General features: G+C 63.2%; 97 protein-coding genes, 1 tRNA gene and 1 pseudogene. 55 read left to right on the plus strand and 44 right to left on the minus strand.

Features of this window, described 5'->3' with window-relative positions; translation table 11 throughout:
* Positions 1–370 precede the first annotated feature (370 nt).
* The 8 genes from ACNFCH_RS07600 to ACNFCH_RS07635 form a co-directional block, all read right to left on the minus strand.
* The gene (locus ACNFCH_RS07600; protein ID WP_070094271.1) at positions 371–952 is read right to left on the minus strand and encodes a hypothetical protein; all 582 of its coding nucleotides are present in this window, start codon (positions 950–952) and stop codon (positions 371–373) included.
* Positions 953–1020: 68 nt separating this feature from the next.
* Positions 1021–2028, minus strand: coding sequence for a hypothetical protein (locus ACNFCH_RS07605; protein WP_070094306.1), 1008 nt, complete (start codon positions 2026–2028; stop codon positions 1021–1023).
* Positions 2029–2075: 47 nt separating this feature from the next.
* Positions 2076–2477, minus strand: a complete 402-nt coding sequence (locus ACNFCH_RS07610; protein ID WP_416742575.1) for a DUF6971 family protein — start codon at positions 2475–2477, stop codon at positions 2076–2078.
* A gap of 287 nt (positions 2478–2764) precedes the next feature.
* Positions 2765–3094, minus strand: coding sequence for a hypothetical protein (locus ACNFCH_RS07615; protein ID WP_070092614.1), 330 nt, complete (start codon positions 3092–3094; stop codon positions 2765–2767).
* Positions 3095–3188: 94 nt separating this feature from the next.
* A complete protein-coding gene (locus ACNFCH_RS07620; protein WP_070092615.1) occupies positions 3189–3788 on the minus strand; it encodes a hypothetical protein in 600 nt (199 codons plus the stop codon).
* A gap of 262 nt (positions 3789–4050) precedes the next feature.
* Positions 4051–4596 (minus strand): BRO family protein, encoded by a 546-nt coding sequence (locus ACNFCH_RS07625; protein WP_170831777.1) that lies wholly within the window; start codon positions 4594–4596, stop codon positions 4051–4053.
* Positions 4517–4927, minus strand: a complete 411-nt coding sequence (locus ACNFCH_RS07630) for a hypothetical protein (protein WP_170831778.1) — start codon at positions 4925–4927, stop codon at positions 4517–4519. Before ACNFCH_RS07630 ends, ACNFCH_RS07625 begins: the two co-directional genes overlap by 80 nt.
* Positions 4928–4969: 42 nt before the next feature.
* The gene (locus ACNFCH_RS07635; protein ID WP_070092617.1) at positions 4970–6295 is read right to left on the minus strand and encodes a tyrosine-type recombinase/integrase; all 1326 of its coding nucleotides are present in this window, start codon (positions 6293–6295) and stop codon (positions 4970–4972) included.
* Between the two features lie 433 nt (positions 6296–6728).
* Here ACNFCH_RS07635 and ACNFCH_RS07640 point away from each other — a divergent pair, with 433 nt between their 5' ends.
* The 4 genes from ACNFCH_RS07640 to ACNFCH_RS07655 all read left to right on the plus strand — a co-directional run bounded on the left by ACNFCH_RS07640 (position 6729) and on the right by ACNFCH_RS07655 (position 9858).
* Complete coding sequence (locus ACNFCH_RS07640) at positions 6729–7439, plus strand: histidine phosphatase family protein (RefSeq protein ID WP_416742576.1); 711 nt, start codon at positions 6729–6731, stop codon at positions 7437–7439.
* Positions 7440–7495: 56 nt separating this feature from the next.
* Positions 7496–7813, plus strand: a complete 318-nt coding sequence (locus ACNFCH_RS07645; protein WP_043211712.1) for an SCP2 sterol-binding domain-containing protein — start codon at positions 7496–7498, stop codon at positions 7811–7813.
* A 191-nt stretch (positions 7814–8004) separates the two neighbouring features.
* Positions 8005–9072, plus strand: a complete 1068-nt coding sequence (locus tag ACNFCH_RS07650; protein ID WP_337158919.1) for a phosphotransferase family protein — start codon at positions 8005–8007, stop codon at positions 9070–9072.
* 18 nt (positions 9073–9090) lie between these two features.
* Positions 9091–9858: an SDR family oxidoreductase gene (locus ACNFCH_RS07655; RefSeq protein ID WP_416742578.1), complete on the plus strand. Its 768-nt coding sequence runs from the start codon at positions 9091–9093 to the stop codon at positions 9856–9858.
* On the opposite strand, the pseudogene ACNFCH_RS07660 reads toward ACNFCH_RS07655, so the two are convergent.
* Both ACNFCH_RS07660 and ACNFCH_RS07665 read right to left on the minus strand, forming a co-directional pair.
* Positions 9859–10041, minus strand: a pseudogene (locus tag ACNFCH_RS07660) (SAM-dependent methyltransferase); the annotation flags it as partial. It lies immediately after the preceding gene.
* A complete protein-coding gene (locus ACNFCH_RS07665) occupies positions 9999–10151 on the minus strand; it encodes a hypothetical protein (protein WP_337158921.1) in 153 nt (50 codons plus the stop codon). The pseudogene ACNFCH_RS07660 and the gene ACNFCH_RS07665, both read right to left, overlap by 43 nt.
* A 138-nt stretch (positions 10152–10289) precedes the next feature.
* Here ACNFCH_RS07665 and ACNFCH_RS07670 point away from each other — a divergent pair, with 138 nt between their 5' ends.
* Complete coding sequence (locus tag ACNFCH_RS07670; RefSeq protein ID WP_416742579.1) at positions 10290–11363, plus strand: PAS domain S-box protein; 1074 nt, start codon at positions 10290–10292, stop codon at positions 11361–11363.
* 15 nt (positions 11364–11378) lie between these two features.
* A complete protein-coding gene (locus ACNFCH_RS07675; RefSeq protein ID WP_337158923.1) occupies positions 11379–12077 on the plus strand; it encodes a YoaK family protein in 699 nt (232 codons plus the stop codon).
* 1 nt (position 12078) lies between these two features.
* Here the strand turns inward: ACNFCH_RS07675 and ACNFCH_RS07680 are convergent, their stop codons facing one another.
* Entirely contained in the window at positions 12079–12429 is a 351-nt protein-coding gene (locus tag ACNFCH_RS07680; RefSeq protein WP_337158924.1) for a hypothetical protein, read from the minus strand.
* A 210-nt stretch (positions 12430–12639) separates the two neighbouring features.
* Between ACNFCH_RS07680 and ACNFCH_RS07685 the strand changes: the two genes are divergently transcribed.
* The 4 genes from ACNFCH_RS07685 to ACNFCH_RS07700 all read left to right on the plus strand — a co-directional run bounded on the left by ACNFCH_RS07685 (position 12640) and on the right by ACNFCH_RS07700 (position 16878).
* Entirely contained in the window at positions 12640–12864 is a 225-nt protein-coding gene (locus ACNFCH_RS07685; RefSeq protein WP_416742580.1) for a hypothetical protein, read from the plus strand.
* Between the two features lie 79 nt (positions 12865–12943).
* Complete coding sequence (locus ACNFCH_RS07690; RefSeq protein WP_196164075.1) at positions 12944–13333, plus strand: glycine zipper domain-containing protein; 390 nt, start codon at positions 12944–12946, stop codon at positions 13331–13333.
* A gap of 144 nt (positions 13334–13477) precedes the next feature.
* Complete coding sequence (locus ACNFCH_RS07695) at positions 13478–15307, plus strand: SLC13 family permease (RefSeq protein WP_337158927.1); 1830 nt, start codon at positions 13478–13480, stop codon at positions 15305–15307.
* A 161-nt stretch (positions 15308–15468) separates the two neighbouring features.
* On the plus strand, positions 15469–16878 hold the full coding sequence (locus tag ACNFCH_RS07700; RefSeq protein WP_416742581.1) for a diguanylate cyclase: 1410 nt from the start codon (positions 15469–15471) through the stop codon (positions 16876–16878).
* Position 16879: 1 nt separating this feature from the next.
* Here ACNFCH_RS07700 and ACNFCH_RS07705 read toward each other — a convergent pair whose 3' ends face one another.
* Complete coding sequence (locus ACNFCH_RS07705; protein WP_070092628.1) at positions 16880–17641, minus strand: sulfite exporter TauE/SafE family protein; 762 nt, start codon at positions 17639–17641, stop codon at positions 16880–16882.
* Between the two features lie 101 nt (positions 17642–17742).
* Between ACNFCH_RS07705 and ACNFCH_RS07710 the strand changes: the two genes are divergently transcribed.
* Positions 17743–18648, plus strand: coding sequence for a LysR substrate-binding domain-containing protein (locus ACNFCH_RS07710; RefSeq protein WP_416742582.1), 906 nt, complete (start codon positions 17743–17745; stop codon positions 18646–18648).
* Positions 18649–19173: 525 nt separating this feature from the next.
* On the opposite strand, the gene ACNFCH_RS07715 is transcribed toward ACNFCH_RS07710, so the two are convergent.
* From ACNFCH_RS07715 to ACNFCH_RS07725, 3 genes are all read right to left on the minus strand, one after another.
* Positions 19174–19317, minus strand: a complete 144-nt coding sequence (locus ACNFCH_RS07715) for a hypothetical protein (protein WP_416742605.1) — start codon at positions 19315–19317, stop codon at positions 19174–19176.
* The gene (locus ACNFCH_RS07720; RefSeq protein WP_416742583.1) at positions 19314–19739 is read right to left on the minus strand and encodes a DUF892 family protein; all 426 of its coding nucleotides are present in this window, start codon (positions 19737–19739) and stop codon (positions 19314–19316) included. Before ACNFCH_RS07720 ends, ACNFCH_RS07715 begins: the two co-directional genes overlap by 4 nt.
* Positions 19740–19982: 243 nt before the next feature.
* Positions 19983–20474, minus strand: coding sequence for a GNAT family N-acetyltransferase (locus ACNFCH_RS07725; protein ID WP_337158932.1), 492 nt, complete (start codon positions 20472–20474; stop codon positions 19983–19985).
* A 470-nt stretch (positions 20475–20944) separates the two neighbouring features.
* On the opposite strand from ACNFCH_RS07725, the gene ACNFCH_RS07730 reads away from it, so the two are divergent.
* The gene (locus ACNFCH_RS07730) at positions 20945–21121 is read left to right on the plus strand and encodes a hypothetical protein (RefSeq protein WP_337158933.1); all 177 of its coding nucleotides are present in this window, start codon (positions 20945–20947) and stop codon (positions 21119–21121) included.
* 61 nt (positions 21122–21182) lie between these two features.
* Here the strand turns inward: ACNFCH_RS07730 and ACNFCH_RS07735 are convergent, their stop codons facing one another.
* From ACNFCH_RS07735 to ACNFCH_RS07755, 5 genes are all read right to left on the minus strand, one after another.
* The gene (locus ACNFCH_RS07735) at positions 21183–21935 is read right to left on the minus strand and encodes a hypothetical protein (protein ID WP_337158934.1); all 753 of its coding nucleotides are present in this window, start codon (positions 21933–21935) and stop codon (positions 21183–21185) included.
* Between the two features lie 94 nt (positions 21936–22029).
* Positions 22030–23634 (minus strand): DUF5666 domain-containing protein, encoded by a 1605-nt coding sequence (locus tag ACNFCH_RS07740; protein ID WP_416742584.1) that lies wholly within the window; start codon positions 23632–23634, stop codon positions 22030–22032.
* Complete coding sequence (locus ACNFCH_RS07745; protein ID WP_337158936.1) at positions 23631–24485, minus strand: DUF6502 family protein; 855 nt, start codon at positions 24483–24485, stop codon at positions 23631–23633. The genes ACNFCH_RS07740 and ACNFCH_RS07745 overlap by 4 nt, the downstream gene beginning before the upstream one ends.
* Positions 24486–24749: 264 nt before the next feature.
* Complete coding sequence (locus ACNFCH_RS07750) at positions 24750–25196, minus strand: hypothetical protein (protein ID WP_416742585.1); 447 nt, start codon at positions 25194–25196, stop codon at positions 24750–24752.
* Positions 25197–25601: 405 nt separating this feature from the next.
* Positions 25602–26375: an ABC transporter ATP-binding protein gene (locus ACNFCH_RS07755; protein WP_337158937.1), complete on the minus strand. Its 774-nt coding sequence runs from the start codon at positions 26373–26375 to the stop codon at positions 25602–25604.
* Positions 26376–26646: 271 nt separating this feature from the next.
* Between ACNFCH_RS07755 and ACNFCH_RS07760 the strand changes: the two genes are divergently transcribed.
* Positions 26647–26961, plus strand: coding sequence for a phage holin, lambda family (locus ACNFCH_RS07760; protein WP_070092636.1), 315 nt, complete (start codon positions 26647–26649; stop codon positions 26959–26961).
* A gap of 63 nt (positions 26962–27024) precedes the next feature.
* On the opposite strand, the gene ACNFCH_RS07765 is transcribed toward ACNFCH_RS07760, so the two are convergent.
* Positions 27025–27408 (minus strand): hypothetical protein, encoded by a 384-nt coding sequence (locus ACNFCH_RS07765; RefSeq protein ID WP_416742586.1) that lies wholly within the window; start codon positions 27406–27408, stop codon positions 27025–27027.
* A gap of 557 nt (positions 27409–27965) precedes the next feature.
* Positions 27966–28053, minus strand: a tRNA-Ser gene (locus ACNFCH_RS07770).
* 140 nt (positions 28054–28193) lie between these two features.
* Between ACNFCH_RS07770 and ACNFCH_RS07775 the strand changes: the two genes are divergently transcribed.
* From ACNFCH_RS07775 to ACNFCH_RS07810, 8 genes are all read left to right on the plus strand, one after another.
* Positions 28194–28865, plus strand: coding sequence for a Bax inhibitor-1/YccA family protein (locus ACNFCH_RS07775; RefSeq protein WP_196164061.1), 672 nt, complete (start codon positions 28194–28196; stop codon positions 28863–28865).
* A 252-nt stretch (positions 28866–29117) separates the two neighbouring features.
* A complete protein-coding gene (locus ACNFCH_RS07780) occupies positions 29118–30497 on the plus strand; it encodes a nucleobase:cation symporter-2 family protein (RefSeq protein ID WP_196164060.1) in 1380 nt (459 codons plus the stop codon).
* A gap of 87 nt (positions 30498–30584) precedes the next feature.
* Positions 30585–30977 carry a sulfurtransferase complex subunit TusD gene (gene tusD, locus ACNFCH_RS07785; protein ID WP_337158942.1) on the plus strand — a complete coding sequence of 131 codons (393 nt, stop codon included), beginning with the start codon at positions 30585–30587 and terminating at the stop codon, positions 30975–30977.
* Between the two features lies 1 nt (position 30978).
* Positions 30979–31338 carry a sulfurtransferase complex subunit TusC gene (gene tusC, locus ACNFCH_RS07790; protein WP_337158943.1) on the plus strand — a complete coding sequence of 120 codons (360 nt, stop codon included), beginning with the start codon at positions 30979–30981 and terminating at the stop codon, positions 31336–31338.
* A complete protein-coding gene (gene tusB / locus ACNFCH_RS07795) occupies positions 31338–31634 on the plus strand; it encodes a sulfurtransferase complex subunit TusB (protein WP_337158944.1) in 297 nt (98 codons plus the stop codon). The genes tusC and tusB overlap by 1 nt, the downstream gene beginning before the upstream one ends.
* Positions 31631–31966 (plus strand): TusE/DsrC/DsvC family sulfur relay protein, encoded by a 336-nt coding sequence (locus tag ACNFCH_RS07800; RefSeq protein WP_196164056.1) that lies wholly within the window; start codon positions 31631–31633, stop codon positions 31964–31966. The genes tusB and ACNFCH_RS07800 overlap by 4 nt, the downstream gene beginning before the upstream one ends.
* Positions 31963–32964: a glycosyl transferase family protein gene (locus tag ACNFCH_RS07805; protein WP_416742587.1), complete on the plus strand. Its 1002-nt coding sequence runs from the start codon at positions 31963–31965 to the stop codon at positions 32962–32964. The genes ACNFCH_RS07800 and ACNFCH_RS07805 overlap by 4 nt, the downstream gene beginning before the upstream one ends.
* A 96-nt stretch (positions 32965–33060) precedes the next feature.
* Positions 33061–34023, plus strand: coding sequence for a glutathione S-transferase family protein (locus ACNFCH_RS07810; RefSeq protein ID WP_337158946.1), 963 nt, complete (start codon positions 33061–33063; stop codon positions 34021–34023).
* A 124-nt stretch (positions 34024–34147) separates the two neighbouring features.
* On the opposite strand, the gene cysG is transcribed toward ACNFCH_RS07810, so the two are convergent.
* The 6 genes from cysG to ACNFCH_RS07840 form a co-directional block, all read right to left on the minus strand.
* The gene (cysG, locus tag ACNFCH_RS07815; protein WP_337158947.1) at positions 34148–35539 is read right to left on the minus strand and encodes a siroheme synthase CysG; all 1392 of its coding nucleotides are present in this window, start codon (positions 35537–35539) and stop codon (positions 34148–34150) included.
* Positions 35540–36820 carry a serine--tRNA ligase gene (gene serS / locus ACNFCH_RS07820; protein ID WP_337158948.1) on the minus strand — a complete coding sequence of 427 codons (1281 nt, stop codon included), beginning with the start codon at positions 36818–36820 and terminating at the stop codon, positions 35540–35542.
* A gap of 28 nt (positions 36821–36848) precedes the next feature.
* On the minus strand, positions 36849–37223 hold the full coding sequence (gene crcB / locus ACNFCH_RS07825) for a fluoride efflux transporter CrcB (protein WP_337158949.1): 375 nt from the start codon (positions 37221–37223) through the stop codon (positions 36849–36851).
* The gene (locus ACNFCH_RS07830; RefSeq protein ID WP_337158950.1) at positions 37220–38545 is read right to left on the minus strand and encodes a replication-associated recombination protein A; all 1326 of its coding nucleotides are present in this window, start codon (positions 38543–38545) and stop codon (positions 37220–37222) included. The genes crcB and ACNFCH_RS07830 overlap by 4 nt, the downstream gene beginning before the upstream one ends.
* Before the next feature lie 12 nt (positions 38546–38557).
* Positions 38558–39181, minus strand: coding sequence for an outer membrane lipoprotein chaperone LolA (lolA, locus tag ACNFCH_RS07835; protein WP_337158951.1), 624 nt, complete (start codon positions 39179–39181; stop codon positions 38558–38560).
* 62 nt (positions 39182–39243) lie between these two features.
* Complete coding sequence (locus tag ACNFCH_RS07840; protein WP_416742588.1) at positions 39244–41742, minus strand: DNA translocase FtsK; 2499 nt, start codon at positions 41740–41742, stop codon at positions 39244–39246.
* A gap of 380 nt (positions 41743–42122) precedes the next feature.
* On the opposite strand from ACNFCH_RS07840, the gene aat reads away from it, so the two are divergent.
* The 3 genes from aat to infA all read left to right on the plus strand — a co-directional run bounded on the left by aat (position 42123) and on the right by infA (position 43889).
* Positions 42123–42803, plus strand: a complete 681-nt coding sequence (aat, locus tag ACNFCH_RS07845) for a leucyl/phenylalanyl-tRNA--protein transferase (protein ID WP_416742589.1) — start codon at positions 42123–42125, stop codon at positions 42801–42803.
* Between the two features lie 55 nt (positions 42804–42858).
* On the plus strand, positions 42859–43566 hold the full coding sequence (locus tag ACNFCH_RS07850; protein ID WP_070092658.1) for an arginyltransferase: 708 nt from the start codon (positions 42859–42861) through the stop codon (positions 43564–43566).
* A 104-nt stretch (positions 43567–43670) separates the two neighbouring features.
* Positions 43671–43889, plus strand: a complete 219-nt coding sequence (infA, locus tag ACNFCH_RS07855; protein ID WP_002553999.1) for a translation initiation factor IF-1 — start codon at positions 43671–43673, stop codon at positions 43887–43889.
* 145 nt (positions 43890–44034) lie between these two features.
* On the opposite strand, the gene clpA is transcribed toward infA, so the two are convergent.
* Both clpA and clpS read right to left on the minus strand, forming a co-directional pair.
* Positions 44035–46305, minus strand: a complete 2271-nt coding sequence (clpA, locus tag ACNFCH_RS07860) for an ATP-dependent Clp protease ATP-binding subunit ClpA (protein ID WP_196164047.1) — start codon at positions 46303–46305, stop codon at positions 44035–44037.
* A gap of 30 nt (positions 46306–46335) precedes the next feature.
* Positions 46336–46698 carry an ATP-dependent Clp protease adapter ClpS gene (gene clpS / locus ACNFCH_RS07865; protein ID WP_043212233.1) on the minus strand — a complete coding sequence of 121 codons (363 nt, stop codon included), beginning with the start codon at positions 46696–46698 and terminating at the stop codon, positions 46336–46338.
* A 230-nt stretch (positions 46699–46928) separates the two neighbouring features.
* Between clpS and cspD the strand changes: the two genes are divergently transcribed.
* Positions 46929–47186: a cold shock domain-containing protein CspD gene (gene cspD, locus ACNFCH_RS07870; protein ID WP_337158954.1), complete on the plus strand. Its 258-nt coding sequence runs from the start codon at positions 46929–46931 to the stop codon at positions 47184–47186.
* A 72-nt stretch (positions 47187–47258) separates the two neighbouring features.
* Here the strand turns inward: cspD and icd are convergent, their stop codons facing one another.
* Positions 47259–48515 (minus strand): NADP-dependent isocitrate dehydrogenase, encoded by a 1257-nt coding sequence (gene icd, locus ACNFCH_RS07875; RefSeq protein WP_337158955.1) that lies wholly within the window; start codon positions 48513–48515, stop codon positions 47259–47261.
* Positions 48516–49006: 491 nt separating this feature from the next.
* Here icd and ACNFCH_RS07880 point away from each other — a divergent pair, with 491 nt between their 5' ends.
* From ACNFCH_RS07880 to ACNFCH_RS07915, 8 genes are all read left to right on the plus strand, one after another.
* Positions 49007–51232 (plus strand): NADP-dependent isocitrate dehydrogenase, encoded by a 2226-nt coding sequence (locus tag ACNFCH_RS07880; RefSeq protein ID WP_337158956.1) that lies wholly within the window; start codon positions 49007–49009, stop codon positions 51230–51232.
* A 183-nt stretch (positions 51233–51415) separates the two neighbouring features.
* Positions 51416–51856 (plus strand): NUDIX hydrolase, encoded by a 441-nt coding sequence (locus ACNFCH_RS07885; RefSeq protein WP_416742590.1) that lies wholly within the window; start codon positions 51416–51418, stop codon positions 51854–51856.
* Between the two features lie 58 nt (positions 51857–51914).
* The gene (mnmA, locus tag ACNFCH_RS07890; protein ID WP_337158958.1) at positions 51915–53039 is read left to right on the plus strand and encodes a tRNA 2-thiouridine(34) synthase MnmA; all 1125 of its coding nucleotides are present in this window, start codon (positions 51915–51917) and stop codon (positions 53037–53039) included.
* Complete coding sequence (gene hflD, locus ACNFCH_RS07895; RefSeq protein ID WP_070092665.1) at positions 53036–53656, plus strand: high frequency lysogenization protein HflD; 621 nt, start codon at positions 53036–53038, stop codon at positions 53654–53656. Before mnmA ends, hflD begins: the two co-directional genes overlap by 4 nt.
* A gap of 235 nt (positions 53657–53891) precedes the next feature.
* Positions 53892–55262: an adenylosuccinate lyase gene (gene purB / locus ACNFCH_RS07900; RefSeq protein WP_337158959.1), complete on the plus strand. Its 1371-nt coding sequence runs from the start codon at positions 53892–53894 to the stop codon at positions 55260–55262.
* 81 nt (positions 55263–55343) lie between these two features.
* On the plus strand, positions 55344–56510 hold the full coding sequence (locus ACNFCH_RS07905; RefSeq protein ID WP_070092667.1) for a cupin domain-containing protein: 1167 nt from the start codon (positions 55344–55346) through the stop codon (positions 56508–56510).
* Complete coding sequence (locus ACNFCH_RS07910) at positions 56503–56937, plus strand: GNAT family N-acetyltransferase (protein WP_196164039.1); 435 nt, start codon at positions 56503–56505, stop codon at positions 56935–56937. Before ACNFCH_RS07905 ends, ACNFCH_RS07910 begins: the two co-directional genes overlap by 8 nt.
* A gap of 218 nt (positions 56938–57155) precedes the next feature.
* Positions 57156–59129: a DNA topoisomerase III gene (locus ACNFCH_RS07915; RefSeq protein WP_416742591.1), complete on the plus strand. Its 1974-nt coding sequence runs from the start codon at positions 57156–57158 to the stop codon at positions 59127–59129.
* Positions 59130–59312: 183 nt separating this feature from the next.
* Here the strand turns inward: ACNFCH_RS07915 and ACNFCH_RS07920 are convergent, their stop codons facing one another.
* From ACNFCH_RS07920 to ACNFCH_RS07930, 3 genes are all read right to left on the minus strand, one after another.
* The gene (locus ACNFCH_RS07920) at positions 59313–60410 is read right to left on the minus strand and encodes an extracellular solute-binding protein (RefSeq protein ID WP_337158962.1); all 1098 of its coding nucleotides are present in this window, start codon (positions 60408–60410) and stop codon (positions 59313–59315) included.
* The gene (aguA, locus tag ACNFCH_RS07925) at positions 60410–61519 is read right to left on the minus strand and encodes an agmatine deiminase (protein ID WP_070092671.1); all 1110 of its coding nucleotides are present in this window, start codon (positions 61517–61519) and stop codon (positions 60410–60412) included. Before aguA ends, ACNFCH_RS07920 begins: the two co-directional genes overlap by 1 nt.
* 94 nt (positions 61520–61613) lie before the next feature.
* Positions 61614–62501, minus strand: a complete 888-nt coding sequence (locus tag ACNFCH_RS07930) for a LysR substrate-binding domain-containing protein (RefSeq protein WP_337158965.1) — start codon at positions 62499–62501, stop codon at positions 61614–61616.
* 153 nt (positions 62502–62654) lie between these two features.
* Between ACNFCH_RS07930 and ACNFCH_RS07935 the strand changes: the two genes are divergently transcribed.
* Entirely contained in the window at positions 62655–63944 is a 1290-nt protein-coding gene (locus ACNFCH_RS07935) for an NAD(P)/FAD-dependent oxidoreductase (protein WP_416742592.1), read from the plus strand.
* Between the two features lie 401 nt (positions 63945–64345).
* On the plus strand, positions 64346–65119 hold the full coding sequence (locus ACNFCH_RS07940) for a TSUP family transporter (protein ID WP_416742593.1): 774 nt from the start codon (positions 64346–64348) through the stop codon (positions 65117–65119).
* Here the strand turns inward: ACNFCH_RS07940 and nudC are convergent.
* Positions 65093–65923, minus strand: a complete 831-nt coding sequence (gene nudC / locus ACNFCH_RS07945) for an NAD(+) diphosphatase (protein ID WP_337158968.1) — start codon at positions 65921–65923, stop codon at positions 65093–65095. The two genes, ACNFCH_RS07940 and nudC, sit on opposite strands and share 27 nt — an antisense overlap.
* A 34-nt stretch (positions 65924–65957) precedes the next feature.
* The gene (locus tag ACNFCH_RS07950; RefSeq protein WP_337158970.1) at positions 65958–66770 is read right to left on the minus strand and encodes a crotonase/enoyl-CoA hydratase family protein; all 813 of its coding nucleotides are present in this window, start codon (positions 66768–66770) and stop codon (positions 65958–65960) included.
* 150 nt (positions 66771–66920) lie between these two features.
* On the opposite strand from ACNFCH_RS07950, the gene nhaB reads away from it, so the two are divergent.
* Positions 66921–68423: a sodium/proton antiporter NhaB gene (nhaB, locus tag ACNFCH_RS07955; RefSeq protein WP_337158973.1), complete on the plus strand. Its 1503-nt coding sequence runs from the start codon at positions 66921–66923 to the stop codon at positions 68421–68423.
* A gap of 334 nt (positions 68424–68757) precedes the next feature.
* Here the strand turns inward: nhaB and ACNFCH_RS07960 are convergent, their stop codons facing one another.
* Positions 68758–69375 carry a dihydrofolate reductase family protein gene (locus ACNFCH_RS07960; RefSeq protein ID WP_337158974.1) on the minus strand — a complete coding sequence of 206 codons (618 nt, stop codon included), beginning with the start codon at positions 69373–69375 and terminating at the stop codon, positions 68758–68760.
* Positions 69376–69686: 311 nt separating this feature from the next.
* On the opposite strand from ACNFCH_RS07960, the gene ACNFCH_RS07965 reads away from it, so the two are divergent.
* The gene (locus ACNFCH_RS07965; RefSeq protein ID WP_416742594.1) at positions 69687–71435 is read left to right on the plus strand and encodes a BCCT family transporter; all 1749 of its coding nucleotides are present in this window, start codon (positions 69687–69689) and stop codon (positions 71433–71435) included.
* An 86-nt stretch (positions 71436–71521) separates the two neighbouring features.
* Here the strand turns inward: ACNFCH_RS07965 and ehuA are convergent, their stop codons facing one another.
* The 4 genes from ehuA to ehuB all read right to left on the minus strand — a co-directional run bounded on the left by ehuA (position 71522) and on the right by ehuB (position 74611).
* Positions 71522–72379, minus strand: coding sequence for an ectoine/hydroxyectoine ABC transporter ATP-binding protein EhuA (ehuA, locus tag ACNFCH_RS07970; protein WP_416742595.1), 858 nt, complete (start codon positions 72377–72379; stop codon positions 71522–71524).
* Complete coding sequence (ehuD, locus tag ACNFCH_RS07975; protein WP_337158976.1) at positions 72379–73035, minus strand: ectoine/hydroxyectoine ABC transporter permease subunit EhuD; 657 nt, start codon at positions 73033–73035, stop codon at positions 72379–72381. The genes ehuA and ehuD overlap by 1 nt, the downstream gene beginning before the upstream one ends.
* Complete coding sequence (gene ehuC, locus ACNFCH_RS07980) at positions 73032–73691, minus strand: ectoine/hydroxyectoine ABC transporter permease subunit EhuC (protein ID WP_337158977.1); 660 nt, start codon at positions 73689–73691, stop codon at positions 73032–73034. The genes ehuD and ehuC overlap by 4 nt, the downstream gene beginning before the upstream one ends.
* Positions 73692–73753: 62 nt before the next feature.
* Positions 73754–74611, minus strand: a complete 858-nt coding sequence (gene ehuB / locus ACNFCH_RS07985) for an ectoine/hydroxyectoine ABC transporter substrate-binding protein EhuB (protein WP_416742596.1) — start codon at positions 74609–74611, stop codon at positions 73754–73756.
* Between the two features lie 270 nt (positions 74612–74881).
* Here ehuB and ACNFCH_RS07990 point away from each other — a divergent pair, with 270 nt between their 5' ends.
* The 9 genes from ACNFCH_RS07990 (at position 74882) to ACNFCH_RS08030 (ending at position 86330) form a co-directional block, all read left to right on the plus strand.
* Complete coding sequence (locus tag ACNFCH_RS07990; RefSeq protein WP_416742597.1) at positions 74882–76276, plus strand: PLP-dependent aminotransferase family protein; 1395 nt, start codon at positions 74882–74884, stop codon at positions 76274–76276.
* A 269-nt stretch (positions 76277–76545) separates the two neighbouring features.
* A complete protein-coding gene (gene eutB, locus ACNFCH_RS07995; protein WP_337158980.1) occupies positions 76546–77517 on the plus strand; it encodes a hydroxyectoine utilization dehydratase EutB in 972 nt (323 codons plus the stop codon).
* A 32-nt stretch (positions 77518–77549) separates the two neighbouring features.
* Positions 77550–78542 (plus strand): ectoine utilization protein EutC, encoded by a 993-nt coding sequence (eutC, locus tag ACNFCH_RS08000; protein ID WP_416742598.1) that lies wholly within the window; start codon positions 77550–77552, stop codon positions 78540–78542.
* 29 nt (positions 78543–78571) lie between these two features.
* On the plus strand, positions 78572–79762 hold the full coding sequence (gene doeA, locus ACNFCH_RS08005) for an ectoine hydrolase DoeA (protein WP_070092686.1): 1191 nt from the start codon (positions 78572–78574) through the stop codon (positions 79760–79762).
* A gap of 4 nt (positions 79763–79766) precedes the next feature.
* Complete coding sequence (doeB, locus tag ACNFCH_RS08010) at positions 79767–80780, plus strand: N(2)-acetyl-L-2,4-diaminobutanoate deacetylase DoeB (protein WP_416742599.1); 1014 nt, start codon at positions 79767–79769, stop codon at positions 80778–80780.
* Between the two features lie 42 nt (positions 80781–80822).
* Positions 80823–82289 carry an NAD-dependent succinate-semialdehyde dehydrogenase gene (locus ACNFCH_RS08015; protein ID WP_337158984.1) on the plus strand — a complete coding sequence of 489 codons (1467 nt, stop codon included), beginning with the start codon at positions 80823–80825 and terminating at the stop codon, positions 82287–82289.
* Positions 82290–82301: 12 nt separating this feature from the next.
* Positions 82302–83687 (plus strand): aspartate aminotransferase family protein, encoded by a 1386-nt coding sequence (locus ACNFCH_RS08020; RefSeq protein ID WP_337158985.1) that lies wholly within the window; start codon positions 82302–82304, stop codon positions 83685–83687.
* Between the two features lie 1131 nt (positions 83688–84818).
* Positions 84819–85769 carry a ribonuclease Z gene (locus ACNFCH_RS08025; protein WP_337158986.1) on the plus strand — a complete coding sequence of 317 codons (951 nt, stop codon included), beginning with the start codon at positions 84819–84821 and terminating at the stop codon, positions 85767–85769.
* A gap of 132 nt (positions 85770–85901) precedes the next feature.
* Positions 85902–86330, plus strand: coding sequence for a glycine zipper domain-containing protein (locus ACNFCH_RS08030; RefSeq protein WP_070092691.1), 429 nt, complete (start codon positions 85902–85904; stop codon positions 86328–86330).
* Positions 86331–86492: 162 nt separating this feature from the next.
* On the opposite strand, the gene ACNFCH_RS08035 is transcribed toward ACNFCH_RS08030, so the two are convergent.
* Genes ACNFCH_RS08035 through gnd form a run of 3 tightly spaced genes read right to left on the minus strand, consistent with a single transcriptional unit; the run spans position 86493 to position 90818 of the window.
* Positions 86493–88289 (minus strand): glycoside hydrolase family 15 protein, encoded by a 1797-nt coding sequence (locus tag ACNFCH_RS08035; RefSeq protein ID WP_337158987.1) that lies wholly within the window; start codon positions 88287–88289, stop codon positions 86493–86495.
* Positions 88290–88335: 46 nt separating this feature from the next.
* On the minus strand, positions 88336–89841 hold the full coding sequence (gene zwf, locus ACNFCH_RS08040; protein ID WP_337158988.1) for a glucose-6-phosphate dehydrogenase: 1506 nt from the start codon (positions 89839–89841) through the stop codon (positions 88336–88338).
* A complete protein-coding gene (gnd, locus tag ACNFCH_RS08045; RefSeq protein WP_337158989.1) occupies positions 89838–90818 on the minus strand; it encodes a phosphogluconate dehydrogenase (NAD(+)-dependent, decarboxylating) in 981 nt (326 codons plus the stop codon). The genes zwf and gnd overlap by 4 nt, the downstream gene beginning before the upstream one ends.
* 203 nt (positions 90819–91021) lie before the next feature.
* Here gnd and ACNFCH_RS08050 point away from each other — a divergent pair, with 203 nt between their 5' ends.
* The 9 genes from ACNFCH_RS08050 (at position 91022) to ACNFCH_RS08090 (ending at position 104888) form a co-directional block, all read left to right on the plus strand.
* Positions 91022–91192, plus strand: a complete 171-nt coding sequence (locus ACNFCH_RS08050; protein ID WP_337158990.1) for a DUF6026 family protein — start codon at positions 91022–91024, stop codon at positions 91190–91192.
* Positions 91193–91705: 513 nt separating this feature from the next.
* Positions 91706–93265, plus strand: a complete 1560-nt coding sequence (gene glgA / locus ACNFCH_RS08055; protein ID WP_337158991.1) for a glycogen synthase GlgA — start codon at positions 91706–91708, stop codon at positions 93263–93265.
* 15 nt (positions 93266–93280) lie between these two features.
* Positions 93281–95023, plus strand: coding sequence for a malto-oligosyltrehalose trehalohydrolase (gene treZ, locus ACNFCH_RS08060; protein ID WP_416742600.1), 1743 nt, complete (start codon positions 93281–93283; stop codon positions 95021–95023).
* The gene (gene malQ / locus ACNFCH_RS08065) at positions 95020–97089 is read left to right on the plus strand and encodes a 4-alpha-glucanotransferase (RefSeq protein WP_416742602.1); all 2070 of its coding nucleotides are present in this window, start codon (positions 95020–95022) and stop codon (positions 97087–97089) included. The genes treZ and malQ overlap by 4 nt, the downstream gene beginning before the upstream one ends.
* Positions 97086–99860 (plus strand): malto-oligosyltrehalose synthase, encoded by a 2775-nt coding sequence (locus ACNFCH_RS08070; protein ID WP_416742603.1) that lies wholly within the window; start codon positions 97086–97088, stop codon positions 99858–99860. The genes malQ and ACNFCH_RS08070 overlap by 4 nt, the downstream gene beginning before the upstream one ends.
* 17 nt (positions 99861–99877) lie before the next feature.
* Positions 99878–100177, plus strand: coding sequence for a DUF2934 domain-containing protein (locus ACNFCH_RS08075; protein ID WP_416742604.1), 300 nt, complete (start codon positions 99878–99880; stop codon positions 100175–100177).
* A gap of 216 nt (positions 100178–100393) precedes the next feature.
* The gene (gene glgX, locus ACNFCH_RS08080; protein WP_337158996.1) at positions 100394–102547 is read left to right on the plus strand and encodes a glycogen debranching protein GlgX; all 2154 of its coding nucleotides are present in this window, start codon (positions 100394–100396) and stop codon (positions 102545–102547) included.
* Between the two features lie 139 nt (positions 102548–102686).
* Positions 102687–103481 (plus strand): endonuclease/exonuclease/phosphatase family protein, encoded by a 795-nt coding sequence (locus ACNFCH_RS08085; protein ID WP_337158997.1) that lies wholly within the window; start codon positions 102687–102689, stop codon positions 103479–103481.
* A 330-nt stretch (positions 103482–103811) separates the two neighbouring features.
* Entirely contained in the window at positions 103812–104888 is a 1077-nt protein-coding gene (locus ACNFCH_RS08090) for an autotransporter outer membrane beta-barrel domain-containing protein (protein ID WP_337158998.1), read from the plus strand.
* Positions 104889–105378: the final 490 nt, after the last annotated feature.

Below are 105378 nucleotides of genomic sequence, written 5' to 3' on the forward strand. Positions count from 1 at the left end.
TGTGACACTTTGGTACGGTCTTGTGACATTCCGAAGCACTTGAGGCAGGCCCAACGGCGCACCTTTCGGGCCTCTTGGATGCCTCATCGTCTGCCCGTGTGGGGGCCTTATCGCGCCATTGTGAGCTGGCGAGCAGCTAACCATGAGCGCCCATGCGAGGGCCTACGGGGGAACCTGCGCGGGATGTCTTGTAATGGTGACCTTTCAGATTTTTCTGTCAGATTCTCAAAGGGCACTAAGGCGGCCTGCTGTGAGCTGGTGAGCAGCTAACGTTGCGACCACAACCAGAACCCCAGTTGGACGGCCACACAGACCCAGTAGAGGGCCTGTAGGTGGTCCATGGGGTTCTCCTTATTGTTAGACGTTTCGATCACTGGAAACAGAAATCGAACTCCGGGCACCCAGAGTACAGCCTGTCAAACAAAGCTTGTTCATCGGTAAGCTCTGCATGACAGCCCAGATCAAGGAAATAGTTTTTTTCCTCCCACAGTCCATAGATCAGCCATTCACCTGTTAGCTTCCGTTCGGAGCGCCGCTGTGTGTAGGCACCTACGAGCTGACCGGCGATGTCCCCGCTTAGCTTCCATAGTTCTTCATGAGACTTGCCTGCATTCTCGGGGGCGGTCATGAGGTCCTTTATTGCTTGCACCTCAGACGCTCTATCCTCTGATGTCCAGTGAAGTTCGATGTTTGTGATGAGATGTTCAGAGGTTGTGTAGTGCGTGTGCCGAAGGTTCCCTAATACGTCCCCCGAAAACTTTTTCTGTTTTTTGGTTCTGGTAGCTGAAGACCATGGCATTTTCTCCAGCCAATCCATTTCAGCCACCACCGCCTTGAAGGTTCTCCCATCGCAATCCATCAGCGTTTCGAATAACAGCTTGCTGATTCTGGAGGCGTACGGCCTATCCCCCAGCTCTGCCGCAAAAACCTTCTGAAGCTGCTTCTGATCCATCCGCCTACCTTTCATGAGGTGTAATGATTGGAGGCGGGATGATAGCTCAGAGGCCCCGGAACTATTCATCACTCGGTCGTCAGCTTCACGTTCGTGACCAGCGGGAACGGCACCTGAACGGTCTGTAAACCGTCTTCGGTCAGAGCTACCTTGACCATGCCATTGGCGATGATGTCCACGACAGCCATGATCTCGATGTCCCAGCCTTGGGCGTTCGGGTTTCGGGTCGCCTCGATGCGCCAAACGTTGCCATCTTGACGCTCACGGTAGCTCAGTGAGGTGAACAGCTTGGGCAACATGAAGATGCCATGGTCGGTGCCGGTGTACGGCTGAACGCCTGCGCCAATGAGTTCCTCAATGGAACCCAGACCAGCACGCTGAGAAGCACGCTCAAGAACAGCCACGAGAGACACAGGCAGCAGGACCACGAAGTCAGCGAGAGAGTTGCCTACGGTCTGGTTGATGTTCAGGGTCAGGATGTCGATGAGGTCCTCAGCGATCTCGACAGGCTTACCCGTGGGCTTGGCCTCGGATACGCTCTCGGTGCTTGGAGCGGTCGCCAAGATGGCAGCGACCTTACCGGCTGCGCTGTGCTCGATGTCACGAAGCATCTTGTCGGCGGTTTGCTCCATGGACTGGACGGTAAAGCCTGCCTGAATGTTGTGGTCGAGGATGGTAGCGCGGTGGCTGATGACCAATGCTGTGTCAGTGGCCTCGGTGAAGATCACAGAACCGGCCAGGACTTCGCCCTTCTCGACGGTCTGGTTGTCCCAGTTCTTGCGAGGGTCGAAGGTGACGGTGCGGTCAGCCATGGTGATGATTTGTTGCCCAGTGGCCTCAGAGCCAGCCGGACGGAACTCGCAAGGGGTCGCCTCCATGGCAGCCTCTCGCCACTCATCGCCGTTCAGATAGTCCTCAGCGGCTTCCACGAGGGCCTCCACATAGACGGACACATCGGTGGCCGCTTGGGTCTCTGGTCGGACATCGGCAGTATTGAATCGGATCGACCCGGTGTTTCCATCGACAATGGCGGTGGTGTAGGTCGAAGGTTTGGTGTACTGGAATGGCTTGGTCATGATGGTCTCCTGAATTATGAATTAAGTGGTTGTGTGTCGAGGTACTGTTACCAGCCACCGCTGTTGCTACGGGAAGCGGCACGGATGCGAGCACCATGCTCACGAATGGCAGCGGCTCTGGCCTCCCGATCAGCCTTCGCTTGGGCGATCTCTCGGGGCGTCCATTCACGGCATCGCTCAGCGTAGGCGTTAGCCTCAGCTTGCTGGCGAGCACGTTCTTGGGCCTTTTCGCACTGGTCTTGGCGGTACTCTCGGGCGACATCAGGAATCGCTTGGAGCGACAGACCGGCCTCATCGAACGCCTTAACGATCTCGAATTGACGGCCCTTCACGGCCCCGCACTGGGCGACCAGCATGGGCAGCATGATGTTCTCGACGTACTCACGGCTCAGGGTCTGGCCCGACACGGTGACTTCGTTCTTCAGGACTTTGGTGATGTTGATTTGCATGGTTTGGGTTCTCCTATTAGGGACCCTTTGATTCGTCCTTGCGCCATAGACGCGCACGACCAGACGGCCAAGGAGAAAGCCTGCATGGGCATCTTCAAGGACGATCAAAAGGTTCTGGGTTTCAAGTGGTATTGATGACGCTGATTCAGGACATGGCGGGCCTGAAGGGCATCGAATAGATCAACCGTGGCGACGGCTGTTATGCAGGGTCGAGGAAATTATTTTGTTGTTGGTCTTCCTGTCCTGGCCATAGTGAGGGTTTTTAACGACAGCCTTGACGGATGCCTTCAAGTTGTGAGCGAGATTCCTTCGGAGCCGCTCAAAGGAATCCTCAAGTGAGTCGAAGCGATTGCTTGAAGACACAACCCCTGTTCGAGTAGCAGGTTCAATCGGTCGAGCGTCTTGGCGGGGCACTTAGCGAGGACCCGTTGGGCTAAAGCATCCATGTCGAAGGTGACCACTCCAGCCTTGTATGTTCTGAAGTTTGAATGCTGGTTGTTAAGGATGTTCCGTAGCTCAATGAGCTGAGCACGAGCAGGTCGGGTGAAGACCATGGATAAGGTGGTCAATTGTTCAGTGGTGAGGCGTGAGTTAGCTGGGCAGACAATGCTGGTCATGTTGGGAGGACTCCTTTGCGGTGTTCTTTAAGATGCCCTTTTCGATGAATGAAAGATGAGGGGTGTAATTACAATTACCCCTCTCCCTCTGGGTCTACTCGATGAGCTGGTCGATTCCGTTGGCCGCTTGGGTCTCGTTGAGTTTCTTTAAAGTATGCGGCATTAATTCAGCAGCCTCAGCGCCCAGCGTTCTCAGGTCGTGGTGCAGCTTGGCGAGAACTTCAGGGCTTGGCGGTTCGCCTGGGTCGTCCCACTCGTTGACTCGGCTGCTCTTCAGGAAGCCATAGCGCATCTCATGGGTCAGCTCATCGGGACGACTCTTGAGCAGGTACGGCATTGCCAGTTCAACGGCCTTCACATACCGCTGAGCTTGTCGGAGACCCAGCCGGTATTGCGCCATAACGTTTGCCGCTGAGACGACTTCGAGTTCAGCGAGGATGGCAACAAGTCGCTTCACGGACAGAGGTTTGGACGAGCCACCAGAGCCGATTGGGCGGTCATGCCAGTCGAGCCTTGCGATGCCCTCAAGGATGTCCATTGCGAAGTGGGGATACTGGCCATAGTCGGTGGTCGGCCCAATGAAGCCGTAGAACAAGTTGGCGATGATCTTGGTGGGGCGGCCTCGGCCACGCTTTGGGACGGCAAGCGCAGCGGTAGTGATTGCCTCGTGTTGAGCTGGGTCGTAACTGGACATGAATGTGATCCTCCTGTGGCCGCTGCGGGAGTGCAGCCATAGTGAGGGGTTTTACGACAGCGATTTTGAGCCGTACTTAGTGAGGGTTTTTGCAAGCTCGCCAGACGCTCGCCAGCGAACGCAAACTCCGATCAATGCCACGCTTTAGGTAGGGTGCCGAACGCATCACCACGGCGATTTCAGGAGGTCGATTTTCGTGACCGAAACGAAAAACCATTCAGTTTGCATGGAAACAAAACGATCCTACGCTCATTCTGCAAGGCTACACCCCTGCGAGCGACGTAGAATCCACGTAGGAACGCGCTACGGACATGATGCCCACGGCGATTGGGTCGCTCGACTCAGCAGCGTTGTACTGGCCAGTCTTGCGGATGGTCGGAGCCACGTCCTCAGCGATCCAGTTACGGAAGTCGTTTGCTGACTTCAAGTCTCCCCGCATGAGCATCTGATAGACCCAGCTCTCAGTGCCCATCCACGAGTTCACCTGAATCACCGAGCTATTGGGACGGCCTACCAATTGTTGGTAGACCCCATTGGCGTCCCGGTGGTCTCCCAACGAATGGTAGGCCGCAAGAACCTCTCGGAACTGGATCAGGCCCCTAACGTCCCCATTATGGGTACGGAAGGACGACACAGCGTTGCTTGGGTTCTTTAGTCCAACCGAGCGAGCCACCTGAGTGGCGATGAACAGCAGGTAATGCTCAGGGTGACCCACGAGGACATCCAGCTTACAGGCTTTTACCTTCGGCTTTCTTAAGATTGTGATCAGCCACAGCGCAAATAAATTCAGCAATACTGGAAGCCACATTTCCACTCCCATACATGAAATCATTATCAAATTGATATTCGCCGTCGACACCCAAGCTTACAAGCTTACCCATTTTCTTGCTGCAATCCGCAGCCGAAACATACCACTTATACAAGTCGATATCAGAAGACTTTGAGCTAACCACTCTCCCTGCGATGACCGCAATAGAAACTTTATTTCTATTCGTAGAGAACTCAAATGAGCCGGGCTTTGCTTCCCATTTAAAACCTTCCTTGGATTCATCAAGGCTTATCCAATCTCCCCCCGCAGAAGCCGAAAAACTGAGGAAAAGTGCGATAGCACTCACCAATCCAATTGAACCGTTACGCATCTGCAATCTCCTTGAAAACGGTCGAACAGTATCATTAAGACATCATTGTGGCGAGAGGCCATGAAACGCTTTATCTACCGTCCCCCGTGCCAGCTTCAAGGCGTCCACCATGAGCCCCATTGAGGCTGCCGCATTGCCCCCATAGACATCGAACGCAAGCGACCCAGAGCTGTGCCCCAAGATGGCCTGGACGATGCCCAACGATACCCCTGCGGTTTTCAGTTCGGATGACAGCGAGTGCCTCAGTGAGTGGAACGACAGCCCTTCCCCGGTCTTGGTCCCGAGCACGTCACGGATCATCTGATTGGTGAGTTGATCGAAGCCACTCTTGGACTGGGTGAACAAACGCCCTTGGGTCTGCGAGAGCTTCTCAAGGTGGCCCTCAGGGATGCCCAGCAAGGGCACCACGCGACGACTGAATTTGTTCTTCAAGGTCTTGCCGTCCCGGTCATTGATGTCCACGACCCATTGACCCTCGACCTTGTAGATATCGCTGCCAGTGAGCTGGTGAACCTCCCCAATGCGTGCCCCAGTGGCGACCCCAAGGGCAATGACAGAGGCTCGCCAGTCTTCCCCGAAGTTGCTCACGGCCCAGCCCTGTAGAACCTTGAGGTGATCCTTAGAGAACGCTATGCGATCACTCTCGGCACCTTTGGTGATGGTCAGCTTCTTGGAATAGTCCCGTTCAATGAGACCCGTGGCCACAGCCCAGCCGATGACAGAGGAAGCGTGGGTCATGACCTTTTTGGCCGACGATGGTTTACGGCCTTTCAGGAGAGCATCACGAAGGCCCACGAAGGTGGCCCGAGAGTGCTTCGCCATATCGGCGTCCTTGAGGTGCGCAACGATGGTGCTGGTGCTGCTATTCCAGTTCTTCAGCGTAGCGGCTGACTTGTCCCCGCCCCGTTCGGCCTTGAAGGCGTCGTAGAGGGCCTGGAAGGTGGTGTCACTGGAGGTGGTCGTTGAGGTGTCCGTTGAGGGCGAAATACAGATAGAAGCAGGCACAGGCTCACGACTATCGGAGTCGATATCCTGATTGGCATTACCTATCGAACCCTTCAGGTCCCCATTGAGCAGCTCGACCAGTGCTCTCAGGTCGCCGCTGTGCCGCCCTTGAGCAGCCGTCAGGACCCGCTGAGCCAGTAACACGGCCTGCGCTTGGGGCAAGCTCATGGGCATCGTTTCGGCGATCTCAGCGAGGTTCTCGGAGACATCCGACAGGACCAGCCCATAGGCTTCCCCTTGAGGGTTGCCCAAGGCTTCCTCAGCGATGTCCCGAAGGTTGGCCCGTAGATCCTCAAAGTTCGCCTCAGGATTATCGAGATGAAACGCCTTGAGAGTCTGAAGGAGATGCTTGGCGGTAGTCATGGCAGCAGGTCGATTGGTGGTCTTGAGCGAGATCGTACAGGAGGTGTGGGAGCCCTTGAGGCGGACTCGGAGGTGATACCGACCAGAGGCTCTGCGGTACACGTAAGGCACTGCGATTTGTGACACGTTGGGACGATTTGTGACACCGGATTTAGAGGTGAGAATGGTCATTTTGGGTGGAAGCCCCGTGCTGCTTGGCTTTACCCGAGATCAAGGACAGTTGGCAAGAAACTCCACATTGACTCCTTGATAGACCAGCGCCTGAAGGCGCGAAACTGCACCAAGCATACCGGTGCGTCAGTGGCGCTGCCAGCCAGGGAAAACGCTGGCAACACAGTTCAAACAACCTTTTCAAACGCTTGTATGTTTTTTCGTTGACAGCCTGTCTGTCGCATCCTAACCTCGCAGCAACTCCCTTGGGCCGGACCTCTTCGTGGGCAATATCTACCTGATCCGACATGGCCAAGCCTCCTTCGGTGCCGACGACTACGACGTCCTTTCACCCGTGGGCGCGCGGCAGAGCCATGCACTAGGGGAACATCTGGCCCAACTCGACCTGCGTCTGGATCGGTGTCTGGCCGGCGACCTGCGCCGCCAGCAAGACACCGCGCGCCTGACGCTGCAAGCCATGCAGGCCCACGGCTGCTCGACACCGGCCATTGAGACCGACGCGGCGTTCAACGAGTTCGATGCCGACGGCGTCATCCGTGCATTGCTTCCCGATCTGCTGCCACAAGAGCCCGACGCGCTGCATATCCTGCGCAATGGCACGACCCATCGCAGCGAGTTCCAGCGCCTGTTCGCGCTGATGGTGCAACGCTGGCACGACGGCGAACACCAAAGCGATGGCCTGGAGACTTGGCAGGCATTCACCGCCCGGGTCCAAGGCGGCCTTGCACGTGTGCTCGAAGGCGCAGACCGAGGCGACAACATTGCCATCTTTACCTCCGGCGGCACCATCGCCGCCCTGCTCCACCTGGTTACCCGGATCACACCCAGCCAAGCTTTCGCGCTGAACTGGCAGATCATCAACACGTCGCTCAGCCACCTGAAGTTCCGGGGCAACGACGTCGTACTGGCTTCCTTCAACAGTCAAGCCCATGTGCAACTGTTGAGGACGCCGGAGCTTGTCACCTATCGATGAGCCCGGCCTGTTGTCCCCGCTGAGGGACGTGAATATCACTCTATAAGGAATGCGCCATGACCTCCGTAGCTGATGCCGTCAAGAAGATGCAAGAGAAGTTCAACCCATCCGCTGCCGCCGGCCTGGACCTGGTGTTCGGCTTCAACATCACCGACGAAGACAAGCACTACGCGCTGATCGTGAAGGACGGTACCTGCAACCTGCAGGAAGGCGAGAACCCGGACGCCAACTGCACCTTGGTGATGGACAGCGAAACCCTCAAAGGCATCGTCAGCGGTGACACCGATGGCATGCAGGCCTTCATGAGCGGCAAGCTGCGTGTCGAAGGCGACATGATGCTGTCGATGAAACTCAGCGAGCTGTTCCCGGCCTGAGTGGCTCGAGCGCTCGCCGATGAAAAAACCGAAGCCAACTGGCTTCGGTTTTTTTTTGCCGGCGCGCGCCCATCAAGATGAGTGATCGATCAGCAACACCCTTGCCTATAAGCCCCTGAGCACGCTTGTGCCAGTGACCGAGCGAAATTAGATTAGCCAATAGTTATTGCGCTGGAAAATAAGGAAAACGCATGACGCTCACCGATCAGTCCACCCAGGTACGCCCCGGCGAAGAACTCGACCCGGCCGTCATCGATACCTACCTCAAGGCCCATATTCCAGGCTTGCAGGGTACGCCCTCAATCAGCCAGTTCCCTGGCGGCGCATCGAACCTCACCTATCTGGTCGCCTACCCGGACCGAGAACTTGTCCTGCGTCGTCCACCGTTCGGCCACAAGGCCAAGTCCGCCCACGACATGGGCCGGGAGTTTCGCATCCTCAACCAGCTCAACAGCGGCTTCCCCTACTGCCCCAAGGCCTATGCGCACTGTACAGACGAGTCGCTGATCGGCGGCGAGTTCTATGTGATGGAGCGGGTCAAGGGCATCATCCTGCGTTCGGACATTCCACCTGCGCTGGGTCTGGATGCCAGCCGGACCGAGGCGCTGTGCAAGAGTTTCATCGACCGTCTGGTGGAACTGCACCAGGTCGACTACACCGCCTGCGGCCTGGCCGACCTGGGCAAGCCAGAAGGCTATGTGCAACGTCAAATCGAAGGCTGGACCAGCCGCTACGAAAAAGCCCTGACCCCGGATGCACCGCTCTGGAAACACGTGATCGCCTGGCTGCACGACAAGATGCCCGCCGACCACCCGCGCCCTGGCATCGTGCACAACGACTACCGCTTCGACAACGTCATCCTCGATGCCGAGAATCCCATGCGAATCATCGGTGTGCTCGACTGGGAGATGACCACGTTGGGCGATCCATTGATGGACCTGGGCAACAGCCTGGCCTACTGGATCGAAGCCAACGACCCACCGCCCGTGCAATTGATGCGTCGCCAGCCGAGCAATGCCCCGGGCATGTTGACTCGCCGCCAGTTCGTCGACTACTACGCCGAGCGCGCCGGCATCCGCCTGGACAACTTCGATTACTACTATTGCTATGGCCTGTTCCGCCTGGCCGGCATCGTCCAGCAAATCTACTACCGCTTCCACCATGGCCAAACCCAGGACAAGCGCTTTGCCCAGTTCATCCACATGAACCGGCTGCTGGAGCATATGGCCCTGCAAGTGATCGACAAGTCCTCACTCTGACAACAAGGAAAACCCGGCATGTCCAAGACCACGCTGTTCGACCTCGGCGGCAAGATCGCCTTCGTTTCTGGCGCCAGCCGCGGCATTGGCGAGGCCATCGCCCATCTGCTGGCCCAGCAAGGTGCCCATGTGATCGTCTCGAGCCGCAAGCTCGAGGGCTGCCAACAGGTCGCCGACGCCATCACCGCCGCTGGAGGCAAGGCCACCGCCATGGCCTGCCACATCGGTGAAATGGAGCAGATCCAGCAGGTGTTCGCCAGCATCCGTGAACAGTTCGGACGCCTCGACATCCTGGTCAACAACGCGGCCACCAACCCACAGTTCTGCAATGTGCTGGACACCGACCTGGGCGCGTTCCAGAAAACGGTGGATGTGAACATCCGCGGCTACTTCTTCATGTCGGTGGAAGCCGGCAAGCTGATGCGCGAACACGGCGGCGGGAGCATCATCAACGTCGCCTCGATCAATGGCGTGTCGCCCGGGCTGTTCCAAGGCATCTACTCGGTGACCAAGGCTGCGGTGATCAACATGACCAAGGTATTCGCCAAGGAGTGCGCGCAGTTCGGCATCCGCTGCAACGCATTGCTGCCAGGCCTGACCGATACCAAATTCGCCTCGGCATTGGTCAAGAACGATGCCATCCGCAATGCCGCCCTGCAGCAGATACCCCTCAAGCGCGTGGCCGATCCCAGCGAGATGGCCGGGGCGGTGCTGTATTTGGCCAGCGACGCCTCCAGCTACACCACCGGCACCGCGCTCAACGTGGACGGCGGTTTTCTTTCCTGATCAGGCTTTGCCCGCCTGCAGGGTATAGCTCAGCGGTAGGCGCCACGGCGCGTGGCGCAGACGCCATTCGCCGTCGCCCCCCTTCTCCATCTGCCCAGGCAACGCCTCTCAGGGAATGCTTTGGTGCTCCACCAACATGGTCAGGTGCAGGCCGGAGGCCAACAGCGCGCTGATGACCTCTCCAGATGATCCGCCTGTGCGACGAAGCGTTCGACTTCATAGTCTTTGGAGGCCGCATGCAGCGGCGCACGCTCGTCCCAACTGGCGCGATTGAGGTCCAGTGATCGTTTCATACGGTGCATCCCTGTCATGTGATGAAATCGCCCCTTACGCTAGCCGCACGATGCTTGACCGGCAACGTTGCGCCGCGTCAACCTCAAGTTGACAGCTCAGGTATACTCGCAGCTCGCGTCTCTGCCAGGACCCTGAACATGACGGAAAACAGCTTCGCCTTTCGCCTCAAGGAACTGCTCGAACACCACAAACTGACGTTACAAGCGGTAGGCACTGCGTTGGGCATTTCGCGCACAGCCGTGCACAAATGGACCCGTGGCGGCGAGATCGACTACGACAACCTGCGCAAGCTGGCAGATTTTCTGAAGGTCAACTGGATCTGGCTGCGCTATGGCGAAGAGGCCCTGCAAAGCGTGCAGCACGCCGAGGTGGTGGAGCTGCCGATGACCGACCTGCGCCGGCGCTACACCGCCGAGATCATGGAGAGCGAGACGCGCATGAAGCTGGCCCAGGAAGGCGCGCGGATCGTCACCTGGGAGTGGAACCTGGTCAGCGACGAGGTGACCTACTCACCCAACGTCGAGACCGTGTACGGCTGGCCGGTACGACGCAACGAGGATTTCTGGGGCCATGTGGCTCCCGAAGACGCCCAGCAGATGCATGCCATGTACACCCGCGCGGTGGCCACCGGCACTCCGTGCGAGTGCGATTTTCGCATCACCCGCCCGGATGGCAGCCAGCGCTGGATCGCGTCGCGCGCCACCGTGCTGCAGGACAGCGCCGGGCGCTCCGTGAAGATGGTCGGCATCAGCATGGACGACACCGAGCGCAAGGTCGCCGAAGCTGAGCTGCGCCAGAGCGAGGAGCGTTTTCGCACGATCTTCGAGCTGGCATGGGGCGCCTTGGCCTACATCGACCCAGATGGCAGCTGGCAGCGGGTCAACGGTACCTTCTGCGAACTGCTCGGCTACACCGAGCAGGAGCTGTACGGCATGACCTTCCAGCAGCTCACCCACCCCGAAGACCTGCCGGATAACCTGATATTGCTCAAGCGCATGCTGGCTGGCGAAATCGACCGCTACGAAGTGGAAAAACGCGTGCGTCACAAGGACGGCCACTACCTTTGGGTACGCGCCCGTACTTCACTGCAGCGACACGCCGACGGCCAACCCGAACACCTGATCAGCGTGTTCGAGGACATCACGGCCGAACGCGACGAGCATGAGCGCCTGCAAGCCCATATCGCCGGGCTGCAGGCCCGTCTGAACTGAACCGGGGAGACAACGATGCTGCCGGGAAGCCAGTCGGCCAAAGGTCAGTGCCATCGACATGTGCAGCGCCGTGGCACAGTAGGCCTTTATTTCGTCGCCGGCCTGTCGGTGCTGGCCGGCATGACCGATGCCATCGGTTTCATGGCCACGGGCGACTTCGTGTCCTTCATGAGTGGCAACACCACACGTCTGGCGGTGTCGCTGGGCAGCGCCGAACTGGGCCCCGTGTTGCGCCTGGTGCTGGTGATCGGTGCTTTCATCCTGGGCAATGCCTTGGGGGTGGTCGTTGCGGCGAAGACAGGCCGCCGCCCCTGGCCGTTGCTGGGCCTGATCGCCACCTTGCTGGCTCTGGCCGGCCTGCTGCCTGAGATTCTGCAACTGCCCGCCTTGCTGGCGGCGGTCATGGCCATGGGCATGATCAATGCCGTGGTCGAGGAAGTGAACGGGCTGCCCATCGGCCTGACCTATGTCACCGGTGCCTTGTCGCGCTTCGGCCGCGGCCTGGGACGCACCTTGCTCGGCCAGCGCAAGCTGGGCTGGCGGGTGCAGTTGATCCCCTGGTTCGGCATGTTCCTGGGGGCCATTGCCGGCGTATTGCTGGAACAGCAATTCGACCGCTTGGCCCTGCTCGCCAGCGCCTTGCTGGCAGCCTTGCTGGGCTTGGCCTCGCTGAAGATCCCCAGGCGCTGGCAGCTTCGCTACATGCCCCGCTGACTCACAGGCAGGTCGCTGCCGCAGCGCGGCGACGCAGGGCCATGGTGTCGTTCTTCTGCGCGTAGTAGTCCACATGCGTGCCGCCGGCCTGCGGATAGATGTCGGCGAACGACTCGGCCTCGCGGGTATAGACAGTGAAGCCACCTTGCTTGCGTGGTTCCAGATAACCGCTGGCATCAATCCCGAATGCCGCCTCTTCCTGCCAACTGAACTGAATGCACTGAGCGACGATGTCCGGCGTCTTCTGCGAGTCGAGCTGCGCGGTCGGCGCGTTGCTACGTGCAGCATCCATGGTCGCTGAGGCGCAACCGACCAACACCAGAGCGGCGACCATCGGCACAAGTGCTCGCATTTTTCCATCCTCGAGGCAAAAAAGAACGCGACTCTAGCACTGCGGCCACGGCAAATGAATTATCCGACGCATCCACGAGACGGATCAAAAAACGCCCGACGTGCCGCTCATCGCTGGAGCGACAGATTTTTGCGTGCCCAAGAAACCAAATCGAGCGTTTCAGGTCACAGGAGGTACCCCGTAAATCTTTGCGGATCAAGGACCTATATCGTGATGAAGCGCATTGCGAGTTTTGCGTTGATTGCCACCGTGCTCGCCCTCGGTGGCTGCTACCACCACTACCACGACGATGACGGTGGCTGGCGCGACCGTGACCGGGACCATCGCTATTACCGCGACCGTGGCGATCGCGACGACGACGGTTATCGCTATAGAGAGCGCCACCAGCGCGATCGCTACTACCGTGATCGTGATCGCGACCGCGACGACGACTGACACAGCAACGTCTTTTTACTCCTGACCCGCCGCCCGTGCCGCGGCACCTTACCCTGATGATTCGTTTGAGGTTCAAATCATGCGTCTGACTCTGCCTTCCCTTGCCCTCGGCCTGCTGTTCTGCCAGGGCGCATTTGCCGGCGATGGCACCGCAGCCATCGGCGGCGGCCTGGGTGGCGCCCTTGGTAACATTGTTGGCCAACAGATCGGCGGCGGCACCGGTGCAGCCATCGGCGCAGGCCTGGGCGGCGCGGCCGGCAGCGCGGTTGGCGCACGCAAGGGCAATCGTACCGAAGCCGCCATTGGTGGCGGCCTGGGTTCGGCCGGCGGCTCCATCCTGGGCCGCGCGGTAGGCGGCTCCACCGGGTCGACCATTGGTGCAGGCCTGGGCGGTGCCGCAGGTGGCGCGCTGGGCAACCACATGGGCGACAACAACGGCGGCCACCACCACCGCCGTCACCGCCACTGATTCCCGCCGCTGTATCCAGGGGCTGCCTGCAGCCCCTTCTGCTCATCAAAACACTGCAACATATCAACACCTCCTTCACTGCACGGTGCCACACTCGGCGCTACTCTCTACCGTGCCCCTCGAGTGAAGGAACACCTCCTCCCCATGAACCAAGAGCTGCTCTGGGTCCTCGGCCTGCTGGCCATCGTCGTCACACTTTTCGTCATCAATCGCCCACGCATGGACGTGGTCGCCTTGCTGGTAATCCTGGCCCTGCCGCTTTCGGGCATTCTCACCATCGAGCAGGCCCTGGCCGGTTTCAGCGACCCCAACGTGGTGCTGATCGCAGCACTGTTCGTGATCGGCGAAGGCCTTGTACGCACGGGTATTGCCTACCGCATCGGTGAATGGATGAGCGAACGCGCCGGCAACAGCGAAGCGCGTCTGCTGGTGTTGCTGATGATTTCAGTGGCCGGTCTGGGCTCGGTCATGAGCTCTACGGGCGTGGTGGCGATTTTCATCCCGGTGGTGCTGAGCATCGCTGCACGCCTTGGCTTACCCCCCAGTCGGCTGATGATGCCGCTGAGCTTCGCGGGCCTGATCAGCGGCATGCTCAGTCTGGTGGCCACGCCACCCAACGTGGTCGTGCACAGCGAACTGGTCCGTCATGGTGGCGCGGGCTTCAGCTTCTTCAGTTTCACTCCGTTCGGCCTGGTGGTACTGGTGCTTGGCATCGGCTACATGCTGTTCGCTCGCCACTGGCTCAATGGCGAGGTGCGCAAGGATGGCCGCGTGGAGACGCGTCGCACCCTCCTTGATCTGGTGCTGGACTACAAGCTCAACGGACGCGAGCGTCGCCTGCGCATTCGACCTCACTCGCCCCTGATCGGGCACACCTTGGGCGAGTTGGAGCTGCGTACCCGCCATGGCGCCAACGTGATCGGCATCGAGCGCCAGCACAAGTTCACCACCCGGGTCATGGTCGCCGATTCAAGCACCGTGCTGCATCAGGGCGACGTACTACTGCTCGATCTGTTCGCCAACCGTGACAACCTGCGCAGCCTGTGCCAGACCATGCAACTGGAGCCGTTGCACTTCAAAGCCGCCTACTTCATCGATCAGTCCCAGGATCTGGGTATGGCCGAGGTCTCCCTGCCGCCCGGGTCGCAGCTAATCGGCAAGAGCATCCTGGAGCTGGTTTTCCGTAGCCGCTTTGGCTTGAACGTCGTCGGCCTGCGCCGGGAGCAGACCGCCATCGACGAACAACTGGTGGAAGAAAAACTCCGCCTGGGTGACACCCTGCTGGTAGTCGGCCCCTGGAAGGCCATACGCCAACTGCAAAGCCAGCCCAGGGACTTTCTGGTCCTGAGCCTGCCTGCGGAAATCGACCAGGTGGCACCCGCCCGGACCCGAGCTCCCTTCGCATTGATCAGCCTGGTGGTGATGGTCGGCCTGATGGTCAGCGGTGTGGTGCCCAACGTCGTCGCCGCGTTGATCGGTTGCGTGCTGATGGGCGCCGGGCGCTGCATCGACATGGACAGCGCCTACCGCGCCATCCACTGGCAAAGCCTGGTGCTGATCGTCGGTATGCTGCCCTTTGCTCTGGCCCTGCAGAAAACCGGAGGCATCGATCTGGCGGTGAGCGGCCTGGTCAGCCTGCTGGGCGGTGCGGGGCCTTATGCGATCCTGGGCTGCCTGTTCGCCGTCACTGCGCTGATTGGGCTGTTCATTTCCAACACCGCCACGGCGGTATTGATGGCGCCAGTGGCGATCAGCACAGCGCAGCAACTGGGTATGTCACCCTACCCGTTCGCCATGACGGTGGCCCTGGCCGCCTCGGCAGCCTTCATGACGCCGGTGTCCTCGCCGGTCAACACCTTGGTCCTCGGCCCGGGCCAGTATCGCTTCGCGGACTTCGTCAAAGTCGGGGTGCCCTTCACGGTGGTGGTGATGCTAGTGACGGTGTTCCTGGTGCCGTGGTTCTTCGGCTTGTAGCGACCGTCAATAAATCGACGAAAATGGCCGCTTTCACATTGAAGGCGGCCAAGACACCAGCTAATTGACATCCCCCTGCTCAGGAAACACACTGACGCCTCATTACCCCAGGTGCTTACAGGCGTTTTCCTGGATTCCGTCTCCGCCAGCCGGTCCAGCCCATGGTGTTTCCAGCCCAGTCGCGCCTGCTTCCTCTTCTTGCCTTGTTCGGCCTGTCCCTCGCCCTGACCCTGGGCGGTATTCTCGCCAGACCGATCGAATCCCTGTCGCTGTTCTGGCCAGTCAATGCCGTGCTCGCAGGCGTGCTGCTGCGCTACCCACGCCAGGCCACCCTCGCAGGGTGCGGCCTGGTCTGGCTGGCCATGGTCACCGCCGATCTTGCCACCGGTAGCGCCTGGAAGCCTGCGCTGTGGTTCAACCTGTGCAACCTGGGCGTGATCATCACTCTCTGGCGGGTGTTGTCGCATTTGCCACGGGTGCACCGTCGCATGCGTACCCCCCAAGGGGTATTGCGCGTGTTCGGCGCCAGCGCCGCCGGGGCCATCGTTGCAGCAAGCATGGCGTGTGTGGTAGCCGCGCCCTGGTTCCAGGAGTCGCTCAAGGCCACCTGGCTGGCCTGGTTCAGTGAACAGTTCTCGACCAACGTGCTGGTGTTGCCGATGCTGCTCACTGCACCGAACCTGCGCTCGTTGATTCGAGGCGGCGGTCAGGCGATTCGCCTGATGCCGCTGCTGGTCCTGCTCGGATCCTTGGCCCTGAGCATCGCCTTCGGCGGGCCAGGCGCCATCGCCTTCCCCATCGCCGCCCTGCTGTGGTGCGCCTGGACATACTCATCGTTCATGGTGTCATTGCTGACCTTCACCACCGGCACCACGCTGATCGTCGCCGTGGCGCTGAACCTCATGCATTTCAGTCTCCCGCAGAGCATGCCTGGGGTGAACACGCTGATGTCAGCGCGCCTGGGCATCGCCATGCTGGTGCTCGGCCCGCTGGTCGTGGCCTGCGTCAGCAACGCCAACCGCAGCCTCCTGGCACGTCTGGCGCACCAGGCCACCATCGATCATCTCACCGGCACCCTGACTCGCAGCGCCTTCACCCGCCGCGCCAATGCCCTGCTCGAGAGTCGTCAGCAGCATGCACAAGCCATGCCCCTGACCTTGATGATGCTGGACATCGATCATTTCAAGAACATCAACGACCAATACGGCCATGCCGTGGGCGATCAGGTGCTGCGTCAGTTCTCCCACACTGTTCAGGATCAGTTGCACGAAGGCGAGCTGTTCGCCCGCCTCGGAGGAGAAGAGTTCGTGATCATCCTGGCAGGGCTTGCGCCGGAACAGGCCAAGTTCACTGCCGAGCGTCTGCGTCGCGCCGTGCAGGACCTGCGCGTGATGCTGCCAGAGCGGCGCTTGCAGATCACCGTCAGCATTGGCCTGGCCGGTTGCCGCGCGCAACAGTTGGCGCCAAGCCTCGACAGCTTGCTGGTCCAGGCAGACCAAGCGCTCTACCGCGCCAAGGCCGCAGGTCGCAACCGCGTCGAGCAGGCCGAAGCGCAGCGCCAGGTCGTCTGACCTAACCGGCCAGCAAGTCCCACGACAGCTTGGCGATCAGCACGCACAACAGCACCAGGAACAAACCACGAACGAATCCTGCCCCTTTGCGCACCGCAAGCCAGGTGCCCGTCAGCGCCCCCAGGATGTTGAAAGCGGCCATCGGCAACGCGATCGCCCACAGCACGTTGCCCGATGGGATGAAGAACACCAGCGCGGCCAGGTTGGTGGCAATGTTCACAAGCTTGGCCGACGCTGAGGCATGGAGAAAGTCCAGAGCGAAGAAGCGAATGAACAGGAAGATCAAAAAGCTTCCGGTACCCGGACCGAACAGGCCATCGTAAAAGCCGATCGCGCCGCCGATCAGCACCGCCAGACACTGCTCCCTGCGCCCGATCCGGGCAGGTTTGTGCAGGGTCCCGAAGTCCTTCTTGCAGAAGGTGTAGATGGCCATCAGCACGATCAGCACCAACACCGCCGGGCGCATCACGCTGGGCGGCACCAGCGAAACCGTGGCGGCACCGGCGAACGACATGACGAAGGCACTGGCTGCCGCCGGCACGATCAGGCCCCAATCCAGGTGTACCTTGCGCAGAAACGAACGCGCCGCGAACGAGGTGCCGCAGACCGAAGCCAGCTTGTTGCTGCCCAGCAGCGCGGCCGGTTGCGCGTTCGGCAATACGTTGAACAGCGCCGGAATCTGGATCAACCCGCCACCTCCGACAGCGGCATCGATCAGGCCGGCGGCGAAGGCAAACAATGAAAGCAGCGCTATGTCCATCATGGGGCGGGTTCCAGAACGAAAAGCAGAGCCCCCAAGGCTAATCAAACGACGGCACTTATGTTGAAATGCGACGTTGCTAAAACTGCAATCAGGAGCCCTCCATGGCATTGGACATGTTGCGTGAAATCCAGGCCTTCGTCAGCGTCGCCCACAAGCGCAGCTTCGTGGCCGCCGCCCGCGCCCTGGGCCGCTCGCCCAGCGCAGTGACACGCGCCGTGCAGGCGCTGGAAGACAACGCCGGGGCCAAGCTGCTCAACCGAAGCGCCAGTACCGTGACCCTCACCGAAGCCGGTGAACGCCTGCTGCCCCATGCCGAGCGCTTGCTGGATGTGCAACGGGATGCCGTCGACGAACTGGCAGCGCTCAGCGGATCCTCCCAAGGCTGGATCCGCTTCGCCGCACCGGAACTGCTCGGCCAACAGCTGCTGCCCGCAGTACTCGCCGCGTTCTCTGAGCAATACCCTCAAGTCACCCTGGATGTGCAGTTCAGCGACCAGGCACTCGACCCGCTGGAAGGCAAGTTCGACTTCGTCATCCGAGGGGCCTTCCCCCAGTCCAGCGAACTGATCGGCTACCCCCTGTGGCCCTATCGCCGCTACCTGTACGCCAGCCCAGACTACCTGGCCCGCCAGGGCACACCCGAACATCCCGAGGCATTGGAAGGTCACGCGCTGATCCTGCATACCGCACCGCGCGTACTCAAGGCCTGGCATTTCTATCGCGATGGCCAGATCACCAGCGTGCGTCCACATCCGCGCCTGCGCCTGAGCGCTGGGGGCGCGATCCTGCAAAGTGCTCTTGCGGGCGCCGGGATTGCCCGCCTGGCCGACTGGGTGGCAGAACCCTTGGTGGAGAGTGGGCGTCTGGTGCGGGTATGCACGAGCTATCGCCTGACCTCGAGCACCGGCCAGGACCCACAGATGCATGCGGTGTACCCCGCCGGCGAACTGCCCGTGCGGGTGCGCGAGTTGCTGCAGAGGGTGCGCCACGCCTGCCCACAGCGCTAGGCTCTGCACTGAATGTATCCGTGCTCGGTCAGGCGCTCGCGCCCTCGCAGACAACCCTGCTCAAATTCTGTTCAATTTAACAGAGCCCGCCGCTGGCTTGGGTTGCAGCATTTTATCCACAGACCTACCCACGTTTTTTGTGGACAGATTTCCCAGCACAAAGAACGACTTATCTCACACACGACAACGCTGCACGGCCAAGCCCTGCAGCGTCGGTAAGCGGGACATGCCCAGGAATGGCCAGGCCCGCCAATGAAGTCGGCAGGCCCATGGAGATCATCAGCTTGGCGGAATGGTGCCCAACAAGCCGACCAGGATTGTCAGCAACAGGAATCCACCCAGGAACAGTGCGAGCTTGCCCATCGGAACCTCTACAGATAATGACGAAACGGCGAGGCTGGCCGGTGCTGATGCAGTGCAGCGCAGCTTGCCCAGCACACGCCGGTTCGGAAGGCTGGGCTTGATGGGTATTGTCTGCTCCGGGCTGATACGGTTACAGATTCAGGTTCGTGCAAAAAAAGCATATCAGATGAGACTGAACGTCTCTGTAAGAGCACACCTGTCCCTATCGTGCCAGGCCATCAACGTGCAGTCGTAGTCGGCGCCGAAGTTGTGCAGGTCCTCGATGACCAGCAAGCCATCGGCGGCGTCGCCGATTTGGCCAATCAAACGTCGGAGGGGTCCTGGTGCAACCGCAGCACAACTTCAAGCTCCTGGCGCAGCCAGGGCTGAGTGATCGAAGGCAGGCGCGCCTGCAATTGCCGGGCGACCCAGCGTTGGCCGCGGGCGATGAATTGCAGGCGCTCGTGCAGATCGGCAATGGCCATGGCTTTGGCATGGAAGTCCCCCATGCCCGCGCCAGGTTTGGCGTCGAGACGCTCCAGGCAGTTGCGCAGGCGGCGGCAGCTTTCCGCTTCGCCGTGATGCAACTGCTCCAGGCGTTGGAGCAAGGCTGGATCCCGGGTTTGACAGGCACTGTCGAGCATCAACCGGGCACCCGCACGCTCGGCGCGCATGAGCATGCGCAACCAATCGATCAGGTCGTCGGCTGGGGGTGTGGCAGGGTTTTGAGGTTCACAGGCATACGACATGGTAAAGCTCCTGAAGCCGCAGGACTGCGCGGCGACAGGACGAGCTTAAAATGCTGGCATGCTGAAATTAATTGAAATTAAATGGGGCTTAAGTGCAATAAAACGAATATAAGCCAAGCGTCAGGAGCGCCTGAGAAGACGGCCACCCCATGGGTCGGCTTGGCGGCGACAAAGTATTCAACAGAACACCTTTGCCGCTTCAATTCATTTTTTTTGAAGTAACAGCGCCGCCGCACCGAACGCTCATAACGTCATGACCATCTCATGCCAGGCCATGCCGCCGTGGTCGGACGCCGAAGGCTGCACGTAGCGATACCCCATTTTTTCGTACAGCCCCACATGCCGATCCTTGCACATCAGGTGAATGGTAGCCTTGCCGCGCTGACGCATCTGCTCGACGAAGTGACTCATCAGCAAGCCTGCCAAGCCCCGCCCCTGGAATGCTGGATCAACGACGACCGACATGATCACCACATTAGGTGCCTGGGCGTCATGGCCGACCAGCTCTTTGAAGGCCTCGTCCGATATCACCACCTCAAAGGCACAGCCACTGTTGATGAACCCGATCACCACCCCCTCGAGTTCCAGCACCAGGAATCCTTCCGGGTACTGAGCGATGCGTGTGGCGATCTTCTCCCGGGTGGCGGCCTCGTCGCCTTCGTAGGCGCTGATCTCGATCTGGTAGCAACGGTCCACATCCTGAGGGGTGGCCTGGCGCAAACGCGGGGTACTCATGGGCAATATCCGAAAAACAAAAACGGAGGGACATGCTAGCGCAAGTCCACTCCAACCGCGCCCTGTGTCTCATACCGAGCGGGTGAGGCCATCGTCCGGGCTTTCCGCCCCGAGCCAGAATTGGCGGCTCTGGTGGCGCGGGTGGCTGGAGCGACAAACCTTGGGCGGAGCCCGAGCCCGGCATCATTTGCAACATAACTTTTCCGCAGATCAACACTGGCTATGGGTAACCTGAGCGGCGCACTGAGCGGGCCACAGCCCGTGCAACCCCTATGAACATTGAGTGCAGGGCTACAGGCGGTACACCACCTGTAACACTCCTCCAGCCTTTCATGTAAGAGCATTCCTGCGAACTCGTAGCCTTCAGACTACGAGTCCGGCCGCTGCTGTATGAAACATCAGTTTCACGTGTTTGAACGAGCTGATACGGTCGCGGCCTCCCACCACTGCATGGAATGCACGAGCACGACATGGACCCCTATCGAACCTCCGCCCTGGCCCTACAGAAGACCCTGCTCAATTTGCGCCAACAGCGTGACCTGCTCAGAGCCCAAGGTCGCGACCAGGAAGCCGACAAGCTCGCCAGAACCATCGCCGGCATAGAGGCGACACTGCGCGATGTGCCGGACACCCCTACCCTGCAGTGATGCTTGCCGTGAAAGTCGACCGGGCTGCAAGCAGCCCCGAGGCAATGGCACCCGCCTTGAGTCAAAACGAATGGTTGAGCAACAGCCCGCCGCCAGAGTCGGGGCTCGCGTCGGAAAACCCCTTCAACGCGTACAGCTGGACCTTCCAGTCCTCGCTGAGTTTTTGGGTCAGAAACAGGGTGAACTCCTGAATCTCATCGCCGTCGGATGTCACTTTCTGCCGCCAGTCGTATACCGCCCCTACCGAAGTGGCAGGTGCGAGCCGGCTGACCAGGCCGATGGACGTGAAGATCGGATCACGAAAATCCGTATCGGCCGGATCGCCGAACTTCTTCCAACCCAGCGTGGCGAAACCACTCACCACGCCGAATGCCCGCACCACGTCGATCTGGGCGGAGTAATCGGTCTTGCCGGTGCCCAGGCAATGGTCTTCATCGGCGGTGGGCAGCTTCACCTTGCCCACCAGGTCCACGAGCAGGTTGCCGCCGTCGCTGCCATCGAGCAGGGCGTAATCGGCGCTGGCCACCGTATCGCCGAGCCCGCTCTCGACGCGACCGCAGTTGTCACCCGCCAACGGCTCACCACCCGGCCCTACCGCGGGGTTGGTGATACGTAGGTAGGGAATGGTCAATTTGTAGATCATCGGGCCGGTTTCATACTTGCCGATGACCGGGACGTACCAAGTCTCGCTGGTGGCCGCCGTGCCGTAGTCGCCCCGTGAGTAATCCACCCCCGTGGACAATGTCACTTCATCCGCCAGCGCTGGCCAGGCCAAAGTCATCAGACAGGGAAACAGCGCACGCATCGAAATCATGCCTACCTCGTTGCGATCAGGACATTCACATCAGGTGCGGTACACCCCCGGACTGGATGCCTTGAAGCATAGCCGGACGCTGGCAGACCGACGCCTAATGAGAGCCCGAATGCTCCGAGCGCTCAGGCTTCTCGGGCCGTTCCACTTTCTCGGGTCGCTCGACCTTTTCAGGGCGCTCCACCTTCTCAGGTCGCTCGACTTTGTCCGGACGTTCGACCTTCTCGGGGCGTTCGATTTTTTCCGGTCGTTCCACCTTCTCGGGACGCTCGACTTTTTCTGGTCGTTCGATCTTCTCGATGCGCTCGATCTTTTCGATGCGCTCGGGTTTGTCTGGCCGGTCCGAACGCTCGATCTTCTCGATCCGCTCGATTCGCTCCACGCGCACGCCATTTTCGAACACCTCTATGCGCTCGCGGGTTTCCACGCGATCGCCGGATTCGCGCGTCTCGATGCGCTCTCGACGCTCCACATCCCCCGAGTCGGACACCTCTGTGCGTTCGACCTTTTCTCGGGCTTCGCCGCTTTCGACGCGCTCGCGAGTCTGGGTTTGTTCATGGCTGGAGCCACTGCCACCTCGCTTCCCGGATTCGCCTCCTTCAGACGACCCCGACTCGACCTCCCGGGACTCATCGGATTCGCCCCCCTGAGGTTGTGCGGGCTGCATGCCAAGGGAATGGCTATCGCCGTGATGCTCATGCACCACTTCGATGCGCTGAGCGTGAATGGTGCGCCCAGCGTCGAACACACCGCTAACGCGGATGCGCTGGCCGATAGCAAGCGTCGCCGCTTGCTGTTGGGTAGCGCGGTCGACAAAGGCTGTGAAACCACCGACCTCGATGCGATTACCCTGCTGCCCACGCACCAGGCCTTCGACCAAGGCATTGCGCACCCGCCCGGCGAAGGGGAAGCCCGGATCCCGGCTGGCTTGCACCACGCTCAGTTGCTGGCCGTTCCAGGCGCCGCGCACCAGCACCTCACCCGTGGGCGGCAACGCTTTGCTCAGGGCCAGGCCCTGCAGATTGCCGGCCTTGCCGATATCGCCGATGGCACTGGCTTGGGCCAGCCCCGGGGCACGATCCACACGGCTGGCCACGACCTCACCCCGTGCATTGCGCAGACCACTGACACGCACCGACTCGCCGATGTGCAGGCCCGGCGCCACCCGGGCGCCTGCCGCCACTCGCACCGGTTGGCCCATGACGCGCATCGGCGTATCGCCGGAGGCAAGCCCAGTCACAGGCCCTTCATAGGCATTGAGAATGGCGATGCTGCGCGCCTCCAGCCCTCGACGGGACGGCTGGGCCTCAACGGCCACTACCTGGCCGATCGCCAATCGCTGGCTGCTGGCAGGCAGGCCATTCTCGCTGAGCGCCACCTTGGAGTCGAAATGGACCTCTACGCCGTTGACGCAGATCGAGCCGAACCCTGTGATGGTGCCGACGATGCCGGTCCCACCCACGCCGCCTTCGTCTTGTGGCGCACCGGTACCACCGATGCCACCACCGCCAGGACGTGCACCGGTCCCGCCGACGCCGTTGTCTGGCGCACCCGTCCCACCGACACCGCCCGGCGCCACCATGCCTGTGCCGCCGGTACCACCCGGTTCGAGGCAGGCGGGCGCCGCACTCAGCGACGACGACAGGACAAGCGCACAGCACAAGGCTACGAGCGAACTCAGCAGGCGCGACGTCATGCTCATGGTTCACGGGCCTTGGTCGCGGATGCGACCTCTGCCGGATTGGCTTCGGAGTAGAAATACAGGCCCACCGTCATGCGCTGACGAGCGTCCGCAGGCGGCGGATCGCGCTCCTCGAGTTCGGCGGCCAGTTGGTTGATGGCAAGCAGTACCTGCATGCCATCGGTCTGGACGGCGTCTCTGAGTTGCTGCACACCGGCCAGGGACAAGCTGTCGTAGTGCACACTGCGCTCGAAGAACGGCTCCCCGGCTTCGGTCAGGTTGTGCACTGCGGCACAAGCATGGTCATGCAGGTTGTGCCGGAAATAAGCGATCTTTTCCTCGAAACCGCGCTGAGGGATGAATGCGCGGGTCTGCAAATGGACCTGATCCTCTTCATCGACGCTCACGACCCCCAGGCGAAGCCACTCATCCAGCACGACCCGGGCACGAATGTCCGTGCTCAACGCCGCAACCAACGCGTCGAACGAACGCTCGCCGCCCACGCTGGCCAACCGTGGCAATGCCCGGGGTTGGCCAGGTTGTTCGCAGAATGGGGCGTGATTCAGCCAGATGCTCACCAGATGCGCGCCAAAGGACACGGCTTCCGGGAGGCTGGCATCGTCTTCCAGCACCTGGGCCCGCAAACGCCGGACATCCTTGCGGTGGACGCCCGTCAGCAAACTGATGCGGCTGTCGCTGGGCGGTTTTCCGTCAAGACGGAACTCACGCTCGGCGACCTCCACGAAGACCTCCTTGAGCAGGTTCACAAAGCTGTTGAAAGTCACCCCCTTTCTCAGCATCAACCTCACCAATGGCCGCATGACAGCGTGCAATGCCGGCAAGAGGGAGGGAGGTAAAGTGGGCAGTGACATTGCAGAGCTTCCTTAACCAAGGGGCGAGCGCTCGGTGCTTACGGGCGGTACATTCCAGCACCTTGCCCAGCACACCACAACCGATCCGGTTACCCGCCTCTGCGGCGCGAAACCCGGATCGCTCCGGGTTTCGGCTTCCGAGGTTCAGCGGTCAGGCACCGCCACGATCATCGCCAACATCATGGTCGGGGCCGTCATCGGCTCCACGGCCTGCACCGCGATCGTCGCCAACGTCATGGTTGGGACCATCATCTGCGCCATGACCTACACCGTGATCATCGCCAACGTCATGGTTGGGGCCGTCATCTGCGCCATGGCCGACACCATGAGGACCGCCGGCGTCATGATTGGCGCCATCATCGGCACCGTGACCGACACCATGGGCACCGCCATCATCGCTGCCACGCCCTGAGTTGCCATGGCCGCTGTTACCGCTGTGGCCACCATCACCTCCGTGACCTGAGCCACCGCTGCCGCCGTGACCGCCACTCCCGCCATGGCCACCGCCACCGCCGCTGCCACCGCCATGACCACCTCCACCGCCACCGTGGCCGCCTCCGCCACCACCATGACCGCCGCCACCGCCGCCGTGGCCACCACCGCCACCACCATGACCACCGCCTCCGCCGCCGTGACCACCGCCACCGCCTCCACCATGGCCGCCACCTCCACCGCCGCCACCATCCTTGGCGTAGGCGCTGGAGAAGTCACTGATCGAGTCGGGCACCAACACCAGCGATGCCGAAAGGACGCCACCGATGGCCAGCGCCAACAAACATTTTTTGAGCAGCATGACGAATCTCCGCTTCAGGGTTGCATTTTCATACTCGAATCGAACGCAACAACCAATGAATCCAGCCGCCCTGCGGGCAACCAGCCAACCAGCGGCCGCTCCATGGTGATGAAAGTGCAAGCGACTTGTGCACGTTCCCTTCTGAGCCAGTCAGCGTCTTTTTGTTTTGTGGGAATATTTCCCACGTCATGAGATTAGTCCTCTGCCCAGGGGAGTCAACGACCGGCTGTCCGGTGATCGAATACAGGGAAAATAGGTCAGAGAGCCCCGCCCCTTTAGCGAATGCCGGGGGCGGCTTCTATAGGGCGCGGGGCAGGCGTTATTCAGGCATGCCAGCAGCGGTACCAGCCATCCTGTTCGCTGATGCGCAGTTGCGTCTGGTAGAGCGCGGACAAACGTTCGCTGGTCAGCACTTCGGCCTTGGGGCCATCGGCGATGATGCGCCCCTTCTCGAGCAACACCACCCGCTCGATCTCCGGAATGATCTCGTCGATATGGTGGGTGGTGATGATCATCGCGTGGTCTTCACCACAGAAACGCCGCAACAGCTTGAGCATGCCCAGACTGGCCCCCATGTCCAGGCCATTGGCCGGCTCGTCGAGAATCAGCGCCCGCGGCCGATGAACCAATGCCCGCGCCAGCAGAAGCCTGCGTCGCTGCCCGGTGGACAGACGCTGGAACATGGTCTGCTCGTAGCCGGCCATCTCGACCACCGCCAGTAAGTGACGCGCCTGCTCGCGCTGCTCATCGCTCGGCTGCAAATGACCATGGGCGCCGATGGCTCCGAAGAAACCGGAAACCACCACATCCAGGGCCTGGGTATAGGGGGTGTAATCATCCTGCAGGTCCTGGGAAATGAACCCGATACGGCTGCGCAAGGCCCACAGGTTGACCGTTTCGCTCCCGAACAGACGCAAATGGCTGCCTTCGCGCTCCACCGGGTAGAGCTCGCGGGTGATCAGTTTGAGCAGCGTGCTCTTGCCGGCACCGTTGGGGCCCAGGATGGCGACTTTCTCGCCTTCGCCGATGTGCAGGGAAAACCCATCGAGCACGCGGGTCTGCTGCTGGAAGGCGGTCACATTGTGAATATCGATCATGGTTGGCTCATCTGAGGGCGAACGAACGCAGAGTGTGCCGCCGATGGGGGCAAACGAAAAGACGTGCAGTGCGCCATGAAGCCCCCGCCCTAGAACATCTGCGGATTGCCGGTTTCCGTCTTGCTGCAGACCATGCCTTCATCAACGCGATATCTCGCCGTTACCAAGGATACTTCCATGCCCTGCCCCGCCAATCGCCTTATGACCAACGTTGCCGCTCTTGGTCCCCTTGACCGCTCACAACCGTATTGCCAAGAGGGAGCGCGCCGTCATGTTTGACCGACCTGAGGCCTGGGCCTGGCTCGAACGCTGGCTTCAAGACAATTGGCCAGGTCTATACGCAGGCGTTTTGGCCGTGATCATCGCAGCGTTACGAGTGGTCTATGGAGGCGGCTCACTGCGACGGGTGCTGATCGAAGCCCCCTTGTGCGGCGCTCTCGCCCTTGCTGCAAGCCACGGGCTATCGCTGATCGGCGTCACGAGCGATACCGCGCCCTTTTTCGGCGGCGTAATCGGACTGCTCGGGGTAGAAGGCATACGTGCCATATTCATCAAATTCTTCATTCAGAAAAAGCAGCTGCCCTGACGTTGCGCAGGACGATACAAAAAGCCCAGCACAGGCTGGGCTTGATGAGGAGGAGGAAAATACTCAAAGGCTGGCTCTTGAACACATCAGCGCCGCATCGAGTAACCGGCCCTGGTCGTACCAGGCATCTCGCTGATATGCCAAATATTGATGTTGCTGCCCTGAATCTTTAACTTCGACTAGACCTGTTGCCTGGTTTGGGTCGGTGCTGTCGACATAGAGCGCAAGCGCGCCTTGATTCTCTTGCGTGTAAGTCTTCGCGTTCGTCGGAAGCTCACTCTTCACACAACTTAAGTAAGCCGATGGATTTTTCCCCGTGTAGCCCGAGGAATTGTCATGCCCCATGCGGATGTCAGGATCGTGTGCACAGCCAGCAAGAAAGAAACCTGCAAGAAGCGACAGCATCACGCCATGCGCCAGCATTCTGGGCGTTATGGAACTGTTCATGTGAAATCTCCGGCCACCCCACTGAAATGGATAGGTTCGGACCCACACTGCCCCTTTTTTTGAAATAAATGTCACACTTCGGCTTTCGAGCCTACACCTTCCGTTGGTGTTTGACCCGTAAAAAAAGTTATATATTTCAGTTCGCTATAGCGAACGATATCACTTAGCCATTTAGCGAATTGGCATCTCCCCTTCAACGCACGGTACAAAGGCGCGGACGGCTGGGACTGCGTATTCCAACAGCGCCAACGGCACATCCCGCTCGAACAGCGAGACCTTCAACCTCAAGGTTTCATCATTTCGAAAACAATCTGATCTTTACGACTGCATTCGAGCGCTAGGCCATCGCGGTCCAGCCGGACGCTGTGCAGAACCTGTATTCGATTCCATGAATTATCACACAGGCTGCCTTTTCTTCGACAAATTGCGCTTGATGACACTAAGCGCGCCGTTATCTGGGGCCTTTGCGGGAAGATAAGAGGTGGCGCGGGTGGTGGCACCAATGATTTGCCTACCCCAAAAACGCAAAAAGCCCTGAATAATCAGGGCTTTGAATATGGCGGAAGCGTAGAGATTCGAACTCTAGGATAGTTGCCCATCGACGGTTTTCAAGACCGTTGCCTTAAACCACTCGGCCACGCTTCCAGGATCAATTTTTGCGGCGGCAATCATACCGCAATGAAACAAGCTGTCAAACTCTCTGTGTCGCGCCTTGCAGCTGCTCTGGTATCCTCATTGCAACCATTCGTTTCGAACCACAGGTTTCACACCACAGGAGTGTCGCCATGCGCGAACAGGATTATGCCGTCCACCACGGCCAGCAGGCCGAGCAGCAGGAAGTCAGCCGCGTCCTGCGCAACACTTACAGTCTGCTGGCGCTTACCCTCGCCTTCAGCGGCGTCATGGCGTTCATCGCCCAGCAGATGCGGGTCGGCTACCCGAACGTGTTCGTGGTGCTGATCGGTTTCTACGGTCTGTTCTTCCTCACCGCCAAACTGCGTGATTCGGTCTGGGGCCTGGTCTCCACCTTCGCGCTCACCGGCTTCATGGGCTTCATCCTCGGCCCCATCCTCAACCGCTATCTGGGCATGAGCGGCGGCGCCGAAGTGGTCAGCTCGGCCTTCGCCATGACCGCGCTGGTCTTCGGTGGCCTGTCGGCCTACGTGCTGGTCACTCGCAAGGACATGAGCTTCCTCAGCGGCTTCATCACCGCGGGCTTCTTCGTGCTGCTCGGCGCGGTCGTGGCCAGCTTCTTCTTCCAGATCAGCGGCCTGCAACTGGCGATCAGCGCGGGCTTCGTGCTGTTCTCGTCGGTCTGCATCCTGTTCCAGACCAGCGCGATCATCCACGGTGGTGAGCGCAACTACATCATGGCGACCATCAGCCTGTATGTATCGATCTACAACCTGTTCGTCAGCTTGCTGCAACTGTTCGGCATCATGGGCCGCGACGACTGATAGCCACTGGCACAAGAAAGAGCCCGCTTCGGCGGGCTTTTTTGTGGGCGATTGTTGGGCCGCTGCGCCCCCATCGCGAGACAAGCCCGCGCCGACACGGTCTTGCGCATACATGAGCTGTACGTTGACCTGCGATGAGCGGCCAGCAGTGCATTCTCCTGCCCGGCAACGCTGCGCCCGCGCATTTTCCCCTACCCCTATCCGGCCTCGCCCCGTAGAATGCGCTCCTTTTTTCATCCTGGGCAGCTTCCCATGAGTTCCATCGAACACGGGCCGGGCGCGGCGGCGCCTGCCAATGAACTGGTCCTCGGTCTCGAGGACAAGCCGCGGCCGCTGATCGGCCTACTGGCAGCGCTTCAGCACCTGCTGGCGATCATCGTACCGATCGTCACCCCTGGCCTGCTGATCTGTCAGGCCCTGGGGGTCTCCCCGCGTGATACCAACCTGATCGTCTCCATGTCCCTGGTGATTTCCGGCATCGCGACTTTCGTTCAGTGCAAGCGCTTCGGGCCGTTTGGCGCGGGCCTGTTGATCGTGCAGGGCACCAGCTTCAACTTCGTCGGGCCGCTGATCGCCGGCGGTGCACTGATGGTCAAGCAGGGCACGCCGGTGGAAAGCGTGATGGCCGCCATTTTTGGCGTGGTGATCGCCGGCTCGTTCGTGGAAATGGGCGTGTCGCGCATCCTTCCGTTCGTCAAACGCCTGATCACCCCGCTGGTGACCGGCATCGTGGTGTTGATGATCGGCCTGACGCTGATCAAGGTCGGCCTGATCAGCATGGGCGGTGGTTTCACGGCCATGGGCAACGGCACCTTCGCCAATGGCGAGAACCTGCTGCTGTCTGGCGTGGTGCTGGCGATCATCGTGATCCTCAACCGTATTCCAGTGGTATGGATGCGCAGCTGCGCCATCGTCATCGCCCTGGCCGTGGGCTATGCCCTGGCCGGCTACCTCGGCCGTCTGGACTTCACCGGCATGCATGAGGCCGCGCTGTTCCAGGTGCCAATGCCGCTGCACTTTGGCCTGAGCTTCTCCTGGGCGCTGTTCATTCCGATGCTGGTGATCTACCTGGTGACCTCGTTGGAAGCCATCGGCGACGTCACGGCCACCAGCAAGGTCTCGCGCCAGCCGGTCGAAGGCCCGCTGTGGATGCAGCGCATCAAGGGTGGCGTGCTGGTCAACGGTGCCAACTCGCTGCTGGCCGGTGTATTCAACACCTTCCCCAGCTCGATCTTTGCGCAGAACAACGGCGTCATTCAGTTGACCGGAATCGCCAGCCGCCATATCGGCGTGTGGATCGCCCTGATGCTGGTACTCCTGGGTCTGTTCCCGAGCGTTGCCGGCGTGATCCAGGCCGTGCCGGAGCCTGTGCTCGGTGGCGCGGCCATGGTGATGTTCGGCGCCGTGGCAGCCTCGGGTATCAACATCCTGGCCAGCACCCGCCTGGACCGTCGCGCCCTGCTGATCATCTCGGTGTCCCTGGCGCTGGGGCTGGGCGTGGCCCAGGTGCCGGAGTTCCTGGCACACATGCCAGCGGCGCTGCGCAACGTGCTGGAGTCTGGCGTGGCCACCGGCGGCATCTGCGCCCTGGTGCTGAATTGGTTCCTGCCAGAGAGCAAGGGCCAGGCCTGACAGGCTACCGTAGGCCCGAAAAGCCCGCACCGACAGGTGCGGGCTTTTTTGCTTTATCATGGCCCCATTCCTTTGCACGAGCCTTCCATGAAATTCGCCATCGCGGTTTTTTCCCCGGCCCATGCGCCCTCCTCGCGTCGCGCCCTGCGCTTCGCCGAGGCAGTGCTGGCCGCTGGGCACGAGATTGCCCGGCTGTTCTTCTACCAGGACGGGGTGCACAGCGCCTCGGCCAATATCGTCGCCCCCCAGGATGAGCTGGACGTTGCCGCCCAATGGCGCGCTTTCATCGACAGCCAACAGCTCGATGCCGTGGTGTGCATCGCCGCAGCCCTGCGTCGGGGCGTATTGGATGAAAGCGAAGCCAACCGCTACCAACGCCCCGCCGTGAACCTGCCAGCCCCTTGGGAGCTGTCGGGCCTCGGCCAGTTGCATGAGGCAGCACAAGTCGCCGACCGCCTGGTCTGCTTCGGAGGTGATTGAGATGGCCAAGTCCCTGTTGATCATCAGCCGTCAAGCGCCCTGGAACGGCCCCAGCGCCCGCGAAGCGCTGGACATCGCCCTGGCTGGCGGCGCCTTCGATCTGCCCTTGGGCATGCTGTTCCTCGATGACGGCGTGTTCCAGCTTGCCGCAGGCCAGCAGCCTGGCGAACTGCAGCAGAAGAATCTCGCCGCCAATCTCCAGGCGTTGCCGATGTTCGGTGTCGAGGAACTGTTCGCCTGCGGTCACAGCCTGGCCGAGCGGGGCCTGGCCGGCGACGCGCTGGAACTGCCGGTCGAGGTGCTGGATGACGCAGCCCTGACCGCTCTGATTGCCCGTTTTGACCAGGTGGTGACGCTCTGATGACGACCTTGCATGTAATCAGCCATTCGCCCTTCAGCGACAACCGCCTGGACAGCTGCTTGCGCCTGCTGGGCACAGACGACGCCCTGCTGCTGTGCGGCGACGCGGTCTACGCCCTGCGCCCCGGCAGCGAGCCCCAGCGCAAGCTCGAAGGCGCCGCCTTGGGTAATCGCCTATACGCCCTCACCGAAGATCTGCAGGCCCGCGCCATTGACAGCGCGCTGGCCAAGCCCGTGGACTACCCGGCCTTCGTTGAACTGTCACTGCACTACCACAAGGTCAACAGTTGGCTATGAGCAACCTGACTGTCGGCGATCGGCAGATCGCCCTGGACAAGGACGGCTTTTTGGTCGACCTGCAAGACTGGTCCCACGAAGTCGCCGAAGCCCTGGCTGCGCGCGAAAGCATCCCGCTCACCGCCGATCACTGGGAAGTGTTAGCGCTGCTGCGCCAGTTCTACGAGGAGTACCAACTGTCACCGGCCACCCGCCCGCTGATCAAGTACACCGCCCTCAAGCTGGGTCCGGAAAAAGGCAACAGCCCGCACCTCAATCGCCTGTTCAACGGCACTCCCGCCAAACTGGCCGCCAAACTGGCGGGCCTGCCCAAGCCGACCAACTGCATATGACCATCGCTCGCCCACTTACCTTGCAAACCCCGGCCGAACATCCGTTCGCCGAATTCGTGCGCATCCTCGGCAAAGGCAAACGCGGCGCCCGCGGCCTGACCCGTGAAGAAGCTCGCACGGCCATGACCCTGCTGCTCGAAGACAAGGTCGAGGACACCCAGTTGGGAGCCTTCCTCATGCTGCTGCGGCACAAGGAAGAAAGCGCCGAGGAACTTGCCGGCTTCACCGAAGCCCTGCGCGCTCACCTGCAGGCTCCGGCCATCGACGTGGACCTGGATTGGCCCACCTACGCCGGCAAGAAGCGCCACCTGCCTTGGTATCTGTTGGCGGCCAAATGCCTGGCTGGCAACGGCGTGCGCATTCTCCTGCATGGCGGCGGTGCGCACACTGCTGGCCGGCTGTATACCGAACAACTGCTGGACCTGCTGGACGTTCTCCTGTGCCGCGATTGGCCCGCCGTGGCCCAGGCACTGGACGAGCGCTGCCTGGCCTTCGCACCGCTGCAGGACTGGGCCCCGCAACTGCAGCGGATGATCGATCTGCGCAACACCTTGGGGCTGCGCTCACCGATTCACTCCCTGGCCCGCGTGCTCAATCCGCTGGGTGCCCGCTGCGGCCTGCAGAGCATCTTCCATCCTGGGTACCAGGCGGTACACCGCGAGGCCAGCCGCCTGCTGGGCGACCATGCCGTGGTGATCAAGGGCGACGGCGGGGAGATCGAGGTCAACCCAGATGTGATCAGCCATCTCTACGGCACCACCGCCGGTGCAGCCTGGGACGAAGAGTGGCCGGCGCTGAGCGCCCAACGCCACGTCAAACCGGCCACCCTGCAACCTGAGCATTTGCTGACGGTATGGCGCGGCGAAGCCGAGGACAGCTACGGCGAACTGGCCGTGGTGGCGACCATGGCAATGGCCCTGCGCGGGCTTGGCCATGGCCGTGAACAGGCCTTCGAAACCGCACGCAGCTATTGGGCGACCCGCAAAAGCATCGAATAAATCGATCCGATCACGGCAGTCTTTGCGCTATTTATTCGAACAGAGTTGCCTAGACTGAGCTCCAACGACAAACGACTTTGTTCCGAGGAGCTCACCATGGGCCTTTTGATCGACGGCCGCTGGCATGACCAGTGGTACCAGAACAGCAAGGACGGCGCGTTCCAGCGCGAGAACGCCCAACGCCGCAATCAGCTGCCGGCAGCCGAAGCCGGGCGCTACCACCTGTATGTTTCCCTGGCTTGCCCCTGGGCTCATCGCACCTTGATCTTCCGCGCCCTCAAAGGCCTGGAGCCGCTGATCGACGTGTCGGTGGTGAGTTGGCTGATGGGCGAGCACGGCTGGACCTTCGATCGGCAGCACGGCTCCTCGGGCGACCACCTGGACGATCTGCAGTACCTGCACCAGCGCTATACCCAGGATGATCCACACTACACCGGCCGCGTGACGGTACCGGTACTGTGGGACAAACAGCAAAAGCGCATCGTCAACAACGAGTCAGCAGAGATCATCCGCATCTTCAACAGCGCATTCGATGAGCTGACCGGCAACCGTCTGGACCTCTACCCCGAGCCGCTGCGCGCGACCATCGATGCACTCAACGAACGCATCTACCCCGCCGTGAACAACGGCGTGTACCGCGCAGGCTTCGCCACCACCCAGGAAGCCTACGAGGCAGCGTTCGACCAAGTGTTCGCCGAGCTGGACCACCTCGAAGCCCTATTGGGCCGTCAGCGCTACCTGGCGGGGGAATACCTCACCGAAGCCGACGTGCGCCTGTTCACCACCCTGGTGCGCTTCGACGCCGTGTACCACGGCCACTTCAAGTGCAACCTGCGTCGTCTGGCCGACTACCCGAACCTGTCCAACTGGCTTCGCGAGCTGTACCAGTGGCCAGGCGTGGCCGGGACCGTGAACATGGAGCACATCCAGAAGCACTATTACATGAGCCACAAGACCATCAACCCGAACGGCATCGTGCCCAAGGGGCCGCTGCAGGACTTCGGGCTGGCGCATGACCGGGAGCGCTTGCCAGGGCGAGGAATCTGGGGACAAGGCTGATGACGCTGGGGCTGCTTTGCAGCCCTTTCGCGGCACAAGGCCGCCCCTGCATGCACAACGCGAGATTCGAGTCTTGCGCCGACCTGCAGGAGCGGCCTTATGCCGCGAAAAGGCGCCAACAATTTCAGCTGTTTTGCGAACCTTCAAACCATTTCAGCTTTTCGCGCAGCTGCACCACTTCCCCGACGATCACCAAGGTTGGCGCATGCACTTCATGGCGAGCCACCAGCTCCGGCAGGTCCGCCAGGGTCCCGGTGAACACCCGCTGATTGCGCGTAGTCCCCTGCTGCACCAGGGCCGCCGGGGTACTGGCCGCGCGGCCATGGCGGATCAGTTCGGCACAGATGGTCGGCAAGCCGACCAGCCCCATGTAGAACACCAAGGTCTGGGCAGGCGCAACCAGATCATCCCAGGGCAGGTTGCTGGTGCCATCCTTCAGGTGCCCGGTGACGAAGCGCACGGACTGGGCGTAATCCCGGTGGGTCAGCGGAATACCGCCGTACGCTGAGCAGCCACTGGCCGCGGTGATACCCGGCACCACCTGGAACGGGATGCCCTCCTCGGCCAACTCCTCGATTTCTTCGCCGCCACGACCGAAGATGAACGGATCGCCACCCTTGAGGCGCAGCACCCGCTTGCCCTGACGCGCCAGATCGACCAGCAGACGGTTGATCTGTTCCTGGGGTACAGCGTGATCGGCACGGCGCTTGCCAACGTAGATGCGCTCGGCATCTCGCCGGCACATCTCGATGATCGCTGGTGCCACCAACCGGTCATACAGCACCACGTCGGCCTGCTGCATCAGGCGCAAGGCACGGAAAGTCAGCAGGTCCGGATCGCCCGGGCCGGCACCGACCAGATACACCTCTCCCCCTTGCTGCACCGCCGCGCCCTCAACCTTGGCCTGCAACAGGCGCTCGGCTTCACTACCCTGTCCAGCCAGCTGACGTTCGGCGATCGGGCCCTGGAAGACATCCTCCCAGAAACCGCGACGCTGGTTGACGTCCGGATACAGCGCCTTGACCTTGTCGCGAAAACGCGCAGCCAGGCCGGCCAACTCGCCGTAGGCAGCCGGGATCCAGGCCTCAAGACGCGCCCGGATCAGACGCGCCAGCACCGGTGCATCACCGCCACTGGAGACGGCCACCACCAAGGGCGAACGGTCGACGATCGCGGGGAAGATCACCGTGCACAGGGCTGGCGCATCCACCACGTTGACCGGCAGGCTACGCGCCTGTGCATCGGCAGAAACCTGGGCATTGAGCACGGAGTCGTCGGTGGCGGCGATCACAAGGCGGCAACCGTCCAGGTCGCTTGGCTGGTAGCCGCGCACCAGGACCTCGCCGCGACCCTCACGGGCCAGCGCGGCCAACTGGCCGTCGACCTCCGGCGCCACCACCCGCAGCGCGGCGCCGGCATCGGCCAGCAGACGCGCCTTGCGCAGGGCGATTTCACCGCCACCGACGACCAGTACCCGCCCCCCCTGCAGCTTGTGGAACAGCGGCAGGTAATCCATTTAGCGGATAACCTCGACGCCACCCATATAAGGCTTGAGTACATCCGGCACGCGAATCGAGCCATCGGCCTGCTGGTAGTTCTCCAGCACCGCAACCAGGGTACGGCCTACGGCCAGGCCGGAACCGTTGAGGGTGTGCACCAGCTCAGGCTTGCCGGTTTCCGGATTGCGCCAGCGGGCCTGCATGCGGCGGGCCTGGAAGTCACCGCAGTTCGAGCAGGAGCTGATCTCGCGGTACTTGCCCTGGCTCGGCACCCAGACTTCCAGGTCGTAGGTCTTCACGGCGCTGAAGCCCATGTCGCCGGTGCACAGGGCCAGGACACGGTACGGCAGCTCCAGGGCCTGCAGCACGCGTTCGGCGTTGGCGGTCAGGCCTTCGAGGGCTTCCATCGACTTGGACGGCTCGACGATCTGCACCATCTCGACCTTGTCGAACTGGTGCTGGCGGATCATGCCACGGGTATCGCGGCCCGAAGCACCGGCTTCGCTGCGGAAGCATGGAGTGTGGGCAACGAATTTGATCGGCAGCTGCTTGGCATCGATGATCTGGCCAGCGACGATGTTGGTCAGCGACACTTCAGCGGTCGGGATCAGGTAGAAGTCCGCCTCGCCTTCACGGGCGATCTTGAACAAGTCCTCCTCGAACTTCGGCAACTGGCCGGTACCCTGCAGGGCCGGGGCTTGCACCAGGTAAGGGGTGTAGGCCTCTTCGTAGCCGTGCTCGCTGGTGTGCAGGTTGATCATGAACTGGGCCAGGGCACGGTGCATGCGGGCGATCGGGCCGCGCAGCAGGGCAAAACGTGCACCCGAGAGCTTGGCTGCGGTTTCGAAGTCCAGGCCGCCGCTGATCTCGCCCAGGGCCACGTGGTCCTTGATCTCGAAGTCGAAGTCACGCGGGGTACCCCAACGGCGCACCTCGACATTGGCCTCTTCGTCCGGACCGACCGGAACGCTGGCGTCCGGCAGGTTGGGGATGGTCAGCACGATGGCGTCGAGTTCGGCCTGGATGGCGTCCAGCTCAACTTTGCCGTCTGCCAGCTCGCCCGCCATGCGCTCGACGTCCGCCATCAGCGGTGCGATGTCCTCGCCCTTGGCCTTGGCCTGGCCGATGGACTTGGAGCGGGCGTTACGTTCGGCCTGCAGTTGCTCGGTGCGGGTCTGCACGGCCTTGCGGCGCTCTTCCAGGGATTCGATGCGCGCGACATCCAGGCTGAAGCCACGGGAGGCCAGGCGATCCGCCACTTCCTGAAGTTGGCCGCGTAACAGTTTGGAATCGAGCATATCGTTCTCTCGTTATGTGAGTGTTGGTTCAGAATTTGGTCAGCGACAGGCCGGCCCAAGTGGCAAGCAGCCCGCCGATTACGCTAATACCGGTATAGCCCAAGGCCAGCGGAACTTGCCCGCTTTCCATCAGGCGCACGGTATCGAGCGAGAAAGAGGAAAAAGTCGTCAGCCCCCCCAGAAAGCCGACGATCAGCCCGGCGCGCAGCTCGACCGGCGCCAGCGGCTTGTGCAGGAACAGGCCGTAGAGCAAGCCGATCAATAGGCAACCGATGAGGTTGACCGCCAGCGTACCGAGATAGAAGTGGCGTGGCCAGTGCGCCGCCACCCAATTGCTGGTGGCAAAGCGCAGCAAGGTTCCAGCGACACCTCCCGCGCTCACTGCAGCGATGAGTGCGATCATGGCTTTCTCCGCTGGCGAGGGCTGGTGCGGTCCAGCTCGGCGAGGTGGCGCAATTTTTCGCCGATCTTGAGTTCCAGGCCCCGGGGTACCGGCTGGTAGTACTGGCGCGGTTCGAGCTGTTCGGGGAAGTAGTCTTCACCTGCAGCGTACGCATCGGGCTCATCGTGGGCGTAGCGGTACTCCTCGCCATACCCCAGTTGTTTCATCAGCTTGGTGGGGGCATTGCGCAAGTGCAGCGGCACTTCCAGCGAACCATGCTCGGCAGCCTCGCGCATGGCGGCCTTGAAGCCCACGTACACGGCATTGCTCTTCGGTGCACAGGCGATGTAGGTGATGGCCTGGGCCACCGCCAACTCACCCTCGGGGCTACCCAAGCGCTCCTGAACATCCCAGGCCGCCAAGCACAGGCTCAAGGCGCGAGGGTCGGCATTGCCGATGTCCTCGCTGGCCATGCGCACCACCCGGCGAGCGATGTACAGCGGGTCGCAGCCACCATCGAGCATGCGCGCGTACCAGTACAGGGCCGCATCGGGGTTGGAGCCGCGCACTGACTTGTGCAACGCCGAGATCTGATCGTAGAAGGCTTCGCCACCCTTGTCGAAGCGCCGACGGCTGTCGCCGAGCAGGCTCTGCAACAGATCGACGCCGATCTCGCCGCCATCCTCGGCAAGGTCCGAGGCATTCTCGAGTAAATTGAGCATGCGCCGGCCATCGCCGTCGGCCGCCGCCATCAACATCTTGAAGGCTTCGTCGCCGACACTCAGTTGACGCGCGCCCAGGCCACGCTCCTCGGTCAGGGCGCGATTGACCAGCTTGCGCAGGGCCGCTTCGTCCAGGCTCTTGAGCACGTATACCCGAGCCCGCGACAACAACGCGTTGTTCAGTTCGAACGAGGGGTTCTCGGTGGTGGCACCGATGAAGATCAGCGTGCCGTCTTCCACATACGGCAGAAAGGCATCCTGCTGAGACTTGTTGAAGCGGTGCACCTCGTCGACGAACAGGATGGTCCGACGGCCATACTGGCCCGCCTGCTGCTTGGCCACCTCCACCGCTTGGCGGATCTCCTTGACCCCGGCCAACACCGCCGACACCGTCTCGAAGTGCGCGTCACAGAACTGCGCCAACAGGCGCGCCAGGGTGGTCTTGCCCACCCCAGGCGGCCCCCAGAAGATCATCGAGTGCAGCGCACCCTGCTCCAGCGCCTCACGCAGCGGCTTGCCACGCGCCAGCAGGTGCTCCTGGCCGACGTACTCGTCAAGGTTGGACGGACGCAGCCGGGCGGCCAGGGGCTGGGCGACAGGTTCGCTTCGAAACAGGTCCATGATGCGCTCTCGTTACTCCTGGATGACGTCGGCGCCTTCCGGGATCTTGAACTGGAACTTGCTCGCCGGGATCGCCTCGTTGGCCTTGACCCCATTGAACAGGATATTGGTGCGTTGGCCCACGCTGTCGACTAGTTGCATGTCGTTGATCAGACCGCGACGGAACGACACCCGCAGGGAATCGAACAAGGTGTCCTTGGTCTTGGGCTTCAAGGTGAAGTCCGTGACTTCGCCCTGTTCCTTGGAGGTGATATCGAAGCTCTGGCTGATCTTGGACACATCACCGGACAACAGCAGCGCCGGGGTCTGGTTCAGACGCACATCGAGCTTCTTGATGGTGGCCTGCTCCAGGTCAGGGTCCCACAGGGTGACCTTCTGGCCATCGGACACCACCACCTGCTCCTGGGGTGCATCGGTGCGCCAGTAGAACAAGCCCGGACGCTTGACCGACATCTCGCCGCTGGTCTCCTGCAGGCTCGTGCCGCCGGCATCGAGGGTGAGCTGGGAGAAGCGGGCGGAGATGGTCTGCGACTTCTCCAGCAACTGGGTCAAGCGTGCAACGTCCTTCTCATCGGCCTGGGCCGATACAGCGCCCAGGGCCAGGGCAGAAACCAACAGCATGCGAATCGCGCGCATGGGAATCCTCGTTGAGCAGTGAATGGGCCAGGCGCCGCCTTCGGCGCCCGGCAAGGTGATCATCAATCGCGTGGGCCACCCGGGGCAATCACTTCCCGCGAGCCGTTGCTGTTCATGGGGGTGACCACACCGGCCATCTCCATTGCCTCGATCATCCGCGCGGCGCGGTTGTAGCCGATCTTCAGCTTGCGCTGCACCGCGGAAATCGACGCTCGACGGCTTTCCAGGACGAACTGCACGGCTTCGTCGTACAGCGCATCGGCTTCCGGGTCGTCGCCATCGCCGCCACCGCCACCGCCGCCCTCGAAGCCACTGCCGGCCTCCTCGACACCGTTGAGGATGTCGTCGTTGTAGTCCGGCGCGCCGCGCAGCTTCCAGGCCTCGACCACCCGGTGCACTTCATCGTCGGAAACGAACGCCCCGTGCACACGAATCGGCAGGCTGGTGCCTGGTGGCATGTAGAGCATGTCACCGTGACCGAGCAACTGCTCGGCGCCACCCTGGTCGATGATGGTCCGCGAGTCGATCTTGCTGGAAACCTGGAACGCCATACGGGTCGGAATGTTGGCCTTGATCAGGCCGGTGATCACATCCACCGACGGACGCTGGGTGGCGAGAATCAGGTGAATACCGGCGGCTCGCGCCTTCTGGGCGATACGGGCGATCAGTTCTTCGACCTTCTTGCCAACGATCATCATCATGTCGGCGAATTCGTCGACGACCACCACGATGGTCGGCAGCGTCTTCAGCGCCGGCGGCTCGTCGTCCATGCTCTCACGGCGGTACAGCGGGTCGTGAATGACCTCGCCGGCCTCCTGGGCGTCCTTGATCTTGCGGTTGAAGCCCGCCAGGTTTCGCACGCCCATGGCGGCCATCAGCTTGTAACGACGCTCCATCTCGGCCACGCTCCAGCGCAGGGCGTTGGCGGCGTCCTTCATGTCGGTGACCACCGGGCAGAGCAGGTGCGGAATACCCTCGTAGATCGACAGCTCGAGCATTTTCGGGTCGATCATGATCAGCCGCGCGTCTTCAGGGCTCGACTTGAACAGGATCGACAGGATCATGGCGTTGACGCCCACCGACTTACCGGAACCGGTGGTACCGGCCACCAGCAGGTGCGGCATCTTGGCAAGGTCGGTGATCACCGGCTTGCCGCCGATGTCGTGACCCAGGGCCAGGGTGACCGGGGATTTCTGTTCATCGTATTGCGGCGTGGACAGCACCTCGGAGAAGCGCACCATCTGCCTGTTTTCGTTGGGAATCTCGATACCGACGGTGGTCTTGCCCGGGATGACTTCCACTACACGCACACTGGTCACCGCCAGGGAACGCGCCAGGTCCTTGGCCAGGTTGGCGATGCGGCTGACCTTCACACCGGCGGCCGGTTGGATTTCGTAGCGGGTGATCACGGGGCCCGGATGGATCGAGTCCACCGCGACTTCAACGCCGAACTCCTTGAGTTTGATCTCCAGCAACTGACCGACCCCGGCCAGGGATTCTGGCGAGTACTCGATCTTCTTCTGCTCGGCCGGGTCGAGAATGGAAATAGAGGGCAAGGTGCCTTCCACGGCGCTATCGACGAACAGCGGCGCCTGCTTTTCCTTCATCACGCGCTTGCTCGGCTCAGGCGTCTTGACCGGAGTTGGCGGCATGATCACCGGTGCGACCGGCTGCTCGCGTGGCACCACCGGTTCACGCTGCACGACCGGCCGGGCTGGCGCCTCGTCGCGCTCGCTGATGCGCTCACGTGGTTGCGGCTTGATCGGCTCGCGCTTCTCGGCAGCCATCGGCGCCACGTCGAGGATCGGTTCATCGACCTCACGCAATTGCGCCACCAGACGCTTGCGTTCATTGCGCGCCTCCCACCAGCGGTTGGCCGCACCTTGCACCAGTTCGAACAGATCGAGCGTGATCTTGCCGGTCATGTCCATGACCTTGAACCAGGACAAATCGGTGAAGACGGTCAGACCGCACAGGAACAAGGCGATGAACATCAAGGTGCTGCCTTGCACGTTCAACAGGTTGCGGGCGAGATCGCCCAGGCTCTCGCCCAGGGCTCCGCCCGCGGAGAACGGCATGCTCGCCGGGGGATGGAAATGGATATGCGCCAGCGCCGCGCCCGACAGCACCAGGAATACCAGCCCGATCAGCCGCCAGGAAAACAGCCAGCCGCTCCACTGCCAGGGCTGGTGACGCTCGCGGAAGATCTGCCAGGTCTTGATCGCCAGCAGCAACGGGAAGATGTAGGCGAAGTAGCCCAGCACCATGAACAGGACATCGGCGAAGTAGGCACCGGCGCGGCCAGCGGCGTTCTGCACCTGCTCGGCATTGCTGGTATGGCTGAAGCCTGGATCGGACGTGTCGTAGGTCAGCAGTGCCATCCACAGGTACAGGCACAGGGCGCCGACAGCGATCAGCGCACCTTCCTTGAGGCGGTAGTGCAGTTGCTGCCGCCACAGGGGCACGGGCAAAGGGGGCGGGGTTGCGGTGGATTTCTTCAAAACGCGTCTATTCCTGCGCTTGCTGCGCGTCCAGTAGTGATCGACCCGGTGTCCGGTCAATGAACCACTACTTTTAACATTACTGCCCGCCAGCCGCCATGGCGGCACGCCAGGTGAGGCTGGAGCGGCGCGGATTTCCTATGGGTGCAATTTGAGCATGCATTTTCTTTTGTGACAAAGGCTTATGCTGTGTTTTTGCACAGGTATGACAGCAAATGCGCCGGATGGTGCCGATGGACGCCTGAATGTGTAGGAAATTGCCTCGCAAAGCGCCAGCCCCCTCTCTATAGCAGCAATGGGTTGACCTACGAAGAGGACGCCGTCTGCGTTCAAACAGCCCGCTGCACACACCGCCAACTGACACCACAAGGCCACGCATTGACCTCAAACCAGCACCGCGCCATGCTGAATGCCCTCCCCTCCCCTACCGCCGAGAGACCATGCTCACCTGGCTGACCCGCGACTCGTTGAATTTCCCGCCCCTGGAAAAAGCCCTGCACGACCCCAACGGCCTGCTGGCCGCGGGCGGCGATCTGACGCCTGAGCGACTGGTACAGGCGTATCGCCATGGCTGCTTCCCGTGGTACCAGGATGGCCAACCGATCCTGTGGTGGTCACCGGACCCACGCACCGTGCTGTTCCCAGAGGAGCTGCATGTGTCGCGTTCGCTGGCCAAGTTCATCCGCCAGGGCCATTACCAAGTCAGCTTCGACACTGACTTCCCCGCCGTCATCGCCGCCTGCGCCGCACCACGCGACTATGCGGACGGCACCTGGATCACCGACAACATGCAGGCGGCCTATTGCGAACTGCATCGCCGCGGCATCGCCCACTCCGTTGAGGTGCGCCGAGATGGCGAACTGGTGGGCGGGCTCTATGGCCTGGCCATGGGCCGGCTGTTTTTCGGGGAGTCGATGTTCAGCCGCGCCGACAACGCCTCCAAGGTTGGCTTCGTGGCCTTGGTCGAGCATTTGAAAGCTGCCGGCTTCGTACTGATCGACTGCCAGATGCCGACCAATCACCTGCACAGCCTCGGTGCCCGCGCCATCAGCCGAGCGCGCTTCGCAGAGCACCTGAAACGCTATCTCGACGCCCCCAATACAGCCACCTGGGCTCGCTAGGCGAGTTCTGCCAGCTGGCTTACACTTAAGTCAAAGTCTTACCGAGGGGTTGATCATGACAGAGCTGGCGCGGTTGAAGTTCTATGCCACTCAACCCCACTCCTGCAGCTACCTGCCGGAGGAACAGGCCACTACGCTGTTCCTGGACCCTAGCCAACCGATGGACGTGCATGTCTATGCCGACCTGTCGGAAATGGGCTTCCGGCGCAGTGGCGATCACCTGTACCGCCCTCATTGCCAGAATTGCAACGCGTGCGTGCCTGCGCGCATTCCGGCTGCACGCTTCATTCCCAACCGCCAGCAACGGCGCATCCTCAAACGCAATGCCGACCTGACCGTCACCGCCGCCCGCCCGACGTTTCGCGAAGAATATTTCGACCTGTACCGACGCTATATCGAGCAACGTCATGCCGACGGTGACATGTATCCGCCAAGCCGTGACCAGTTCTCCACCTTCCTGGTACGCGACCTGCCGTTCTGCTGGTTCTATGAGTTTCGCCTGGAAGGCAAACTGGTGGCGGTGGCCGTGAGCGATCTGCTGCCCAACGGCCTCTCGGCGGTCTATACCTTCTACGAACCCGAGCAGGAGCGCCGCAGCCTCGGGCGCTATGCCATCCTCTGGCAGATCACCGAAGCCCTGCGCCAGAACCTCGACGCGGTCTACCTCGGTTACTGGATCAAGAACTGCAAGAAAATGAACTACAAGACCCAGTACCGGCCTATCGAACTGCTGATCAACCAACGCTGGGTCACCCTCAATTGAAAGCATTGGCTTGAAACACAGTTTTCGGGCATAATCCACGCCACTTTTTTTGCCCGGTGCAGTTGTGTATCGGGCCAATCACTGGATACCGAGGGCTTTACTGCATGTCGAAAGAAGACAGCTTCGAAATGGAAGGTACTGTCGTCGACACCCTGCCCAACACCATGTTCCGCGTGGAGTTGGAAAACGGGCACGTCGTAACCGCGCACATCTCCGGAAAGATGCGCAAGAACTACATCCGTATTCTCACTGGCGACAAGGTCCGCGTCGAACTGACGCCGTATGACCTGAGCAAGGGCCGCATCACCTACCGCGCCCGCTGAGTCTCAGCCAATAAAAAAGCCCGGCCAATGCGCCGGGCTTTTTTATGCTCGCTCATAACGTGCACAAGACCGCTTCTACAGGAGAGAACTCGCCCTCTCGTAGGAGCGGCCTTGTACCGCGAAAGGGCTGCGCAGCAGCCCTACGTCATGCGACCTCAGCCGTGGTCTCGAAGTCGAACACCAGCTCGCCGTCGCGCAGATCGACGTGCACCACGCCGCCATGCTCGGACAACTCACCGAACAGGATCTCTTCGGCCAGCGGCCGCTTGATCTTGTCCTGAATGAGCCGCGCCATCGGCCGCGCGCCCATCTGCACGTCATAACCAGAAGCCGCCAGCCAGCCGCGGGCGTCATCACTGACCTCCAACAGCACGCGCTTGTCTTCCAGTTGCGCCTGCAGTTCGATGAGGAACTTGTCGACGATGCTCTTGATGGTTTCGTGGCTCAGGCGGCCGAACTGGATGATGGTGTCCAGACGGTTGCGGAACTCCGGCGTGAAGCTCTTGCGGATCACTTCCATGGCATCGGAGGTGTGGTCCTGCTGAGTGAAGCCGATCGAGGCCCGCGCGGCGGTTTCAGCACCGGCGTTGGTGGTCATGATCAGAATCACGTTGCGGAAGTCCGCTTTACGCCCGTTGTTGTCGGTCAGGGTCCCGTGATCCATCACCTGCAGCAGCAGGTTGAAGACCTCCGGGTGAGCTTTCTCGATCTCGTCGAGCAACAGCACACAGTGCGGCTGCTTGGTGATCGCCTCGGTCAGCAGACCGCCCTGATCGAACCCAACATAGCCTGGAGGCGCACCGATCAGCCGCGATACGGTATGCCGCTCCATGTACTCGGACATGTCGAAGCGCACCAACTCCACACCCAGCGCCTTGGCCAACTGCCGGGCCGCCTCGGTCTTGCCCACACCGGTGGGGCCCGCGAACAGGAACGAGCCAACCGGTTTGTCCGGCGACTTGAGCCCGGCACGGGACAGCTTGATGGCGGTGGCCAGCGAATCGATGGCGGCATCCTGACCGAACACAGTCAGCTTGAGGTCGCGCTCGAGGTTGCGCAGCAGCTCTTTGTCGGAACTGGTGACGTGCTTAGGCGGAATACGCGCGATCTTGGCGACGATATCCTCGACCTGCGGCACGTCGATGCGCTTGACGCGATTGGCCTCAGGCTGCAGGCGTTGGTATGCGCCCGCCTCGTCGATCACGTCGATGGCCTTGTCCGGCATGTGCCGGTCGTTGATGTAGCGTGCAGCGAGCTCGGCAGCGGCGCGCAGGGCTTCGTCGCTGTACTCGATATTGTGATGGCTCTCGAAGCGCCCCTTCAGCCCCCGCAGGATGCCCACGGTGTCTTCCACGGACGGCTCGGTGACGTCGACCTTCTGGAAGCGCCGCGCCAGGGCGCGGTCCTTCTCGAAGATGCCACGAAACTCCTGGAATGTGGTCGAGCCGATGCAGCGGATGTCGCCCGACGACAGCAGCGGTTTGAGGAGGTTGGAGGCGTCCATCACCCCACCCGATGCAGCACCTGCACCGATGATGGTGTGGATCTCGTCGATGAACAGAATGGCCTGCGGACGCTTGCGCAGCTCGCCGAGCAACGCCTTGAAGCGCTTTTCGAAGTCGCCGCGGTATTTGGTGCCGGCCAGCAATGCGCCGAGGTCCAGGGAGTACACCACGCTCTGGGCCAGCAGGTCCGGCACTTGACCGTCGACGATGCGCTTGGCCAGGCCCTCGGCGATGGCAGTCTTGCCCACGCCAGCCTCGCCGACCAGCAGCGGGTTGTTCTTGCGCCGACGGGCAAGAATCTGCGCCACGCGCTCGACTTCCTGCTCACGGCCCACCAGCGGATCGATACGGCCCAGGCGGGCCAGCTCGTTCAGGTTGCTGGCATAGGCATCCAGTGGATTGCTCGAGGATGCGGATTCGCCACCCTCCTCGTCCTGCATGTCCTGGTCGCTTTCGCTGTGCGAACCGTGGCCCGGCACCTTGGAGATGCCATGGGCGATGTAGTTGACCACGTCGATGCGCGCCACGCTCTGCTGCTTGAGCAGGAACACGGCCTGGCTTTCCTGTTCGCTGAAGATCGCCACCAACACGTTGGCACCGGTGACTTCGCGCTTGCCGGAACTTTGCACATGGAATACGGCACGCTGCAGCACGCGCTGGAAGCCCAGGGTCGGCTGGGTCTCGCGGTCCTCGTCATGGACAGGAATCAGCGGCGTGGTGGAATCGATGAACTCTTGCAGGTCGTGCTTGAGCTTGTCGAGATTGGCGCCACAGGCGCGCAGAACGGTCGCGGCGGCCTCGTTGTCAAGGAGTGCAAGCAGCAGGTGCTCGACGGTCATGAACTCATGACGCTTCGAACGAGCCTCCTTGAAGGCCAGATTGAGGGTGACTTCGAGCTCGCGGTTTAACATAGCTTCACCTCATACCCAAGTGGTCGGCGATTAACCGTCCTTCTCGATTTCACAGAGTAGCGGATGCTGGCTTTCCCTGGCGTATTGGTTGACCTGCATGGCCTTTGTCTCGGCGATGTCACGGGTAAACAATCCGCACACTGCCCGCCCTTCGGTATGGACGGTCAGCATGATCTTGGTCGCCAGCTCGCGGTTCAGATTGAAGAACGTCTCGAGCACTTCGACGACGAAATCCATTGGCGTGTAGTCATCGTTGAACAAAACCACCTTGTACATCGGTGGCGCCTGCAGGATCGGCTTGGCTTCCTGTACCGCCAGACCGGAGCCGTCGTCCTCGTTAGATTGCGGGCGATCCTGATTGAATGTTAGTCGAATCTGGCTGAGTGGTTGCATGGAAAGAATTTCATCATAACGACAAGTTAAGGTGATGGTTTGACCGCGTAGGCCGCTGCCGGCGCGGGGGCCGTCTGACCTTGACTATCGGCAAAACGGTGTTACAACCAATAAGAACCCACCGTGGTCGATAAAGATCCGCGCAGTCAACCAGATTTTTTCGCATGGTTCGTATGCGGATGACGTGGATGATACTCCAGTGATGGAGTCCTTTGCAGAGGGACATGAGGATGGCGAGCGGTAAAGTCAAGTGGTTCAACAATGCCAAGGGCTATGGATTCGTCAATGAGGAGGGCAAGAGCGAAGACCTGTTCGCCCACTATTCGCATATCCAGATGGACGGCTACAAGACACTCAAGGCTGGCCAGTCCGTGACCTTCGACATCGTCCAAGGACCCAAGGGGCTGCACGCCGTCAACATCTGCGGCGCGGGCGTCACGGCAGCGAAGGTCGATGCCCTGCCGGTCGAGAGCACCGTCCAGGCCTGATCCACCCCCTACCTTCTGCAGGCACATCGGCAACCGGCCAGCCCCACAAGGACTGGCCGGTTTTCATTGCCCTCACATGTGTTTGATCATCTCATCGCCAAACCCGGAGCTGCTGACCAGCTTGGCGCCGTCCATCAGACGCTCGAAGTCGTAGGTCACGGTCTTGGCCGCGATGGCACCGTTGGTGCCCTTGATGATCAGGTCGGCCGCCTCGGTCCAGCCCATGTGGCGCAGCATCATTTCCGCCGACAGGATCACCGAGCCCGGATTGACCTTGTCTTGCCCCGCATACTTGGGCGCCGTGCCATGGGTCGCCTCGAACATCGCCACGGTGTCGGACAGGTTGGCGCCTGGGGCGATGCCGATCCCCCCGACCTCGGCCGCCAGGGCGTCGGAAAGGTAGTCACCGTTGAGGTTGAGGGTGGCGATCACATCGTACTCGGCCGGGCGCAGCAAAATCTGTTGGAGCATGGCGTCGGCGATGGCGTCCTTGACGATGACTTCGCGACCGCTCTTGGGGTTCTTGAACTTCATCCAGGGGCCGCCGTCGAGCAGCTCGGCGCCGAACTCGTCACGCGCCACCTCGTAGCCCCAGTCTTTGAAGGCTCCTTCGGTGAACTTCATGATGTTGCCCTTGTGCACCAGGGTCAGCGACTCGCGATCGTTGTCCACCACGTATTGCAAGGCTTTGCGCACGAGGCGTTTGGTGCCTTCCCGGGATACCGGCTTCACACCGATGCCGCAATCCTGGTCGAAGCGGATCTTGGTGACGCCCATTTCCTCCTTGAGGAACTTGATCACCTTGTCGGCTTCCGGGGAACCGGCCTTCCATTCGATACCGGCATAGATGTCCTCGGAGTTCTCGCGGAAGATCACCATGTCGACGTCGCCAGGCTTTTTCACCGGGCTAGGCACACCCTGGAACCACAGCACCGGGCGCAAGCAGACGTACAGGTCCAGTTGCTGGCGCAAGGCCACGTTCAAGGAGCGGATGCCGCCACCGACCGGCGTGGTCAGCGGGCCCTTGATCGACACCACGTAGTCGCGCACCGCATCGAGGGTTTCCTGGGGCAGCCAGGTATCCTGGTCATACACCTGGGTGGCCTTCTCGCCGGCATACACCTCCATCCAGGCGATCTTGCGCTTGCCGCCATAGGCCTTCTGCACAGCGGCATCCACTACCTTGATCATCACCGGCGAAACATCGACACCGATACCGTCGCCCTCGATGTACGGGATGATGGGATTGTCGGGAACGTTGAGCGAATGGTCTGCATTGACGGTGATCTTGGCGCCGTCTGCTGGAACCTTGATTTTCTGGTATCCCATGCTGCACTACTCCGCTTTTCCAGGTGTGATTGGACATCCTGCGATCCAATGAGCCTAAACCAGCTTTCCTGAGCTGCAAGCTTCGAGCGTCAAGTTGCACGCTGATCGGCACCAGTCACTGACAAGCCCTCCTTAGAATGCGAACGCGCACAGACGCGGCCCGGAGCCTGCGGCATTGCGCCACATTGCCCTTACGCCTTTCGTCTTATAGGTGGCCCGATATCACATAGCCCACAGGGTTTGGTATACTCCGGCCCTGACCGTAGGGTCATTGGGGCGAACCCTTGGAAAATGCGGCTCGCCCTCGGCCAAGAAAGGCCAAAAAGCCTGGGCTGTTACCGCCGCCCAGCCGTTTGACGCTCGACTGATGCATCCACCATCACCGCTCGCAAGCCTCTCGACCAATTGCCCATGGCGCTGCCAGGGCGTAGCGCCTACCCTGCGCATCTCGAGACTTCGAGCACGCTCAGCAAAACAGAGAGTTAACCCGCATGCCCACCCGTTCCAAGATCATCTATACCTTCACCGACGAAGCTCCCGCCCTCGCCACCTATTCCCTGCTGCCGATCATCGAAGCCTTCACCGCTTCGGCCGACATCGCCGTCGAAACCCGCGACATCTCCCTGGCTGGCCGTATCCTCGCGGCGTTCCCGGAGCAACTGGGTGCCGAGAAGCGCGTAGGCGATCACCTGGCGGAGCTGGGCCAGCTGGCCACCACCCCGGAAGCCAACATCATCAAGCTGCCGAACATCAGTGCCTCGGTACCGCAGCTCAAGGCCGCGATCAAGGAACTGCAAGGCAAGGGCTTCAACATCCCTGACTACGCTGACGAGCCGAGCACCGCGGAAGAAAAAGAATCCCGCGCCCGCTACGACCGCATCAAGGGCAGCGCCGTGAACCCGGTCCTGCGCGAAGGCAACTCCGACCGCCGCGCTCCACTGTCGGTCAAGAACTACGCACGCAAGCACCCGCACAAGATGGGTGCCTGGACCAGCGACTCCAAGTCGCACGTCGCCCACATGACCCAAGGCGACTTCTACGGCAGCGAAAAAGCCGCACTGATCGAAGGCGATGACAGCCTGCGCATCGAGCTGGTCGGCAAAGACGGCTCCACCACCGTCCTGAAAGAAAAGACCGCCGTCAAAGCCGCTGAGGTCATCGACTGCGCCACCATGAGCCGCAAGGCCCTCAAAGCCTTCATCGCCGAGCAGATCGCCGATGCCAAGGCCTCCGGCGTGCTGCTGTCGGTTCACCTGAAAGCCACCATGATGAAGGTCTCCGACCCAATCATGTTCGGCGTCATCGTCGAAGAGTTCTATAACGACGTGCTGGCCAAGCACGCCGCCGCCCTGGCCGAAGTCGGCTTCAACGCCAACAACGGCATCGGCGACCTGTACGCCCGCATCAAGGACCTGCCAGCCGACAAGCAGGCCGAGATCGAAGCCGACATCCAGGCCCTGTACGCCGTTCGCCCGGCCCTGGCCATGGTCAACTCCGACAAAGGCATCACCAACCTGCACGTACCGAGCGACGTCATCGTCGACGCCTCGATGCCTGCGATGATCCGTGACTCGGGCAAGATGTGGAACACCGCCGGTGAACTGCAAGATGCCAAGGCCGTCATCCCAGACCGTTGCTACGCCGGCATCTACCAAGCCGTGATCGAGGACTGCAAGGCCAATGGCGCCTTCGACCCGACCACCATGGGCAGCGTGCCGAACGTCGGCCTGATGGCTCAGAAAGCCGAAGAGTACGGCTCTCACGACAAGACCTTCCAGATCAAGGCAGACGGCGTCGTGCGCGTGGTCGACGGCAAAGGCAAGGTGCTGCTGGAGCAGAGCGTCGAAGCCGGTGACATCTTCCGTATGTGCCAGACCAAGGACGCGCCGATCCAGGATTGGGTCAAGCTGGCCGTCAACCGTGCCCGCCTGAGCAACACCCCCGCGGTGTTCTGGCTGGACCCTGTCCGCGCCCACGACGGCGTGATGATCGAGAAGGTTCAGAAGTACCTGAAGGATCACGACACCAGCGGCCTGGACATCCGTATCCTGGCCCCGGTCGATGCCATCAAGTTCTCCCTGGCCCGCATCCGCGAAGGCAAGGACACCATCTCGGTGACCGGCAACGTCCTGCGCGACTACCTGACCGACCTGTTCCCGATCATGGAGCTGGGCACCAGCGCCAAGATGCTGTCGATCGTCCCGCTGATGAACGGCGGTGGCCTGTTCGAGACCGGTGCCGGTGGTTCGGCGCCGAAGCACGTACAGCAACTGGTCGAAGAGAACTTCCTGCGCTGGGACTCGCTGGGTGAGTTCCTGGCCCTGGCCGCCTCCCTGGAGCACCTGGGCAACACCTACGACAACCCGCGCGCCAAGGTCCTGGCCAACACCCTGGACCAAGCCACCGGCAAGTTCCTCGACACCAACAAGTCGCCATCGCGTAAAGTCGGCGGTATCGACAACCGCGGCAGCCACTTCTACCTGACCCTGTACTGGGCTGAAGCCCTGGCCGCCCAGAGCGACGACGTCGCCCTGCAGGCGCGCTTCGCACCGCTGGCCAAGACCCTGGCCGAGAACGAAGCGACCATCGTTGCCGAACTGGCTGCCGTTCAGGGCAAGCCGGCCGACATCGGTGGCTACTACGCTCCGGATGCCGAGCTGACCGCCAAGGTCATGCGCCCAAGCCAGACCCTCAACAGCGCCATTGCCGCACTGTAAGGTTCGCTTGAAGTAACACCACAAACCCCGGCCACGCACCGGGGTTTGTGCTTTCTGGATATTGTTTCTGGCGGCCAACGCCCTCTGTAGGAGCGGGTTTACCCGCGAATGCGATAGCGAATCCAACGACCCATTCGCGGGCAAACCCGCCCCCATAAGGTCCGCCCCCTTACGGAGCTGTTCATGACCTGGCACCCCCACATCACCGTCGCCACCATCGTCGAACACGAGGGCAAGTTCCTCTTCGTCGAAGAGTTCAAGGCCGGCCAACACGTCTTCAACCAACCCGCCGGCCACCTGGAGCCCAACGAAACCCTGCCCCAGGCCGCCCTACGCGAAACCCTGGAGGAAACCGCCTGGGAGGTCGAACTCACCGGCGTGGTCGGCATCTACCTCTACACGGCCCCGAGCAATGGCGTGACCTACCAGCGCATCTGCTTCGCCGCGCGCCCCGTGCGCCACCATGCCGACCGAGCGCTGGACAGCGATATCGTCCGCGCCGTCTGGCTGACCCGCGAGCAACTGCTGGCAGAGCCTGGGCGCTGGCGCAGCGAGCTGGTGCCGCGCTGCATCGACGACTACCTGACTGGCCCTTTGCACAGCCTCGCCCTGCTGCGCGACTGACGTACAGCGTGGGGCCTGATAGAATCGGAATTTTTCCCCCAGATACACACCGGTAGCCATGACCAGCCCAGCACTCAAAGACCCCGCCAAGACCCGCGTTATCGTCGGCATGTCCGGCGGCGTGGACTCTTCCGTCTCCGCCCTTCTGCTCATGGAGCAGGGCTACCAGGTGGAAGGTCTGTTCATGAAGAACTGGGAAGAGGACGACGGCACCGAATACTGCACCGCCCGCGAAGACCTGGCCGACGCCCAGGCCGTGTGCGATCGCATTGGCATCAAGCTGCACACCGCCAATTTCGCGGCCGAATACTGGGACAACGTGTTCGAGCACTTCCTCGAGGAATACAAGGCCGGCCGCACACCGAACCCGGACATCCTCTGCAACCGCGAGATCAAGTTCAAAGCCTTCCTCGACTATGCCCTATCCCTGGGCGCCGACCTGATCGCCACCGGCCACTATGTGCGTCGTCGCGACACCGGCGAGCTCACCGAGCTGCTCAAGGGCCTGGACCCGAACAAGGACCAGAGCTACTTCCTGCATGCCGTCGGCGGCAAGGAAATCGCCCGCACCCTGTTCCCGGTCGGCGAGCTGGAAAAACCCGAAGTGCGTGCCATTGCCGAGAAACACGGCCTGGCCACGGCCAAGAAGAAGGACTCCACCGGCATCTGCTTCATCGGCGAGCGCCGCTTCAGCGACTTCCTCAAGCAGTACCTGCCAGCCCAGCCGGGCGACATCGAGACCACCGACGGTGAAGTCATCGGCCGTCACCACGGCCTGATGTACCACACCATCGGCCAGCGCCAGGGCCTGGGGATCGGCGGCCTGAAGGATGCCGGCGACGAGCCGTGGTATGTGCTGCACAAGGACCTGACCCGCAACGTGCTGGTGGTCGGTCAGGGCAACGAACACCCTTGGCTGTTCTCCCGCGCCCTGCTCGCCTCGGACATCTTCTGGGTCAACCCGATCGACCTGAGCAGCCCACGCAGGCTCACCGCCAAGGTGCGCTACCGCCAGGGCGACCAGCAGTGCACCCTGGAGCGCACTGAATACGGCTATCGCGCGGTGTTCGACGAACCGCAACGCGCGGTCACGCCGGGTCAGTCGGTGGTGTTCTATGACGGCGAAGTGTGCCTTGGCGGCGGCGTGATCGAGACCGCTGAGCCCTGGAGCCCCCGTCAATGAATACCATCCAGGAGCAACTGGTCGCCCTGGGCGGCGTGTTCCAGGCCGCAGTGCTGGTCGATCGCATCGCCCGCACCGGCCAGGCCAGCGAGGCCAACATCGGCTGCATGCTCGGCAGCCTGCTGGTACGCGACCCCAAGGACACCCTGGAGGTGTTCGGCGGCGACGACCTGAACCTGCGCGACGGCTACCGTGCCCTGGTCGGCGCCCTGGAACGTGACCCCAGCAGCCTGCAGCGCGAGCCGTTGCGCTATGCCCTGTCGATGCTCGGCCTGGAGCGCCAGTTGGCCAAGCGGGACGACATGCTCGACACCATTGGCAAGCGCCTGCCTCAGATCCAGGCCCAGGCCGATCATTTCGGCCTGGTTCACGATAATGTCATCGCCTCCAGTGGAGCCTTGTACCAGGACACCCTGAGCACCTTGCGCCAGCGCATCCAGGTACATGGCGACATGCGCTTCCTTCAGCAGGCCGGCAACGCCTCGAAGATTCGCGCCCTGCTGCTCTCCGGCATCCGCGCCGCGCGCCTGTGGCGCCAGCTGGGCGGGCACCGCTGGCAGCTGGTGTTCAGCCGTCGCAAATTGCTCAACGAGCTGTACGACATGATGCGTACCTGACTCCAGAATCGGCGACATGCCCTGTGGGTGCGGATTTACCCGCAAAAATAGCACCGCGATGCACGGCAAGGGCTTCGCCCTTTGTTCGCGGGTCACCCGCCCCACGGGGATCGCTTCACGCTTTTTATTGGCCCGACCGTTTATAGGCCCGACCTTTGGTCAGCCACCCGACTCCGGCGCATTTTTCATGTATGATATGCGCCCTTCCAAAAGCCTGACTGTCCGAGAACACCCCATGCAGCTCTCCTCGCTCACTGCGGTTTCCCCTGTAGACGGCCGCTACGCCGGCAAAACCCAGGCCTTGCGCCCTATCTTCAGCGAGTACGGCCTGATCCGTTTCCGCGCCCTGGTCGAGGTACGCTGGCTCCAGCGTCTGGCCGCCCACCCGCAGATCGGCGAAGTGCCGGCATTCTCCGCCGAAGCCAACGCCCTGCTGGACACCCTGGCCACCGACTTCAAGCTCGAGCACGCTGAGCGCGTCAAGGAAATCGAGCGCACTACCAACCACGACGTCAAGGCCATCGAATACCTGCTCAAAGAGCAGGCCGCGACCCTGCCGGAACTGGCCAAGGTCAGCGAGTTCATCCATTTCGCCTGCACCAGCGAGGACATCAACAACCTGTCCCACGCCCTGATGCTGCGCGCCGGCCGTGACGACGTGCTGCTGCCGCTGATGCGTCAGATCGCCCAGGCCATCCGCGCCCTGGCCCACGCCCACGCCGACGTGCCGATGCTGTCGCGCACCCACGGTCAGCCGGCTTCGCCGACCACCCTGGGCAAAGAGCTGGCCAACGTCGTCTATCGCCTGGAACGCCAGATCGCCCAAGTCGCCGCCGTGCCGCTGCTGGGCAAGATCAACGGCGCCGTGGGCAACTACAACGCCCACCTGTCGGCCTACTCGCAGATCGACTGGGAAGCCAACGCCCGCGCCTTCATCGAAGACGAGCTGGGCCTGCAGTTCAACCCCTACACCACCCAGATCGAACCGCACGACTACATCGCCGAGCTGTTCGACGCCATTGCCCGCTTCAACACCATCCTCATCGACTTCGACCGCGACGTCTGGGGCTACATCTCCCTGGGCTACTTCAAGCAGAAGACCGTCGCTGGCGAGATCGGCTCCTCGACCATGCCGCACAAGGTCAACCCGATCGACTTCGAGAACTCCGAAGGCAACCTGGGTATCGCCAACGCGCTGTTCCAGCACCTGGCCAGCAAGCTGCCGATCTCCCGCTGGCAGCGTGACCTGACCGACTCCACCGTACTGCGCAACCTGGGCGTGGGCTTCGCTCACAGCGTCATCGCCTATGAAGCCAGCCTCAAGGGCATCGGCAAGCTGGAAGTGAACGTCGCCCGCATCGCCGAAGACCTGGACGCCTGCTGGGAAGTCCTGGCCGAGCCGATCCAGACCGTCATGCGTCGCTACAACATCGAGAACCCCTACGAGAAGCTCAAGGAGCTCACCCGCGGCAAGGGCATCAGCCCTGACGCGCTGCAGGCGTTCATCGATGGGCTGGACATGCCAGCCGAAGCCAAGGCCGAGCTCAAGCAACTGACCCCGGCTACCTACATCGGCAACGCGGCGGCCCAGGCCAAACGCATCTGACCTGCGCCCCGTGATCGACGCCCGGCCTGGCCGGGCGTTTTTATTCCCGGATGAAAATTACGTTTTTTCAATAGGTTGAACATGAATCCTGATACTCCACTGCAGCTGCTGGGCGGCCTGACGGCCCGTGAATTCCTTCGCGACTACTGGCAGAAGAAGCCCCTGCTGGTGCGCCAGGCCTTCCCGGACTTCGAAAGCCCGATCGACCCTGACGAGTTGGCCGGCCTTGCCCTGGAAGAGGAAGTCGAGTCGCGCCTGGTGCTCGAGCATGGCGAGCGTCCTTGGGAGCTGCGTCGCGGCCCCTTCGCCGAGGATACCTTCGCCACCCTGCCCGAGCGCGACTGGACCCTGCTGGTCCAGGCAGTGGACCAGTTCGTTCCGGAAGTGGCTGAGCTGCTGGAGCACTTCCGTTTCCTGCCGAGCTGGCGTATCGATGATGTGATGGTCAGCTTCGCAGCACCTGGCGGCAGCGTCGGCCCGCACTTCGACAACTATGACGTGTTTCTGCTTCAGGGCCACGGCAAGCGCAACTGGAAAGTCGGCCAGATGTGCGACAGCGACAGCCCGTTGCTCGAGCACACCGACCTGCGCATCCTCGCCGAGTTCGAGCAGAGCGGCGAATGGACCCTGGAGCCCGGCGACATGCTCTACCTGCCGCCGCGCCTGGCCCACTATGGCGTGGCCGAAGACGACTGCCTGACCTATTCGGTAGGCTTCCGCGCCCCGAGCGCTGCTGAAGTGCTGACCCACTTCACCGACTTCCTCAGCCAGTTCCTGCCGGACGAGGAGCGCTACAGCGACGCCGACGCCCAGCCTGCCGCCGACCCGCACCAGATCCAGCACGATGCCCTGGACCGCCTCAAGTCCCTGCTGGCCGAGCACATGGGCGATGAGCGCCTGCTGCTCACCTGGTTCGGCCAGTTCATGACCGAGCCGCGCTACCCGGAGCTGGTGTCCGGTGAAGAGCTGAGCGAGGAGGACCTGATCGACAGCCTGGAGCAAGGCGCCATCCTGATCCGCAACCCAAGTGCGCGCATGGCCTGGTCGGAAGTCGACGACAACCTGCTGCTGTTCGCCAGCGGCCAGAGCCGTCTGCTTTCGGGCCATCTGCGCGAACTGCTGAAGCTGGTCTGCGCCGCCGACGCACTGCACATCGAAAACCTTGTACAGTGGCTGGAAGACGAAGAAGGCCTGACATTGCTGTGCCAACTGGTCAAACAAGGAAGCCTGGGATTTGCCAATGAATAAGATCAGCGTTCGCCTCGCCGACTGGCATAAAGACAACGCCGATATCCGCCGCATCCGCGAAGCGGTGTTCGTGGCCGAGCAGCACATTCCACCGGAGCTGGAGTTCGACGCCGAGGACCAGGATGCCCTGCACTTCCTGGCCCTGGAGGGCGACTACCCGATCGGTACCGCCCGCCTGCTGCCCGATGGCACCATCGGCCGGATCTCGGTGCTCAAGGACTGGCGCGGGCTGAAAGTCGGCGACACCCTGGTGCGTGCGGTGATCGTCGAGGCGCAGAACCGCGACCTCAAGCAGCAGATGCTCAGCGCCCAGGTACACGCCACGCCGTTCTACGAGCGCCTGGGATTCCGGGTGGTCAGCGAGGAATTCCTCGAAGCCGGCATCCCGCACGTGGACATGGTGCGCGACTCCCGCGAACTGGCCTGACCCGCCAATTAGGCTGACTCGACGGACCTAGTCGCGGGTGAACCCGCTCCCACAGGGCTCAGCGATGCACCTGTGGAAGCGGGTTTACCCGCGAACAGTCAGGGATGACGCTGAAACGCGCCCTGACAAAAAGCTGTATATCCATCCAGACAAAGCTTGCTTCCGCGCCCTGCCTTGCGCATCCTAACGCCTTCATTTGCGATGAAGCGTTCCCGGCCATGCGCCTGTTCCTCTGCGAAAAACCCTCCCAGGCCAAGGACATCGCCAAAGTCCTCGGCGCCACCCGCAAGGCCGATGGCTGCTGGCAAGGCACCGACGTCTGCGTGACGTGGTGCATCGGCCACCTGCTCGAAACCGCCCCACCCGACAGCTACGACGAGCGTTACAAGCGCTGGAACCTCGCTGACCTGCCGATCATTCCGGAAAAATGGAAGATGCTGGTCAAGCCCAAGACCGCCAGCCAGTTCAAGGCCGTCAAACGCCTGCTCGGCGAAGCCCGGGAGCTGGTAATCGCCACCGACGCCGACCGCGAAGGCGAGATGATCGCCCGCGAGCTGGTGGAACACTGTCGCTACCGCGGCCCGATCCAGCGCTTGTGGCTCTCAGCGTTGGACGACGCCTCGATCCGCAAGGCCCTGGCTCGCCTGCTGCCAGGCCAGGAAACCTTCAGCCTGTACCATTCGGCCCTCGGCCGCTCCCGCGCCGACTGGCTGATCGGCATGAACATGAGCCGCCTGTTCACCTTGCTGGGCCGCCAGTCCGGCTATCAGGGCGTGCTGCCGGTCGGCCGGGTACAGACACCGACCCTGCGCCTGGTGGTCGACCGCGACCGCAGCATCGCCGACTTCGTGCCGGTGCCCTATTGGGCCATCGACGTGCACCTACAGAGCAGCGGCAGCGTCTTCACCGCCCAATGGCGTGCCCCCGAAGACGCCTGTGACGACCAGGGCCGTTGCCTGAACCCGGCCTTGGCCCAGCCGGCTGCCGCCGACATGAGTGCGGCCGCAAGCGCCCAGGTGACCAAGGTGGCCACCGAGCGTGTGCGCGAAGCGGCGCCCTTGCCCTTCGACCTGGGCACCCTGCAGGAGGTCTGCTCCAAGAAGCTCGGCCTCGGCGCGCAAGAGACCCTGGACATCGCCCAGGCCCTGTACGAAACCCACAAGCTGATCACCTACCCACGCAGCGACTGCGGCTACCTGCCGCTCAGCCAGCACGGCGAAGCGCCAGCGATCCTGGCCGCCTTGCAACGTGCCGACACCAGTCTCTCGCCTTTGCAACCGCACCTGGAGCCCCAGCGCCGCTCACGGGCCTGGAACGACGCCAAGGTCAGCGCCCACCACGGCATCATCCCCACCGCCGCCGCCAGCGACCCTTCGCGCCTGCCACCCAAGCACAAGGCCGTCTATACATTGATCCGCGCTCGCTATCTGGCGCAGTTCCTGCCCAACCACGAGTACGATCGCACCCAGGCCGAGTTCGACTGCGCCGGCCATGCCCTGCGTGCGGTGGGCAAGCAGATCGTCGAGCCCGGCTGGCGCCGCGCCCTGCCCGAGGCGCTGACCCCGGCCAAAGGCCGCGAAGCGCCACCCCCCCAGGTATTGCCGCCGCTGAGCCAAGGCCAGGCCTGCGCGGTGCATGACCTGCAACTCAAGGACCTGTGGACCCAGCCCCCCAAACCCTTCACCGAGGGTGATCTGATCAAGGCGATGAAGAATGTCGCCAAGCTGGTGGACGACCCACTGCTCAAGCAGAAGCTCAAGGAAACCACTGGCATCGGCACCGAGGCCACCCGTGCCAGCATCATCCAGGGCCTGCTCGAGCGCGGTTATCTGGTCAAGAACGGCAAGGCCCTGGCCGCCACACCTGCGGCCTTCAGCCTGATCGACGCCGTGCCCCGTGCCATCGCCGACCCCGGCACCACCGCTATCTGGGAGCAGGCACTGGACATGGTGCAGAGCGGCGAGATGAGCCTGGAGGAATTCGTCGCCCGGCAATCTGCCTGGATGGGCAAGCTGGTGCAGCGCTGCAGCGGTATGCGCCTGACCATCAGTGGACCGCCAGTACCGGCTGGGGGCAAGGGCGCGCCGTGGAAGAAGAAGCGGCGCAGTACCGCAAAAGGCAAGGCTTCTGGCGACAGCGCCAAAACAACAGGCAGCAAGCCGAGGCAACCACGGCGCAAGACCTCCCGTTAATGCGTCGTCTATGCCGGCCTTTTCGCGGGTAAATCGGTGGACTTGAGAGTATCGGGGTACCTGAGCGGGTACCCCCTCCCAAGGACGTCCGGTGCTTTCAAGAGCACCGCTATACCTGTGGGAGCGGCGGTTCGGCGCTCCGATTTACCCGCGAAAGGGCCGGCACAGGCAAACGCCCTCCTGTCAGGTCCCGCTCTTGAGCCGGCTGAACGCCCGGGTCAGCTCCCGGTTGAAGGCCTTGGCGTTGTCGTTCTTGCTGTACAACCGCGCCCTCACCTCGGCCGGCGGATAGGTTCCCGGGGCATTGCGGATCTTCGGGTCCACCAATCCGTCGGCCGCCGTGATCGCGTTGGCGTAGTGAATGGTGTCGGTGATCGGTGCGATCACCTCCGGCTGCATCAGGTAGTCCATCAACTTCCACGCAGCCTCCGGATGCGGCGCATCCTTGGGCACCACCAGCGCATCGAGCCAGATCAGCGTGCCTTCCTTGGGAATGCTGTAGTCCAGGCTGAACGGTTTGCCCGCCTGTTCGGCCTGGGCCTGGGCAATGGCTACGTTGCCGTTCCACGACATGGCCACGCAGGTCTCGCCGTTGGCCAGGTCATTGATGTTGCGGTCGTTGTCGAAGTAGCGGATGTATGGGCGGACCTTGCGCAGGTGCGCCTCGGCGGTCTTGAGGTCCTCCAGGCGCTGCTGGTTGATATCCAGCCCCAGGTAGCGCATCGTCGCGGCGAACACCTCGTTGGGATCATTGAGGAAGCTCACCCCACAATCGGCGAACTTCGCCACCACCTGCGGATCGAGCAGCATCGCCCAGCTGTCGCGCGGTGCGTCCTTGAGCCGTGCCGCCACGGCCTGCTGCTGATAGCCAACGCCCGTGGTACCCCAAGCATAGGTGCCGGCATAGCGGTTACCGGGGTCGAACACCGCCATGTGCTGGCGAAACTCCTCGCCGATGCCCGCCAGGTGCGGCAGTTTGCCCTTGTCCAGCGGCTGCAGGGCACCGCTGGCAATCGCCCGACTCAAGTGCTGACCCGCGCTGAGCACCACGTCGTAGCCACTGCCGCCGGTGAGCAGCTTGGTCTCGGCGGTTTCCAGGGAGTCGAAGTGGTCGGCCACCACGCGGATGCCGGTCTGCTTCTCGAAATTGGTCAGGGTGTCCGGGGCGAGGTATTCGCCCCAGATGTACAGATTGACGGTCGGCTGTTGTGCGTCGGCTGCCTGGGCCGCCGACGCTGCGCAACCCAGGGCGGCCGCCAAGGCCAGTGGGGCGAGTTTCATCAGCGGCCTCCCGCAGCGTATTGCGGCATGGTGATGCAGGCGACGTTACCGCCACCGAGCAGGATTTCCCGCGAGTTCTCGATGCCAATGATGCGGTGATCGGGGAACAGCTCGGCCAGGGTGGCCTGGGCCACGCTGTCGTTGCGATCCCCGAACAGCGGCACGACGATCGCCGAGTTACCGGCGTAATAGTTGATGTATGACGCGCAGATGCGGGTGCCCGCCTGACGCAGGTGGGTGCCGTCGACCTGGTCCAGCCCGGCCGCTTCCTCGGCGGTCCACTCCAGCACCTGGGGTTGCGGCAGTTTGTGCACCTTCAGTTCGCGACCACGGCTGTCACGGGTGCTGCGCAGAATGTCGTAGGCCTCTTGGTAGATCTCCCACTGCGGATCGTTTCGATCGTCGGTCCATTGCAGCACCACCTCCCCCGGCCGCACGAAGCAGGCCAGGTCATCGACGTGGCCATCGGTCTCGTCGAACTTGCAGCCACGCGGCAGCCAGATCACCTGCTCGGCACCCAGGTAGTCCTCGAGCCGGCGAGTGACTTCGTCCTTGCCCAGATGGGCGTTGCGGTTGCGGTTGAGCAGGCACTGTTCGGTGGTCAGCAGGCTGCCCTGGCCATCGCTCTGGATACCGCCCAGTTCGGCGATCAGCGGCGCGCGGTAGCGGTCCAGGCCTTCAATCTCGAGCATCTTCTGGGCGATCTGGTCGTCCTTGTCCCAGGGGTAGTAGAGGCCGCCATCCAGGCCACCGTAGGCATTGAACTCGAAGTCCACGCCCCGCACCTCGCCGGTGCCGTCATTGACCACGAAGCACGCGCCGCTGTCGCGGAACCAGGTGTCGTTGCAGGTCATTTCCACCACCCGCACATGGGCCGGCAGCAGGCGTCTGGCATTGGCGTACTGGGCAGCGGAGGCGCACACGGTCACCGGTTCGCTGGAGGCGATGGCGGTGACGATGTCGACCCAGACCTTCTGCGCAGGCTTGCCGCCATTGCGCCACACATCCGGACGTTCCGGCCAGCCGAGCCAGCAGCGCGTCTTGCGCTCGAATTCGCCTGGCAGGCGGAAACCATCGGCCTTGGGGGTGGTGGTGAGCGAACGTGCCATGGGTCAACCTCGTCATCGGTGAGTGATGACTGCACGCTACGCCGCACGCGCCCAGGCTTCCAACGATGAAAACTTGCCAATAGCTGAATTCAATTCAAGGTTCGCTGATCTGTTCGGTGAACCAGTCGATGAATTCGGCCACCGCGCCCCGCTCCAGGCGCAAGCGCTCACAGACCAGCGCGTACTGGCCCTGAGCGGTCACGCTGGCGGTAAAAGGGCGCACCAGGCGGCCACTTTGCAGGTCGGCCTGGCAGGTCAGGTTATCGCCCATCGCCACCCCCTGCCCCAGCACTGCCGCCTCCAGGGCCAGCGCCGCGTGGGGAAAGTACAACTGGCGGGTGGGCAAGGCGTCCTCGGCATGGGTGGCCAGCCAGGTGGTCCAGGTGCGCCCGTCCTGGTCATCGTGCAGCAGGCAATGACGCACCAGGTCCCGCGGGCGTTTGAGCCCGCCTTGGTTGAACAGGCCCGGGCTGCACACGGGAAAGAACTGCAGCAGCGGCAAAGGGCGCACGAAGTGAGTGCTGGCGTCCAACGCGCTGGTGCCGTAGGTGATGGCGATGTCGATATCCAGGGCCGGGGCACCGGCATTGATGGGCTGTTCGTGCAGATGCAGGGTGATGTGCGGGTATCGGCTGCTGAAGTCGGACAGCCGCGCGACCAGCCATTTCTGCGCCAGCTCCGCGGTGACCGCGACCCGCAGCACAGCCTGGGAGGCAGGGTCGCGCAGCTCGTCACAGGCCTTGCCGATCAGCTCAAAGGCCTGCTGCAGGTGATGCAACAGGCGCTCGGCCTCGGTGGTCGGACGCACCTGGCGGCCCGCCCGTTCGAACAAGGCCACGCCAAGCTGGTCTTCCAGTTGGCGAATCTGGTGGCTGACCGCACTGTCGGTCACGCACAGCTCAGCGGCGGCCCGACCAAAATGGCCATGGCGGGCGGCGCATTCGAACGTGCGCAAGGCAGTCAGGGAAGGCAGGCGGCGCATGGAGGTATTTCCGCGGGTCGAGATGATCGGAGCCGAATCATATAGGGCATTTTCAGGCTCCCGTTAAGCCTTTACCTATGAAGGGGCTGGCGCTGTGAATTTTTTCTGTTATTTTTTCATGAAATTAATAACAACAAATTTCACAAGGTCCGCATGTTCAAGCAATCCGCCCAGCACGTTGCCAGCTACTACGCCCAGACCTATCCCGCCGCCATCCCCCTGCGCCCTGCCCTGCAAGACGCCTTGGACACCGACGTGTTGATCATCGGCGCCGGCTTCAGCGGCTTGCATACGGCACTGCGCCTGGCCCTGGCCGGCAAACGTGTGGTCGTGCTGGAGGCCAGCCGGGTGGCCTGGGCCGCCTCCGGGCGCAACGGTGGCCAGGCGCTGTTGGGCTGGTCCTGCGACATGCCGCCGCTGGAAAAGGCCCTGGGTGTGGAACGCGCCCGCCGCCTCTGGGACAGCATGCGCTGGGCCGCCGAAGAGATGCGCGAGTTGCCTGGGCGCCACGGCTTCGACGTGGACTACCGGGTCGGCAGCCTGTGGACCGCGGTGATGCCTCGCCGCGTGAAGATACTCGAAGAGGCCAAGCACGAAGCCGAACAGAAATGGGGCTACGACTGCCTGCGCCTGATCGCCCGCGACGAACTGCCCGACTGGATCGACAGCCCTCGCTACCAGGCCGCCCTGTACGACCCCAACGGCGCTCACCTCAATCCCCTCAAGCTGGCCCAGGGCCTGGCCGCCGCCATCGAAGCCGCTGGCGGACGGATCTTCGAACAAAGCCAGGTGCTCGACTACCACGAAAGCCCAAGCGGCTTCGTCGCCCGCACAGGCCTTGGCGAAGTGCGCAGCCAGGTGCTGGTGCTGGCGTGCAACGCCTACATCGACCGCCTCGACCGCGATCTTTCACGCCGCTTGCTGCCAGTCGGCTCCTACCAGGTCGCCACAGCGCCCCTGGACCCGGGCTTGGCCCAGTCGCTACTGCCGCGCAACAGCTGTGTGATCGACAACCAGTTCGTCCCCGATTACTTCCGCCTCACGCCTGACCATCGCCTGCTGTTCGGCGGCGGCTGCACCTACCTCGGCGGCATCCCCAAGGACGTCGCCAGCGCCACGCGCCCCTACCTGGAGCGCGTGTTCCCGCAGCTCACCGGAGTGGGTCTGGACTACGCCTGGGGCGGTCATCTGGATTGCAGCATCCAGCGCACCCCAGACATCGGCCGCCAGGGCCAGCGCTACTGGCTGCAAGGCTTCTCCGGGCATGGCGTACTGCCGACCCTGGCTGCGGCCCGGGCGGTGAGCGATGCGATCCTCGGCGACGATGACCTGCTGGGGCTGTACCAAGGCATCGACAATGGCCGCTTCCCCGGCGGCGAGCTGATGGCCGCGCCCCTGGAGGCGGCTGCGAAGGCGTGGTATCGGTTGCGCGACTATGTCTAGCGCCAGGCATGGATGTCGTTGAGCGCTTGCGGCGATCCTTGTGGGAGATTCTATGGTGCCGGACAAGCTCGAATCTCCTTCGGTTGGCATTCCTTGACACTTTTCAGCCCTGCAAATACCAGCCCTGGCGCAGTTCCCACAGGCACAGCGGTATTGTGAGAACACCGCAGAACCGGTGGGAGCGGGTTTACCCGCGAAGCAGACAACACGGTGGATGGCACGGGCTTGGCCCGTGTTCGCGGGTAAACCCGCTCTCACAAGCGCCAGCGTAAGCCTGCAGATCGAGACAAGACAGTTGCTCCCAAAGGCACGACTGGTACGCCCTCCCGCCGAGGATTACCATGTACGGCCTGTAGCGCGGCCTTTTACCCGCACCTCGCCTTCCAGCCTGCCAGAACCCCATGCCCTTCGAACTCACCGTAGAACCGCTCACCCTGCTGATCCTTGCCCTGGTGGCCTTCGTCGCCGGTTTCATCGACGCCATTGCCGGTGGCGGCGGTCTGCTCACCACCCCGGCGCTGCTCACTGCCGGCATGCCACCTCACTTGGTGCTGGGCACCAACAAGCTCAGTTCCACCTTCGGCTCGGCCACCGCCAGCTTCACTTACTACCGGCGCAAGTTGTTCCATCCCGCGCAGTGGCGCCGGGCCTTGGTCGGCACCTTGGTCGGCGCGCTGCTGGGGGCCGCGGCCGCCCACTACATGCCAGCCGATTGGCTGAACAAGATGCTGCCGGTGATCGTCTTCGCCTGTGGCGTCTATCTGCTGTTCGGCGGCACGCCCAAGGCACCGTTGGACGCCGACGTACCGATCAAGAAGAAGTGGCAGTTCCCCCAGGGCTTTGGCCTGGGCTTCTATGACGGCGTGGCCGGCCCGGGTACCGGGGCGTTCTGGACGGTCAGCACGCTGCTGCTCTACCCCATCGACCTGGTCCGCGCCAGCGGCGTGGCGCGCAGCATGAACTTCGTCAGCAACATCGCGGCACTGACGGTGTTCATCATTTCCGGGCAGGTGGATTACATCGTCGGCCTGTGCATGGGCCTGTCGGTGATGGTCGGCGCCTTCTTCGGCGCACGCACGGCGATCAGTGGCGGCAGCAAGTTCATCCGCCCGGTATTCATCGCCGTGGTGCTGGCGCTGACCGTGCGCCTAGTGTGGCAGCACTGGGTCGGCTAAGCCGAGGCGACGCGCCACATAAAGGTCGATCAGGTAACGGGCGATGGAGCGCCCGGCAGGCAGCGGCGGCAGGTCGTGCACGTTGAACCATTGGGCGTCCTCGATCTCGTCCGGTTGCATGACGATCTCACCGCCCGCGTATTCAGCATGGAAGCCCAGCATCATCGAGTGCGGGAAAGGCCAGCACTGGCTGCCCACGTATTGGATGTTCTTCACCTCCACCGACACCTCTTCGCGCACCTCGCGCACCAGGCAGTCCTCGGCAGACTCGCCCGGCTCGGCAAAGCCGGCCAAGGTGCTGTAGACGCCGGTGACGAAGCGCGGCGAGCGCGCCAGCAGCACTTCATCCCCACGGGTGATCAGCACGATCATGCTCGGCGAGATGCGCGGGTAGCTGCGTAGGTCGCACGGCTGGCAATACATGGCCCGCTCCCAGCGGATCTGGGTCATCGCCTGGCCGCAGCTGCCGCAGAAGCGATGCTCGCGGGCCCAGGTGCCGATCTGCGCGGCATAGCCCAGAACCGTGTAGGTCAGCATGTCACCTTCGAGCATGAACTGACGCAGGCCGCGCCAGCTGCAGCCGGGCACGTCGGCGCTGCCACGCAGCTCGAGCAGGAACACCGGCTGGCCGTCCAGATGGCCGATGCCGTGCTCGCAGAGCACGTCCAGGTCCTGGCGCTTGAGCCAATCGCGGGGGAACAGCGCGCCGTTGTCATCCATCAGGAACCCTTCCGGGCCACGGGCGACGGCCAGGCCGCCGGTGATCTGCGGGTCGAGTACTGCGGTAGTCCAGCGTGCTGACATTTCGGGATCCTTAAAAGCGCGTCCCCCGCCCCGGTCAGTCGGCGAAGGTCGGTTTCTGTTTGCTCATGTGGGCCGCCATGGCGACCCGCAGGTCTTCGGACTGCAACATGGCGGCGTTCCAGGTGGCGATGTACTCCAGGCCATCGTCGATGCGATGGTCACGCATGTAGTTGAGCATCTCTTTGGTACCGCTCACCGCAATCGGCGATTTTTGCGCGATTTGCGCTGCCAAGGCAAAGACTCCTTCGAGCAGCGCGGCCTGGTCGTTGAACACCTGGTTGACCAGACCGATACGCTGGGCCTCGTCCGCCGCGACGTGGCGTCCGGTGTAGGCCATTTCGCGCATCACACCGTCGCCGATGATACGCGGCAAACGTTGCAAGGTCCCGACATCGGCGGCCATGCCCATGTCGATTTCCTTGATCGAGAATTGCGCGTCCGCAGTGCAGTAGCGCATGTCACAGGCCGAGACCAGGTCGATCGCGCCGCCCAGGCAATAGCCCTGGATCGCCGCCAGCACCGGCTTGCGGCAGTTGTCCACGGCATTGAACGAGGCCTGCAGCCCGAGGATGGTGCGCCGCAGCAGGCGCGCGTTGCGGCCCACGTCCTTGCCCATCTGCCCGGCCAACTGGGCCAGCATGGCCAGGTCGATACCTGCGCTGAAGTGCTGGCCCGCAGCACTGAGCACCACCACGCGTACCGCATCGGTGTCGTCGACCCACTGGAAGATGTCGATGATTTCTTTCCAGAAGTCACCGTTCATGGCGTTGAGCTTTTCCGGGCGGTTGATCTGCACATGGGCGATGTTATCGGTCAGTTCAACCTTGAATGCGCGGTACTCGGTCACGGGCGGTACTCCTGTAGGTAAAAGGTTCACGCGCCGGACTATATCGCACCCTCAAGGCCGTGCTTGTGCCAAAAGCGGGACTGAACGCCTTGCACCTGACGCCTGCATCGGGCACTTTGCGCCACTGCTGAATCAAAAGGATACAAATTCATGTCCCGTTCCCTGACCGGCGCCCTCGCTCACAACTTCCTGGGCCAGTCGCCGCTCTGGTACAAGGCCGTCATCTGCCTGTTCCTCGTGCTCAACCCCTTGCTGCTGGCAACCCTCGGCCCGGTCGTCACCGGCTGGGTGCTGGTGATCGAGTTCATCTTCACCCTGGGGATGGCGCTCAAGTGCTATCCATTGATGCCTGGCGGCTTGCTGCTGATCGAGGCACTGTTGCTGGAGATGACCACGCCCCAGGCCCTGTACGAAGAGCTGCAGCACAACTTTCCGGTGATCCTGCTGCTGATGTTCATGGTCGCCGGCATTCACTTCATGAAGGAACTGCTGCTGTTCCTGTTCTCCAAGATCCTTTTGGGCGTGCGCTCGAAAGCCATCCTGGCGCTGCTGTTCTGCGTGCTTTCGGCGTTTCTTTCGGCGTTTCTCGATGCGTTGACCGTCACGGCGGTGATCATCAGCGCGGCGGTGGGTTTCTATGCGGTCTACCACCGCGTCGCCTCCGGCGCCAACCCGCGCGAGGAATCCGAGCTCGACAGCGACAACCAAGTGCCGCAATTGCACCGTGAGGACCTGGATCAGTTCCGCGCCTTCTTGCGCAGCCTGCTGATGCATGGCGCAGTGGGCACTGCGCTGGGCGGTGTGTGCACCTTGGTGGGCGAGCCGCAGAACCTGTTGATCGGCCACGAAATGGGCTGGCACTTCGCCGACTTCTTCCACAAGGTGGCGCCGGTGTCGATGCCGGTGCTGGCGGCAGGCCTGGTGACCTGCGTGTTGCTGGAAAAGCTGCGCTTGTTCGGTTACGGCACCCTGATGCCGGAGCGCGTGCGCCAGGTGCTGGCCGGCTACGCGGCCGAGGACGATGCCGCACGTACCCCGGCCCAGCGCGCCGCCTTGCTGGTGCAGGGCCTTGCCGCGCTGATCCTGATCGTCTGTCTGGGCCTGCACATCGCCGAAGTCGGGTTGATCGGCCTGTTGGTGATCGTGCTGATCACCGCCTTCACCGGTATCACCGACGAGCATCGCCTGGGTCGCGCGTTCCAGGACGCCATGCCGTTCACCGCGCTGCTGGTGGTGTTTTTCGCGGTGGTCGCGGTGATTCATCAGCAGCAGTTGTTCAGCCCGTTGATCACGTGGGTCCTGGCCCTGCCGGCGGACCAGCAGCCGGGCATGCTGTACCTGGCCAATGGCTTGCTGTCGGCGATCAGCGACAACGTGTTCGTCGCCACGATCTACATCACCGAGGTGAAACAGGCGTTTCTCAACGGTGCCATGAGCCGCGAGCATTTCGAGACCCTGGCGGTGGCGATCAATACCGGCACCAACCTGCCCAGCGTGGCCACGCCCAATGGGCAGGCGGCGTTCCTGTTCCTGCTGACCTCGGCGATCGCGCCGCTGGTGCGGTTGTCCTATGGGCGCATGGTGTGGATGGCCTTGCCTTATACCGTGGTCATGGGCGGACTGGGCTGGTGGGCGGTGACCTACTGGCTCTGAGCCAGGTCATCGCCAGGGCGGTCATCTTGCATCGACTGCCCCGGCCCTTTCGCGGGTAAACCCGCTCCCACAGGGGTCACCGTCTGCTGGGGAAAACCATTCCTTCAGGTAATCACCGGCCTTGTGGGAACCAGGTCATCACCGGGGCAGTCATCTTGCATCGACTGCCCCGGCCCTTTCGCGGGTAAACCCGCTCCCACAGGGGTCACCGTCTGCTGGGGAAAACCATTCCTTCAGGTAATCACCGGCCTTGTGGGGCGGGTTTATCGAGGCGTCGAACCGCCGCGAAGCAGGCGATACGGTGCAGGGCAATGCCCACTGGACTCGCCCCTGACTAGCACACGTTCTCGAACGTCCCCGTGCGCACTTCACCCTCGCGCACGTAATGGGCGATCACCACCCCCGCTGGCGTACTGGTCGAGTTCGCCAGCTTGAAGGCCGCCGGCTGCGCATCGTCACCGAACAGCCGCTTGCCGGTGCCGAGCAGGATGGGGTGCATCATCAAGCGCAATTCATCCACCAACCCCGCAGCCAGCAACTGGCGCACCAGTTCGCCACTGCCCTGGGTCAACAGATCGGCACCGTCCTGGCGTTTGAGCGCCTTGACCGCCTCCACCACGTCATTCCCCAGCCCATGGCTGTTCTGCCAGGCGAGCGTCTCGGGGTAATGGGTGGCCACATGCTTGGGCACCGCATTGAACAGGTCGGCAATCGGATGCCCTGCATTCACGTGTGGCCAGTACCCGGCAAAGATCTCGTAGGTGCGCCGCCCCAGCAGCAATTCGAACGGCCGTGAGAACAGCACCTGCATGGCCTGGCCAGACGCTTCATCGGCATAGGGCACCACCCAGCCGCCGTAACGAAACCCGCCATGAGTATCCTCGTTCGGCCCGCCCGGGGCCTGCATGACGCCATCGAGGGAGATGAAAGCCGCGACGATGAGCTTGCGCATGGATCGGTTCTCCAGTCATTGAAAGGCCTGTATGCCTTCCCTACCCCATGGTCGAACGGCGCCGGGCGAAATCGACAGGCCGTCTGAAAATCCAGACAGCGAGATGCGCGCGAAGCGGCGCCGGGGCCCCAGCGGGGGTCGTTTCGAGGACGCGACAGGACGGTCTGGGAATAGGAAGCCCCCTTTTTTCGGCAGGATAATCGCGCCTTGGCGGCTCGGCCTGACCTCGGGTTGCACGTCGTCGCACAGCGGCAAGCACAACAACAACAAACCTGCAGCGGCCAGGCACCCACAAAGGGGCATAACGACACATGGCAAAGGAAGAGAACGTTGAAACACTCGCCCTTGGCGTGACAGATCCTTCGCAAACCGAAGAAGCAAAAAAAGATCGTCACCTCGAAGGCAAGATCGACTGGATTGTCTTCGGCATCACCAGCATCCTCGCAATCGCATTCGTCATCTGGGGCTTCGTCAGCCAGGCGAGCCTCGCCCAAAGCGCCTCCACGGCCCAGTCCTGGGTCATCGTCCATTTCGGCTGGTTCTTCGTCCTCACCTCGACCTTGTTCGTGGTGTTCGTGCTGTGGCTGGCCGCAAGCCGCTACGGCAAGGTCCCGCTGGGGCGGGATGGCGAAGCGCCCGAGTTTCGTACCGTGTCCTGGGTGGCGATGATGTTCAGCGCCGGCATGGGCATCGGGCTTATGTTCTTCGGCGTTGCCGAACCCCTGTCGCACTATGTTTCCCCGCCTCCGGGAACCGCCACCGCACAGACCAGCGAGGCGATGCAGGTGGCCATGGCGACCACCTTGTTCCACTGGACGCTGCACCCCTGGGCCATGTACGCCATCGTCGGCCTGGTCATCGCCTACGGCACCTTCCGCCGCGGGCGCTCGCAGCTGATTTCCACGGCGTTCCGGCCGCTGATCGGCCGCCACGCCAACGGCCCCATCGGCCGCGTGATCGACATGATGGCGATCTTCGCCACCCTGTTCGGCTCCGCCGCCTCTCTGGGCCTGGGCGCTCTGCAGATCGCGGGCGGTCTGGAGTACAACGGCTGGATCGAGCACCCGGGCAAGATCTTCTACATCTCGATCATCACCCTGCTGACTGTGGCCTTCGTCGCCTCGGCGGTGTCTGGCATCGGCAAGGGCATCCAGTGGCTGTCCAACACCAACATGGTGCTGGCCCTGGTGCTGGCGCTGTTCACTTTCATGGTCGGGCCGACGCTGCTGATGCTCAACCTGCTGCCGACCTCGATCGGCGTGTACATCAAGATGCTGCCTGAAATGATGGCGCGCACCAGCGCCAGCGGTGGCGAACAGATGGACAACTGGCTGGCCGGCTGGACCGTGTTCTACTGGGCCTGGTGGATCTCCTGGACGCCCTTCGTCGGCATGTTCATCGCGCGCATCAGCCGCGGACGCACCATTCGCCAGTTCGTCACCGGTGTGTTGCTGGTGCCGAGCCTGGTGAGCCTGATCTGGTTCACCATCTTCGGTGGCGCCGGTATCGACGCCCTGCAGGAAGGCACGTTCACCCTGGTCAATGGCGCCGTGAACAGCAACCACGCCCTCTACGAGCTGCTGGAAAGCTACCCGTGGGCATCGGTGACCTCGGTGCTGATCATGATCCTGGTGGGCATCTTCTTCGTCTCAGGCGCCGATGCCGCCTCCCTGGTGATGGGCACGCTGTCGGAGCACGGCACCACGGAGCCGTCCCGTGCCACGGTGATCTTCTGGGGCGCGCTGACCGGTACGGTGGCGGCGATCATGCTGGCGATCGGTGACCCGGCCAACCCGGGCGAGGCCCTGACCGGGCTGCAGAACCTCACCATCGTCGTGGCATTGCCGTTCGTGATCGTGATGGTGCTGCTGTGCCTGGCGCTGTACCGCGACCTGCGCCGGGATCCGATGATGCTGCGTCACCTGCGTGGCACCGAGCTGATCGAAAAGGCCGTGCTGTATGGCGCGGTCAAGCATGGCGAGGAGTTCTACATCGTCGTCCAGGAAAAGAAATCCGCCGTCAAACGCACCCATGCCGAGGCGCAGGCCACAGAGACCTGAAGCCACCTTGCGCGGTGCGTGTGAGAGCGGATTACCCTGCTCCACCGCGCCGCGAATGGGCCATGGAAAATGGCACAGGATAGCCTTCAGTTGGCTTCCCTGACCGCGCTCAGGAACGCGCGGGTCCGCTCCTGCTGAGGGTGCTCGTACAGCTGTGCGGGCGCGCCCTGTTCGTGGATCTGCCCCTTGTAGAAGAAACACACCCGATCCGCGAACTCGCGGGCAAAGCCCATCTGGTGGGTGACCATGAGCATGGTCAGGTTGTGCTCGCTGCCGAGCCTTCGGATGACATTGAGCACTTCACCACACAGCTCCGGATCCAGCGCCGAGGTCACTTCGTCGAACAGCATCACCTTGGGCCGCATGGCCAGGGCCCGGGCGATCGCCACCCGCTGTTGCTGACCACCGGAAAGCTGCGAAGGGTAATGGTCGAACTTGTTGCCCAGACCGACCATTTCCAGTAATTCGGCGGCGCGCTCGCGGGCCTCGGCGGGCTTGATGCCGAGCACCTGCACCGGCGCTTCGATGACGTTCTGCAAGGCACTCATGTGCGGGAACAGGTTGAAGCTCTGGAACACCATGCCGATCTTCGAACGTACCCGGCGCACATGGCGTTCGCTGGCGCTCACCAGGGTGCCGTTGCGCCCTGGCATGTGGGTCAGCGACTCACCGTCCACGTCGATCATGCCCTGGTCGATACCCTCCAGGGTCATGAGCACCCGCAGCAAGGTCGACTTGCCCGAGCCGCTGGGGCCGATGATCGCCACCTTTTCGCCGGGCGCGACTTCCAGGTTCAGGCCGTCGAGCACGGTGAAGTTGCCGTAGCGCTTGGTCACGTCGCGAAAGGCGACGATCGGCTGGGCGATGGCCGGTTCCGGCATGGTGTGATCCCGTTGCAGAGGGCTGGTGGTGAGGGTGGCGAGGTTCGAGACAGGCGCGATCATTAGCGTAACTCCAGGCGCACTTCGAGGCGCCGAACCAGATAGGCCAGAGCGACGCTCAAGGCCAGGAAGAACAGACCAACCAGGGTGATCGGCTCCAGGTAGCGGAAGCTTTCGGAGCCGACGTTCTTGGCCTGCTGCATGATTTCCACCACGGTGATGGCGGACAGCACCGGGGTGTCCTTGAGCATGGCGATCAGGTAGTTGCCCAAAGGCGGCAGGATCGGCCGCACCGCCTGGGGCAGAATGATCGTGCGGTAGGCCGTCCAGGGCGCGAAGTTCAGCGCCACCACCGCCTCCCACTGGCTGCGCGGCACGGCGTCCAGGCCACCGCGATAGACCTCGGCGAGGTAGCAGGCATAGTGCAGGCCGATACCCAGGATGCCCGCCTGCATCGCGCTCATGTTCACGCCATAGTTGGGCAGCACGTAGTACAGGAAGTACACCTGGATCAACAGCGGCGTGCTGCGGATGAACTCGATCAACAGGGTCACCGGCCAGGCGATGACCATGTGCCGACTGCGCCGGCCGATGGCCAGGAACAACCCCAGGACGATCGCGATCAGAAAGCCCACCAAGGTGATGCCCAGGGTCTTGAGCGAAGCCTGCAGCAACTGCGGCAGGATCTGCGCGACGTAGTTCCAGTCCCAGACGTTCATGACAGGCTCCCCCGCAGGCGACCACGGCCCAGACGCCGTTCGACGCCGCGCATGGTGAAGTTGATGACCTGCGCCAGGACGAAGTACAGCAGCAAGGTCAGGCTGAAGATCTCCAGGGTCTGGAAGGTCGCCTGGTCCAGCTGGCGGGCGCGAAAGCTCAGGTCCGACAAGGTGATCAACGACACCAGCGAGGTGTTCTTGAGCAACTCGATCAACAGGTTGGTGCCCGGTGCGATCGCCGCCAGTAGAGCCTGAGGCAGGATGATCCGGCGAAAGCGTGTGGCCGGCGGCATGTTCAGGGCGACGCAGGCTTCATATTGCCCTTTGGCCACCGAGCCGATGGCCCCGCGCATCACTTCAGCGCCATAGGCACCGATGTGCAGCCCCAGGCCGACGATGGCCACGGTGTAAGAGCTCAGTTCCAGGTTGAACGGCGGCAGCGGCAGGACGAAGAACAGCCAGAACAACTGCACCAGCAGCGACGTGCCGCGAAACAGCTCGATGTATGCCACGCAGAACCAGCTCAAGGGTCGCCAGGACGAGCGCCTGCCCAGGGCCGCGAGAATGGCAGCGACGATGGCCAGCAGCGAGCCGAAGAATGTGACCTGGATGGTGATCCAGGCGCCTTGCAGTAACAGCGGTATCAATTCACCCATGGTTCGACCTGAATAATCGGATTACGCAGGGAACGGCATGGCAAGTGCCATGCCACCTCGATTCATTGCTGGGCACAGAGCTCGGCGGCGGTCTTGTCGGTCACGTTGGAGCGGTCGAAACCGAACGGTGCCACGGTCTTGAGGTGATCCTCGCTGCCCAGCCAGCGCTTGAGCTCGGCGTTGACCGCATCGCGCAGGTCCTTGTCCTCGGGGCGAAACGCCAGGGCGCCGTAGCCGGTATGGGCTGGGTCATCAGTGAAGTCGGTGATGGCCTGGACCTTGTCGCCGCCCTTCTTCGCCAGGCCTTTCATGGTCAGTTGGGTCCCCACGGCGGCGTCCGCGCGACCGGCGCGCACCGCCTGCAACTGCGCCGTGGTGTCGGGCACCTGGAGGATCTGCTCGTCCTTGACCCCGGATTCCCGGGCGTAGGCGAGGTTGACGGTGCCCGCCATGATCGCCAGCTTCACGTCGGGGTTCTTGGCGATGTCGGCATAGCTGTGCAGGCCTTTCGGGTTACCGGCGGCCACCAGCAAGGTGTCGGGCAAGGCGTACTGCGGGTCGGTGAAGATCACCTGTTTGCAGCGCGCCGGCGTGATGTACATGCCGGCGGCGATCACATCGAAACGCCCCGCTCGCAGACCGGGGATCAGCGAGCCCCATTCGGTCAGCACGCCGTCGACTTGCTTGATGCCCATCTTCTGGAAGATGACCTTGGCGATCTCCGGCGACTCACCCGTGACCCGACCATCGGTCTCGGTGAAGGCGAACGGGGTTTCGTTGGCGTAGCCGATGCGGATACGGCTGTTTTCCTTGATGGTGTCCAGGGTCGTCGCCTGGGCGCTGGCCGCCAGACCAATGGCCGCACAGGCCACCAGCAGGCGTTTGAAGGGAGAGACTGCGTTGGGGGAAGGCTGGCTCATCAATGAATCTCCTGTTTTGTTATCAAACCGTCGGCGACGGCTCTGTGTTTAGGAGGCAGTGGAGCAAAACAGCGAAGGCCGGGTGTGTCGTTCGATCGGTGCACAGCCCGAGCGTTCCGGCGGGCCGACGTAGTCTTGTTTGCTTGCGGGTGTCGACCTTGGGCCGGAGCATACAAAAGCCCCGAAGCCGATGGGATTGCACTAGGACAATTGCCCGAAGATCCTGCCCGGGCGATGCTGTGCGCAGTCCCGGTCAGCGAAGCGATACCCATGAAGAACTGGAAGAACGTCCTCGACTCAGCGCGCATCGGCGAGTCCAAGTACAAGCTGCTGGTGCAGGCCATCGCCGGGGAGATCGAGCGCGGCGAGCTGGTGCATGACCAGCGCCTGCCGCCGCAGCGCCAGGTCGCCGATGCCCTGGGGATCAGCGTGCAGACGGTGACCAATGCCTACAAAGAGCTGGAACGCCAGGGCCTGGTGCGCTGCGAGATCGGCCGGGGCAGCTTCGTCAGCCGGCGCATGAGCGACCGGGTGGCCGATGACATCATCGACCTGCCCGAGCGCACCCTGGTGGACTTTTCCATCACGCGTATCCTGCACACCCAGGAGCACGAGCGCATCTGGCGCGACACCTGCGCCGAGCTCAGCCTGGAGGAGGACCAGCCCTGGATCCATGCCTACCGCCCGATCGCCGGTTTCCAGAGCCACCGCGAGGCGGCGGTGCGCTGGCTGGCCGGGCTCGGCATGAACGTGGAGCGCGACGATGTGCTGGTCACCAATGGAGCGGCCCATGGCATCTTCCTGGCCCTGGCGTCGCTGGCCGGGCCCGACGATGTGGTGCTCTGCGAAGGGCTGACCGACCACGGCGTGATTGGCAACTCGCAAGTGCTGGGCTTCACCCTCAAGGGCCTGGAGATGGACCGCGACGGCATCGATCCGGAGCATTTCGAAGACTTGTGCAGCAACGAGCGGGTCACGGCCCTGGTGTGCACGCCCAACCTCAACAACCCCACCACCAGCCTGATGCCCGACGCCCGGCGCCGGGAGATCGCCGCCATCGCCCGGCGCTTTGGCGTGCACATCATCGAGGACGATGTGTACGGCCCGCTGCTGGGCGAGCGGCATGCGCGCCCGATCAGCCACTACGCGCCGGAGCTGTCGTTCTATTGCACCAGCATGACCAAGTCGGTGCTCACCGGGCTGCGGGTTGGCTACCTGGCGATGCCCAAGCGCCTGGCGTTGCGGACCGAGAGCATCCTGCGGGTCAACAGTTGGATGGCCACCCCGCTGGTGGCGGAGATCGCCACCCGCTGGATCAACGACGGCCGTGCGGCGCACCTGGCCGAGTTGCAGCGCAAGCTGATCAGCGCCCGCCAGGCGATGGTGCGCGAACACCTGGGCGCCTACCTGCTGGGCAATCCGGCGCAAGCGCTGGGGGCTTGGCTGGGAATCCCCGCGCACTGGGAAGTCGACAGCCTGGTCAGGGCCCTGCGCCGCCGGCATATCGCCGTGACACCGCCGGAGCCGTTCCTGGTGCGCGGTACGCCGCGACCACGGGCGGTCAGGTTGTGTGTCGGGGCCGAGTGCTCGGACACCAAGATGCGCCAGGCCCTGGCCGACATGCATGAGCTGTTCGGGCAGTACCCGCAGATCCACGAACTCTGAATCGGGGCCGCTAATCCCACTCATACCGATAACACGCGCTCCTGGTGGGAGCGGGTTCACCCGCGAGCACCGGCAAAGCCGGTGCCATCCACCACGGAGTCTGCTTCGCGGCGGTTCGACAACTCGATAAACCCGCCCACAGGGTGGTGCGACCGCAGCCTCGACCGGGGCCCAAAAAAATGTCCAGCAAATTGACCTAGTACATTCATCACGACAATTTGCCGCTCTTAGACTCCGCCCAACACACGGTCACTCGTTGGGATACGGTCATGTCAGCGCTTTCACTTCACGCTATCTACCTTGCCCATCAACGCATCCAAGGGCGCGTGCGCCGCACACCGCTTGAGCACTCCCCTGCCCTGAGCCGCCACGTTGGCGTGCCGGTCTACCTCAAGCTCGAGTCCCAGCAGCTCACTGGCAGTTTCAAGCTGCGCGGCGCCAGCAACGCGATCGCCTGCCTGACTGAGGCACAACAGGCCCTCGGGGTAGTGACCGCCTCCACCGGCAACCATGGCCGGGCACTGGCCTACGCCGCCTCGCAACTGGGCGTACCGGCGACCGTCTACCTGTCCCATCTGGTGCCTGCCAACAAGGTCCAGGCCATCCGCGACCTGGGCGCCGAAGTGTGCATCGTCGGCCAGTCCCAGGACGACGCCCAGCACGCCGCCCTGCGCCATGCTCAGGAGCAAGGTGCGACATTGATCCCGCCGTTCGACCATCCGGCGGTGATCGCCGGCCAAGGTACCTTGGGGTTGGAGATTCTCGAACAACTGCCCGAGGTCAGCCAGGTGCTGATCCCGCTCTCCGGTGGCGGCCTGTTCGCCGGCGTCGCCTTGGCCGTCAAGAGCATCAACCCGACCATCACCACCCATGGCATCAGCATGCGTCGCGGCGCTGCCATGCACGCCAGCCTGCAGGCCGGGCACCCGGTCGAGGTGGAAGAACGGCCGACCCTGGCCGACTCACTCGGCGGCGGCATCGGCCTGGACAACCGCCACACCTTCGCCCTCACCCAACGCCTGCTCGATCACGTCCACCTGCTCGACGAAACCGCCATCGCCAATGGCCTGCGCCACGCCTACCAGCAGGAACGCCTGGTGCTCGAAGGCGCCGCTGCGGTAGGCATCGCCGCCCTGCTCGAGGGGCAGGTACCGGCCCGCGGACCGATCGTGGTGGTGGTCAGCGGACGCAATGTCGACACCGCCCAGCACCTGCGGGTGATGAACGGCGCCAACGCCTGAGGTCTTTCTTTTCGCTCACTGGAGGTTCACCGATGCCGGCCATTACCTTGCTCAACGAAGCCGACCTGCGAGATTGCATCACCCTCGACCACGCCGCGGTCGATACCGTCGAGCAGGCATTCGCCCTGCTGGCCACGGCCCAAGTGGCCATGCCGCCGATCCTGCGGCTGGACGTGCCCGAGCACAACGGCGAGGTGGACGTGAAAACCGCCTACCTGCCGGGCATCGAGCGCTTCGCGATCAAGGTCAGCCCGGGGTTCTTCGACAACCCCAGCCTCGGCCTGCCCAGCCTCAACGGCATGATGATGCTGCTCTCGGCCCGCACCGGCCTGCTCGATGCGCTGTTGCTGGACAACGGCTACCTCACCGCCGTGCGCACGGCTGCCGCCGGCGCGGTGGCGGCGCGCTGGCTGGCCCGCGAAGACAGCCGCTGCGTGGCCCTGATCGGCAGCGGCGAACAGGCCCGCCTGCAATTGCAGGCGCTGCGCCTGGTACGACCGATCGAGCGGGTGCAGCTGTGGGCACGCGATGCGGCCAAGGCCGCCGCGCTGGGCGATGACCTGGGCCGTGACGGCCAGTTGAAGATCATGGTCTGCGACAGCGTCGACCAAGTCATGCAGGGGGCGGACATCGCCGTCACCTGCACGCCCAGCCGCGAGCCATTGATCCACCCCAAGCACCTGCAACCGGGCCTGCACATCACCGCCATGGGCTCGGACGCCGAGCACAAGAACGAGATTGCCCCCCAAGTACTCGCGCAGGTCGAGCGCTACGTCGCCGACCGCCTTGGCCAGACCCGTCTGCTCGGCGAGCTGCACCACGCCCTGCGCGCCGGGGTGGTGAAAGACGAGAGCCGCTTCTGCGAACTCGGCCAGGTCATCGCCGGGCAACAACCCGGCCGCACCCGTGCCGACCAAATCACCCTGTGCGACCTGACCGGCACCGGCGCCCAGGACACCGCCATCGCCAACCTCGCCTTCGAGCGCGCACGCGCCGCAGGCAAAGGCCTGGCATTCAACAGCTGAACCCACCCCACTCATCAGAGGGCATTGCAATGTCTCAGTCAGTGGTCAACCTGCCGTTCAGCCGGCAGGAGTACGCCCAGCGCCTGGCCAAGACCCGCGTCGCCATGCAGGCGCAGGGCCTGGAACTGTTGCTGGTCACCGATCCGTCGAACATGGCCTGGCTCACCGGCTATGACGGTTGGTCGTTCTACGTGCACCAGTGCGTGTTGCTGGCACTGGACGGCGAACCGATCTGGTTCGGCCGCGGCCAGGACGCCAACGGCGCCAAGCGCACGGTGTTCATGGGCCACGACAACATCGTCGGCTACCCGGACATCTACGTGCAGTCGCGCGAGCGTCACCCGATGGACTACCTGTGCCAGGAGGTGATCCTGGCCAAGGGCTGGGGCGCTCTGCGCATCGGCGTGGAGATGGACAACTACTACTTCAGCGCCGCCGCCTACCAGGCCCTGTGCCGCCATTTACCCCAGGCGACCTTCAGCGATGCCGCCGGGTTGGTCAACTGGCAGCGGGCGGTGAAGTCCCCGCAGGAAATCGAGTACATGCGCATCGCCGCCCGTATCGTCGAGAAGATGCACGCGCGCATCCTCGAACGCATCGAACCGGGCATGCGCAAGAACGAGCTGGTGGCCGAGATCTACAGCAGCGGCATTCTTGGCGTGGACGGCCATGGCGGGGATTACCCGGCCATCGTGCCCCTGCTGCCGACCGGCGCCGACGCCAGCGCCCCGCACCTGACCTGGGACGACTCCCCCTTCACCCAGGGCGCGGGCACCTTCTTCGAGATCGCCGGCTGCTACAAGCGCTACCACTGCCCACTGTCACGCACGGTGTACCTGGGCAAACCGCCACAGCACTTTCTCGACGGCGAAAAGGCCGTGGTCGAGGGCATCGCCGCCGGCCTTGAAGCCGCCCGCCCCGGCAACACCACCGGCGACATCGCCCGGGCCTTCTTCAAGGTGCTGGAGAAGTTCGGCATCCACAAGGACAGCCGTTGCGGCTACCCGATCGGCATCAGTTATCCGCCGGATTGGGGCGAGCGCACCATGAGCCTGCGCCCGAGCGACACCAGCGTGCTGCAACCGGGCATGACCTTCCACTTCATGCCGGGGCTGTGGATGGACGACTGGGGCCTGGAGATCACCGAAAGCATCCTGATCACCGAGACCGGGGTCCAGACCCTGTGCGACGTGCCACGCCAGCTCTTCGTCAAGGACTGATGCCATGAACGCCTTCACAGACACCGAAGTGGCCAACCCGATCAGCAGCACAGTGGACTTCACCCGCGATGGTGTGCAGCACGGCTTTCTCAAGCTGCCCCATTCGCGCGACGACTCGGCCTGGGGCGCGGTGATGATCCCGATCACCGTGATCAAGCACGGCGACGGCCCGACCGCGCTGCTCACCGGCGGCAACCATGGCGACGAATACGAAGGGCCCGTGGCGCTGAGCAAGTTGGCCCAGCAACTGCGCGCCGATGAGGTCAGCGGCCGGGTGATCATCGTGCCGTTCATGAACACCCCCGCGTTTCATGCCGGCACTCGTACCTCGCCGATCGATCAAGGCAACCTCAACCGCAGCTTCCCGGGCAAGCCTGACGGAACGGTCACGCAGAAGATCGCCGATTACTTCCGGCGCACCCTGCTGCCGTTGGCCGATGTGGTGCTGGACATTCACTCCGGTGGCCGCACCCTGGACTTTCTGCCCTTCGCCGCCTGCCACGTGCTGCCCGACAAGGCCCAGCAGGCGCGCTGCGAAGCGGGCATGCGGGCGTTCGCCGCACCCTATGCCATGCGCATGCTCGAACTCGATGCCCAGGCCATGTACGACACGGCCGCCGAAGCCCAGGGCAAGGTGTTCGTCACCACCGAACTGGGCGGTGGCGGCACCGCCACGGCGCGCAGCGTGGCCCTGGCCGAGCGCGGCGTGCGCAACCTGCTGGTGCACGCCGGCATCCTCGAGGGTGAAGTCACGCCTGGCGCGTCGATCATGCTCGACATGCCCGACGGCGACTGCTTCATCGCCAGCGAGCATGACGGCCTGCTGGAGATGTGCCGTGACCTCGGCGAGCAGGTCCGCCAAGGCGATGTGATCGCCCGCATCCACGACATCCGCCGCACCGGCAGCGCGCCGGTGGAGTACCGCGCCCGTCGCGACGGCCTGCTGGCCGCCCGGCATTTTCCGGGGCTGGTGCAATGCGGCGACACCCTGGCGGTGATCGCCGACGTGCTGGCCTAGGCAGCGCGCACGCTACGACAACAAGAGGTATGGGAGAACATCATGTCAGACGAATACCCATTCAAGTCGCTGTGCTACGTGGACGGCCAATGGCTGCACAGCACTAGCGGCAACAGCATCGCTGTACTCGATCCGGCCAACCGCCAGACCCTCGGCCATGTACCGCTGCTCGACCACGAACAGATCGTCGCCGCAGTGGACGCCGCCCAGCGCGCCTTCAACCCCTGGCGCATGCTGCGCCTGGAAGAGCGTGCGGCGCTGCTGCGCCGCTGGGGCGAGCTGATTCTGGAGCATCAGGAGGCCCTGGCCCGGATCCTCAGCCAGGAGCAAGGCAAACCGCTGGCCGAAGCCCGCGGTGAGATCACCTATGCCGCCAGCTTCATCCCCTGGTTCGCCGAAGAAGCGCGCCGCCTGTATGGCCAGACCATCCCCAGCCACATCCCGGGCGCGGACTTGGGCACGGTGAAGGAGCCGGTGGGTGTGTGCGCCCTGCTCACCCCGTGGAACTTCCCCAGCGCGATGATCACCCGCAAGGCCGCCGCCGCCCTGGCGGCCGGCTGCACGGTGGTGGTCAAACCCGCCCACGAGACGCCCTACTCGGCGCTGGCCCTGGCCGAGCTGGCCGAGGCGGCTGGCTTCCCAGCGGGGGTGTTCAACGTAGTGATCGGCGAGCCGCAGATGACCATGGAGACGCTGGTGCGCGACCCACGGGTGCGCTCGGTCAGCTTCACCGGCTCCACACGGGTCGGCAAGCTGGTGCTGCAGGCGGCGGCGCAGGATGTGAAGAAAGTCGCCCTGGAGCTGGGCGGCAATGCCCCGTTCATCGTCTGCGCGGATGCCGACCTGGACCTGGCAGTGAAGGTGGCTGTAGCCGCGAAATTCCAGACCTCCGGGCAGGATTGCTGCGCCGCCAACCGGATCATGGTCCAGCGCCCGTTGTACGAGGCCTTCCTGGCGCGCTTCGCCGAGGCCGTGCGGGCGCTGCGGGTGGGGCCGGCGATGGTCGACGGCCAGGAAACCCCGGCCGACGTCGGCCCACTGATGCACCAAGGCGCGTTCGACGCCACGGTGGCACGGGTCGAAGACGCCATCGCCCAGGGCGCCCGCCGCCTGGTGGGCGGTGAAACCCACGCCCTGGGCGGCTGGTTCTATCAGCCCACGGTGCTGGCCGACGTGACCCCAAGCATGCGCATCTACCAGGAAGAAAACTTCGCACCGATTGCCGGCGTCATGCCCTTCGACACCCTGGAGCAGGCCATCGAGATGGCCAACGACACCGAATACGGGCTGGCCGCGTACATCTGCTCCAACCGCCTGGACGTGGTGCACCCGCTGATCCGCCGGCTGGACCACGCCATGGTCGCGGTCAACGGCGTGAAATTCACCGGCCACCCCATCCCCTTTGGCGGCATGAAGGCCTCGGGCCTGGGCCGCGAAGGCGGCAGCGAAGGCTTCGAGCCCTTTGTCGAAACCAAATACTTTTGCCTGCACCACCAAGGTCAACTCTAAGGAGTGTTTGCCATGAACCCAGAATACAACCAGCTGTTCGAGCAAGACCGCGCCCACTTCATGCACCCCTCGACCCACGCCCATGACCATGCCAGTGGCGCGCTCAAGGGACGGATCATCACCGGTGCCGAAGGCATTCGCCTGCGCGACCACGAGGGGCGCGAGCTGATCGATGCCTTCGCCGGCCTGTACTGCGTGAACATCGGCTACGGGCGCACCGAGGTGGCCGACGCAATCCACCGCCAGGCCAAGGAGCTGGCGTACTACCACACGTATGTGGGCCACTCGACCGAGGCCATCATCGAACTCTCCAGCCGCATCATCGACTGGGCACCGACGGGCATGAAGAAGGTCTACTACGGCCTCTCCGGCTCCGACGCCAACGAGACTCAGGTCAAGCTGGTGCGCTACTACAACAACATCCTCGGGCGCCCGAACAAGAAAAAAATCATCTCCCGCGATCGCGGCTATCACGGCTCGGGCATCATGACCGGCAGCCTCACTGGCTTGCCCAGCTTCCATCAGCACTTCGACCTGCCGGTCGAAGGCGTCAGGCACACCGTCTGCCCGCACTGGTACCGCAAGGCCCCGGCCGGCATGGACGAGCAGGCCTTCGTGCAGTACTGCGCCGATGAGCTGGAGAAACTGATCCTCGCCGAAGGCCCAGAGACCGTGGCGGCCTTTATCGGCGAGCCGCTGATGGGCACCGGCGGCATCATCGTTCCGCCCAAGGGTTACTGGGCAGCGATCCAGGCCGTGCTGGACCGCTACGACGTGCTGCTGATCGCCGACGAAGTCGTCTGCGCCTTCGGCCGCCTGGGCTCGAAGATGGGCAGCCAGCGCTACGGCATCCGCCCGGACCTGATCACCACCGCCAAAGGCCTGACCAGCGCCTATGCGCCACTGTCGGCGGTGATCGTCGGTGAGAAAGTGTGGAGCGTGATTGAGGAAGGTTCGCGCAAGGCCGGCCCCATGGGCCACGGTTGGACCTATTCCGGTCACCCGATCTGCGCGGCCGCGGCGCTGGCCAACCTCGACATCCTCGAGCGAGAGAACCTGACCGGCAACGCCGAAGTGGTGGGCGCTTACCTCAACCAACGCATGCGCGAGACCCTCGAAGGGCATCCGCTGGTGGGCGAAGTGCGCGGCGACGGCATGCTCTGCGCGGTGGAGTTCATGGCCGACCGCGAAGCCCGCACCGCCTTCGACCCCGCCCTGAAGGTCGGGCCGCAGGTTTCGGCGGCGTGCCTGGAGCGCGGCATGATCGCCCGGGCCATGCCCCACGGCGACATCCTCGGCTTCGCGCCACCACTGGTGCTGGACAAGCAGGATGCCGAGCGCATCGTAGCCATCACCAAGACGGCGGTCGATGAGGTGGCTGGGAAAGTGTTGGGTTGAAACCCACGGGAGGCGCAGCGCCCTCTCTCACGAGCAAACCCACAGGTTCTATGTTGCGCGTAAAACATACTCCGGTGCCTGTGAGAGAGGGCCTGCCCAGCAATGGAGGCTGGCCGTACTGACGCATTCGCGGGTAAACCCGCTCCCACAAGGTTCACCGCTAACCCTGTGGCTGCGGGCCTACCGGGAAATGAAGGATCACTGCCAATCCTGTGGGAAATTCCATGGGGCTGGACAAGCTCAAATTACCTTACTGACGCAATCCCTGTGGGAGGTTCACCGCTGACCCTGTGGCTGCTGGCCTACCCAGAAATGAAGGATCACCGCCAACCCTGTGGGAGATTCCATGGGGCTGGACAAGCTCAAATTGCCTTACTGACGCAATCCCTGTGGGGAGGTTCACCGCTGCCCCTGTGGCTGCGTGCCTATCCAGAAATGAAGGATCACCGCCAACCCTGTGGGAGATTCCATGGGGCTGGATAAGCTCAAATTGCCTTTCTGACGCAATCCCTGTGGGAGGTTCACCGCTGACCCTGTGGCTGCGTGCCTATCCAGAAATGAAGGATCACCGCCAGCCTTGTGGGAGATTCCATGGTGCTGGATAAGCTCAAATTGCCTTACTGACGCAATCCCTGTGGAAGGTTCACCGCTGACCCTGTGGCTGCGGGCCTACCGGGAAATGAAGGATCACCGCCAATCCTGTGGGAAATTCCATGGGGCTGGACAAGCTCAAATTGCCTTACTGACGCAATCCCTGTGGGGAGGTTCACCGCTGACCCTGTGGCTGCGGGCCTACCCAGAAATGAAGGATCACCGCCAATCCTGTGGGAAATTCCATGGTGCTGGATAAGCTCAAAATTGCCTTACTGACGCAATCCCTGTGGGGAGGTTCACCGCTGACCCTGTGGCTGCGGGCCTACCCAGAAATGAAGGATCACCGCCAATCCTGTGGGAGATTCCATGGGGCTGGACAAGCTCAAATTACCTTACTGACGCAATCCCTGTGGGAGCGGGTTTACCCGCGAAGGGATCACCACGGAGCAAGACAATTGCGCCCACATCCAGCCGCAGGCTTGCCCCGCGACAAGGCCCACACTGACAATGCAGATACCCCTCCACAGGAGCCAGTCAATGGACCTGCAGTTCCTGGGCACCTCTGCCGGTGTGCCCACCAAGGCGCGCAATGTCACCGGTACCGCCGTCATCGAGGCCACCGGTAGCCACTGGTACCTGGTGGATTGCGGCGAAGCCACCCAGCACCAGTTGCTGCACACGTCGCTGTCGATCCGCGACCTGCGCGGCGTGTTCATCACTCATGTACATGGCGACCACTGCTTCGGCCTGCCCGGCCTGTTGGCCAGCGCCGGGATGTCTGGCCGCACCCACCCCCTGGACCTGATCATGCCCGCCGCATTGCACGACTGGCTGCGCCTGAGCCTCGCCGTCAGCGAGACCTACCTGAGCTTCGAACTGCGCCTGCTGGCAGTCGAAACCCTCGGCACCTGGCGTAACGACAACATCCAGGTGAGCACCGTGCAGCTGTCGCACCGCGTGCCCAGCCATGGATACGTGTTCACCGAGATCAATCCCGAGCCACGATTGGATATCCCAAGGCTGGAGGCCGATGGCATCCCCCGCGGCCCGCTGTGGGGCGAGCTGGCCCAAGGCAACCCGGTCACGCATGCCGGGCGCGAGCTCACCCCCCAGGACTACCTGCGCCCGTCCCGCCCGCCCCGGCGCATCATCGTCTGTGGCGACAACGATACGCCCGCGCTGCTCGCAGGCGTCGCCCGAGGCGCTGATGCACTGGTACACGAGGCGACCTTCACCCAGCCGATCATCGAGCGCACCCAGATGACCTTTGGCCACAGCACCGCCGCTGAAGTCGCCCGCTTCGCCGAGCAGGCAGGCGTGAAGAACCTGGTGCTCACCCACTTCAGCGCCCGCTACCAGCCCAACCCGCAGCGCAGCCCGTCGATCGAAGATGTGCGCCAGGAGGCCCAGGCGCATTACAGCGGTAACCTGATCCTGGCGCAGGATTTGCGCCGCTATCACATGGCCCGCGATGGGTGCCTGGCATGAAACGCCCCGACCAACGGCCATGTCTGTCATCGAATGCTTGACGTGGGTCCAGAGCCCATCGGTTTTTCGTTGACCGTGCCCACGCCGGGCCGCAGACTTCGCACTCTTGATTCATCCTGAGATCTGTAAAACATGCGCAAGTCATTTCCTGTAATCGCACTCTTCACCCTGATGGCCAGCTCGTACGCCATCGCTGGCGAAACCACCAACACCGCTGTTGGCGGCGGTGTCGGCGGTGCACTGGGGAGTGTGGTCGGTCAGGCCATCGGTGGTAGCACAGGCGCCGCGATCGGCGCCGGTGTCGGCGGCGCGGCAGGTGGTGCGGTGTCGGCCAAAGACGGCAAGAAAACCGAAGCCGCCATCGGCGGCGGCCTGGGCGCAGCCGGCGGCCAGGTGCTGGGCAACAAGGTCGGCGGTTCCACCGGTGGCGCCATCGGTGCCGGCCTGGGCGGCGCGGCGGGCAGCGCAATCGGCAACAGCATGGCCGATGACGATCACCACCACAGCAGCCACAACTCCGGCAAGAAACACAAGCACAAGAAGCACAAGCATCACGATTGATGATTGTTTCGGCCAAGCCTATCGAGAAACTCACCGAAAGGCTTGGCCCGAGCAATAAAGAAAACGATTAATTCCGGCGATGAAGAAAACGCCGTTTGAATAACTCGTGGCAGGTTGCACGATCACTATTGCGCAACCTACATCAGTGCCTACTGATCAGCTCTACATTGTGCCTGCCCGATCACGCACCGGACACTGCGCCCGATGCAGATTCAACGCCGTATTGATGATCCCGATATGGCTGAACGCCTGGGGGAAGTTCCCCAGCATCCGCTTGCCCACCGGGTCGTATTGCTCGGCCAGCAGGCCCACGTCATTGCAGAGCCCCACCAACTGTTCATACAACGCCTGGGCCTCTTGCTGCCGACCGAGCAGTACATACACGTCCGCCAGCCAGAACGAACACACCAGGAACGTCCCCTCCCCCGGCGTCAGGCCGTCGCTGCAGCGGTCGCTGTCATAGCGCAGCAGCAAGCCATTGCGCAGCAGGCGTTTTTCGATCTGGGCCAGGGTACGTAGGAATCGCGGATCGTCCGCGGGCAGGAAGCCGGTCAAGGCGATCTGCAACAGGCTTGCGTCCATCTCCCGGGAGCCATAGGCCTGGACGAAGTATTGGCCCGTGGGGTCGAGCCCTTGGCCGCAGACTTCGCGATGGATCTGGTCGGCCACTTGCCGGTAGTGCCGGCCGCGCTCGCGGTCTTCCTCGGTGGTTTCAGCCAGGCTTGCGGCGCGGTCGAAGGCGACCCAGGCCATGACCTTGGAGTGCACGAAGTGCTGACGCCCGCCGCGCACTTCCCAGATGCCTTCGTCCGGCTCGCGCCAGATGCGCTCCAGGTACGGCAGGATCGCGCGGGCAATGGCCGAGCTGCGCGGGTGCCGGGGCAGGCCACCGCGGATCGCCTGGGTCATGGCGTCGGCGAGTTCGCCATAGATGTCCAGTTGCAGTTGCGCCGAGGCAGCGTTGCCGATGCGCACGGGGCGGGAGTGCTCGTAGCCGCTCAGCCACGGCAGGGTGAACTCCTGCAGGTCGCGCTCACCGGCCAGGCCGTACATGATCTGCATCTGCTCGGGGTTACCGGCCACCGAGCGCAGCAGCCATTCACGCCAGGCCTGGGCTTCGTCGAAGTAGCCGAGGTTCATCAGCGCCAGCAGCGTCATGGTGGCATCGCGCAGCCAGCAATAGCGGTAGTCCCAGTTGCGCTCGCCGCCCACGCGCTCAGGCAACGAAGTGGTCGCGGCGGCGACCATGCCGCCGGTGGGTGCGTAGGTCAGGGCCTTGAGGGTGAGCAAGGAACGGCGGACCAAGGGCGTCCAAGGGCCGACATCCGGGCAACGGGCGGCGAAGGCTTGCCATTGGGTAATGGTCTTTTCCAGGGCTTGCTCGACGTCGAAGGCCGGTTGTGGCGGCAGATGCGAGAGTTGATGGCGCAGGCTGAACACCTGGCGCTGGCCAGCCAGGACACGGAATCGGCTGACGCTGTGGTAGTCGCGCGAGTGCACCGGCTCCGTGCTGCGCAGGATCATCCGGTCGGGGCCGGCGACCGCGCTGAGGGTGCACGGATCGAGCCTCTCCACCCACGGGACGCTGCGCCCATAGTCGAAACGCAACACCAGGTCCATCTCGAAGGCGGTTTCGCCGGCCAGGCCTTCGACGATGCGGACCACGGCGTTGTGTTCGCCCAGGGGCATGCAGTCGATGACGCGGGCCCGGCCACTGGCGGTGGTGTAGATGGTTTCGAGCACCAGGGTGTCATCGAGGTAGCGCCGGCTGACGGTTTCGACCGGGTCGCTGGGTGCCAGGCGCCAGCGGCCATTTTCTTCGTTGCCCAGCAGCGCGGCGAACACCGCCGGGGCATCGAAACGCGGAACGCACAGCCAGTCCAAGGAGCCATCTCGGCTGACCAGGGCAGCGCTGCGGCAGTTGCCGAGCAGGGCGTAGTCTTCGATCGGGGCTGGCATGAGGGCTCCTCTGTAAGACTGTCGGTCTGGGGCGCTTTGCGCCCCTTCATCCCAAGGTGTGCCACTCCCGTTTGTCACGCGTGAGCAGCTCGTCGCCCGCCTCGGGGCCGTCTTCGCCGGCGGGGTATTCATGCACCTCTCCACCGCTGGCCCAGGCATCCAGGAACGGCTGTACCGCGCGCCAGCCGTTCTCGATGTTGTCGGCGCGCTGGAACAGGGTCTGGTCGCCGGTGAGGCAGTCGTAAATCAAGGTTTCGTAGCCGGTGGCCGGGGTCATCTTGAAGAAGTCCTTGTAGGCAAAACCGAGCTCGACGTTTTCCATCACCAGCTCAGGCCCAGGCCGCTTGGCCTGCAGGTCGAACCACATGCCTTCGTTGGGCTGGATCTGGATTTTCAGGTAGTTGGGCTTGGGTCGCTCCAGCTCCGACTCGCGGAACTGCGCATAAGGCGCGGGCTTGAAGCAGATGGCGATCTCGGTGTCACGCACGCTCATGCGCTTGCCGGTGCGCAGGTAGAACGGCACGCCGGCCCAGCGCCAGTTGTCGATCATCACCTTGAGGGCGACATAGGTTTCGGTGCGGCTATCAGGGCTGACGTTCGGCTCCTGGCGATACCCGGCCAGGCGCTTGCGCCCCTGCTTGCCGGCCACATACTGGCCGCGCACGGAGTGCTTGAGCGCCATCTTCTGCGACCAGGGTCGGATGGCGCCGATCACCTTGGCCTTCTCGCTGCGCACGGCGTCGGCGGCAAAGGCGGCCGGTGGTTCCATGGCGACCATGGCCAGCAGTTGGAACAGGTGATTGGGGACCATGTCGCGCAGTGCGCCGGTGTTGTCGTAGAAGGCGCCACGGGTCTCGACACCGACGGTCTCGGCGGCGGTGATCTGCACGTGGTCGATGTAATGGTTGTTCCAGAACGACTCGAACAGCCCGTTGGAGAACCGGCTGACCAGGATGTTCTGCACCGTCTCTTTGCCCAGGTAATGGTCGATCCGGTAGATCTGCCGCTCGCTCATCACCCCCAGCAAACAGGCATTGAGGGCCTCGGCGCTGGCAAGGTCGGTGCCGAAGGGCTTTTCCACCACCACCCGGCGAAAACCGCCGCCGGACTCATCGAGCAGGCCGGCATCGCCCAGGCGCTGCGCCACTTCCGGGAAGAAGCGCGGCGAGGTGGCCAGGTAGAAGATGGCATTGCCATGGGCAGTCTTGTCGATGCGCCTGCCGATGGCCTCGTAGGTGGCCGGGCTCAGGAAGTCACCGGTCTGGTAGTCCAGACGCTTGGCAAGGCGAGCCCAGACCTTGTCGTCCAGGCACTTGTTGCTGCCCTCCCCGCCCTTGTCGCGCTCGACCATGAAGGCATGCAGGCGCTCGGCGAACGCCTCGGCCGTGGCCGGATTGTGGTCGACGCCGACGATGCGCAGGTTGCGGTCCAACAGGCCATCGCGACTGAGGTTGTACAGCGCCGGCATCAGCAGGCGCTTGACCAGATCGCCATTGGCGCCGAACAGGAACAGCGTGCAAGGCGGCGCGGCAGGTATGCGTTGTGGCGTCATTTGCCTTTCTCGACGTGACCGCCAAAGCCCAGGCGCATGGCCGAGAGGATCTTGTCGCCATAGGTGCCTTGCTGCTGGCGCGAGCGGAAACGGGCGAACAACGCGCTGGAAAGCACCGGTACCGGCACGGCCTGCTCCACGGCGGCATCGATGGTCCAGCGGCCTTCACCGCTGTCGGACACCGAGCCACTGAACTGGGCCAGTTGCGGATCGGCCACCAGGGCGTCGGCAGTCAGGTCCAGCAGCCAGGAAGTGACCACACTGCCCCGGCGCCAAACTTCAGCGATCTCGGCCACGTCCAGGTCAAAGCGTTGGTCTTCGGGCAGTTCGTTGCCGCCTTTGCTGCGCAGCAGGTCGAAGCCTTCGGCGTAGGCCTGCATCAGGCCGTACTCGATGCCATTGTGCACCATCTTCACGTAGTGCCCGGCGCCAGCGGGGCCGGCGTGGATGTAGCCGTGCTCGGCGCGGCCATGTTCGCCTTCGCGGCCTTGAGTGCGGGGGATGTCGCCCACGCCGGGAGCCAGAGCCTTGAACAGCGGCTCGAGGCGTTCGAAGACGTCCTTCTCGCCACCGATCATCATGCAGTAACCGCGCTCCAGGCCCCAGACACCACCAGAGGTGCCGACGTCCAGATAATGCAGGCCAAGCGTGGCCAGCTCGGTGGCCCGGCGCATATCGTCTTTATAGAAGGTGTTGCCACCATCGATGATCGCATCGCCCGGCTCCAGCAGCTCGGCCAACTGGGCGATGGTCTGCTCGGTCGGTTCGCCGGCGGGCAGCATGACCCATACCGCGCGAGGCGCCTTGAGCTTCTGTACCAACGCACCGAGGTCGTGGGCCCCTTGGGCGCCCTCGCCTTCCAGGGTCATCACCGCGTCGCGATTGCGGTCGTGGACCACGGTCCGATGCCCTGCGAGCATCAGACGCCTCGCGATGTTGCCGCCCATGCGGCCCAGCCCGACAATTCCCAGTTGCATGTGTCGATGCTCCCCTTATGAAATGGATGACAACGCGGTTCAGGTTTTCAGATTAGTCCAGCGTCCCGCTCGAGGGTTCACCGACGAACGGGGCGACAACGATAAACAAAAAAGTTCCCAAGGCCAGGAAAAGAATTCAGAATGCCGCCGCGCCAAGCGTCTACGCTTGAAATTGTCACCAGCCAGAAACGCGAGGTGTTTCCATGGGTACCCTGATGCCTGCCACCCCCACCCAGACCCTCTATGTCACCGTGCGCCGTGACGAGCTGCGCCGCCTGAAGGATGAACGCGACCAACTGCGCCAGCAGGTCGCCCAGCTGAACCAGTTGCTCGAGCAGGCCCGCTGCGAGAACGACAAAACCTTCCACCTCTGATCCGCGTCGCTCTTCGTGGGAGCTGATGGCTCCCACTCGGCAAGCCCCCTTCCCCGTCCCCCCATTCTGCGCTGCCGCTACCCGTTCTACAGTCGACTGTGCGCCGGGCGACCTCTCTATTTCGTACATTTACATCCTGTGACAACCCGCCAACGTTTGCGCGTGGGCACGGTCATCATTTAAATGACCAGCGGGTCACAAATGTAACGCAACCTCTCCTACACTCGGGATTCTGCCCGCCAAACCGCCTGGCTAACCAGACGGAAAAAAAAGAAACTTTCCTACAAATCGGCGAGTCAGGAACTAAGTAGGCCAATGCACAGGGGACTTCCCCGCTTCGGCCCACCCACACCCCAAACAGCTCAACTGCCTTCGGCTGGAACGCCGATTGCACGGTGCTTGTGCGCACGACCCTGGGGCATGGACCGCACGACGAAGATATGAATTAGAGAGAACCAACACGACATAACGCCAAAGGGTGCCAGCCACCCGATACAAGGGACGGAGAGAAGTATGATCAGTGCCGCTGTCGAACCTCACGTAGACACATTCACCCCGGACAACCGCGAACCGCTGCCGCCAGCGTTCGCCACGACAGCCAAGGCACCTGGCGCCCAGCGCCGTCACAATCAGCACAAGCGCAAGATCCTGTTCGTCACCTCGGAGATCGCCGACCTGGTCAAGACCGGTGGTTTGGGCGATGTGTCCTCGGCCCTGCCCCGAGCCCTGTCCCATCTGCACGATGTCCGTGTGCTGATTCCCGGCTACCGCCAGGTGGTCGACAGCGACAACCCCATCCATATCGTCGGTGAACTGGGCGGGCACGCGGCGCTGCCGCCCTGCAAGATCGGGCGCATGGACCTGGCCGATGGCCTGGTCATCTATGTCCTGCTCTGCCCCGAACTGTACGAGCGCGACGGCACGCCCTACGGCGCCAACAATGGCCGCGACTGGCCAGACAACCACATCCGCTTCGCCCGCCTGGGCCTGGCCGCTGCGGAAATCGCCGCCGGCGAAGGCATGATCCACTGGCGCCCCGACCTGGTGCACGCCCATGACTGGCCGGCAGGCCTGGCACCGGCCTACATGCACTGGCGCGGCCTGAACACCCCGACCCTGTTCACCATCCACAACCTCGCCTACCAGGGCGTATTCAGCCGGGGCTGCTGCCCGGAGCTGGCCATCCCCGACCATGCCCTGCAACAGGAAGGCATGGAGTTCTACGGCAAACTGTCGTTCCTCAAGGCGGGCCTGGCCTACTCCAGCCATATCACCACGGTGAGCGCCACCTACGCCCGGGAGATCACCACGCCCGAGTTCGGCTGCGGCCTGGATGGCTTCTTGGCGAGCAAAGCCCAGCAAGGCCTGCTCGGCGGCATTCCCAACGGCATCGACGAAAGCTGGGATTCGGCCACCGACAAGCACCTGCAGCACAATTTCAGCCTCAATGACTGGGACGGCAAAGCGCGCAACGCACAAGAAGTGCGCACGCTGTTCCAACTCGAGGCATCGGACGGGCCGTTGTTCGCCGTGGTCTCGCGCCTGGTCTATCAAAAGGGCCTGGACCTGACACTCGGCGTGGCCGACTACATCGTCCAACAGGGCGGCCAGATCGCTATCATCGGCCGGGGCGAACCGGAGGAAGAACAAGCCATGCGTGAGCTGGCCCTGCGCTATCCGGGGCGGATCGGCGTGCGCATCGGCTTCAACGAAACCGATGCACGACGCATGTTCGCCGGCAGCGACTTCCTCCTCATGCCGTCTCGCTACGAGCCTTGCGGCCTGAGCCAGATGTACGCGCAGCGCTTCGGCTCGCTGCCGGTGGCGCGCAACACCGGAGGGCTGGCCGACACCATCGAGGACGGTGTCACCGGTTTCCTGTTCGACGAATCGACGGTCCAGAGCTACCGCGCCGCGCTCGCCCGGGCGTTCTATGTGCACGGCAAGAAAGACCTGCTCAACGCCATGCGCTGCCTGTCCATGACCCAGCCGTTCAACTGGTGCCAAGCGGTGGAACCCTACGCCAAGCTGTACGAGGAACTGGTCTGCCAGGCCCACGTCGGCCGCTACTGAGCGAGGGCACCGAAGATGCAAAGGCATGGCGCACACTTGCTGGACGCCACGTCGGCGCGCTTCGCCCTCTGGGCGCCCGATGCGCGCAGCGTGAGCTTGCAGCTGGAGCAACAACCTGCGGTCGAACTGCTGCCTGAAGCCGGTGGCTGGTTCACCGGCCTGGCGCCTTGCCAGGTCGGTGACCGCTATCGTTATCGAATCGACGGCACCCTGCAGGTGCCTGACCCTGCGTCGCGCTACCAGCCCGAGGGCGTGCAGGGGCCCAGCCAGGTGGTGGACATATCCGGCTACCCCTGGCGCCACCCGTGGCAGGGGCGCCCCTGGCACGAGGCCGTGATCCAGGAGCTGCATGTCGGCTTGCTGGGCGGCTATGCCGGGGTCATACGCGAACTGCCGCGCCTGGCCGGGCTGGGCATCACGGCCATCGAGCTGATGCCGCTGGGGCAGTTTCCGGGGACACGCAACTGGGGCTACGACGGCGTGTTGCCGTTCGCCCCACAACATACCTACGGCACCCCGGCCGAGCTGTGTCGCTTGATCGACGAGGCCCATGGCCATGGCCTGATGGTGCTGCTCGATGTGGTCTACAACCACTTCGGCCCCGACGGCAACTACCTGCACCAATACGCCAGCACGTTCTTTCGCGAAGACCGGCAGACCCCCTGGGGCGCCGCCATCGATTTTCGCCAGCCCCAGGTGCGCGAATACTTCATCCAGAACGCCCTGATGTGGCTGCGCGACTACCGCTTCGACGGCCTGCGCCTGGACGCGGTGCATGCCATCGACCAGCCGGATTTTCTCATCGAGCTGGCCCAGCGTGTACGCACCGACGTGGCACCTGAACGTCAGGTATGGCTGGTGCTGGAAAACGAACACAACCAGGCCTCGCTGCTCGAGCAAGGCTTCGACGCCCAGTGGAACGACGACGGCCACAACGCCCTGCACGTCTTGCTGACCGACGAAACGGAAGGCTACTACGCAGACTACAAGGACCGTCCGATCGAAAAACTGGCCCGCAGCCTGGGCGAGGGGTTTGTCTTCCAGGGCCAGGCCAACCGCCATGGCACGCCACGGGGCGAACCCAGCGGGCACCTGGCGCCCAGCGCGTTCGTGCTGTTTCTGCAGAACCACGACCAGATCGGCAACCGCGCCCTGGGCGAACGCCTGACCCGCCTCTGCCCGCCCCCCGCACTGCGCGCGGCCACCGGCTTGCTGCTGCTGGCGCCGATGATCCCGTTGCTGTTCATGGGCGATGAAGAAGGCAGCCGCCAGCCGTTTCTGTTCTTCACCGATCACCACGATGCGCTGGCCGACGCAGTGCGCGAAGGACGCCGCGCCGAGTTCGCCCACTTTGCGGCGTTCGCCGACCCCGTGCAGCGCGAGCGCATCCCCGACCCCAACGCCCAGGCCACCTTCGATGCCTCGCAGCTCGCGGCCCAGGAGGTGGTGGCCGGCTGGCATGGGCTGTACCAGCGTTTGCTGACCCTGCGCCGGCTACATGTCACCCCCCACCTGCCAGGCACCCGCGCCCTGGGCGCCACGGTATTGGGCGAACGGGCCCTGACCGCACGCTGGCGCCTGGGCGATGGCAGCGAGCTGCGGATCGACCTCAACCTGGCCAATGAGCCGCAATCGGTGGCACTGCCCCCGGTCGAGCGCTGGTTGTTCGACAGCAGCGACACGGCCCACCTCGACACCACCCTGCCCGCGCACAGTTGCGTGGTCAGCCTGCTGCCACCCGACCAGGAGGCCCCATGAGCGAATTGCCATTGCATCGATTGGCCGCACGGGTAGGCCTGGCCCGCGACTGGGTCGACGCCAATGCCCGCCCCCAGCAGGTGAGCGATGATGTGCTGCGCCATGTGCTGGCCGGCCTTGGCCATCCCGCCGAAGACGAAACCGCCATCGCCGCCAGCCTGCAGGCGCTCGATGAAGCCGACGATGTCGATCACCTGCCGCCGTTGCTCACTGCCGACGTGGGCCTGCCGCTGGACCTGGCGCGTTACTTCACGCCCGGCAGCCCGGTGCAGTGCACCCTCGAAAACGGCGACCCGCTGACCCTCGCCCTTGATGACCAGGCGCAACTGCCGGGTGAACTGCCCTTGGGCTATCACCAACTGACCATCGACGACCGCCCATTCACACTGGCAGTCGCGCCCCTGCGCTGCCATGCCTTGAACGACGCGACCGAGCAATCACCGCCCCGCTGCTGGGGGCTGGCGGTCCAGCTGTATAGCTTGCGCCGCCCCGGTGACGGCGGCTACGGCGACTGCCTGGCCCTGGAGCAACTGGCCCGCGCCGCGGCAGAACGGGGCGCCGACGCCCTGGCGATCAGCCCGATCCACGCCTTGTCGGCCATCGACCAGCGTCACTACAGCCCGTACTCCCCCTCCAGCCGCCTGCTGCTCAATACCCTGTACGCCAGCCCTGCCGCACTGCTGGGCGAGCGGGAGGTGCGCATGGCGATCGAGGCCTGCCAGTTGCAGCCGCTGCTCGATGAGCTGGAACAACTGCCGCTGGTAGACTGGCCCCGCGCCGCCGAAGCCCGGCACCGGCTGCTGCAGGCGCTGTACAAGGATTTCAGCCGCGGCGCCCACCCGCTGCAAAAGGACTTCGACAGCTACCGTGAGGCCGGTGGCCAGGCCCTGCTGCACCACTGTCGGTTCCAGTTGCTGCAGGCCGAGGCGATGGCCCGAGGCCTGGGCGCGGACTGGCGCAACTGGCCAGCGGCCTGGCACGACCCCTATCACCCCGAGGTGGAAGCCTTTGCCAGCGCCTATCCGGCCCAGGTGGAGTTCCACGCCTTCTGCCAGTGGCTCACCGAGCGCGGCTTGCAACGCGCGCAGGAGGCCGCACGCGGCAACGGCATGGCCGTGGGCTTGATCGCGGATCTCGCCGTGGGCGCCGACGGCGCCGGCAGCCAGGCCTGGAGCCGCCAGGACGAACTGTTGGCCGACCTGAACGTCGGCGCGCCGCCCGATATCCTCAACCGCCAAGGTCAGGACTGGGGCATCTGCGCGTTCTCCCCGGAAGGCCTCAAACGCAATGGCTACCGCGCGTTCATCGAAATGCTGCGAGCCAACCTCGCCCATGCCGGCGGCCTGCGCATCGACCACGTCATGGGCCTGCGCAGGTTGTGGTTGATCCCACGGGGGGCGCGCCCCAGCGAGGGCGCCTACCTGAACTACCCGCTGGACGACCTGCTGCGCCTGCTGGCCCTGGAGTCGGTGCGCCACCAGGCCGTGATCCTCGGCGAGGACCTGGGCACGGTACCCGACGGCCTGCGCGAAACCCTGGCGGACAAGGCCGTGCTGGGCATGCGCGTGCTGCCGTTCGAGCAGCAGCCGCCCGGGCATTTCAGGCCGATCCTCGACTGGCCGGACAACGCCTTGGCCACCACCGGCACCCATGACCTGGCGCCCCTGGCCGGCTGGCTGCAAGCCCGTGACATCGACTGGAACCACCGCCTGCAACGGGTGGACGCGGCCACCGAACTGCATTGGCGCCACACCCGCCAACTGGAGCGCGATGGCCTGCGCCGCACGCTGGAGCACAACTACGGCGCCCTGCCCGACAATGACGCGCTGATCGACGCGGCGATCCGTTACGTCGGCCATACCCGCGCCCCGCTGGTACTCGTACCGCTCGAGGATCTGCTGGGCTGCGACGAGCAACCCAACCTGCCCGGCACCACCGACGGCCACCCCAACTGGCGTCGTCGCTTCGCCCGCCCCGTGCGCGAGCTGCTCGACGACGAGGACGCCGCCCGGCGCCTGGAACTGTTGGCCCAAGCCCGCGAACAAGCCTGGGAGCGTGACCGATGAAACCGTTGACCGCCACGGTGCGCCTGCAACTGCACAGTGACTTCACCCTCGACGACGCGGTACCCCTGGTGCCCTACTTCGCCCGCCTGGGGGTCAGCCACCTGTATGCGTCGCCCATCCTCAAGGCCCGTGCAGGTTCGCGCCACGGCTACGACGTGGTCGATCCGACCCAGGTCAACCCGGAGCTGGGCGGGGAAGCAGCCCTTGAACGCCTGGTCGCCGCCCTGCGCCAGCACGGCATGGGCCTGATTCTGGATACGGTTTCCAACCACATGGCCGTGGGCGGCGCCGACAACCCCTGGTGGCAGAGCCTGCTGGCCTGGGGCCGGCGCAGTCCCTATGCAGCGTTCTTCGACATCCAGTGGCATTCCAGCGACCCGCTGCTGGCCGGGCAGTTGCTGCTGCCGTTCCTGGGCAATGACTACGGCGTGGCGTTGCACAACGGCGAAATTCCGCTGACGTTCGAGGCCGACCAGGGAATGCTGCAAGTCGCCCATTACGAGCACCGTTTCCCCATCTGCCCGCTGGACTACGGGCACATCCTCGGTCAGAGCGAACACCCGCAAGTACGGGCGCTGGCGCAGCGCTTCAGTGCCTTGCGCGAGGCCGCCGATCCGTTGACCGAGGCATTGCCCCTGCAGGCCGAGCTGGCCCGTCTGGTCGGAGAAGGCGCGAGCCTCGACGACGCCCTGGCCGCCTTCGACAGCCGCACCGAAGCGGGCTTCAAGCGCCTGCACCTGCTGTTGGAGCATCAGACCTATCGTCTGGCCAGTTGGCGCACCGCGGCCGATGACATCAACTGGCGGCGGTTTTTCGATATCAACGAGCTGGGCGGGCTGCGCGTGGAGCGTGCGGTGGTGTTCGAGGCGACCCACGCCAAGTTGTTCGAGCTGATCGAGCGCGGCCTGGTGGACGGTCTGCGCATCGATCACATCGATGGCCTGGCCGATCCTCGCCAGTACTGCCGCAAGCTGCGAAGACGGGTCGACGGCCTGCTCGCACGGCGCCCTGTGCAGGCAGCCGTGGCGCATTTTCCGATCTATGTGGAGAAGATCCTCGGGGCGGGCGAGCGCCTGCACCGGGACTGGCGCACCGACGGCACCACCGGTTACGAGTTCATGAACCAGGTCTCGCTGTTGCAGCACGACCCGGCCGGCGAAGCACCTTTGACCGAACTGTGGAGCAGCGTCAGCGAACGCCCGGACTTTTCCGAGGAGGTACGTCAGGCCCGACACCTGGTGCTCAATGCCAGCCTGGCCGGCGACTGCGAGTCCGTGGCCCAAGCCTTGTTGCAGGTGGCCCGTGGCGATTTGATGACCCGCGACCTGACCCTCGGCGCGATCCGGCGTGCCTTGCAGGCGTTGGTCGAGCACTACCCGGTGTACCGCACCTACATCAATGCCTGCGGCCGTCCGGCCGAAGACGAGGCGTTCTTCCAACAAGCCCTGGCCGGCGCCCGGCAGAGCCTGGCGGAAGCCGACTGGCCGCTGCTCGAGCACCTGCAGCACTGGCTGGGCGGCCAACCTTGGCGCCAACTGCCACGCGGCCTGCCACGCAAGCACCTGCGCCATGCCTGCGTGCGCTTCCAGCAATTGACAGCACCGAGCGCGGCCAAGGCGGTGGAAGACACCGCGTTCTATCGCTCGGGACGCCTGCTCTCGCGCAATGATGTGGGCTTCGAGGCCGAACGGTTCAGCGCCGATGCAGCTTGGTTCCACAACGAGGCCCAGCAGCGCCTGCGGGATTTTCCGGACAACCTGCTGGCCACCGCTACCCACGATCACAAACGCGGCGAAGACTGCCGCGCGCGGCTGGCGGTGCTGAGCGAACACGCCCCGTGGCTTGCCAGCCGTGTGGAGCACTGGCGCGAGCTCGCCGCGCCACTGCTGCAGATGTTGAACGATGGCCCAGCGCCGAGCCCCGGGGACGAGCTGCTGCTGTATCAGACCCTGCTCGGCAGTTGGCCGCTGGATCTGGACGTGCAGGACATCACGGCCTTGGGCCGCTATGCCGAGCGTGTACGCCAGTGGCAACAAAAGGCGCTGCGCGAGGCCAAGCTGCGCAGCAGTTGGAACGCGCCAAACGAAGCCTATGAGCAAGCCTGCGCAACCTATGTCGACGAGCTGTTGCTGGGGCCACAGAACCAACAGTTGCGCCGCTCCCTTCACGACGCCGCGCAACGCATCGCCCGCCCCGGCGCGCTCAACGGCCTGGCCCAGTGCCTGCTGCGCATGACCACCCCCGGGGTGCCCGATCTCTATCAAGGCAATGAGTACTGGGACCTGAGCCTGGTCGATCCGGACAACCGTCGCCCGGTGGACTACGCCACGCGCCGGGCGAGCCTGGACGACAGTGTGCCGCTGGCCGAATTGCTGGCGCACTGGCGTGATGGCCGTATCAAACAGGCACTGATCGCCCGGGTCCTGGACGCCCGTCAGGCCCACCCGCAGCTGTTCCAGCGCGGCGCCTACCTGCCCTTGACCGTGCACGGTCGACATGCCGACAAGGTACTGGCCTTCGCACGCCTGGGCGAAGATGCCCGGGCCATCGTGGTGGTGCCACGCCTGTGCAGCACCCTGCTAGGCGACGCTCCTACCCCGTTGATCCCGGCGCAGAACTGGGACGATACCCGGCTGATCCTGCCGTTTGCCTTGTCGCCTGCCACTTGCGTGGGACTTTTTTCCGGTGCAGCTGTCAGCCCTTCAAAGGAGCTGTATTTGAACACTGTGCTGGCGGAGTTTCCGGTCAACCTGCTGATACAACAATCTTGAACACCAGGAGCGTCATGATGAGTGCCGATGAAAAACGTATTCGCGAATTCGCCTATCAGATCTGGGAGTCGGAGGGAAAACCCGTAGGCCAGGAAGAACGCCACTGGGAAATGGCGCGCAAGCTGGCCGAAGCCGAGGCGCTGGCACCCAAGGTACCACCGCGCAAGAAGCCGGCCGCCAAGCCCAAGGCCGCGGCTGACGCCAAGACGTCCGCTGAGCCCAAAGCCCCTGCCGAGCCGAAAGTAGCTGCCTTGCCTGGGGTAAAGCCGGCCGCAGCCAAGAAGCCAAGAGCCGCGAAGAAGCCGACCGCTGGCTGAGCCCTGACGGGCCCCTTCGCGGGTAAACCCGCTCCCACAAGGGCTGCGCCGACCTGACGGTTGCGGCGATTTCTGCAGGAGCCTGCGTGGTCTCTTCTTCGCGGGTAAACCGCCCCCCACAGGGGGCACTGCGGAGCAGGTGGGGCGGGTTCACTCGCCAAGGGGCCAGCACCAGAAACATCGGTACGCCCTTTCATCCGGCCAATGAGGACAGCCATGAGCCCCCGCACCCCGAAGAAAACCCGCTCCGTCGCCCCGTCACGCATCCGCGAGGGCATGCCCTTCCCTCTCGGTGCCACCTGGGACGGCCTGGGCGTCAACTTCGCGCTGTTCTCAGCCAACGCCACCAAGGTCGAGCTGTGCCTGTTCGACTCCACTGGCGAGCATGAGCTCGAGCGCATCGAGCTGCCCGAATACACCGACGAGATCTACCACGGCTACCTACCCGACGCCCATCCCGGGCTGGTCTATGGCTACCGGGTCCATGGCCCGTACGCGCCGGAGAATGGCCACCGCTTCAACCCCAACAAACTGCTGATCGATCCCTACGCCAAGCAGTTGGTGGGCGGGCTGAAGTGGTCCGAGGCGCTGTTTGGCTACACCATCGGCCACCCCGATGGCGACCTGTCCTTCGATGAGCGCGACAGCGCACCGTTCGTGCCCAAGTGCAAAGTCATCGACCCGGCCTTCACCTGGGGCCGCGACCAGCGGGTGCAGATCCCCTGGGAGCGCACCATCCTCTACGAAGCCCACACCCGGGGTATCAGCATGCGCCATCCGGGCGTGCCGGAAGCCCTGCGCGGCACCTTCGCGGGCCTGGCCAACGACGAGCTGCTCAAACACATCAAGGACCTGGGCGTGTCGTCCATCGAGCTGCTGCCGATCCACGCCTTCGTCAACGACCAACACCTGCTGCACAAGGGCCTGAACAACTACTGGGGCTACAACAGCATCGCCTTCTTCGCGCCCCATCCCAAGTACCTGGCCAGCGGCAAGGTCGCCGAGTTCAAGGAAATGGTCGCGCACCTGCACGATGCTGGCCTGGAGCTGATCCTGGACGTGGTCTACAACCACACCGCCGAGGGCAACGAGCTGGGGCCGACGCTATCGATGCGCGGCATCGACAACGCCTCCTACTACCGGCTGATGCCCGACGACAAGCGCTACTACATCAACGACTCCGGCACCGGCAACACCCTGGACCTGAGCCACCCCTGCGTGCTGCAACTGGTCACCGACTCGCTGCGCTATTGGGCAGGCGAGATGCATGTCGATGGTTTTCGCTTCGACCTGGCGACCATTCTGGGCCGCTACCACGATGGCTACAGCGAGCGTCACAGTTTCCTGGTGGCCTGCCGCCAGGACCCGCTGCTCAGCCAGGTCAAGCTGATCGCCGAGCCCTGGGACTGCGGCCCCGGCGGCTACCAGGTGGGCAACTTCGCTCCGGGCTGGGCCGAGTGGAACGACCGTTTTCGCGACACCGTGCGCGCGTTCTGGAAAGGCGATGAGGGCCAGTTGGCGGATTTCGCCTCACGCATGACCGCATCGGGCGACCTGTTCAATAACCGGGGCCGGCGGCCCTATGCCTCGGTCAACTTCGTCACCGCCCACGATGGCTTCACTTTGCGCGACCTGGTGTCGTACAACGACAAGCACAACGAGGACAACGACGAGAACAACCAGGACGGGACTGACAACAACCTGTCCTGGAACTGCGGTGTCGAAGGCCCCACGGACGATCCTCAGGTCAATGCCCTGCGCATGCGCCAGATGCGCAACTTCTTCGCCACCCTGCTGCTGGCCCAGGGGACGCCGATGATCGTCGCCGGTGACGAGTTCAGCCGCACCCAGCACGGCAACAACAATGCCTACTGCCAGGACAGCGAAATCGGCTGGATCAATTGGGACCTGGACCAGGAAGGCGCCGAGCTACTGGCCTTCGTCAAACGCCTGACCCGCCTGCGCCTGGCCTACCCGGTGCTGCGCCGTTCGCGATTCCTGGTAGGCGACTACAACGAAGCGATCGGGGTCAAGGATGTCACCTGGCTGGCACCGGACGGCAGCGAGATGAGCGTGGAGCAATGGGAAGACCCCCATGGCCGCTGCCTGGGGATGCTCATGGACGGCCGCGCCCAGGTCAGCGGCATCGCCCGTCCCGGCGGCGAGGCGACCTTGCTGCTGATCGTCAACGCCTACCACGACACGGTGCCCTTCCAGCTCCCCTCGGTGCCCGAGGGCGACTACTGGAGCTGCCTGGTCGACACCGACCGGCCACAGATGCGCAAGCCTCAGCACCTGGCATTCGATGCCGTGTTCGAGGTCAAGGGGCGCTCGGTGTTGCTGATGGCGTTGCAGCGCGAGGAAGAGTGAACCCGCGTCGGGCTGTTCGGTCCTAGACTGTAACCGACGCACAGGGGCCGCCTTGCGGCCCAGTGCAAGACAAAGCCCACAGGCACAGCCGGTGTACCACGCTGTGCAGAGCAGGCAAGCCAACGGAGCAGGAGAGACCGTGAGCCCCGAAGCCGGCAGTCCAGGTTTCGCCAGCGTCAGCCAAGCCCCGGCCGTCCACCGGTTGCGGGTGCTGACGGTCAACACCCACAAAGGCTTCACCGCCTTCAACCGGCGCTTCATCCTGCCGGAGTTGCGCGAGGCGGTGCGCAGTACCCAGGCCGATATCGTCTTTCTCCAGGAAGTGCTCGGCAGCCATGACCGCCACGCCGCGCGCTACCCTGGCTGGCCCCAGACGTCCCAGTACGAATTCCTCGCCGACAGCATGTGGAGCGACTTCGCCTATGGCCGCAATGCGGTCTACCCCGATGGCCACCACGGCAATGCCCTGCTGTCGAAGTACCCGATTCTCGAGCACCGCAACCTCGATGTGTCCATCACCGGCCCCGAGCGCCGGGGGCTGTTGCACTGCATCCTCGACGTGCCCGGACAGCGCCAGGTCCATGCCATCTGCGTGCACTTGTCGTTGCTCGAAAGCCACCGACAACAGCAATTGCAGCTGTTGCGCCGATTGCTCGACAGCCTGCCAGCCGACGCCCCGGTGATCATCGCTGGCGACTTCAACGACTGGCAACTGCGCGGTAACCGCACCCTGGGCAATCAGCGTGACCTGCACGAAGCGTTCGAGCGCCACCACGGCCTGCTCGCCCGCACCTATCCGGCACGCCTGCCGCTGCTGCGCCTGGACCGCATCTACCTGCGCAACGCCGAAAGTCATGCGCCGCAGATCCTGGGGCACAAGCCCTGGACGCACCTCTCCGATCACTTGCCCCTGGCGGTGGAAGTCCGCCTCTAGCAATGATTCGGCATAGCCCGCCGACGGCAAAGAACGAACCTCGATATCAGCGATTGAATTTCGATTTAAATCAATGTGTTATCAGCCTCACCAGTCCTTCTACATGTCTTTCACGCTTTCTTGACGCAAGCGGCGACGTCTCCTTAGCTGAACTCTACAACGTGTCGTAAAAAATTCGCGCCGGGCCTCTAGCGTGCACCTTTGTGCGTACCTGCGAGCCCAGGCGTGCTGGTTTGGGTCGCCCTCTGTTTTTGTGTCGTACAGCTCGTGACATCAGGCCAGGTTCTTGGGCTGTGCCAACACACAACAACACAACAGAGGAGATCCGCCATGAAAAGAACCTCGAACCCTTGGCGCTTCGACGCGATTTTCTGTGCGGTTTCCACGTCGCTGCTCCTGGCAACCCCGGTGGAAACCTTCGCGTTCGAACTGCAAGAACAGGCCGCGTTCGCCGGTCTCATGCAGCCGCCGGCCGTGCCGCAGCTCTCCCTGGATCCGGTCAGCGCCAGCGGCCTGAGCCTGGGCACGCTCAACGCCTTCTCCGAACGCATGAGCGAGCGTCACGACCAGGCGACTGCGGACCTGGTCGCCAGCCAATGGGCGCAGTTCTTCCCTGGCGGCACGAGGCCCGGCGCCCAGGTGCCTGCGCAACTGGAGGCGCCCAGCCAGCAATTGACGATCGGCCCGGACCTGTTCGTGCGTGAAACCCGCGATGGCAACGTGCATCGGGCGGGTATTTTCGTGGGTCACAACAACCTGCAAAGCAGCTTCAATGGCATGCGCCGGTTGCTCGGCGACAAGCAGAAGAACGCCGTCAACCTCAGCGGCGAGAGCCTGGGGGTGTACTGGAGCATGACCCATGAGCAAGGCTGGCACGTCGATGCCGTGGCCATGGGCACCCGCATCGACGTCAATGGCCGTGGGGAGAGCGGCCAGCGCCTGGACGACAGCGGCCATGCGATGACCTTTTCGGTGGAAGGTGGCTATCCCATCGGCCTGGGCGGTGGCTGGGTGATCGAGCCCCAGGCGCAGTTGATCAACCAGCAGTTCTTCCCTGGCAACCGGGCGCAGGAAGAAACCTTGCAGGCATTCGACAGTCAGCCGAGCTGGAGCGGTCGGGTCGGTGCCAAATTGTCGGGGCGCTACAACGTTCGCGGGATGCCCATCGAGCCCTACGTGCGCACCAACGTGTGGTACGACTTCACCGACTCGGACACCGTGAAGCTGGATCAGGTCGACAAGATCTCCAGCTCCCGGTACTCCACCACCGTGGACCTGGGCTTGGGATTGGTGGCGCGGGTGACGCCGAAAGTCGCGCTGTTCGTCAGTGCCGACTACAGCAGCGATGTGGACGGCAATGACCTCAATGGCCTGATCGGCAGCCTGGGCGTGAGAATGCGTTGGTGAGACTTCGGGGCGGCCTTGCAGCCCCAGGATCCAGCCGTTGGTGCAGAGCAAGGGGCCGGATTCGCGTGGCCTTCTTCGCGGGTGAACCCGCTCCCACAGGTACGGCGGTGCTCCTGTGGGAGCCTGGGCGTGAGAATGCGTTGGTGAGACTTCGAGGCGGCCTTGCAGCCCCAGGATCCAGCAGTTGGCGCAGAGCAAGGGGGTCGGATTCGCGTGGCCTTCTTCGCGGGTGAACCCGCTCCCACAGGTACGGCGGTGCTCCTGTGGGAGCCTGGGCGTGAGAATGCGCGGGTGAGACTTCGAGGCGGCCTTGCAGCCCCAGGATCCAGCAGATGGCGCAGAGCAAGGGGCCGGATTCGTGTGGCCTTCTTCGCGGGTGAACCCGCTCCCACAGGTTGGACTGCCCCCAAGAAGTTGGACACCAATCCAACCCTTGGGGGATTCATGGGCAAGTACACAGAGCAATTCAAGCTTTCCGCGATCAGCGCTT

Origin of the sequence: Pseudomonas sp. NY15354, assembly GCF_048068075.1 — a bacterium.
Taxonomy (GTDB): domain Bacteria; phylum Pseudomonadota; class Gammaproteobacteria; order Pseudomonadales; family Pseudomonadaceae; genus Aquipseudomonas; species Aquipseudomonas guariconensis_C.

Bases quoted from the DNA above. Each gene is read 5' to 3' on its own strand.
- ACNFCH_RS07600 (WP_070094271.1), bottom strand. From the start codon at position 952: ATGGATCAGAAGCAGCTTCAGAAGGTTTTTGCGGCAGAGCTGGGGGAT.
- ACNFCH_RS07605 (WP_070094306.1), bottom strand. From the start codon at position 2,028: ATGACCAAGCCATTCCAGTACACCAAACCTTCGACCTACACCACCGCC.
- ACNFCH_RS07610 (WP_416742575.1), bottom strand. From the start codon at position 2,477: ATGCAAATCAACATCACCAAAGTCCTGAAGAACGAAGTCACCGTGTCG.
- ACNFCH_RS07615 (WP_070092614.1), bottom strand. From the start codon at position 3,094: ATGACCAGCATTGTCTGCCCAGCTAACTCACGCCTCACCACTGAACAA.
- ACNFCH_RS07620 (WP_070092615.1), bottom strand. From the start codon at position 3,788: ATGTCCAGTTACGACCCAGCTCAACACGAGGCAATCACTACCGCTGCG.
- ACNFCH_RS07625 (WP_170831777.1), bottom strand. From the start codon at position 4,596: ATGTGGCTTCCAGTATTGCTGAATTTATTTGCGCTGTGGCTGATCACA.
- ACNFCH_RS07630 (WP_170831778.1), bottom strand. From the start codon at position 4,927: ATGCGTAACGGTTCAATTGGATTGGTGAGTGCTATCGCACTTTTCCTC.
- ACNFCH_RS07635 (WP_070092617.1), bottom strand. From the start codon at position 6,295: ATGACTACCGCCAAGCATCTCCTTCAGACTCTCAAGGCGTTTCATCTC.
- ACNFCH_RS07645 (WP_043211712.1), top strand. From the start codon at position 7,496: ATGACCTCCGTAGCTGATGCCGTCAAGAAGATGCAAGAGAAGTTCAAC.
- ACNFCH_RS07650 (WP_337158919.1), top strand. From the start codon at position 8,005: ATGACGCTCACCGATCAGTCCACCCAGGTACGCCCCGGCGAAGAACTC.
- ACNFCH_RS07655 (WP_416742578.1), top strand. From the start codon at position 9,091: ATGTCCAAGACCACGCTGTTCGACCTCGGCGGCAAGATCGCCTTCGTT.
- ACNFCH_RS07665 (WP_337158921.1), bottom strand. From the start codon at position 10,151: ATGAAACGATCACTGGACCTCAATCGCGCCAGTTGGGACGAGCGTGCG.
- ACNFCH_RS07670 (WP_416742579.1), top strand. From the start codon at position 10,290: ATGACGGAAAACAGCTTCGCCTTTCGCCTCAAGGAACTGCTCGAACAC.
- ACNFCH_RS07675 (WP_337158923.1), top strand. From the start codon at position 11,379: ATGCTGCCGGGAAGCCAGTCGGCCAAAGGTCAGTGCCATCGACATGTG.
- ACNFCH_RS07680 (WP_337158924.1), bottom strand. From the start codon at position 12,429: ATGCGAGCACTTGTGCCGATGGTCGCCGCTCTGGTGTTGGTCGGTTGC.
- ACNFCH_RS07690 (WP_196164075.1), top strand. From the start codon at position 12,944: ATGCGTCTGACTCTGCCTTCCCTTGCCCTCGGCCTGCTGTTCTGCCAG.
- ACNFCH_RS07695 (WP_337158927.1), top strand. From the start codon at position 13,478: ATGAACCAAGAGCTGCTCTGGGTCCTCGGCCTGCTGGCCATCGTCGTC.
- ACNFCH_RS07700 (WP_416742581.1), top strand. From the start codon at position 15,469: ATGGTGTTTCCAGCCCAGTCGCGCCTGCTTCCTCTTCTTGCCTTGTTC.
- ACNFCH_RS07705 (WP_070092628.1), bottom strand. From the start codon at position 17,641: ATGATGGACATAGCGCTGCTTTCATTGTTTGCCTTCGCCGCCGGCCTG.
- ACNFCH_RS07710 (WP_416742582.1), top strand. From the start codon at position 17,743: ATGGCATTGGACATGTTGCGTGAAATCCAGGCCTTCGTCAGCGTCGCC.
- ACNFCH_RS07720 (WP_416742583.1), bottom strand. From the start codon at position 19,739: ATGTCGTATGCCTGTGAACCTCAAAACCCTGCCACACCCCCAGCCGAC.
- ACNFCH_RS07725 (WP_337158932.1), bottom strand. From the start codon at position 20,474: ATGAGTACCCCGCGTTTGCGCCAGGCCACCCCTCAGGATGTGGACCGT.
- ACNFCH_RS07730 (WP_337158933.1), top strand. From the start codon at position 20,945: ATGGACCCCTATCGAACCTCCGCCCTGGCCCTACAGAAGACCCTGCTC.
- ACNFCH_RS07735 (WP_337158934.1), bottom strand. From the start codon at position 21,935: ATGATTTCGATGCGTGCGCTGTTTCCCTGTCTGATGACTTTGGCCTGG.
- ACNFCH_RS07740 (WP_416742584.1), bottom strand. From the start codon at position 23,634: ATGAGCATGACGTCGCGCCTGCTGAGTTCGCTCGTAGCCTTGTGCTGT.
- ACNFCH_RS07745 (WP_337158936.1), bottom strand. From the start codon at position 24,485: ATGTCACTGCCCACTTTACCTCCCTCCCTCTTGCCGGCATTGCACGCT.
- ACNFCH_RS07755 (WP_337158937.1), bottom strand. From the start codon at position 26,375: ATGATCGATATTCACAATGTGACCGCCTTCCAGCAGCAGACCCGCGTG.
- ACNFCH_RS07760 (WP_070092636.1), top strand. From the start codon at position 26,647: ATGTTTGACCGACCTGAGGCCTGGGCCTGGCTCGAACGCTGGCTTCAA.
- ACNFCH_RS07765 (WP_416742586.1), bottom strand. From the start codon at position 27,408: ATGAACAGTTCCATAACGCCCAGAATGCTGGCGCATGGCGTGATGCTG.
- ACNFCH_RS07775 (WP_196164061.1), top strand. From the start codon at position 28,194: ATGCGCGAACAGGATTATGCCGTCCACCACGGCCAGCAGGCCGAGCAG.
- ACNFCH_RS07780 (WP_196164060.1), top strand. From the start codon at position 29,118: ATGAGTTCCATCGAACACGGGCCGGGCGCGGCGGCGCCTGCCAATGAA.
- tusD (WP_337158942.1), top strand. From the start codon at position 30,585: ATGAAATTCGCCATCGCGGTTTTTTCCCCGGCCCATGCGCCCTCCTCG.
- tusC (WP_337158943.1), top strand. From the start codon at position 30,979: ATGGCCAAGTCCCTGTTGATCATCAGCCGTCAAGCGCCCTGGAACGGC.
- tusB (WP_337158944.1), top strand. From the start codon at position 31,338: ATGACGACCTTGCATGTAATCAGCCATTCGCCCTTCAGCGACAACCGC.
- ACNFCH_RS07800 (WP_196164056.1), top strand. From the start codon at position 31,631: ATGAGCAACCTGACTGTCGGCGATCGGCAGATCGCCCTGGACAAGGAC.
- ACNFCH_RS07805 (WP_416742587.1), top strand. From the start codon at position 31,963: ATGACCATCGCTCGCCCACTTACCTTGCAAACCCCGGCCGAACATCCG.
- ACNFCH_RS07810 (WP_337158946.1), top strand. From the start codon at position 33,061: ATGGGCCTTTTGATCGACGGCCGCTGGCATGACCAGTGGTACCAGAAC.
- cysG (WP_337158947.1), bottom strand. From the start codon at position 35,539: ATGGATTACCTGCCGCTGTTCCACAAGCTGCAGGGGGGGCGGGTACTG.
- serS (WP_337158948.1), bottom strand. From the start codon at position 36,820: ATGCTCGATTCCAAACTGTTACGCGGCCAACTTCAGGAAGTGGCGGAT.
- crcB (WP_337158949.1), bottom strand. From the start codon at position 37,223: ATGATCGCACTCATCGCTGCAGTGAGCGCGGGAGGTGTCGCTGGAACC.
- ACNFCH_RS07830 (WP_337158950.1), bottom strand. From the start codon at position 38,545: ATGGACCTGTTTCGAAGCGAACCTGTCGCCCAGCCCCTGGCCGCCCGG.
- lolA (WP_337158951.1), bottom strand. From the start codon at position 39,181: ATGCGCGCGATTCGCATGCTGTTGGTTTCTGCCCTGGCCCTGGGCGCT.
- aat (WP_416742589.1), top strand. From the start codon at position 42,123: ATGCTCACCTGGCTGACCCGCGACTCGTTGAATTTCCCGCCCCTGGAA.
- ACNFCH_RS07850 (WP_070092658.1), top strand. From the start codon at position 42,859: ATGACAGAGCTGGCGCGGTTGAAGTTCTATGCCACTCAACCCCACTCC.
- infA (WP_002553999.1), top strand. From the start codon at position 43,671: ATGTCGAAAGAAGACAGCTTCGAAATGGAAGGTACTGTCGTCGACACC.
- clpA (WP_196164047.1), bottom strand. From the start codon at position 46,305: ATGTTAAACCGCGAGCTCGAAGTCACCCTCAATCTGGCCTTCAAGGAG.
- clpS (WP_043212233.1), bottom strand. From the start codon at position 46,698: ATGCAACCACTCAGCCAGATTCGACTAACATTCAATCAGGATCGCCCG.
- cspD (WP_337158954.1), top strand. From the start codon at position 46,929: ATGGCGAGCGGTAAAGTCAAGTGGTTCAACAATGCCAAGGGCTATGGA.
- icd (WP_337158955.1), bottom strand. From the start codon at position 48,515: ATGGGATACCAGAAAATCAAGGTTCCAGCAGACGGCGCCAAGATCACC.
- ACNFCH_RS07880 (WP_337158956.1), top strand. From the start codon at position 49,007: ATGCCCACCCGTTCCAAGATCATCTATACCTTCACCGACGAAGCTCCC.
- ACNFCH_RS07885 (WP_416742590.1), top strand. From the start codon at position 51,416: ATGACCTGGCACCCCCACATCACCGTCGCCACCATCGTCGAACACGAG.
- mnmA (WP_337158958.1), top strand. From the start codon at position 51,915: ATGACCAGCCCAGCACTCAAAGACCCCGCCAAGACCCGCGTTATCGTC.
- hflD (WP_070092665.1), top strand. From the start codon at position 53,036: ATGAATACCATCCAGGAGCAACTGGTCGCCCTGGGCGGCGTGTTCCAG.
- purB (WP_337158959.1), top strand. From the start codon at position 53,892: ATGCAGCTCTCCTCGCTCACTGCGGTTTCCCCTGTAGACGGCCGCTAC.
- ACNFCH_RS07905 (WP_070092667.1), top strand. From the start codon at position 55,344: ATGAATCCTGATACTCCACTGCAGCTGCTGGGCGGCCTGACGGCCCGT.
- ACNFCH_RS07910 (WP_196164039.1), top strand. From the start codon at position 56,503: ATGAATAAGATCAGCGTTCGCCTCGCCGACTGGCATAAAGACAACGCC.
- ACNFCH_RS07915 (WP_416742591.1), top strand. From the start codon at position 57,156: ATGCGCCTGTTCCTCTGCGAAAAACCCTCCCAGGCCAAGGACATCGCC.
- ACNFCH_RS07920 (WP_337158962.1), bottom strand. From the start codon at position 60,410: ATGAAACTCGCCCCACTGGCCTTGGCGGCCGCCCTGGGTTGCGCAGCG.
- aguA (WP_070092671.1), bottom strand. From the start codon at position 61,519: ATGGCACGTTCGCTCACCACCACCCCCAAGGCCGATGGTTTCCGCCTG.
- ACNFCH_RS07930 (WP_337158965.1), bottom strand. From the start codon at position 62,501: ATGCGCCGCCTGCCTTCCCTGACTGCCTTGCGCACGTTCGAATGCGCC.
- ACNFCH_RS07935 (WP_416742592.1), top strand. From the start codon at position 62,655: ATGTTCAAGCAATCCGCCCAGCACGTTGCCAGCTACTACGCCCAGACC.
- ACNFCH_RS07940 (WP_416742593.1), top strand. From the start codon at position 64,346: ATGCCCTTCGAACTCACCGTAGAACCGCTCACCCTGCTGATCCTTGCC.
- nudC (WP_337158968.1), bottom strand. From the start codon at position 65,923: ATGTCAGCACGCTGGACTACCGCAGTACTCGACCCGCAGATCACCGGC.
- nhaB (WP_337158973.1), top strand. From the start codon at position 66,921: ATGTCCCGTTCCCTGACCGGCGCCCTCGCTCACAACTTCCTGGGCCAG.
- ACNFCH_RS07960 (WP_337158974.1), bottom strand. From the start codon at position 69,375: ATGCGCAAGCTCATCGTCGCGGCTTTCATCTCCCTCGATGGCGTCATG.
- ACNFCH_RS07965 (WP_416742594.1), top strand. From the start codon at position 69,687: ATGGCAAAGGAAGAGAACGTTGAAACACTCGCCCTTGGCGTGACAGAT.
- ehuA (WP_416742595.1), bottom strand. From the start codon at position 72,379: ATGATCGCGCCTGTCTCGAACCTCGCCACCCTCACCACCAGCCCTCTG.
- ehuD (WP_337158976.1), bottom strand. From the start codon at position 73,035: ATGAACGTCTGGGACTGGAACTACGTCGCGCAGATCCTGCCGCAGTTG.
- ehuC (WP_337158977.1), bottom strand. From the start codon at position 73,691: ATGGGTGAATTGATACCGCTGTTACTGCAAGGCGCCTGGATCACCATC.
- ehuB (WP_416742596.1), bottom strand. From the start codon at position 74,611: ATGAGCCAGCCTTCCCCCAACGCAGTCTCTCCCTTCAAACGCCTGCTG.
- ACNFCH_RS07990 (WP_416742597.1), top strand. From the start codon at position 74,882: ATGAAGAACTGGAAGAACGTCCTCGACTCAGCGCGCATCGGCGAGTCC.
- eutB (WP_337158980.1), top strand. From the start codon at position 76,546: ATGTCAGCGCTTTCACTTCACGCTATCTACCTTGCCCATCAACGCATC.
- eutC (WP_416742598.1), top strand. From the start codon at position 77,550: ATGCCGGCCATTACCTTGCTCAACGAAGCCGACCTGCGAGATTGCATC.
- doeA (WP_070092686.1), top strand. From the start codon at position 78,572: ATGTCTCAGTCAGTGGTCAACCTGCCGTTCAGCCGGCAGGAGTACGCC.
- doeB (WP_416742599.1), top strand. From the start codon at position 79,767: ATGAACGCCTTCACAGACACCGAAGTGGCCAACCCGATCAGCAGCACA.
- ACNFCH_RS08015 (WP_337158984.1), top strand. From the start codon at position 80,823: ATGTCAGACGAATACCCATTCAAGTCGCTGTGCTACGTGGACGGCCAA.
- ACNFCH_RS08020 (WP_337158985.1), top strand. From the start codon at position 82,302: ATGAACCCAGAATACAACCAGCTGTTCGAGCAAGACCGCGCCCACTTC.
- ACNFCH_RS08025 (WP_337158986.1), top strand. From the start codon at position 84,819: ATGGACCTGCAGTTCCTGGGCACCTCTGCCGGTGTGCCCACCAAGGCG.
- ACNFCH_RS08030 (WP_070092691.1), top strand. From the start codon at position 85,902: ATGCGCAAGTCATTTCCTGTAATCGCACTCTTCACCCTGATGGCCAGC.
- ACNFCH_RS08035 (WP_337158987.1), bottom strand. From the start codon at position 88,289: ATGCCAGCCCCGATCGAAGACTACGCCCTGCTCGGCAACTGCCGCAGC.
- zwf (WP_337158988.1), bottom strand. From the start codon at position 89,841: ATGACGCCACAACGCATACCTGCCGCGCCGCCTTGCACGCTGTTCCTG.
- gnd (WP_337158989.1), bottom strand. From the start codon at position 90,818: ATGCAACTGGGAATTGTCGGGCTGGGCCGCATGGGCGGCAACATCGCG.
- ACNFCH_RS08050 (WP_337158990.1), top strand. From the start codon at position 91,022: ATGGGTACCCTGATGCCTGCCACCCCCACCCAGACCCTCTATGTCACC.
- glgA (WP_337158991.1), top strand. From the start codon at position 91,706: ATGATCAGTGCCGCTGTCGAACCTCACGTAGACACATTCACCCCGGAC.
- treZ (WP_416742600.1), top strand. From the start codon at position 93,281: ATGCAAAGGCATGGCGCACACTTGCTGGACGCCACGTCGGCGCGCTTC.
- malQ (WP_416742602.1), top strand. From the start codon at position 95,020: ATGAGCGAATTGCCATTGCATCGATTGGCCGCACGGGTAGGCCTGGCC.
- ACNFCH_RS08070 (WP_416742603.1), top strand. From the start codon at position 97,086: ATGAAACCGTTGACCGCCACGGTGCGCCTGCAACTGCACAGTGACTTC.
- ACNFCH_RS08075 (WP_416742604.1), top strand. From the start codon at position 99,878: ATGAGTGCCGATGAAAAACGTATTCGCGAATTCGCCTATCAGATCTGG.
- glgX (WP_337158996.1), top strand. From the start codon at position 100,394: ATGAGCCCCCGCACCCCGAAGAAAACCCGCTCCGTCGCCCCGTCACGC.
- ACNFCH_RS08090 (WP_337158998.1), top strand. From the start codon at position 103,812: ATGAAAAGAACCTCGAACCCTTGGCGCTTCGACGCGATTTTCTGTGCG.